General features: G+C 59.5%; 74 protein-coding genes, 47 pseudogenes and 1 other annotated feature (2 of these 122 running past the window's edge). Of the genes and pseudogenes, 75 read left to right on the top strand and 46 right to left on the bottom strand.

Features of this window, described 5'->3' with window-relative positions; genetic code table 11:
- Positions 1-143: the end of an aconitase family protein gene (locus tag LRP30_RS32210; RefSeq protein ID WP_249757397.1), read on the top strand. Its footprint begins 544 nt before the window's first position; only the last 143 of its 687 coding nucleotides appear in the window; the start codon falls outside the window, past its left edge; the stop codon is at positions 141-143.
- A 70-nt stretch (positions 144-213) separates the two neighbouring features.
- Here LRP30_RS32210 and LRP30_RS32205 read toward each other — a convergent pair.
- From LRP30_RS32205 to LRP30_RS32195, 3 genes and pseudogenes are all read right to left on the bottom strand, one after another.
- Positions 214-669: pseudogene (locus LRP30_RS32205) on the bottom strand (IS5/IS1182 family transposase); the annotation flags it as partial.
- A gap of 286 nt (positions 670-955) precedes the next feature.
- Positions 956-1999 (bottom strand): annotated as a pseudogene (locus LRP30_RS32200) (IS110 family transposase).
- A gap of 354 nt (positions 2000-2353) precedes the next feature.
- A complete protein-coding gene (locus LRP30_RS32195) occupies positions 2354-2491 on the bottom strand; it encodes a hypothetical protein (protein ID WP_249757396.1) in 138 nt (45 codons plus the stop codon).
- A gap of 68 nt (positions 2492-2559) precedes the next feature.
- On the opposite strand from LRP30_RS32195, the gene LRP30_RS32190 reads away from it, so the two are divergent.
- The 3 genes and pseudogenes from LRP30_RS32190 to LRP30_RS32180 all read left to right on the top strand — a co-directional run.
- Positions 2560-3069 carry a M20/M25/M40 family metallo-hydrolase gene (locus LRP30_RS32190; protein ID WP_249757395.1) on the top strand — a complete coding sequence of 170 codons (510 nt, stop codon included), beginning with the start codon at positions 2560-2562 and terminating at the stop codon, positions 3067-3069.
- A 662-nt stretch (positions 3070-3731) separates the two neighbouring features.
- Positions 3732-5252: a porin gene (locus tag LRP30_RS32185; RefSeq protein ID WP_249757394.1), complete on the top strand. Its 1521-nt coding sequence runs from the start codon at positions 3732-3734 to the stop codon at positions 5250-5252.
- A 409-nt stretch (positions 5253-5661) separates the two neighbouring features.
- Positions 5662-6229: pseudogene (locus LRP30_RS32180) on the top strand (transposase); the annotation flags it as partial.
- A gap of 128 nt (positions 6230-6357) precedes the next feature.
- Here LRP30_RS32180 and LRP30_RS32175 read toward each other — a convergent pair.
- The 3 genes from LRP30_RS32175 to istA form a co-directional block, all read right to left on the bottom strand.
- Positions 6358-6609: a hypothetical protein gene (locus tag LRP30_RS32175; RefSeq protein ID WP_249757393.1), complete on the bottom strand. Its 252-nt coding sequence runs from the start codon at positions 6607-6609 to the stop codon at positions 6358-6360.
- Positions 6610-6929: 320 nt separating this feature from the next.
- The gene (gene istB, locus LRP30_RS32170) at positions 6930-7772 is read right to left on the bottom strand and encodes an IS21-like element helper ATPase IstB (RefSeq protein ID WP_249756397.1); all 843 of its coding nucleotides are present in this window, start codon (positions 7770-7772) and stop codon (positions 6930-6932) included.
- The gene (gene istA, locus LRP30_RS32165) at positions 7769-9271 is read right to left on the bottom strand and encodes an IS21 family transposase (protein WP_249761693.1); all 1503 of its coding nucleotides are present in this window, start codon (positions 9269-9271) and stop codon (positions 7769-7771) included. The genes istB and istA overlap by 4 nt, the downstream gene beginning before the upstream one ends.
- Positions 9272-9801: 530 nt before the next feature.
- On the opposite strand from istA, the gene LRP30_RS32160 reads away from it, so the two are divergent.
- From LRP30_RS32160 to LRP30_RS32140, 5 genes and pseudogenes are all read left to right on the top strand, one after another.
- The gene (locus LRP30_RS32160; RefSeq protein WP_249757392.1) at positions 9802-10311 is read left to right on the top strand and encodes a tyrosine-type recombinase/integrase; all 510 of its coding nucleotides are present in this window, start codon (positions 9802-9804) and stop codon (positions 10309-10311) included.
- Positions 10308-11234: a tyrosine-type recombinase/integrase gene (locus LRP30_RS32155; protein ID WP_249757391.1), complete on the top strand. Its 927-nt coding sequence runs from the start codon at positions 10308-10310 to the stop codon at positions 11232-11234. Before LRP30_RS32160 ends, LRP30_RS32155 begins: the two co-directional genes overlap by 4 nt.
- A complete protein-coding gene (locus LRP30_RS32150) occupies positions 11231-12232 on the top strand; it encodes a tyrosine-type recombinase/integrase (protein ID WP_249757390.1) in 1002 nt (333 codons plus the stop codon). The genes LRP30_RS32155 and LRP30_RS32150 overlap by 4 nt, the downstream gene beginning before the upstream one ends.
- Before the next feature lie 113 nt (positions 12233-12345).
- Positions 12346-12448: pseudogene (locus LRP30_RS32145) on the top strand (transposase domain-containing protein); the annotation flags it as partial.
- Positions 12449-12599: 151 nt separating this feature from the next.
- Complete coding sequence (locus tag LRP30_RS32140) at positions 12600-12812, top strand: hypothetical protein (RefSeq protein WP_249757389.1); 213 nt, start codon at positions 12600-12602, stop codon at positions 12810-12812.
- Here LRP30_RS32140 and LRP30_RS32135 read toward each other — a convergent pair.
- Positions 12809-13636: a Crp/Fnr family transcriptional regulator gene (locus LRP30_RS32135; RefSeq protein ID WP_249757388.1), complete on the bottom strand. Its 828-nt coding sequence runs from the start codon at positions 13634-13636 to the stop codon at positions 12809-12811. The two genes, LRP30_RS32140 and LRP30_RS32135, sit on opposite strands and share 4 nt — an antisense overlap.
- A 655-nt stretch (positions 13637-14291) precedes the next feature.
- Between LRP30_RS32135 and LRP30_RS32130 the strand changes: the two genes are divergently transcribed.
- Positions 14292-14987: an AroM family protein gene (locus LRP30_RS32130; RefSeq protein ID WP_249757387.1), complete on the top strand. Its 696-nt coding sequence runs from the start codon at positions 14292-14294 to the stop codon at positions 14985-14987.
- Between the two features lie 509 nt (positions 14988-15496).
- Positions 15497-17053 carry an ISL3 family transposase gene (locus tag LRP30_RS32125; protein ID WP_249757386.1) on the top strand — a complete coding sequence of 519 codons (1557 nt, stop codon included), beginning with the start codon at positions 15497-15499 and terminating at the stop codon, positions 17051-17053.
- A 184-nt stretch (positions 17054-17237) separates the two neighbouring features.
- Here LRP30_RS32125 and LRP30_RS32120 read toward each other — a convergent pair.
- The 7 genes and pseudogenes from LRP30_RS32120 to LRP30_RS32090 all read right to left on the bottom strand — a co-directional run.
- A pseudogene (locus LRP30_RS32120) lies at positions 17238-17512 on the bottom strand (IS3 family transposase); the annotation flags it as partial.
- A gap of 31 nt (positions 17513-17543) precedes the next feature.
- Entirely contained in the window at positions 17544-18917 is a 1374-nt protein-coding gene (locus LRP30_RS32115) for an IS30 family transposase (protein ID WP_249757385.1), read from the bottom strand.
- Between the two features lie 56 nt (positions 18918-18973).
- A pseudogene (locus LRP30_RS32110) lies at positions 18974-19589 on the bottom strand (IS3 family transposase); the annotation flags it as partial.
- Positions 19590-19808, bottom strand: a complete 219-nt coding sequence (locus tag LRP30_RS32105; protein ID WP_249757384.1) for a hypothetical protein — start codon at positions 19806-19808, stop codon at positions 19590-19592.
- Positions 19809-19839: 31 nt separating this feature from the next.
- Positions 19840-20232 carry an IS110 family transposase gene (locus tag LRP30_RS32100; RefSeq protein ID WP_249757383.1) on the bottom strand — a complete coding sequence of 131 codons (393 nt, stop codon included), beginning with the start codon at positions 20230-20232 and terminating at the stop codon, positions 19840-19842.
- Positions 20219-20953: an IS110 family transposase gene (locus LRP30_RS32095; RefSeq protein WP_249757382.1), complete on the bottom strand. Its 735-nt coding sequence runs from the start codon at positions 20951-20953 to the stop codon at positions 20219-20221. Before LRP30_RS32095 ends, LRP30_RS32100 begins: the two co-directional genes overlap by 14 nt.
- Before the next feature lie 34 nt (positions 20954-20987).
- Positions 20988-21226: pseudogene (locus LRP30_RS32090) on the bottom strand (transposase); the annotation flags it as partial.
- 1104 nt (positions 21227-22330) lie between these two features.
- Here LRP30_RS32090 and LRP30_RS32085 point away from each other — a divergent pair.
- Positions 22331-23412, top strand: a pseudogene (locus tag LRP30_RS32085) (IS3 family transposase); the annotation flags it as partial.
- Between the two features lie 79 nt (positions 23413-23491).
- On the opposite strand, the pseudogene LRP30_RS32080 reads toward LRP30_RS32085, so the two are convergent.
- Positions 23492-24360, bottom strand: a pseudogene (locus tag LRP30_RS32080) (IS3 family transposase); the annotation flags it as partial.
- A gap of 226 nt (positions 24361-24586) precedes the next feature.
- Between LRP30_RS32080 and LRP30_RS32075 the strand changes: the two are divergent.
- A complete protein-coding gene (locus LRP30_RS32075) occupies positions 24587-25969 on the top strand; it encodes an IS110 family transposase (protein WP_249757381.1) in 1383 nt (460 codons plus the stop codon).
- Positions 25970-25971: 2 nt separating this feature from the next.
- On the opposite strand, the pseudogene LRP30_RS32070 reads toward LRP30_RS32075, so the two are convergent.
- Positions 25972-26184, bottom strand: a pseudogene (locus tag LRP30_RS32070) (transposase); the annotation flags it as partial.
- A gap of 1143 nt (positions 26185-27327) precedes the next feature.
- Here LRP30_RS32070 and LRP30_RS32065 point away from each other — a divergent pair.
- The 3 genes and pseudogenes from LRP30_RS32065 to LRP30_RS32055 all read left to right on the top strand — a co-directional run bounded on the left by LRP30_RS32065 (position 27328) and on the right by LRP30_RS32055 (position 31612).
- Positions 27328-28110, top strand: coding sequence for a methyltransferase domain-containing protein (locus LRP30_RS32065; protein WP_249757380.1), 783 nt, complete (start codon positions 27328-27330; stop codon positions 28108-28110).
- Between the two features lie 1104 nt (positions 28111-29214).
- Positions 29215-29931, top strand: a complete 717-nt coding sequence (locus LRP30_RS32060; RefSeq protein WP_249757379.1) for a hypothetical protein — start codon at positions 29215-29217, stop codon at positions 29929-29931.
- 531 nt (positions 29932-30462) lie between these two features.
- Positions 30463-31612 (top strand): annotated as a pseudogene (locus tag LRP30_RS32055) (IS701 family transposase).
- A 428-nt stretch (positions 31613-32040) separates the two neighbouring features.
- Here LRP30_RS32055 and LRP30_RS32050 read toward each other — a convergent pair.
- On the bottom strand, positions 32041-33231 hold the full coding sequence (locus LRP30_RS32050) for a pyridoxal phosphate-dependent aminotransferase (protein ID WP_249757378.1): 1191 nt from the start codon (positions 33229-33231) through the stop codon (positions 32041-32043).
- A gap of 497 nt (positions 33232-33728) precedes the next feature.
- The gene (locus tag LRP30_RS32045) at positions 33729-34832 is read right to left on the bottom strand and encodes an Ldh family oxidoreductase (protein WP_249757377.1); all 1104 of its coding nucleotides are present in this window, start codon (positions 34830-34832) and stop codon (positions 33729-33731) included.
- A gap of 2025 nt (positions 34833-36857) precedes the next feature.
- Between LRP30_RS32045 and LRP30_RS32040 the strand changes: the two genes are divergently transcribed.
- Positions 36858-39302, top strand: a complete 2445-nt coding sequence (locus tag LRP30_RS32040; RefSeq protein WP_249757376.1) for a CoA transferase — start codon at positions 36858-36860, stop codon at positions 39300-39302.
- A 376-nt stretch (positions 39303-39678) separates the two neighbouring features.
- Positions 39679-40886, top strand: a protein-coding gene (locus tag LRP30_RS32035; RefSeq protein WP_249761876.1) for an IS3 family transposase whose coding sequence is annotated in 2 segments (ribosomal slippage) — positions 39679-39955 and positions 39955-40886 — 1209 coding nt in all. Because the reading frame shifts where the segments join, the coding sequence is not laid out codon by codon here.
- Positions 40887-41755: 869 nt separating this feature from the next.
- On the opposite strand, the gene ectB is transcribed toward LRP30_RS32035, so the two are convergent.
- A complete protein-coding gene (ectB, locus tag LRP30_RS32030; protein ID WP_249761877.1) occupies positions 41756-43018 on the bottom strand; it encodes a diaminobutyrate--2-oxoglutarate transaminase in 1263 nt (420 codons plus the stop codon).
- Positions 43019-43546: 528 nt separating this feature from the next.
- A protein-coding gene (locus tag LRP30_RS32025) for an IS3 family transposase (RefSeq protein WP_249761876.1) occupies positions 43547-44754 on the bottom strand; the annotation gives its coding sequence in 2 pieces (ribosomal slippage) (positions 43547-44478 and positions 44478-44754; 1209 coding nt in all).
- Between the two features lie 1094 nt (positions 44755-45848).
- Between LRP30_RS32025 and LRP30_RS32020 the strand changes: the two are divergent.
- Positions 45849-46244: pseudogene (locus tag LRP30_RS32020) on the top strand (IS30 family transposase); the annotation flags it as partial.
- Positions 46245-46352: 108 nt separating this feature from the next.
- Here LRP30_RS32020 and LRP30_RS32015 read toward each other — a convergent pair.
- Positions 46353-46586, bottom strand: coding sequence for a saccharopine dehydrogenase NADP-binding domain-containing protein (locus LRP30_RS32015; protein WP_249757375.1), 234 nt, complete (start codon positions 46584-46586; stop codon positions 46353-46355).
- 263 nt (positions 46587-46849) lie between these two features.
- Between LRP30_RS32015 and LRP30_RS32010 the strand changes: the two genes are divergently transcribed.
- From LRP30_RS32010 to LRP30_RS45300, 7 genes and pseudogenes are all read left to right on the top strand, one after another.
- The gene (locus LRP30_RS32010) at positions 46850-48010 is read left to right on the top strand and encodes a Xaa-Pro peptidase family protein (RefSeq protein WP_249757374.1); all 1161 of its coding nucleotides are present in this window, start codon (positions 46850-46852) and stop codon (positions 48008-48010) included.
- Positions 48011-48458: 448 nt separating this feature from the next.
- A pseudogene (locus LRP30_RS32005) lies at positions 48459-49584 on the top strand (IS3 family transposase).
- Between the two features lie 408 nt (positions 49585-49992).
- Positions 49993-50590, top strand: a pseudogene (locus LRP30_RS32000) (reverse transcriptase domain-containing protein); the annotation flags it as partial.
- A gap of 153 nt (positions 50591-50743) precedes the next feature.
- Complete coding sequence (locus tag LRP30_RS31995) at positions 50744-51256, top strand: hypothetical protein (RefSeq protein ID WP_249757373.1); 513 nt, start codon at positions 50744-50746, stop codon at positions 51254-51256.
- Positions 51246-51740: pseudogene (locus LRP30_RS31990) on the top strand (recombinase family protein); the annotation flags it as partial. The gene LRP30_RS31995 and the pseudogene LRP30_RS31990, both read left to right, overlap by 11 nt.
- Before the next feature lie 100 nt (positions 51741-51840).
- Positions 51841-52416 carry a zinc ribbon domain-containing protein gene (locus LRP30_RS31985; protein WP_249757372.1) on the top strand — a complete coding sequence of 192 codons (576 nt, stop codon included), beginning with the start codon at positions 51841-51843 and terminating at the stop codon, positions 52414-52416.
- A 464-nt stretch (positions 52417-52880) separates the two neighbouring features.
- Complete coding sequence (locus tag LRP30_RS45300; protein ID WP_346016186.1) at positions 52881-53357, top strand: group II intron maturase-specific domain-containing protein; 477 nt, start codon at positions 52881-52883, stop codon at positions 53355-53357.
- Here LRP30_RS45300 and LRP30_RS31975 read toward each other — a convergent pair.
- Entirely contained in the window at positions 53354-53668 is a 315-nt protein-coding gene (locus LRP30_RS31975) for a hypothetical protein (protein WP_249757371.1), read from the bottom strand. The two genes, LRP30_RS45300 and LRP30_RS31975, sit on opposite strands and share 4 nt — an antisense overlap.
- A pseudogene (locus LRP30_RS31970) lies at positions 53665-54255 on the bottom strand (transposase); the annotation flags it as partial. The gene LRP30_RS31975 and the pseudogene LRP30_RS31970, both read right to left, overlap by 4 nt.
- A 108-nt stretch (positions 54256-54363) precedes the next feature.
- On the opposite strand from LRP30_RS31970, the pseudogene LRP30_RS31965 reads away from it, so the two are divergent.
- The 3 pseudogenes from LRP30_RS31965 to LRP30_RS31955 form a co-directional block, all read left to right on the top strand.
- Positions 54364-55236 (top strand): annotated as a pseudogene (locus tag LRP30_RS31965) (IS3 family transposase); the annotation flags it as partial.
- Positions 54591-54704: a sequence feature (AL1L pseudoknot), on the top strand. (Overlaps the previous pseudogene by 114 nt.)
- Positions 55237-55282: 46 nt before the next feature.
- Positions 55283-56656, top strand: a pseudogene (locus tag LRP30_RS31960) (IS30 family transposase).
- Between the two features lie 37 nt (positions 56657-56693).
- Positions 56694-56996, top strand: a pseudogene (locus LRP30_RS31955) (integrase core domain-containing protein); the annotation flags it as partial.
- A 58-nt stretch (positions 56997-57054) separates the two neighbouring features.
- Here the strand turns inward: LRP30_RS31955 and LRP30_RS31950 are convergent.
- Positions 57055-57549, bottom strand: a pseudogene (locus tag LRP30_RS31950) (transposase); the annotation flags it as partial.
- Between the two features lie 1104 nt (positions 57550-58653).
- Here LRP30_RS31950 and LRP30_RS31945 point away from each other — a divergent pair.
- The 3 genes from LRP30_RS31945 to LRP30_RS31935 all read left to right on the top strand — a co-directional run bounded on the left by LRP30_RS31945 (position 58654) and on the right by LRP30_RS31935 (position 61160).
- Positions 58654-59439 carry an ATP-grasp domain-containing protein gene (locus tag LRP30_RS31945; RefSeq protein ID WP_249757370.1) on the top strand — a complete coding sequence of 262 codons (786 nt, stop codon included), beginning with the start codon at positions 58654-58656 and terminating at the stop codon, positions 59437-59439.
- A 93-nt stretch (positions 59440-59532) separates the two neighbouring features.
- Positions 59533-61017, top strand: coding sequence for a lyase family protein (locus LRP30_RS31940; RefSeq protein WP_249757369.1), 1485 nt, complete (start codon positions 59533-59535; stop codon positions 61015-61017).
- A gap of 2 nt (positions 61018-61019) precedes the next feature.
- Positions 61020-61160 carry a hypothetical protein gene (locus LRP30_RS31935; protein WP_249757368.1) on the top strand — a complete coding sequence of 47 codons (141 nt, stop codon included), beginning with the start codon at positions 61020-61022 and terminating at the stop codon, positions 61158-61160.
- A gap of 165 nt (positions 61161-61325) precedes the next feature.
- Here LRP30_RS31935 and LRP30_RS31930 read toward each other — a convergent pair.
- From LRP30_RS31930 to LRP30_RS31920, 3 genes and pseudogenes are all read right to left on the bottom strand, one after another.
- Positions 61326-62591, bottom strand: a pseudogene (locus LRP30_RS31930) (IS256 family transposase).
- 567 nt (positions 62592-63158) lie between these two features.
- Positions 63159-63404, bottom strand: coding sequence for a hypothetical protein (locus LRP30_RS31925; RefSeq protein WP_249757367.1), 246 nt, complete (start codon positions 63402-63404; stop codon positions 63159-63161).
- 441 nt (positions 63405-63845) lie between these two features.
- Positions 63846-64077 (bottom strand): annotated as a pseudogene (locus tag LRP30_RS31920) (IS481 family transposase); the annotation flags it as partial.
- Between the two features lie 465 nt (positions 64078-64542).
- Between LRP30_RS31920 and LRP30_RS31915 the strand changes: the two are divergent.
- The gene (locus tag LRP30_RS31915) at positions 64543-65586 is read left to right on the top strand and encodes a CoA ester lyase (RefSeq protein WP_249757366.1); all 1044 of its coding nucleotides are present in this window, start codon (positions 64543-64545) and stop codon (positions 65584-65586) included.
- A 487-nt stretch (positions 65587-66073) separates the two neighbouring features.
- On the opposite strand, the pseudogene LRP30_RS31910 reads toward LRP30_RS31915, so the two are convergent.
- A pseudogene (locus LRP30_RS31910) lies at positions 66074-67038 on the bottom strand (IS481 family transposase).
- 174 nt (positions 67039-67212) lie between these two features.
- Between LRP30_RS31910 and LRP30_RS31905 the strand changes: the two are divergent.
- Positions 67213-68400 (top strand): IS110 family transposase, encoded by a 1188-nt coding sequence (locus LRP30_RS31905; RefSeq protein WP_249757365.1) that lies wholly within the window; start codon positions 67213-67215, stop codon positions 68398-68400.
- A 154-nt stretch (positions 68401-68554) separates the two neighbouring features.
- On the opposite strand, the gene LRP30_RS31900 is transcribed toward LRP30_RS31905, so the two are convergent.
- The 6 genes and pseudogenes from LRP30_RS31900 to LRP30_RS31880 form a co-directional block, all read right to left on the bottom strand.
- Positions 68555-68917 carry a hypothetical protein gene (locus tag LRP30_RS31900; RefSeq protein ID WP_249757364.1) on the bottom strand — a complete coding sequence of 121 codons (363 nt, stop codon included), beginning with the start codon at positions 68915-68917 and terminating at the stop codon, positions 68555-68557.
- A pseudogene (locus tag LRP30_RS31895) lies at positions 68914-69366 on the bottom strand (transposase); the annotation flags it as partial. The pseudogene LRP30_RS31895 and the gene LRP30_RS31900, both read right to left, overlap by 4 nt.
- A pseudogene (locus LRP30_RS31890) lies at positions 69336-70030 on the bottom strand (helix-turn-helix domain-containing protein); the annotation flags it as partial. The pseudogenes LRP30_RS31895 and LRP30_RS31890, both read right to left, overlap by 31 nt.
- Before the next feature lie 236 nt (positions 70031-70266).
- On the bottom strand, positions 70267-70809 hold the full coding sequence (locus tag LRP30_RS31885; protein ID WP_249757363.1) for a lipocalin-like domain-containing protein: 543 nt from the start codon (positions 70807-70809) through the stop codon (positions 70267-70269).
- Between the two features lie 319 nt (positions 70810-71128).
- Positions 71129-71310: pseudogene (locus LRP30_RS45295) on the bottom strand (thiamine pyrophosphate-binding protein); the annotation flags it as partial.
- Positions 71311-72216: 906 nt separating this feature from the next.
- On the bottom strand, positions 72217-72414 hold the full coding sequence (locus tag LRP30_RS31880) for a hypothetical protein (protein ID WP_249757362.1): 198 nt from the start codon (positions 72412-72414) through the stop codon (positions 72217-72219).
- A 9-nt stretch (positions 72415-72423) separates the two neighbouring features.
- On the opposite strand from LRP30_RS31880, the pseudogene LRP30_RS31875 reads away from it, so the two are divergent.
- The 3 pseudogenes from LRP30_RS31875 to LRP30_RS31865 all read left to right on the top strand — a co-directional run.
- A pseudogene (locus tag LRP30_RS31875) lies at positions 72424-73002 on the top strand (IS630 family transposase); the annotation flags it as partial.
- A 676-nt stretch (positions 73003-73678) separates the two neighbouring features.
- A pseudogene (locus tag LRP30_RS31870) lies at positions 73679-73998 on the top strand (integrase core domain-containing protein); the annotation flags it as partial.
- A gap of 454 nt (positions 73999-74452) precedes the next feature.
- A pseudogene (locus LRP30_RS31865) lies at positions 74453-75509 on the top strand (IS630 family transposase).
- A gap of 3 nt (positions 75510-75512) precedes the next feature.
- Here LRP30_RS31865 and LRP30_RS31860 read toward each other — a convergent pair.
- Positions 75513-76340: a 3-keto-5-aminohexanoate cleavage protein gene (locus tag LRP30_RS31860; protein WP_249757361.1), complete on the bottom strand. Its 828-nt coding sequence runs from the start codon at positions 76338-76340 to the stop codon at positions 75513-75515.
- A gap of 866 nt (positions 76341-77206) precedes the next feature.
- Between LRP30_RS31860 and LRP30_RS31855 the strand changes: the two are divergent.
- The 8 genes and pseudogenes from LRP30_RS31855 to LRP30_RS31815 all read left to right on the top strand — a co-directional run.
- Positions 77207-77495, top strand: a pseudogene (locus LRP30_RS31855) (phage integrase N-terminal SAM-like domain-containing protein); the annotation flags it as partial.
- Positions 77496-78115: 620 nt separating this feature from the next.
- Positions 78116-78481 (top strand): annotated as a pseudogene (locus LRP30_RS31850) (IS5 family transposase); the annotation flags it as partial.
- A gap of 77 nt (positions 78482-78558) precedes the next feature.
- Positions 78559-79456 (top strand): annotated as a pseudogene (locus tag LRP30_RS31845) (IS256 family transposase); the annotation flags it as partial.
- Between the two features lie 1076 nt (positions 79457-80532).
- Positions 80533-80664 (top strand): annotated as a pseudogene (locus LRP30_RS31840) (transposase); the annotation flags it as partial.
- A gap of 352 nt (positions 80665-81016) precedes the next feature.
- Positions 81017-81529, top strand: coding sequence for a transporter substrate-binding domain-containing protein (locus tag LRP30_RS31835; RefSeq protein WP_249757360.1), 513 nt, complete (start codon positions 81017-81019; stop codon positions 81527-81529).
- A complete protein-coding gene (locus LRP30_RS31830) occupies positions 81526-81957 on the top strand; it encodes a heme-binding protein (RefSeq protein ID WP_249757359.1) in 432 nt (143 codons plus the stop codon). Before LRP30_RS31835 ends, LRP30_RS31830 begins: the two co-directional genes overlap by 4 nt.
- Positions 81958-82436: 479 nt before the next feature.
- A pseudogene (locus LRP30_RS45190) lies at positions 82437-83318 on the top strand (site-specific integrase).
- Positions 83319-83327: 9 nt separating this feature from the next.
- Positions 83328-84484, top strand: a pseudogene (locus LRP30_RS31815) (IS91 family transposase); the annotation flags it as partial.
- Positions 84485-84658: 174 nt separating this feature from the next.
- Here the strand turns inward: LRP30_RS31815 and LRP30_RS31810 are convergent.
- Positions 84659-84784: pseudogene (locus tag LRP30_RS31810) on the bottom strand (transposase); the annotation flags it as partial.
- Between the two features lie 688 nt (positions 84785-85472).
- Between LRP30_RS31810 and LRP30_RS31805 the strand changes: the two are divergent.
- From LRP30_RS31805 to LRP30_RS31755, 11 genes are all read left to right on the top strand, one after another.
- On the top strand, positions 85473-85664 hold the full coding sequence (locus LRP30_RS31805) for a heme-binding protein (protein ID WP_249757358.1): 192 nt from the start codon (positions 85473-85475) through the stop codon (positions 85662-85664).
- 612 nt (positions 85665-86276) lie between these two features.
- The gene (locus LRP30_RS31800) at positions 86277-87440 is read left to right on the top strand and encodes a CoA transferase (RefSeq protein WP_249757357.1); all 1164 of its coding nucleotides are present in this window, start codon (positions 86277-86279) and stop codon (positions 87438-87440) included.
- Complete coding sequence (locus LRP30_RS31795; RefSeq protein WP_249757356.1) at positions 87437-87760, top strand: hypothetical protein; 324 nt, start codon at positions 87437-87439, stop codon at positions 87758-87760. Before LRP30_RS31800 ends, LRP30_RS31795 begins: the two co-directional genes overlap by 4 nt.
- The gene (locus tag LRP30_RS31790) at positions 87757-88191 is read left to right on the top strand and encodes an MBL fold metallo-hydrolase (protein WP_249757355.1); all 435 of its coding nucleotides are present in this window, start codon (positions 87757-87759) and stop codon (positions 88189-88191) included. The genes LRP30_RS31795 and LRP30_RS31790 overlap by 4 nt, the downstream gene beginning before the upstream one ends.
- A 470-nt stretch (positions 88192-88661) precedes the next feature.
- Positions 88662-89441, top strand: a complete 780-nt coding sequence (locus tag LRP30_RS31785) for an SDR family NAD(P)-dependent oxidoreductase (protein ID WP_249757354.1) — start codon at positions 88662-88664, stop codon at positions 89439-89441.
- A 194-nt stretch (positions 89442-89635) separates the two neighbouring features.
- On the top strand, positions 89636-89857 hold the full coding sequence (locus LRP30_RS31780) for a hypothetical protein (protein WP_249757353.1): 222 nt from the start codon (positions 89636-89638) through the stop codon (positions 89855-89857).
- Positions 89858-89914: 57 nt separating this feature from the next.
- Positions 89915-92377, top strand: coding sequence for an alpha-ketoacid dehydrogenase subunit alpha/beta (locus LRP30_RS31775; protein ID WP_249757352.1), 2463 nt, complete (start codon positions 89915-89917; stop codon positions 92375-92377).
- Between the two features lie 22 nt (positions 92378-92399).
- Positions 92400-92636, top strand: coding sequence for a lipoyl domain-containing protein (locus LRP30_RS31770; RefSeq protein ID WP_249757351.1), 237 nt, complete (start codon positions 92400-92402; stop codon positions 92634-92636).
- Positions 92633-93406, top strand: a complete 774-nt coding sequence (locus LRP30_RS31765; protein WP_249757350.1) for an alpha/beta fold hydrolase — start codon at positions 92633-92635, stop codon at positions 93404-93406. The genes LRP30_RS31770 and LRP30_RS31765 overlap by 4 nt, the downstream gene beginning before the upstream one ends.
- A gap of 213 nt (positions 93407-93619) precedes the next feature.
- The gene (locus LRP30_RS45075; RefSeq protein WP_256477632.1) at positions 93620-93772 is read left to right on the top strand and encodes an SDR family NAD(P)-dependent oxidoreductase; all 153 of its coding nucleotides are present in this window, start codon (positions 93620-93622) and stop codon (positions 93770-93772) included.
- Between the two features lie 244 nt (positions 93773-94016).
- A complete protein-coding gene (locus tag LRP30_RS31755) occupies positions 94017-94271 on the top strand; it encodes a hypothetical protein (RefSeq protein ID WP_249757349.1) in 255 nt (84 codons plus the stop codon).
- A 93-nt stretch (positions 94272-94364) separates the two neighbouring features.
- Here the strand turns inward: LRP30_RS31755 and LRP30_RS31750 are convergent, their stop codons facing one another.
- Complete coding sequence (locus tag LRP30_RS31750) at positions 94365-94667, bottom strand: hypothetical protein (protein WP_249757348.1); 303 nt, start codon at positions 94665-94667, stop codon at positions 94365-94367.
- A gap of 267 nt (positions 94668-94934) precedes the next feature.
- Between LRP30_RS31750 and LRP30_RS31745 the strand changes: the two genes are divergently transcribed.
- Positions 94935-95783: an amidohydrolase family protein gene (locus tag LRP30_RS31745; RefSeq protein WP_249757347.1), complete on the top strand. Its 849-nt coding sequence runs from the start codon at positions 94935-94937 to the stop codon at positions 95781-95783.
- A 240-nt stretch (positions 95784-96023) separates the two neighbouring features.
- A complete protein-coding gene (locus LRP30_RS31740) occupies positions 96024-96389 on the top strand; it encodes a hypothetical protein (RefSeq protein ID WP_249757346.1) in 366 nt (121 codons plus the stop codon).
- 195 nt (positions 96390-96584) lie between these two features.
- Here the strand turns inward: LRP30_RS31740 and LRP30_RS31735 are convergent, their stop codons facing one another.
- On the bottom strand, positions 96585-97253 hold the full coding sequence (locus tag LRP30_RS31735; protein WP_249757345.1) for a TetR/AcrR family transcriptional regulator: 669 nt from the start codon (positions 97251-97253) through the stop codon (positions 96585-96587).
- A 259-nt stretch (positions 97254-97512) separates the two neighbouring features.
- Between LRP30_RS31735 and LRP30_RS31730 the strand changes: the two genes are divergently transcribed.
- The 7 genes and pseudogenes from LRP30_RS31730 to LRP30_RS31700 form a co-directional block, all read left to right on the top strand.
- Positions 97513-98307: an enoyl-CoA hydratase-related protein gene (locus tag LRP30_RS31730; RefSeq protein WP_249757344.1), complete on the top strand. Its 795-nt coding sequence runs from the start codon at positions 97513-97515 to the stop codon at positions 98305-98307.
- On the top strand, positions 98264-99583 hold the full coding sequence (locus LRP30_RS31725) for an acyl-CoA dehydrogenase family protein (RefSeq protein ID WP_249757343.1): 1320 nt from the start codon (positions 98264-98266) through the stop codon (positions 99581-99583). Before LRP30_RS31730 ends, LRP30_RS31725 begins: the two co-directional genes overlap by 44 nt.
- On the top strand, positions 99567-99713 hold the full coding sequence (locus tag LRP30_RS31720; RefSeq protein WP_249757342.1) for a hypothetical protein: 147 nt from the start codon (positions 99567-99569) through the stop codon (positions 99711-99713). The genes LRP30_RS31725 and LRP30_RS31720 overlap by 17 nt, the downstream gene beginning before the upstream one ends.
- Positions 99650-100333, top strand: coding sequence for an SDR family oxidoreductase (locus LRP30_RS31715; protein WP_249761874.1), 684 nt, complete (start codon positions 99650-99652; stop codon positions 100331-100333). Before LRP30_RS31720 ends, LRP30_RS31715 begins: the two co-directional genes overlap by 64 nt.
- Before the next feature lie 65 nt (positions 100334-100398).
- A complete protein-coding gene (locus LRP30_RS31710; RefSeq protein WP_249757341.1) occupies positions 100399-100599 on the top strand; it encodes an acyl-CoA dehydrogenase family protein in 201 nt (66 codons plus the stop codon).
- A gap of 15 nt (positions 100600-100614) precedes the next feature.
- A complete protein-coding gene (locus LRP30_RS31705) occupies positions 100615-100983 on the top strand; it encodes an acyl-CoA dehydrogenase family protein (protein ID WP_249761873.1) in 369 nt (122 codons plus the stop codon).
- A 101-nt stretch (positions 100984-101084) separates the two neighbouring features.
- Positions 101085-101252, top strand: a pseudogene (locus LRP30_RS31700) (transposase); the annotation flags it as partial.
- On the opposite strand, the pseudogene LRP30_RS31695 reads toward LRP30_RS31700, so the two are convergent.
- Positions 101236-102088, bottom strand: a pseudogene (locus LRP30_RS31695) (helix-turn-helix domain-containing protein); the annotation flags it as partial. The pseudogenes LRP30_RS31700 and LRP30_RS31695 sit on opposite strands and share 17 nt — an antisense overlap.
- A 46-nt stretch (positions 102089-102134) precedes the next feature.
- Here LRP30_RS31695 and LRP30_RS31690 point away from each other — a divergent pair.
- The 6 genes and pseudogenes from LRP30_RS31690 to LRP30_RS31665 all read left to right on the top strand — a co-directional run.
- Positions 102135-102403: pseudogene (locus LRP30_RS31690) on the top strand (IS3 family transposase); the annotation flags it as partial.
- Positions 102404-102420: 17 nt separating this feature from the next.
- Positions 102421-103151, top strand: a pseudogene (locus tag LRP30_RS31685) (IS5/IS1182 family transposase); the annotation flags it as partial.
- A gap of 667 nt (positions 103152-103818) precedes the next feature.
- A pseudogene (locus LRP30_RS31680) lies at positions 103819-103935 on the top strand (peroxiredoxin); the annotation flags it as partial.
- A gap of 219 nt (positions 103936-104154) precedes the next feature.
- A complete protein-coding gene (locus LRP30_RS31675) occupies positions 104155-105171 on the top strand; it encodes a thiamine pyrophosphate-dependent dehydrogenase E1 component subunit alpha (RefSeq protein WP_249757340.1) in 1017 nt (338 codons plus the stop codon).
- A gap of 5 nt (positions 105172-105176) precedes the next feature.
- Positions 105177-106172, top strand: coding sequence for an alpha-ketoacid dehydrogenase subunit beta (locus LRP30_RS31670; RefSeq protein WP_249757339.1), 996 nt, complete (start codon positions 105177-105179; stop codon positions 106170-106172).
- Between the two features lie 500 nt (positions 106173-106672).
- Complete coding sequence (locus LRP30_RS31665) at positions 106673-107497, top strand: aldo/keto reductase (protein ID WP_249757338.1); 825 nt, start codon at positions 106673-106675, stop codon at positions 107495-107497.
- A 271-nt stretch (positions 107498-107768) separates the two neighbouring features.
- On the opposite strand, the pseudogene LRP30_RS31660 reads toward LRP30_RS31665, so the two are convergent.
- Together LRP30_RS31660 and LRP30_RS31655 are read right to left on the bottom strand one after the other, a co-directional pair.
- Positions 107769-108126, bottom strand: a pseudogene (locus tag LRP30_RS31660) (ATP-binding protein); the annotation flags it as partial.
- Between the two features lie 13 nt (positions 108127-108139).
- A pseudogene (locus LRP30_RS31655) lies at positions 108140-108396 on the bottom strand (IS21 family transposase); the annotation flags it as partial.
- 234 nt (positions 108397-108630) lie between these two features.
- On the opposite strand from LRP30_RS31655, the gene LRP30_RS31650 reads away from it, so the two are divergent.
- From LRP30_RS31650 to LRP30_RS31640, 3 genes and pseudogenes are all read left to right on the top strand, one after another.
- A complete protein-coding gene (locus LRP30_RS31650) occupies positions 108631-108981 on the top strand; it encodes a hypothetical protein (RefSeq protein ID WP_249757337.1) in 351 nt (116 codons plus the stop codon).
- Positions 108982-109227, top strand: a complete 246-nt coding sequence (locus tag LRP30_RS31645; RefSeq protein ID WP_249757336.1) for a hypothetical protein — start codon at positions 108982-108984, stop codon at positions 109225-109227. It abuts the gene before it with no gap.
- Between the two features lie 70 nt (positions 109228-109297).
- Positions 109298-110195 (top strand): annotated as a pseudogene (locus LRP30_RS31640) (IS3 family transposase); the annotation flags it as partial.
- A 19-nt stretch (positions 110196-110214) separates the two neighbouring features.
- Here the strand turns inward: LRP30_RS31640 and LRP30_RS31635 are convergent.
- A pseudogene (locus tag LRP30_RS31635) lies at positions 110215-111270 on the bottom strand (IS110 family transposase); the annotation flags it as partial.
- 140 nt (positions 111271-111410) lie between these two features.
- Between LRP30_RS31635 and LRP30_RS31630 the strand changes: the two are divergent.
- Positions 111411-112702 (top strand): annotated as a pseudogene (locus LRP30_RS31630) (IS256 family transposase).
- On the opposite strand, the gene LRP30_RS31625 reads toward LRP30_RS31630, so the two are convergent.
- The 4 genes and pseudogenes from LRP30_RS31625 to LRP30_RS31610 form a co-directional block, all read right to left on the bottom strand.
- Positions 112703-113644 carry a recombinase family protein gene (locus tag LRP30_RS31625; RefSeq protein ID WP_249757335.1) on the bottom strand — a complete coding sequence of 314 codons (942 nt, stop codon included), beginning with the start codon at positions 113642-113644 and terminating at the stop codon, positions 112703-112705.
- A complete protein-coding gene (locus LRP30_RS31620; protein ID WP_249757334.1) occupies positions 113631-113801 on the bottom strand; it encodes a hypothetical protein in 171 nt (56 codons plus the stop codon). Before LRP30_RS31620 ends, LRP30_RS31625 begins: the two co-directional genes overlap by 14 nt.
- On the bottom strand, positions 113791-114027 hold the full coding sequence (locus LRP30_RS31615; protein ID WP_249757333.1) for a hypothetical protein: 237 nt from the start codon (positions 114025-114027) through the stop codon (positions 113791-113793). Before LRP30_RS31615 ends, LRP30_RS31620 begins: the two co-directional genes overlap by 11 nt.
- A 1214-nt stretch (positions 114028-115241) precedes the next feature.
- A pseudogene (locus LRP30_RS31610) lies at positions 115242-115343 on the bottom strand (IS3 family transposase) (its annotated part continues 177 nt past the right edge of the window); the annotation flags it as partial.

Here is a 115343-nt window from a genome sequence, read left to right as displayed (position 1 = left end):
CTCAGGGTCGGGCTGACAACCGTGTGATCAAGTTTGGTGGGCCGGGGTTGCAGTTTGACGTGCGCATGGGCGTGGCGAACGGCTCGAACCACATCGACTACCTGACCTCGGTGTTCGAGCCGGACCAGAAGCTTCTCGACTAGTTGAAGCCCAGAGCAAGGGAACCCTTCGAGGCGGTGACCACGGCCGGGATGCCAGGTAGGTTGTCGTCCGTTAAGAACTCGATTTCAGCGGTGAGCGGTCGCTCGTGGCTGCGAGGAGGGTGGTCAGGATCAGGCGCCAAAAAGCTCTCAGCCAGGCGAGGAGGCGGCGGAAGTTGTGGCCGACGGCCGAGAGGATGACGTTGGCCGCATCGCCAGCGCGGCCTTTGAGGTAGCAGCGGCCGAGGTGACCATCGGTCTTCAGGTGTCCGATGATGGGTTCGATGGCGGAGCGGCGGCGCAGCTCGCGCTTGATGACCCCAAAGACGCCGCGCTTCTGGCCGGAGATGAAGATGCGGCGGGATTTTGTGCGTCGTGGCCGCGGTATCCCTTGTCGACGTAGGCCCGCTCGATCGCGCAGCCGGTGAGTGTGACCGTCATATGGGTTATCGGGTAGCGCCCTGGCGTGCAGCACGAACAGGCCACCGGGAGCACGGCGGTTGTTGGTGACGATGGAGGCTTTGACACCGATCTATGGACCACGCCCGCGTTGCAAGAGGAATCGACAAGGGGATGTAGCGGTCTGCGCCAATCTATCCGGCTTCGATTTGAGGCTCTCGCCTCGAGCCATTATGGATATCCGCCCACTTCTGTCCTCAATAACTCGCCGGCCTCAAGAAGGGCCATGGCGTCGAACCAGGCTTCAGAGTGTCGGTGCAACCGTTTCTCCATTCGTCCTTTCCGTCTCGCAAACCTCGGCGGGATATTGAGCCCTTCCGGTTGGGTCGTGGATCTTCTTCCTTCCCGGCCGTGTCTTACTCGGTGTGGCCTATGAAGTTGGCGTCGTAATCACGGCCCTTTGCGAGCATGCTCCAGACCAGGCGCGCGAGTTTTGCGGCCAGGGCGACAACCAGTACATTCGAGTGGAGCCGCTTGGATGCTGCTTCCAACCAGGCTCCGAAGCCATGCCTGGGCCAACTCTGTCGCCTTAGAAGTACGGCTCTGGCCCCTTGAATGAACAGCGTTCGCAGGTACCGGTTGCCACGCCTCGATATGCGGCCGAAAATGGTTCGATCGCGAGTCGAGATTTATTTCGGTACGAGGCCAAGCCATGCCGCAAAGTCGCGACCCTTATGGAAGGCATCACCAGTTCCGATCGTGGCGATCATCGCACTTGAGATGATTGGTCCGACACCCGGCGCATTCATCAGGCGGCGACAGTGTGCGTCTTGATCAGCGAGTTCGTCAATTTCCTTTGTGATCGATGCGACTCGCCGTTCGAGAAAGCGCCAGTCCTCGGCCAAGTCCTGAATGAGCCGAACCACTCGAGGCGACAGGTTATCCGAGAGCATCGAGAGAATCTGTGGAAGTGCCAATCGGAGTGCTGCCGCTCCCTTCCGAACTGCCAGCCCTCGCTCAAGCAAAAAACCTCGGATTTGATTGATGACCGCGGTTCTCTGCGTCACCAATCGACTGCGAACTCTGTGCAGCGCCTGCAAGTCAAGTTGCTCGGCCGATTTCAACGAGACGAAGCGCATGGTCGGGCGTTGCGCCGCCTCTGCGATGGCTTCGGCATCACGGAAGTCATTTTTGTGGCCCTTGAGGTATGGCTACACATACTGTGCCGGCAAGAGCCGTACTTGATGGCCTAATTTCTCGAGCTTGCGACCGAGGTGGTGTGCTCCTGCACAGGCCTCCATTCCGATCAGGCAGGGCTGAACATTAGCCAGCGACTGCTCAAGCTGATTTCTCGATCGCTTCTTGCGTAGGATGATTGCACCCGTGGCATCGAACCCCACCACATGGAATGTGTTCTTGCCTAGATCGATGCCGATCGTGACAATGTTCGTATGGGACATGGTACGCGCTCCTTCTCTTGCCGGGGTTCTATGTTGCCGCTGAGAGCGGGCGTGGTTCATGCGTAAGGCGCGGCTGCCTTGCCCTTGCCGATGCACTCCACCTCCGGGGCGTGGAAGGAATAAAGCTTCCAGCCACGCTGACGCTGCTGTTGCGAGCGGATCTGCGAAGCCCGTATAGCGCGACAATCTGGGTGGGATCATCTAAAGGCTTTGTCGCAGCTCGAGGCGGCGCGTCAAAGGTGAGAATGTTTGGCTGTTGCGGCCGCGCTGGGCATCCCCACCGTCAAGATCAACGGTGTGGGCGCGAATCCCACGAGGCCGAGCCGCTTGGTGGGCGTACGGGAACAAGAGAAGCTATTGGATGGCTTCGACCGGACGGTTGGCCTTCACGTCGCTCCGGATCTTCCGGCCGGCACCTTCGGCGCGCGCGAAGGCGCGGTGACTAAGTCCGCTGATGGGTTCAAGCTCACCATTGCGGGCAAGATGGCGCATGGCGCGGCGCCGTTTAAGGGGTCGACGCGATCGCTATCGCAGCTACCTTCGTCAACGAGGTCCAGAAGGTGGTTTCGCGCGAAGTGCCAGGCGACGACGGTGCTGTTGTCACCGTTGGTGTCATCCGTGAGGGCGAAGCGGCAAACATAATCTGCCCGTCGGTCGTCATGGAGGGCACGATCAGGACCCGCAGCCCTGTCCGTCGGGCGTTACTCATCCAGCGCGTGCGCGAAATTGCGCAAGGCGCTGCCTCAATGCACCGCGGTCAAGGTGGATTGATCATCCGCGCCGGTGAGCCGCCGGTGATGAACGATCCCGAAATGGTAAATCGTTTCCGTCAACTCGTGCACGCGGCCGTCGGGCACGAAGCCTTCAGCGACGAGAAGCAGCGCGGAGACGGCAGCGACGACTTCGGATTCTACTCGGCATGCGTGCCATCCATCTATTTTTGGTTCGGCAGCCGAGCTCCCGGCAACGATTCACATCTGCATACGCCGACCTTCGGCGTGTCCGATGACCTTCTCATTCCGACCACGGAGCTTGCGGTTGGGTACATCCTCGATCTCTTGAGGTCCTGAGAGCTGTCGAGCAGTAATCGTGCCCCGGCTTTCCGGGACCGAAGGACTGCCTGCCTCGTTGGCTACATTAAACGTTATAGCGGCCCGAGTGGGGAGTTTGTTCTCATTCTGCGGCGTGTGGTGGCTTTGAAGCCGGCGGCCACGACCAGTGCGTTCGATGACGCGGGGTAGAGGCGGTCCGCTTAAGTTACGACGAAAAAGCGGATTGCGCGGTTTGACCATCGGCCCGTGTTCCTGCGGCTACCTGAAGTCGATTGTCCAAGACCTCTTCACGGGCAGTATGCACCATCGTGAAGAGCTTCACTCGTTTTCAAGTGTCTATGCTACGCGCTGCCCGCCAGCGTGAACTCGGTCGCGCGCTGTACAGATGCGGTTGCGACATCGTACGAAACGTACGGATCTGAGGTCGCAACAACACTACTGCAGAGCGGCCGTATGGATTTGTCCGTTACGTACGGAGTTTTTGCGCCGATAGGAGGCGCAATCTGTCAACGTAAGTGGGCGAGCGGCGGGATAATCCGCACCGCGACGTCTACTGGTACAAGCTACTGGTTGATGTTCGACGATGGCCCTGCAGGTCGAGAATGTTTGCGGGCGGAGGCGAAGGTGATCGGCTCTTCAGCAGTCGGTACCTTACAGGCTAGACAATTTGGAGGACTTTTATGAAGATGGTGAAGAGCCTTTTGCTCGGTTCGGCGGCGGGACTGATTGCTGCAGGCGGAGCGCAGGGAGCCGATCTGCCCGTTAAGGCCAAAGCGATCGAATACGTGAAGATCTGCTCGCTGTATGGAGCTGGATTCTACTATATCCCTGGCACCGACACATGCATCAAGCTGGGTGGTTATCTGCGCGCCGATACTCTGCTAGCCACAAGCTCTGACTTTAGCGCTGCCACCGGAGGTGTGGCTGGTGCCCAGAACCGGTTGAGCAATTACTACACGACCCGGGCCCGTCAAGATTTGCAAATTGATACGCGCACTGCGACCGAATACGGCGTGGTCCGGACGTTCGCCGAGCTCGCGTTCACTTGGACCAGCGGCACTTATAGTGGTGCAGGGACGACCGCTGTAAATGGCGCGACGGCCTACACGTCCTCGGTCGGTTCTGCGGTCGCCGGTGGAGCGCTTGGTGTCTACTACGCCTTCATCCAATTCGCCGGGTTCACCTTTGGTAAGGCGGAGTCCCAGTTTAGAACCCCCTGGGCAGAATATCCCGCAAACAATATCGAGTTGCCGGGAAGCGCCGGATGGGACCCTGTAAATCAGGTCACCTATACCGCGGATTTTGGTCAGGGCATCACGGCTTCTTTCTCTGCCCAAGATGAGGTCGCAAACTACACGACCAACCTCTGGAACGTGAGTGGCGCGACCGCAGCAGGAATTGCGACCGGTTCGTATGGTGCCAACGATATCGGCGGTTCGCGAGCGCCAGACCTCGTGGCGAGGGTCCGTGTTGACCAAGCTTGGGGACTCTTCCAAGCGTCGTTCGCCGCGCACGACAACCATGCGGCCTACTATGGCGCGTCCGAAGTCACCAGCCATCCAGGAGACAAATGGGGCTGGGCTGGACAGTTGGCCTTGTCGATCAAAAATATCCCGACCGGTGCGGGTGACACGATCAATCTGACCGGCGTATATACGAACGGCGCGAGCGCGTACAACTTCCACGACTATCTGCCCGCAACCTACGCTATGTACGGCGGTACCGGCCTCGCCGGTGCTTATCAAAGTCTCGGGTTTGGTGGTGTGTCGGACTCAGTGTTCGTCACGGGCGCTGGACAGGAGCTGACCACCACCTACGGATTCAACGGCGGCTATACCCACAATTGGGATCCATACTGGAACACGTCGATCTTCGGCGCGTGGGCTGCCGTCCGCTATAACAACACGGCCAAGGGCTACATCTGCGGCGCGGTCGTCGCAACTGTCGCTCTCTCGAGCGGTCTTGCCGGTTGCAATCCCGACTTCAACTACGCGGTTGTCGGCACGAAGACGTCCTGGACTCCGGTCAGAAACCTGACCTTCACGGGCGAACTCGCGTATATGATGCTCGATCAAAAATATGCAAGCGGAAGCACTGTGACCCTCCCACTGCAATCGGGGGTCGCAAAGCCTCCTGCTGCCTACGAGCTGAAGGACCAGAACAGCCTCGTGCTGCTGCTCCGCGCTCAGCGCAACTTCTAAAGTCTATTCAAACTAACGAAGGAGAAAACGCGACTTCATAGATGTAAAGCTAGCCTCCAAGGAAGGCCTCTGGCATGCCCGCCGGAGGCCTTTTGACTTGAGCGGAGCTTGTTGTTCGGACGAAGCCGTCTCAGCCACGGAGCCGCTGCTCGATTGAAGAACGCACGTCATAACTGTGCCTCGCCGCGCTAGAAGCATCACGCGGGTGAGAGCGGTGTCCGATCGAGGCGTTAACGCAATTCGGATGCAGGTCCATTTTTCCAATTGGTCTGGTTTGGCGAGGATAGACTTTTGCAACGCAATCCAGATATGGAGGCGCTGCAAGCAGCGCTGCTGGCGAGCCGCAGAGGCCATCGCGCGAGCCGTTCCCGGAGCATCTGCCTCAAGAGCGGGTGGTAGTCCCGGGACAGTGTTTTATTACTCACGCGATCGCGCCGGTGAGCATCTCATCTGGCCCGCTACAGCGGCATCTTCCACGCCGATGCCTATGGTGGTTACGGGAAGCTTTACGACCCGTTCCGCAACGCAGGTCCCATCCTGGAAGTCGCGTGCTGGGTCAATGCCAGACGGCCGTTCTTTGTCATGGCTGATCTGGCGCAGAATGCGCACCCCAAGGTGCAGGGCAAAAGCCTGCGGTGATCTCGCCCCTGGCGCTGGAAGCAGTCCGCCGGATCGATGCCTTGTTCGAGCCGTCCGCGCCAGGAGCTGAGCACGCTTCTGGTCGTCCATCTGGAGATCTGGATGCGAAGCGACGTGCCAAGCTCTCACGGCGCAACGATGTCGCCAAAGCGATGGACTATATGCTCAACTGGAGCGCTTTCACCCGCTTCCTCGATGACGGCCGCATCTGCCTGTCGAACATCGCCGCCGAACGAGGCCTGCGCGGCATCGCCCTGGGGCGGAAGTCGTGGCTGTTCTGTGGCTCCGACCGCGGTGACGACCGTACTGCGATGATGTACAGCCTGATTGTCACCGCCCTATACCGAGCGCGGCATAGGCACGGTTATGCCGCCCGCCGAACTATGCCGAGTCGGGTCGTTTTCCCCAGATTTCTGGCTGACCGGCGTTTGGTCGGTTCGGCATAGTTCGTTCTGTGCCTCCGCTGTCAACAGCGGAGAACAGGAAGATGGAAGTTGAAGAGTACTTGGGCAGAAGCCGGCTGTACCGGCGTCTCAGAAGCGAGCCGCGCGGACGGCTCGTCGAGTGCTACGCCGTTCGTCTCGTCGAAGAGAGGCTCGTTCGGCATGGCGCGTGGCGCTGCCTCAACGTAGTTGGCGGGCTCCTGAGTTGGATCGCGGGCCGTCGCTATAAGCTGATTGATCTCGATGAGCAGGTCGTTGAGCAGTACCTCCGACATCGAGGCGGGAGGTAATCTATACAACCCGGTGACCGGGCAGCGCTCAAGCGATGGTTGTCGATGCTGCGCGAGGAAGGCGCGATCGCGCCGTTGGTGCTACCGCCTCTCACCCCGCACGAACGGATCTTCAAGGAGTTCGATGCCTACCTGCGATCAGAGCGCGGCTTGGCCCCGAGGTCCATCGTACGCCATCTCCCGGTTATAGCGCGACAATCAGGATGAGAGCGGCGCGTCAATCAAGATGAGACGAGGCGGCCGAGTCAGGAGATAATTGACGCTGGCCGCCGGCTTGGCAAGCGTTGATTGACGCTGCGCGACAATCAAGCGGCGCTGCCAGCGTCAATCGCAGTCTTGTCGAGTTCGTTGGGGGTAGTGTGAACAGGCGGCCGGCCTGGACCGCGCTTGCGATCGAGGGCAACTTTTCGACGGTAACTTTCGACGTTCATCTCGAGGATCGTGGCGTGGTGGACCAAACGATCGATGGCAGCCAACGTCATTGCTTGGTCCGGGAAGATACGCCCCCATTCGCCAAATGGCTGATTGGCCGTGATCAGCAGCGAGCGTCGTTCGTAGCGGGCGGCGATCAACTCGAACAGCACACTGGTTTCCGCCTGATCCTTGCTCACATATGTGATGTCGTCGAGGATCAGGAGGTCATAGCGATCGAGTTTGCCGATCGCGGACTCCAGCGCCAGCTCGCGCCGCGCGACCTGCAGCCGTTGCACCAGATCAGTGGTGCGCGCGAAGAGAACGCGCCAACCGTTCTCGACGAGAGCCAGGCCGATCGCCGCGCCGAGATGGGTCTTGCCGCCGCCCGGTGGACCGAACAAGAGCAAATTGGCGCCGGCCTTCAACCAGGCGTCGCCGGCAGCGAGCGCCATCGCCTGTGCCTTTGATAGCATCGGCACGCTCTCGAAGTCGAAGGTGGCGAGCGTCTTGCCGGCGGGCAAACGCGCTTCCACCATGTGTCGCTCGATCCGACGGCGGGTACGATCGGATGCCTCGTGCTCGGCAAGGGCGGCGAGGAAGCGGGCGGCAGGCCACCCTTCCTTGTCCGACTGTGCGGCGAGCTTCGGCCAGATCGCCTTGACGCCCGGCAGGCGGAGCTCATTGAGAAGCAACTCGACACGAGCAGCATCGACGGAGGTGGCGATGCTGGTCATGCTGCCTCTCCCAGATTCGAGCGGCCCGACATGACGCTGACGGAGGCGAGTTCATCGTAGACGTCGAGCGGCGCCAGCTTGACGGCGACGCGCGGGATCGAGGCCGCCTCGGGTCGGAAGCGGTCGCGCAGCGCGGCAAGATCGGGTAACTGTCCGGCGTCCAGATCCATCGCGATCGCCTTGGCGAGCTCGGCTTCGCAGGCTCGCTCGTGGGCCAGCGCTAGAAGTTCGACCGTCACCTTGCAGGCGCGCCGATCGTCACCGTGCTCCCGCAAGGTCTCGAACAGGCGTCTGTAAGCGGCGCGCGGGAAGAGCTGGTCGCGATAGACGAGGTTGAGGAGCGCCATCGGCTTGCGCCGCAGGGCATGGATGACGTGCCGATAATCGACGACATGCCCGCCCTGGCTCTCCGACACAGGCCGACCGCGCCGCAACGTCACAACCGGCGTGACGCCGAGGAAGCATTCGAGCCGGTCGTCGAAGATGCGCACACGCAGGCGATGGCCAATCAGCCTTGAAGGAACGGTGTAGAACACGCGCCGCAGGATGAAGCCGCCTGACGACGTCACCGGGATCACTTTCTCGTCGAAGTCGGTCGTGCGGCCTTTCGGCAGCGGCGCCAATGCCTCCTTCTCGAGCGCGATCGGCTTGGCGAGATTGGCGTTGCGCCGGCCGACAATCTCGTCGACAAAAGCCCGGTAGGCATCGAGACTGGCGAAGTCGCGCGTCCCCCGCAGCAACAGCGCATCTTCCAGTGCGCGCTTGAGATGGCCGTGCGCACTCTCGATCGAGCCGTTCTCGTGTGCAATGCCCGCATTGTTGCGTGTTGGTGCCATGCCATAGTGGCCCATCAGCGCAGCGTAGCGCTGTGTCAGATCCTCACGCGCGTCAGCCGCCAGATTGCGGAACGCCGCCGATAGGCTGTCGCTGCGATGCTCCCGTGGAACGCCGCCAAGCGCCCACAGGGCGTTCTGCAAGCCCTCCGCCAGGGCGACGAAGCTTTCGCCCCCGAGCACGACATGGGCATGCTCGAAGCCGGAGAACGCCAACCGGAAGTGATAGAGCCGGTGATCGAGTGGCTCACCTACGATGGTAATGCCGAGCGCGCTCACGTCGGTGAAGTCGGACAGACCCAGCCGCCCGGGCTCGTGCTCTTGGCGGAAGATCACGTCCTGTTCGGGGCCGTTGAGCGCCCGCCACGCATTGATGCGCCGCTCCAGCGTGCGTCGGATGTTGGGGTTGAGGTCGCGATGCCGCCGGCGCAGTTCGTCCAGCACACCGATCACGCGGATGCCGGGAGCAGCCTTCAGGATCGGAACGATCTCGGCGTCCCAATAGGGCGCGAGTGGATCGGATCGTCGCCGGCCCCTCGGCGCCTTCTTCTGCGATGGCGGGCGCGCATCGCCCTCAATCCGATACGCACTCGCTTTCGAGAACCCCGCCTTGGCCGCGGCCGCTTCGGGGGACAATGTCAGTCGGTAGGTCATGTACAGCCTCATCTGATGGTCGGTGATGTGAAGGCCAGGCAAGGCATCGATTCCCTCTTGTCGAGACGAATCAAAAGCTTGCACCAGCCCCGCCCAGCCGCCAGACGGGTCCAAAAACGCGCGACGCCGATGGGGACGGTCCTCCGGTCGGGCTACGCCCTCCCTTCGGTCCGTCCCCATCGGCGCAGTCTCACCTTGATTGTCGCTGGAGTCTCACCCTGATCGCCGCCGCGCACCCGGTCATCCGCAGGTTTCTGCACGAGGTGTGCTCCGGCGGCGCCGCCGCCCTGTGCAAGATCAACCAAGAGGACGTGATCCGCTACATTGAGCGCCACGCCCGGGATTGGAGCCCGGGAACAGGCAAGGCGATGTGCTGGTCGTTGCGCGCCTTTCTCCGTTACCTCCACCATCGGGGGCTGAACGCGCGCCCGTTGGCGGATTGCGTTCCATCGATGCGGCGATGGAAGCTCGCAACGCTGCCGACCTATCTGCCTGCCGCACAGGTGCGGAAGGCTCTCGACGGTTGCGACCGAAAGACGGTGATGGGACGGCGCGACTACGCCATTCTGTTGTTGCTGGCCAAGCTCGGCCTGCGGGCCGACGAGGTCGCGACGCTCACGCTCGATGATATCGACTGGCGAGCCAGCGAGATACTTGTTCGCGCCAAGGGCCGACAGCGTGCACGGATGCCGATACCGCCAGACGTTGGCGCGGCCATCGTTGCATATCTGCGCAGTGGCCGCCCAAAGTCGTCGTGCCGACGGTTGTTCGTCCGCACACTCGCGCCGCACATCGGGTTTGCTTCCGGATGTGCGATCACCATGATCGCCAAGGCCGCCCTCGATCGCGTTGGAATCGAACGTTGCGCACACCGCGGCGCCCATATCTTCCGACACAGTCTCGCTACCGAGCTTCTCCGATCTGGCGCGACCTTGTCAGAGATCGGACAGTTGCTGCGGCACGAGAACCACGACACTACCCGGATTTACGCGAAGGTCGATATCGATGCGTTGAGAACATTGAGCCTGCCCTGGCCGGGAGGCGTGCAATGACCAATCTGCGCGCCGCACTCGATAAGTACCTGAGCATGCGCAAGGGGTTTGGATACAAGTACGAGCACCAGACCCGCCGGCTCGCCGACTTCGTCGCCTTCATGGAGAAGCGCAAAGCCAGGATCATCACGACGAAGCTGGCCATGGAATGGGCAACGCTGCCGCCCGATCGTCATGCATCCTGGGCGCTGCGATTGAGCGACGTGCGCGGGTTCGCGCGCCATGTCGCCAACTTCGATCCGAGAACGGAGGTGCCGCCCGTCGGCATGCTGCCCGGATGGAAGCGCGCCAAGCCCTATGTCTACAGCGACGCGGAGATCGATGCGTTGCTGACGGCAGCGCTGGCTCTGCCGCCAGAGGGCGGGCTGCGCCGATGGACCTACCATACCCTGTTCGGGCTGATCGCGGTGACGGGCATGCGTATATCCGAGGCGATGGGCCTGGAGCGTGATGACGTCGACCTCGACGCCGGCGTGCTGACGGTCCGGCTGACCAAGTTCGGCAAGTCGCGGCTCGTGCCATTGCATCCGACGACGAGAACCGCGTTGGGCGACTACGCCCACCGGCGCGACGCGATGCTCGGATCACGCTGCGGCTCGACCTTCTTCGTTGCCGAACAGGGAGGCCGCTTGCTGCACCAGTACGTTCATCGCGTCTTCTGGCGATTGTCCCGAGAGATCGGGCTGCGGCGCCCAGGTGATCGTACCGGGCCACGCGTGCACGACTTCCGTCATCGCTTCGCCATCCGGACGCTGCTCGACTGGTATCGCGAAGGCAAGGACATCGAGCAGCAACTCCCAATGCTCTCCACTTACCTCGGCCACGCCTGCGTGCGTGATACCTACTGGTATCTCTCGGCCTGCCCCGAGTTGATGGAAGAAGCGGCGCGGCGTCTCGATCGGCGGTGGGAGGTGACGCCATGAAGCCCGCCTGCAATGTCGCCACGTTGATCGAGCGCTTCTTCACCGAGCGCCTCATGCGCCAGCGCAATGTTAGCGCCAACACGATCGCCTCCTACAGGGACACGTTCCGGTTGCTGTTCATGTTCGCACAGGTGCAGCTGCGGAAGTCCCCATCGGCCCTGACGCTCGCCGATCTGGATGCAACGTTCATCGGCGCGTTCCTCACCGATCTCGAGGTAACGCGCGGCGCCAGTGCGAAGACGCGTAACCTGCGTCTGACGGCCATCCGATCCTTCTTCAGGTTCGTGTCCTTCGAGGAACCGGCACACAGTGCGCTGATCCAGCGGGTGCTCGCCATACCGAGCAAGCGTCACGACAAGCGACAGGTGCACTTCCTGACGCGCCCCGAGATCGAGGCGGTTCTCGCAGCGCCCGATCGAACGACGTGGCTTGGCCGCCGCGATCACACCCTGCTGCTGGTCGCGGCCCAGACAGGCTTACGCCTCTCCGAGCTGACTGGCCTTGACCGGGATGCCGTCCACCTCGGGTCTGGCGCACACGTGCGATGCGTCGGTAAAGGGCGGAAGGAGCGGACCACTCCGCTGACCACACTCGCTCGGTGTGCGCTCCAGGCATGGCTCAAGGAACCGTTACGGAAAGGAGCAACAGCGTTGTTCCCCAACGTGCACGGGGGCCGGCTCAGTGCCGACAGCGTCCAGTCCCTGCTGGGAAAGCATGTTCGTGTCGCTCACAAGAGTTGCCCGTCTTTGAAGGCCAAGAGCGTGTCGCCGCACGTGCTGAGGCACAGCGCTGCGATGGAACTGCTGCAAGCCGGCGTCGACTGTTCTGTGATCGCGCTGTGGCTCGGTCATGAATCGGTCGAGACGACGCAGACGTACCTGCACGCCCACCTCGCCCTCAAGGAAGCTGCCCTGGCGAAGCTTAAGCCGTACGAGCGCGGCAAGCGAACCCGCTTCCAGCCAAACGACCGCCTGCTCGCCTTTCTGGAGGCGCTCTGAACGACCAGACTATGCCGAATGGAATGGGGCAACCGTGCACGCGATCGACTGTGCCAGCGTGACAACGACGTGCCATACCGGACTCGTTCGGCATAGTTCGGCGGGCGGCATAAACCGCCAAAATGAACGACGTGGATCCACAAACTCAACTCGCAGACGTCACTCGCAGACGTCCTGGCACGCATCGCTGCGCATCCTGTCCAACGGCTCGACTAACTTCTGCCCTGGAATTGGCGCGACCGAAATAAGCATGTCAACCAAGCAGCCTGAGTGACCGCTACACGGCCCTCACCGGGCCTCACCGGATGTTGACCGATCGTCATTAGGGGCGCCGCTTCATCGCTTCTTATCATCGGAAACCACGTGGATGAACCAGGCCGAGACCGGCACCACTGAATTCGGCAAGTGCTCGAGCGGCTTTTCCGTGGGCGGACACGCTGACTCGGTTGCCAGCCGAATCACCAAGCGGCGACCGCGGGTCACATTTTACAGCGTCTTCAAAGATGCGGAGTATCTGTCAAAAAACTGGATCAGAATCGGGGCAACTGAAGAACAAGAATTGTCGCGTGGTAGTGACTAGTCGAAATGCGAAATTGAAAGTGCGGTTGCAGCATACGCGCCGGATATGAGTTTGTAACAACTGCATGCCTTTTGCTCCAGGCAGCGACGCTCTCCAATTTGTATCACGCCCCTTGTTTTACGAATTAGATGTTGTTCTTCAAAGCGGTTTAGTGTCTCGGTTACTCCAGCGCGGCGCAGGCCTAAGACGGAAGAGAGATATTCATGGGTGACTGGAAGCACATTAGCGTCGACAGCATCGCTCGCCAAACAGATCCAGGATGCAAGCCGCTTTTCGCGATCATGTCGAACGCCGCATAACCCTGTCTGAGCGCAATGTAAGCTCAGCGCTTGAACGTACCGAAGTAGGTGTTCTCGGATCTCAGGGCGCTTGCCCATCAGGCGATACAAATCATCGACGCGGATCCTGTGCGCGCGTCCCGGAAACAGTACAACCGCTTGATAAGTCGAAACGTGTCCCCCTAATAACGCGGTAGCTCCGACCACCCCCTGACTACCTATTATAGCGGTCTCAAGGATGCATCCCGCTGCAACAATCCTCAACGAGATTAGACCCGATTCTAGGAAATAGACGTGAGCAAGATGCCTTTTAGGCTCTTGCAGAAGCATACGCGCGTTCATTACGACCGGTTCCAAGAACTCCCCCATCGCCGCGAGGTCTTGCAACGAAAGCGCCGCCAGGATCGCGTTCTTGACAAAAAACCGCGTATCCGAACGCGGGGCATTGAAGCGATGGCTCGTGATCTGCGGGCCGCCAGCCCGCACAAAAGTAGAATCTGCGGAGCTGTCAAACATATCCAAGGTGCCGGATACGTCATTGGTCATAATGCCCCCATCTACTGGTGGTCACCCCGTCGACTTTCACGAACTATTGAAGTGGAATCATAACAATGCGTTCGTTCTGATTAATGCGAAAGTAGGTCCCTCCACGACTAAATCCCGCGCGGTGTGCGTTCTTTTGACGGCTTTCGGCAGATGCTGACAGCGAATACCTGTCCCCTCCAAGTCAATCCCTTGGCTCGCGCAAGCTGTTTGGGGGATATTCGAGGCCGACATCGCAGTAGGCTCAACTGAGCGGTGCACCGGCTTGCCAGTATAAGTGCCGTCTCAGCTCCGCGGTCCGTACCAGCATCCCAATGGGCGACGAAGTCGCATCAATAGGCTGGTGGCAGTCTCGCTTGAGCCGATAACATCGACCGTCGCATCGATAGGCGCGCACTGCTGCCCAGTTTCAAAGAGCGCCAAGCTGCGATGGAGCATTAGGGCGAGGGCGAGAGGTTCTTGAAGTGGCCACCTAGCCGAACTTCGTCCTATTGCTTGCAAAGACGCCTAAATCCGGCTTGGAGAGCGCCATACACTTGGTCTTCGCCCAAGTTGAGAGCGGGCACTGACGATGAGGTCAAGCATGTTTGATATTCCTACCCCTCGAGGCAACCGTTGGCCTCGATTGCCGTTCAACGGTGCTCCTTTAGGTGTTCTAATGATGGAGCGTATGGGAAGCGAAAATCGCCCATTCATACCTGGCGACACCGGCAACGCCAGCACATGGACTGTCCCCTCGCGCTATAAGGTGGTGCCTGGGTTGAGTGTCTCGCGGATTTTTGCGCCAGACGCCGGCGAAATGCTCTCGACCGTCGTTGAGGCCGCAAAAGAGCTTGCGCGCGAAGGCGCGCAACTAATCACCTGCCAATGCGGGTACTCGATCCAATATCAAGCGGCAGTCCGCGACGCGGTGGATGTACCCGTGTTTTTGTCGAGCCTTCTCCTCGCGCCTTTTCTCGAAAGGATGCTCCCCCGCGGTAAGGCACTCGGCATCATGGTCGCAAGCAAGTCTGTCCTTACGCCGGACATGTTGGAAGCTGCAGGTCTGCCCGCCAGCCAGGGGTACAGGGTGGCTATCGTCGGTCTCGAGGATACTCCCGCGTTTGCCGAGAGCTGGATTAGGAGCGTAGGTAGGCTGGATGTCAAAGCCGTCGAGAAGGATGTGGTGGATACCGCCGTAGCTCTCGTAAACGATCGGCCCGATATCGGGATGCTGCTACTGGAGTGCGGCGACTTACCCCCTTACGCCGCCTCAGTCCAGAGGGCGACCGGCCTTCCAGTTTTCGACTACACATCGATGGTCGAGTTCTTCATTGGCGGGTTGGTACGTAAGCCGTTTACGGGACTGATATAGGGGCACGGCTCAGAAAAGCGGCTGAGGCCGGACGCCTCGGCGGCCGGCCCTGCAGCAGCGGCATCCGCACGTCCAGCTCAGCCGCCGCACGATCCAGTGGGACCAGCCACGACCGAGGGGCGAGGAGAGGGCGCGACAGTCACAAAGAGCTTTTCAGGCCGACGCCGATTCGGTTGATTCAGAGTAGTCGGCCTCCAACCTTAGTTCTCGGAGCGGTCGCACCAGCTTGATCGATTCCTTGTAAAGCTCATGCGCCTTGTTCTGTCTCGTTGTCGAACTCGCCATACTCTACGAGATCAATTTCGTTTCCGATCTCGTCTTTCTTGGGGTTGCGAGCAATCTCAATGCTGCCTGCATGCGGGATTCGTTCTCAGAAATGACAGTCACTAGATCATCTGTTCGATTTGGGACTTATCCCTCTTATTGTCATTCGGCATGCAAAATTGGCTCTGACTCATTTCTGATGAAGTTCGCCGGCGACTGTGGTTCTTCAACGGAGAATCGGCGCCATGCGGACGGGCTTTCGAATTTCATCGCTAGTACCGAGTGGTTTGGTGTTTGATGGCGTAAGTGATTCAGAGGATTCGGTTATTCTGGCTGTTCGGTCAGAGGCTGCGGAGGCCCAGTGCCCTTTGTGCGCGACAGCATCGCGCCGAATCCATAGCCGTTACATCCGGCACGTGGCCGATTTGCCATCAGCGGGCGGAAAGGTGCGCCTCCGATTGCTCACGCGGCGCTTCAAATGTGAGGTGCCGCATTGCCGCCGGCGGATCTTCGCAGAGCGGTTCGGAGAAGACATCGTCTCGCTTCGACGGCGCCGGACGGCACGGCTGGAATACATCGTCCATCACTTGGGGTTGGCGCTCGGCGGACGGCCGGCGGCAAGCTTCGCCAAGCGGCTCATGCTGCCTGTCAGCAACGATACCTTGCTACGGGTGGTCCGCCGGCGGACGGCGATGCCGACAGATCCATTGCTTGTTGTGGGCATCGATGACTGGGCGTTCCGGAGAAACCATCGATACGGCACGATCGTGTGCGATTTGGAGCGTCGGCGGATCGTTACCCTGCTGCCCGACAGGGAAACTGCGACCATTCGGGCGTGGCTATCGAAGCACCCAACGATCAACATCGTGTCGCGAGATCGCGGTGGTGGATACGGCGAGGCAGCAGCCAAGGCGCTGCCGAACGCCATCCAAGTCGCGGACCGCTGGCATCTGATGGAAAATGCGAGCGCGGCCTTCCTTGATGCGGTGCGCCGCTCGATGAACAGAATCCGAACCGCAATCGGAGCGACGACGATCAACCCGGAATTGCTGACCTGTGCGGAAAAGCTGCGCTATCAGGGCTATCTGCGGCGTCAGGACAGCCATGCCGTAATTACGGCTCTCGTCAGCGACGGCGTGCCACTCAAAGAGATCGTCCGCCGCACAGGACATAGTCGCAATCTGGTTCGCCAAATTAGCCGCGGCGGCGGTACGGATATGTTCCGCACCCGTCAAAGCACCCTGGACGGACATCTGCCGTTCCTGGACGCGCAGTGGTCAGTCGGCTGTCGCAACGGTGCCGAGCTCTGGCGCCGCTTGAGGGGACAAGGCTTCAAGGGATCGCTGCGCGTGGTGGCGGAATGGGCGACGCGACGGCGGCGTGCCGAGACTATCAGCCATCAACAATTGCAGAAGGTCCCCGCCGCCAGGACGATAGCACAGCTGATGACGACGAAGCGCGACCACCTAACCAGGGCCGAGACCGTCACGCTTGCGGTCATCGAACAAAACGTCCCTATGCTGGCCGATGCGCAAGCTCTCGTTGGCCGCTTCCACGCGATGATCCGAAAGAAGGCCGAGATGGAGCTCGAACCTTGGATTGATGAATCCAGGCGGAGCCTCATTGCCTCGTTCGCGAATGGAATCGCCAACGATAAGGGCGCGGTGCACGCCGCTATTACGCAACCCTGGTCCAATGGCCAAGTGGAAGCTCAGATCACCAAGCTCAAGCTGGTCAAACGGCAGATGTACGGGCGCGCTAGGCTCGATCTACTTCAAGCCAGGCTGATTGGCGCGCCATAAAAACAATCACGATCATCGAATATGCGTCTGAGCCAAATTTGCAAGCCGATTGACACCTTGCAGATCAAATAGCCGTTTGTCTGATTGGAGCTGAGCTGGACGGATGAGCGTGCGCCGGTGCCGGACCGGTGGAAGGCACAAAACTTCTCTGTGAGCTGCTGCCGGTTTGATGGACACCGAGATAAGCTAATCCCACCTTGTGCTCGAACTCAACCGGGCTGAAGCCGATGGTCGAGTGCCTGCGGATCGTGTTGTAAAATCGTTCGATGTAGTCGAACACATCGGCTTGTACCTCGTCTCTGGTCCTGTAGGTATTGCCTTCCGTCCTTTCGGTCTTGAGCGAGGAGAAGAAGCTCTCCATCGCCGCGTTGTCCCAGACATTGCCGGAACGGCTCATGCTACACTTAATGCCGCGGTCGGCCAACGATGGAACTGCTCGCTGGTGTACTGGGCGGATTCAAACGGTCGTCGCAACACCGATTGTTTTCACTCATGACAGCAATTCGTCAAGCGCTTCTGCCGGCGTTTTCCAGCCCAGCGTCTTTCTCGGTCGGGCATTGAGGGCCGCTGCCACAGCGGCTATCTCGTCGGCGCTGTGGATGCTCAGGTCTGTGCCTTTCGGGACGTACTGTCGCAGCAACCCGTTGGTGTTTTCGTTAGTCCCGCGCTGCCAAGGGCTCTGCGGGTCGCAGAAGTAAACCTGGATGCCCGCATCGATCTTGAGGCGGTCGTGCTGAGCCATTTCGGCTCCTTGATCCCAAGTCAGCGAGCGACGTAGTTCTTCGGGCAAAGTGACGATCGTGCGCGAGATCGCGTCGCGCACGGCTTCCGCCCCGTGTCCCGCGAGCGCTGGTCCGTTCTTCTTGCGCGGAGCTTCGCCATGCCCCGCCAACCGGGGAAGGTGCAATAGCATTGTGAAGCGCGTCGTCCGCTCGACCAATGTGCCGCTCGCCGAGCTGCCAAGACCGAGGATAAGATCTCCCTCCCAATGTCCCGGCACTGCTCGATCGGCTGCTTCAGCGGGTCGCTCGCGGATCATGATCTCCGGCGAGACAAAGCCCTTGCCCCGTCTGCGTACGCGTCCCCTGGGCACGCGCAACACGCGCCCGGTTCGTAAGCAGGCCGTCAGCTCGCTGCGCAGTACACCGCGGGCCTGAACGAAGAGAGCCTGATAGATGGCTTCGTGGCTGATGCGCATCGTCTTGTCGTCCGGGAAGTCGATCAGCAAGCGTCGGGCAATCTGCTCAGGGCTCCATGCCTTCGCCCATCGTCGATCTCTTCGCCGGCCATGCCGGCGGCCGTTCCACCGAACGGAGGGGCCGGGAATACAAGCTCCGCTCGGGGCTACGACGCCGCCGGCTAGTCTCTCCTCCACATAACTGCGCAAGGCTTCGTTGAGCGCAAGCTTGGTCGGTTTGGGCCGGCGGGCAGATCGGTCTGCATGCCATTGGGCAGTTGTTGCCCGATACTCCAACCCGCCGCCGCGGGTGGCCGCGTTCCTACGCAGTTCACGGGAGACTGTCGAAGCAGCTCGCCCCAAGCGGCGCCCGATCTCCTGTATGGAATGGCCCTGCACCTTTAAAAGGGCGATGTCCTCGCGTTCAGCCAACGAAAGGTAGCGCCCGGAGAGAGGTTTGGCCGAAGATCTGAACATCGCTGGTGGCATGCCGCCCGCCCTCCGGAATAATCTGCTTCCGACAGGTTGCGATAATCCAGCCTCAAGCGCAGCATCTTCGCTGCTCTGCCCTATGGCAATCGCCCTCCAAAATCTATTCTGTTTGTCGCGTCCTGCAACAGACGGCCGGCCTGGCGATGGCAATGGCGCCCGTCCTGACCGCGCCGATCGCCGATTTACAACCCTCATCGCAACCTCCAACGTCATGGTGTTGCGACGACCGTTTGAATCCGCCCTGACTGCCATCGGTCGGAGTGGTGCAACAGTGCGTCGGGCTTGCTGCGTCGCCAGAGGGCCATCAGTAGGGCATCGGTCACCAAGTGAGCTGTCATGGCGGCGCTCATCGACCAACCCACCACCCGGCGTGAGAACAGGTCGATCACTGCTGCGACGTAGAGCCAGCCCTCGGCCGTCCAGAGATATGTAAAGTCGGCGATCCACTTCTGTTCGGCCGCTCGGCAATGAACTGCCGGTCAAGGAGGTTCGCCGGCACGGCCTCGAGCTGTCGATCGCCGCTATCCTTCGGCAAGCGCGGGCGTCGCGGCCGCACCCGCAAGCCTTGCAGGCGCATCAGTCGTTCGATTGGTGGAGGCCACAGTCCGCCCCATGGGCAAGCAGATCACGCCACACCCGGCGCGCACCATAGGTGCGGTCGCTCGCCATGAAGCTTGCCTTCACCTTGACGCCGAGCTCTTCGTCGCTGCGGGATCTGGCGCTGGGCGAACGATTCAGCCAGGCATGGAAGCCCGACCGCGACACCCCCAGCGCATCGCATAGCCATGCCACCGGCCAGATCGCCCGGTGCTTCGCGATGAAGACGAACTTCATGTCGCTTCCTTCGCGAAGAAGGCTGCGGCCTTCCTAAGAAACAGCCAATTGGGCGCCCGGGTCCACTTGCAGGACGAAGCCGAGTGACTTGGCACGTCGCCTCAGATTGGCGACGATACGGCCGCGATATTGTTCCTCGTAGTGATCAGCACCCGGATCCCTGTAGGTCATGCCGTGCCGGAGCGTATTGTAGAACAGAACTGCTATTTTGCGAGCGGTCGCCGTCACCGCCTTTGCCTTGCCGGCGCGCAAAGCCAGCCGTCGATAAAATGCGCCAAGCGCCCTATCGCTCCGCCCGACCGTCGTCGCTGCAAGCCGCAGGAGTGCCGCTGCCCGACTGGACTGATCGTCGCGTGCGCGAAGATAGTACCTTGCCACCGGAGATCTTGTTACCTGGCGCGAGGCAGAGCCAGGAGGTGAAATGCTTGGCGGTCGGCCAAGCCTTCAGATCCGTGCCGCACTCGCCTATGAGCTTCAACGCGAGTGATGGACCCAATCCATGGGTCTCTGTCAGATCAGCGCCGAGGACGCCGTATAGCGCGGTCCTGACGTCGAACGACGGTGTGTTAACCTGCTTGGTCTTTACCCGCGGCCTGGAGAGCTTGCCGATTGGCTTGGCTCCTTTGTCAGTCAGCGCCGTGATCAAGGATTCCAGCTTGCGGTCACAATCGAGCATTGGGCTGGTAGGTGTCGTAAAGCTCCAGCGACTGGGTCAGTGCGAAGACATGTTCGTCCCGATCGTTGCCTACCAATGCGGCGCGGATGGTCTCGATGGAGGAATGGCAGCGCACGTCACGGTAGGTCGCCAACACGTCAGGAGTCCGCTCGCCTGCGACAATAGCTCGGATAATCCGCATCCCGGTCGCGCCCGTGATGTCGGAGACGACGTGATGAAGTTGCAGTTTCATCTCCATCAGGGCCTTCTGCATGTGCTGGATATGAGCGGCTGCATATTCGACTAGCCGCTCTCGCTGGCGGAGATAGGCGCGTAGCGTCGCGATATCGGCATCAGGCCGGAAGCTGCCGCGCAGCAAACCGTAGGAATGAAGCTGGCGCAGCCAAGCGGCGTCACTGACATCAGTTTTGCGTCCAGGCACGTTCTTGGCGTAACGTGGGTTGACCAGAATGACGTCGAACCCCCGCTGCTCGAGAATCTCGTAGACCGGGATCCAATAGACCCCCGTGGATTCCATCGCGACACTGATCACGCCGCACGCTTTGAACCAGTCCGCCAGTTCGTGCAGGTCCTGCGTGAATGTGCCAAACGCACGCACCGGCGTGTCGGTCCACCCTGGAGCGACTGCCGGCATGTGCATTTTTGACCCAATGTCGATGGCGGCGGCTTCAACGTTGACTGGCTTTAAATCCGGGCGGCCACCGGCAGGCGTCTTCGGCATTGCAACTCCTCCGTCCAGTTATGGGGCTGGAGGGCTCGGCCTTTAACTTGGCGACCTCACGGCGCAACCGCTCGATCTCCTGCTGCTCCGGCGTCATCTGCCCGTGGCCGGGAAAAGCCTGCACCGGATCCGAGCCGAGCTCTTTCACCCATTTGCGCAGAACGTTCTCATGGACATCCAGGTCGCGCCCGGCCTGCGGTACCGAACCCGACGCCCCCTAACCAGCTTGACCGCCTCGATCTTGAACTCGCGACTGAACTTCCGTCTCTTCATCGCCCACCTCCGGCTTCATGAAACACCTTATCTCCGTGTCCATCAAACCGGCAGCAGCTCACTGAGCCACAGCAGATCATGGATACGTGCTTCGAGCACGGCAGGTTAAAGTGACCTATTCCACATTGTACTCGCCCGAGGCATGGGACTGCCGCAGCACAACGCTGGACGCATCTAAGCGCTCGACCACGCTCAGCGCTCTTCGAAAGATGGTTCTTCGTCCACTCATGTCTCACGACGAGATGACAGGCCGGAGTGATCCCGGCCTCCTTGCGGCAGTCCTGCCGACGCCTTCGTCCTTCCGCTCTTCATTCCTCAAGATCACACGTGCTATCTGCCGCGCAAATCCCACGTGATCCAGACTTGGGCGCTGGCTGATGGTTTTGCAGGCCGACCTGGGTGGCGCGCGTCGTGCCCCGACAGGCTCGCACGGCCGAACAGCAGCCGGATGGAGCGGAATTCTCTGTTTTCTAAAGAGCAGTGGAGAAACTGTGCTGCATTTTGTGCGCCGTCACGTACTTGCTCAGGCCAACCGCAGTGCGGGCTGAACAGCAGGCGCGTGCATTACGGTGAGCTCAAGCCATCGCGATCAGGAGCAAAGCGAGCGCGTCGATCGGATCAGTCGCCAATAGGCCGCACTGTACTCAGGGGCTTTTGGTGAGGCATTACTTGACGATAGCCGCCGGCTTTAGCCCGCTCAACCGGATCATCATCCCCTGTCGAGGTCCGCGATCTTGAGGAAACGAATCTTCCGATACGCGCAATCCGATGGCATCGGCCGCCCTCAACGCACTGCGGCTCTTCAGGATGGTGATTGCCTCCCGCTAGCTCAGCCCTCGTTGACACTCAGCAACCACGGCAGGTCGCCTAGCTCCGCGCATAGGTACGCACCGAATTGCGCTGTGGCCTAAGTCGCGCCGAAGAAACCGCAAGACACAGACGATCTGGTTGAGGTAGACCATGAGAGTTCATTCGCAACGAGATAAACATGCACCGTGTAGAGCGCCGGTCTGTTCTAGCCGCGGTGCAGACCATTCATTATGATCTGCCACTGCGTATTTCCTCCAGATGGAGTTGGAGTTGGGCCCGAAGAAGGACGGACAGATGGAGCGAGCTAGGTCCACGGAAGAGCTGATTATCGCGGTGCTGAAAAAACATGAGGCTGGGGCAAAGACGGCTGACCTGGCTCGCAAGCATGGAATCTCCGAAGCGACGATCTACAATTGGAAGGCCAAATTCGGCGGCATGGATGTTTTCGAGGCCAAGCGGTTAAAGGCGCGGGAAGAGGAGAACGGGAAGCTGAAGAAGCTCCTGGCCGAGCAGATGCTCGATGCGGCCGCCTTCACGAACTTCTTTCAAGAAATGGTTCGGTCCGCCGCCAGCGCGCTGCGGTCGCGCATCTGCAGGCCGTCATGAGCTGTCGGAACGGCGGGCCTGTTCGATTGTCGGCGCGCACCGAAAGATGATCCGCTACGGCTCCTGCCGCCTTCCAGACACGGCTCTGCGCGGCCAGTTGCGCGATCTCGCCAACGAGCGGCGGCGTTTCGGCTACCGCAGGCTGTTCGTCTTGCTGCGGCGGGAGGGAGAACCATCGGCGCTCAACCGGGTCTACCGGCTTTATCTCGAGGAAGGGCTCATCGTCCGCAAGCGACGAGCTCGCCGCAAGGCCGTCGCGACGCGGGACCCGATCCTAGTGGAGGCTAAGCAAGCCCAATGCACGCTGGTCGCTGGACTTCGTCCCCGATCAGTTCGCCAACGGCCGGTGCTTCCGGATTCTCAACATCGTCGACGACGTGACCAAGGAGTGTCTGGGGGCCATTCCGGAGACGTCGATCTCAGGACGGCGCGTCGCCCGCGAACTGATGGCGAACGTCGAACGATTGGTAAGCCAGGAATGATCCTGTCCGACCATGGCACCGAGTTCACCTGCAGGGCCATGCTGGCCTGGAGTAAGGACGCGGTCATCAACTGGCACTTCATTGCGCCGGGAAACCCGATGCAGTGGGTTCATCGAGAGTATCAACGACTAGATGCTCTATGAGCTGCTCAATGAGATCCTGTTCTTCGATCTCGACGACGCCCGCGCCAAGATCGCTAACTGGGTCGCCGACTACAATATCCGGCGGCTTCACTCGTCGCTGAAATACCTCACCCCTACGGTCTACGCCGCCCACCTCTCCGCAACGGACGACCGGCTACGCAACTGAGGTGGTCCCGGTTGTCTGAACAGCAACTCCGCGTCGATAAGTGCAGCTTCTGCCGAAATTAAGCTGCCACGCGGAACGGCAGCGGGTTGAAGTAAGCTTGATCCGGGGTGCCGCCGTCAATCGAGTGAGGACGCCGGCCATTGTAAAAGTCGAGGTATCGGCCGATCGGGGCGCGGGCGTCGGACATGGTGTCGTAGGCGCGCAGATAGACCTCCTCATATTTGACGCTGCGCCACAGCCGCTCGACGAACACGTTGTCGCGCCAGGCGCCCCGGCCGTCCATGCTGATGGCGATGCCGTGACTGGCGAGCACGCCGGTGAACGCCGCGCCGGTGAACTGCGAGCCCTGGTCGGTGTTGAAGATGTCCGGCTTGCCGTGGCAAGCGAGAGCATTCTCCAGCGTCTCGGCGCAGGATGCGGCTTCCATCGTGATCGAGACGCGCCACGACAGCACCCGACGGGTCGCCCAGTCGAGGACAACAGCCAGGTACACAAAGCCCCGCGCCATCGGGATATAGGTGATGTCCATCGCCCAGACCTGGTCCGCGTGATCTCCATGCCGCGCAGCAGATATGGATAGATCTTGTGTCCAGGCTCGGGCTTGGTGGTGCGCGGCCGGCGGTAGAGCGCCTCTATCCCCATCCGCTGCATCAGCGTTTTGACATGCCGGCGGCCGATCTTGCTGCCGTCGGCCGCCAGCAGGTCTCGCAACATTCGCGAACCGGCGAAAGGAAACTCCAGATGCAGCCGGTCGAGCCGTTGCATGATTGCGAGGTCGGCGGGCGGCACCGGACGTGGTAGATAATAGACACTGCCACGGCTGATCTTCAAAACTTCCGCCTGTTTCGTGATCGGCAGGTCGTGCTCACGGTCGATCATCGCTTTGCGCTCAGCAGGCCGGCTTTGCTGAGCGCGCCCTCTAAAAAACTGAGCGGGCGCTGCGCACCCCCTGTGGGATATAAACGGGTAATCGCTAGACTGCGGCCGGAAGGGAGCGGCCGATACGATTTTGGTGGCACGTGACCCCGTCAAAAAACATGGTCCATGGGCTGTTGCGCACTTGAGAGTGGTGACGCCATCTCGGCGATCCCGTTTAGGAATTTGAACGAATTGCGCAGCCCAGCCCTTCCGCCGGAGTCAGGAGGAGCTACAGATGAACCCGAAAAGATCGAAGTCGAAAGGCGGCGGTAACATGCCGATGGTGCACCCGAACGCGGCTGCCATCGACGTTGGCGCCACCATGCATATGGCGGCCGTTAGGGCAGATCGCGCACCGGAGCCAGTCCACAGTTTCGGTACCTTCACGGCCGATCTGCATCGGCTGGTCGACTGGTTTACGGAATGCGGCGTCGAGACCGTCGTCATGGAATCGACCAGCGTCTACTGGATTCCGATTTTCGAGCTTCTCGATGCCCGGGGATTTACCGTGTTCCTTGTCAACGCGCGCGATGCCAAGCACGTGCCGGGGCGTAAGACCGATGTCAGCGATGCGCAATGGTTGCAGCGACTCCATTCATTCGGGTTGCTGCGGGCCAGCTTTCAGCCCAAAGGGCAGATTGCCGAACTGCGAGCCTACGTGCGTCAACGCGAGCGTCTGCTGGAGTACGCGGCCTCACACATCCAGCATATGCAGAAGGCCTTGACGGAGATGAATCTTCAGCTCCACCACGTCGTCGCCGACATCACTGGCGCGACCGGCTTGCGTATCATACGCGCGATCCTTGCCGGCGAGCGCGATCCCGAGGCGCTGGCGTGCTTGCGCCACTACAGTTGCCACTCCAGTGCCGAGACGATTGCGAAGGCGCTCACCGGCAGCTACCGCGCCGAGCATCTGTTTGCGCTCGAGCAGGCACTTGCCCTTTACGACACCTACCACGAGAAGGCATCTGCCTGCGACGCCCGGATCGAAGTCGTGTTGAAGGAACTGAGCAACCATCGCGGTCGTGGCCATGGACCAGCACCGCGGGCCTCGCTACGTCGGAATCGGACCGATCAGGCGAACGCTCTAGCTTTCGACGTCCGCGAGGCGCTGTTCGCGTTGCTGGGAAAAGACATCACCACGATCGACGGCCTCGGTCCTTACCTCTCGCTGAAGCTGATCGCTGAATGCGGGGACGACCTCTCCTCGTGGCCAAGTGCAAAGCATTTTACCTCCTGGCTAGGACTGGCGCCGAGCAACAAGGTCTCCGGCGGCAAAAGGCTCTCGTCCCGAACGCGCCGATCCGGCGGCCGGGCGGCGGCGCTTCTGCGCCTTGCTGCCGTCACCGTCGGACGCACCGATACTGCGCTCGGCGCCTTTTACAGGCGACTTTCATCGCGCATCGGTAAGGCCAAGGCAGTGACCGCCACTGCCCGCAAGATCGCAGTTCTGTTCTACAATGCTGTGCGATACGGAATGGACTATGTCGATCCCGGGGCCTCTTCCTACGAGACGCGCTACCGGACGCGAGTGGTCAACAATTTGCATCGGCGCGCCAAGGCATTCGGCTTCGTTCTCCAGCCCTTGGAGCCGACCGTCGTGGATGCCGTTTCTTAGGAATCGTTCTCAAGCGTCAGCTCCCCGATCTTGGCGTGCAGCGCTTTCACGTCCACCGCGGGCTCGCTCATTCGGTTGCCTCCGCCAGCACCGAACACATCGGCCGCCGCTTCCTGAAGCTGGGACTTCCACTGCGTGATCTGGTTCGGGTGCACGTCGAAATGCTCAGCCAGCTGGGCCAGCGTCATCTCGCCCTTGATCGCGGCTAACGCCACCTTCGCCTTGAATGCCGGTGCGTGGTGCCGACGGGGTCGTCCTCATCGTCTCTCCTGATTCGCAGGTCAATCTTGCCCGCCGTCAGGCAGAAACTCCACTTATCGCCCTGTCCAGAATTCCGGAGCCAACTCTCGGTACAACAGGGTCCGAATGTCGAAACAAAGTGCAAGCGTTTATAGCAGGAGCGCTGGTGAAAGCGGGATGCCGGAATTGGCCGCAAGAGATGGTTTGCTTCCGCCGGGCTGCGCGCTGAGCGCTTGGGCTCGGTTCACGAACAGACCGCCAAAAACTCCGTCTCTTTCGCGGGCAACCCAGTTGCCATGGCAATCCCTGCCGACCAAGACGGTCCATGTTGTGAGGCTCCGCGGATGAGGGTCGGCGAGCTTCATTTCGTAATCCTTCCCTGTCTTTCAATGGGAATGTCCGTTAGCTAAATTTATCGAAAGAAGGTCAGTCAGCAGCATCGTTCCGGGTGCGAAGGTTGTCAGAGTTCAACGCAACATAGGCATTGGCCGCATTGAAGCTGCTAGCCGCAAGCTTGGAACAATTCGAGAGGCGTCAGCTCGGGCGTCATCTTTCGCTTTCAGCAATCGGCATGCCACGAGCCTTCAAGTATGCCCCGCCTCGTTTGACGAGAAACGCGCGCCATCGTTATGCGATCCGCGCCGCTTTTTCTCGTCTAGGAGCCCAGCGAGAAAGCCAGGGCCGGACGCAGCGTCAGGTTGCTTGCACTTGAGCGAGCGGACGAGGCGGTCAAGGAGGATGCCCAGTCCGGTTGACTCCCCGCGCCGCCACTTTGGCCGCTCTGTTTGGGGCGTTAAGCGCTTTAGTCCTAGACATCCGACTCCCCCGTTCGATTTTTGTGCCAATTGATGACGTGCTAAGGAGCATTGGCAATGGATGCTACTAGCCGACCTGACACTCTTCTCGGGTTTGTCGGAGCCGCGACACAAGCTTGTGTCGCCAATGGCTCACTCGTGCATTGCCAATAAGCAACCGAAAGCAATCACGCTCTCTTTTCTTCAGCTTGGGTCAGCCAAGTTGGCACGACTTTTGATGTCTCTTTGCGAGGAGCGGCAATTCGCATCACGAGTCGGCGCGGCGCGCTGCATCCGAAGACTCATCAACTCGTGGAGGAGAAGATGCAAGTTACTAAGAAGCGGTCTTTTGGAAGCTTTTCCGATCTAGCAGAGTTCTATCCAGAGTTCCCACCCTATTCACGACGAATCCTTCAGATGCTTTTTGATCAAGTAAAGCATCTAACGAACAGCCCAATCTTCGGGGATATCGGCGCGGGTACAGGCCTAATCACCTATGCCTTGGCTGATATGGGACTTTCCGGCTATGCGGTCGAACCTGATAGTCAGATGGTTGCGGTGGGGCAGAGGCTCGGTCCAACGTATCCAGCCGTATCTTGGGTTAATGCGCCTGGAGAATGCACCGGCCTGGCCGAGGCTTCGCTAGACTGGGTTTGTTACAGCATGTCGTTCCACTTGACGAATTCGAGCGAAGCGCTTCGTGAAAGCATGCGAATCTTACGGCCTCGCGGGTTCTTCACAATCGCGACCGTCTTTGCAGATCTTGAGACTGATCCTTTTCAACTCGAGATCGAAAATCGGATACGCGACATGGCACCGGCTTTGCGACGGGCGCTCACTCCACTCATCGGTCAGATGGGAACTTACGAGGCGCTCCTCAATCAATATCCCGGTCTGGGGAACTGCATTTCTCTTGCGACGACCGAAGCCGTATCAATGAGCGAAGAGCGGTATCTCAACTATTGGCGTGGGAGACATGATATCCCGAGTCAAGTCTCCTCAGAGATTTGGAATTCCATACTACAAATGATCGCGGAAACGTTCCGAAAATGGCAGCCGGCCAGCCTACGATTTCGCTCTAGGGCATGGCATGCTCAGCGCGGGTAAGCTGGATTGTACGTTTAGGATAGATCTGTGAGCGCCGCGTGAAGCAGGGGAAGTAATTTATGGTCCCGTTCTAAGATCATGAACGGGATTGGTATCACGACCAAATTCAACTATCGCGAGATGCGAACCGACGACAAAGTCTATCAATCTCTTCCTGATAACCGTCGCGACATCGTGATAACGTGAGTATGGTGCAGCAGACCATCGAGGATCGGGGTGGCGACCACAGGGTCGGCGAGAGGTCGAGCCAGACCCGCCGATGCGGCGGTTGCTGGTAGGCTGGATCACGTCTCGGCAGCTAACAAGCTGGAAGAATTGATGCGCGGCATTAGGCTCAACCGCCAGATATCAGAACTCGTCGATGATGCTTTAGCTTGGCAGAGCCGCCAGACGCTTCTCGGGCCCAGCCCCGCTGTGATTTCTGCGCAAATGACTGTGGTCGTTGAACTACCACAGAATGCCTAGCCAGGATCCATTCGCGCAAGCGCAACCGCCAGCTTCGTCTTGCCAACGCCGAAGCAGCAGCACGCTATTGCCATTGGCAATCCAGCGTATGCTGGCAAGCTCGCGTTTCTGGAATCTCACGACGGCTGAGCCGAGAGCCGAGGCCGACAGGTCGCGAACTTAGTTTGAGCGTCATTTCACCACTATTCTTGCGGCGATTTCGCGTTCACACCGTATCACCGGGTCTCGCGTAGGCTCAGCTCTTGCCGAGCATCATTGATCATCCAGCTGCTCGCGGCTCCGCGCTAGGGCCGCAAATGCTTGGGATCGACGACGCGGGCGCGTTGACCGGCGCAGATCGGACAGATGGCCATAGTATGGATCGCATGGTGGATGCGCAGCATCCCTTCGGCCATCGTCGCTCGCACCATCTCGCCGTTCAGTCGACAACGGCACCCAGTAAGCGCCAGGCTGGCCCAATAGACCCGCTCGCGCCGAGCAGCGCTCGATCGCCTGTCAAATGCTGATACATGCCATTAAATGCAAAATGCACCGTTACTTACTAAAGTAGGTAGTGTCTGGAGCCATTGTTGAAGATGTAGCTTTAATCAGTAACTCCCCGCCGGGTTACGGCGGAACTCTTCATGATAGGGTGCAGCAATGCCAGCCGCGGGTAATGCGTTCCACGTCGCTCGATCTCTCCAAGTACATGACGATGCCGCCGAAAAGAATGGCATCAAGCTGCTCATAGGATTCGATTTTCACGAGTATGTCTCGATTGCACGGGCAACTCCAACGAAGGGGCCGACGTTTCCGAATTTTCGGCCAGATCGCTCGCCAATTAAGGAAGGCGAGGGATATTGGATCATAGGCGTAGACAAAAATAACAACGTTGCTGGGTTAGAAGCGGCTCGACTGTATGACCTTTCGCACACCAACTTTGCAGAACATCTTCAATCCCTGAAGGCGTTCTATGCCGACCCTGCCATACATGCACACCCTGAGGATCGTTGTATTTGCACAGCGCCTAGCGCGAAGAAGATGACAGGAAAAGTGGCCTACCACGGCGATCTTTGGGTACGCAGAGATTTTAGAGGAAAGGGCGTGCGCAAGATCCTAACAGGACTAACCCACGCCGTGTCTTTTGCCATGTGGGCTCCTGACTTTTTATGCGCGATTGTAGAGCGCTGGACACTGGATAAGAACGTCGACGACATGATGCATCATGAACCAGGCGGGGCGATTCTACGGCTGGTGGAAGATGACATTGTGGAGGACAACTGGCTCTCTTGGGAAACTGGCGAGGAGTTGAGGAGCTGGTTTGATCGTTGCAGTCGAACCGACTTATCTTTAGCCACATCATTTTCGTCCACATGATTGTTCGTAGCGGTACTCAAAGCTTGCTGCGAAAGCGGTATTCGGAGCCGCTGTCCGGCATCTCAGGATAGTTGTCTCTTCTCGATTCGCTGGTACCGAGACTCCCGCAGGTTTGGCACATACCTTAATCCATCGGAAGCGGAGCGCTGTAGCCGCGTTTGTCCTAGATCTACCAGTTACTCGGCCAAACGACGAGTACATTCAGCGACATGGATCAGGTCTCCCGCCGCTGCTAGCTGGCCGCTTTTACCAAAAAGCTACGAAAACGGACCCGGCGATCATGTGGTTGGGGAGCGTCCTTGCAATTGTCTAGCCGGAGCAGCCATTGTAGATTGAATGTGCGTGATCTCCACGCAACCAGGGAGTGCGCCGCCAGCGATGTCCGCCCGAATCCACCGCGGTTCGAGCCTTGTCCTCAGCTAGCACTACAGTTGCAATTTTTGGAGGGTTCTGAATCTATGGGCGACCATGATTCGGGATTTGATGATTGGTGGAGCGTCGGTCGAAGATACGCTGACGCTGTAGGCTTCTTTGTTGCGAGAAGCCAAGCAACGGATTCGTCCGCTGTTTACGCAGGATCGGGTCGCGATCTCGGCTGGGCAGTTTCTCGATGGACTGTTGGGCAACGAGCCGCGCAAGACGGGTTGGATGAGAGCGGAGGCGGCCGGCGATCAAGGCCCGTGGCGCCAGCAGGCGATCCTTGGCCGGTGACGATGGGATGCCGACGCGCTACGCGACATCGTACGAGAGTACGCGCTGGAAACGCTTTCCGATGAAGACGCGGTTCTGGTGATCGACGAGACCGGCTTTTTGAAGCAGGGCAAGGCATCGTGCGGGGTGGCACGTCAGTACACTGGCTCGGCAGGCAAAATCACCAATTGCCAGATTGGTGTATTCGCTTGCTATGTGTCGCGGCATGGCCATGCCTTCATCGACCGTGCGCTCTACCTGCCAAAGCAATGGACGGACGACCGCGTTCGCCTGAAGGCAGCGCATGTACCGCGCGATGTGGGCTTTGCGACGAAGCCTAAAATCGCGCGTCGCATGATCGCTGGCGCAATCGCCGCAAAGGTGCCGTTCTCGTTCGTTGCGGCGGACAGCGTGTATGGCACGCGAGAGATTGAAACTCTGCTGCGCAACGCGTGCAAAGGCTATGTTCTGGGTGTTGCGTCCAATCACGTGTTCTATTCCTGGGGCAAGGAGCAGCCCGTCGCCGGCACCACCGCGGTAATCGCGCAGGGCCTTCCCAAGCAGGCCTGGCGCCGCCTGTCGTCTGGCGACGGGACCAAAGGTCCGCGCTGGCACGACTGGGCCTACGTCGAACTGGCCGATCTCGACGAATACAATGACGACCTTGCCAGGGAATGGACGCGAGGTCTTCTGGTTCGCCGCAACATTGCCGACGGCAGCTTGGCGTTTTTACTTCCACATGGTGCCCCAAGGGCACGTCCATCCAAAAGCTGGTGTTAGTGAAGGCCATCAGTGGGCCATCGAGGACAGCTTCGAAACGACCAAGAACGAACTCGGTCTTGATCACAACGAAACCCGTTCCTGGCATGGCTGGCATCGCCATGTCTCACTCGTCATGCTTGCCTTCGCTATAATGGCCGTCATCCGCTCTCGAGCCAACACTGTGCCCAAAAAAACGCGATCGCGACCTCGACTGAAGCATCGTTCTTGATCCGCTGGTCGATCTATGAAATCACGCGCATCGCAATAAAGCTTGCCCAGCGGCGCATCTCGCACGCACACTTACTCGCTTGGTCGTCCTGGCGCAGGGCTCATCAAGCCAACGCGCGCAGAGCCCATCTCAAGAAAAAATTGCAACTGTAATGCTAGGAGCGCAGACGCGTCTTATCCACGAACGTGACGCGAACCGGTCACGTTGAAATCTAAAACATCGCCTCGCGCTTGCCACCTAGCACCCCAGGAGACGGAACGCAGGCTTGAGCGGTGCGGCTTCGCGACCCGCCATGATTGGATGCAAGGTCGTTATCCTTGCTACTCTTCCCAAGACGGACCTGAGAAGAAAAACTTCGAGAGTGCCAGTTGATGAGATAACCTTATTTTGGTGAAAGCCGAAGATCGAGCAGCCAGAACGCCTTCCTGTCAGGAGACGGCCCGATGCCGGGCAGCTCGCTCCGCGTAACGGGAGAGTCGAAGGGCAGCCTCGTCGATCACCGCGTCGGCGGCCCCGAGGCTAATGCGCAAATAGCCGGTTGCGCTGTCACCAAAAGCGTCCGCGGGCAGGATTGCGACGCCCTCCTCGAGAAGGAGGCCCTTGGCGAAGTCGTAGGCCGAAAGACCGGTGGCGCGAGCATCCAACATCACGAACATGCCACCTTCCGGCCGGTGACAAGTCAGGACCGAAACCGTGTCGATCCAGTCACAAAGCCGGTCGCGCCGGCGGCGATAGGCGGCTTTCAGCTCGGGGACGCCGCGCGGAAGCTGCTCAAGCGTTATCACCGCCGCGTCCTGCAGAAACGTAGGAGTGCCGTACGTGGAACAGATGGCTATTTGACCGGCATGATCCGCCAATTGCTGCGGGCCGATCATCCAGCCGATACGCCATCCGGGCATCGCATGGGATTTGGAGAGGCTGCCGATGCAAATAGTGCGCTCCGCCATGCCCGAAAGCACTGAAGGTGAGACATGCCGCCCCTCATAAACGAGCTCGTCATAAACTTCGTCCGAAACCAACCAGAGATCGTGCTTGTGGCACAGCGTCGCTATGGTCGACAGTTCTTCTCTCGTATAAACCGCTCCGGTTGGATTATTGGGCGTTGCCAGAAAGATCGCGCAAGTTCGTGGACCGATAGAGGCTTCTATCTCGTCGATGAGCGGATGGAAGCCGTTTTTCGACGGCGAGCGGATGCTGACGATCTCGCCGCCGGCAGCGGCAATTGTGCCGGGATAAGTTGGATACATAGGCTCGGGAACCAACACTTGGTCGCCCGGCTCCACAATGCAGAGGGCGGCAGTGAGGAGCGCGTTCTGCGCGCCGATCGTGACTATGACCTGGTCGGCATCGATCGCCTGACCAGTCTTACGGGCATGAAGCCGCGAAATTGCCTCGCGGATCGGAATACTCCCTGCACTGGGGCTATAATTGGTTCGCCCGGCTGCCAGACTTTCATGCACAGCGTCGATAGCCACTTTCGGACTGGGGAAATCGGTGTTGCCGACCGTCAGTAAGATGATCCGTTCGCCGCGGATACGCTTCTCTGCAGCCATGAAATGTATGTCCCATGCCTTCGACATCTTGCCGACCATTTGGTGGATTCTGGATGCGTAACGCATGATAGCATTCCTCGCATGAACGTTTGCAAAGGGAGCGGCCTGGCAGATGGCCGTTGGAGATAGCGATTTGGGCGATCTCAATTGTTGAGCTGCTCGGTTAGAACGGGATTCCGTGAGGCTGGCAACATGCGGAGGCGCGCTCGGCATGCCAATTGCTATGTGCGAGGAAGCAAGTCCTGTGCTTTGGCGAGATCATAGGCGACACGCCCGGCAAGTAGGAGATATTCTGGTACCGACTGCCTTCGGTCACAACGATGATGAATCATCTTTGTGCAGTGCGTGTCGCGTTCGACTGGTAGGCGGAGTTTTCGCCCTAGGGATGGGCAGCGCTGGCTGGACGTAACAAGGCTGCAGGGCACTTGAGCTTCGAGGATACGGCCGATCTCCTGATCGTGATCGCCACGTAGTGCGCCCGCGGATGCCGCCATGAACTCGGCAGGCTCGTGCAGTTCTTCGTCGACAGAAACCCGACGATCGCCCTTTCCATTTTATGCCGTTCATGCAAGATCAAGTTCACCCATAAGCCCATAATCTCGCGAAAGTGTGCGCAGTCTGTCCCAAGTTGCGTCCTCGATCTCGATGCCATTTGTTGTACGCTCCTGCTCGCGCAAATGTCCGATCTCGCCGGGGTAGAACACGCCGGATGAGCCCTCTGATGGCGGTGTCGCTTTCAGGTAATAAGCGAAATCGGCGACCTCCTTCTTGAACTCATCAAGTCGGCGGAATGCGGCTACATTGAAGGCTGCCATGAAGCAGCTGTTGTTGTACCGGCCACTCGGCTCGACGTTGAGCCCAGGGCTAGTTAGCAGACTGCATAGTATTTCCACGATCGCAGCGAGGCCGCTGCCTTTGTAACCCTCGGTACCGCCGAGCGGCAGTAGTGTGCCGCCTTTGCGGTATTCGCGCGGATCGGTGGTAGATCTTCCCTCACCATCGACAATCCAGCCCTTGGGGATCTGCTCGCCGCGCGCAACCGCCAGGTCGATCCTACCGACGGCGACGGCCGAGGTCGCCATGTCGAGCAAAAACGGAGCCTTGAGATCGGAAGGCACCGCGATCGCGATCGGGTTGGTGCCAAGCCGCGCTTCGCGTCCGCCGAACGGCGCGACATATTTGAATGAGCGGCCGCAGCCGGCCGCCGCGATCCCGATCATGCCGGCGCTTGCCGCCATCAAGGGGTAGGCGGCGAGCCGTCCGACATGGCTTTGCCGGAACACCGTGCAGGCCGCGACATTGGCGATCTTTGCCTTTTCGATGGTCCGCGCCATCGCCTTGGCGTTGACATGGAAGCCAAAGCCCCAATGCCCGTCGATGACCGCCGTGGTCGGCGATTCCTGTACGATGGTCCACTCCGCGCCCGGCACAATATCCCCTGCTTTGATCCACTCAATGTACGTTGGAATGAGGACAACCCCATGGGAATCATGGCCCGCCAGGTTGGCATTGACGCAACCGCTTGCGACCGCTCGCGCCTCCTCGTCCGAGGCGCCGACCGCTCGTAGAAGCCCCACACAAATGCGGGTGAGGCGGTCGGCCTTCACGGTGATAAAGCGACTCTCTTTGCCCGGCGGGCGAGGCGTTGAGTTCCCAACTGCGCTCATAAGAACCCCTCAATCTTGATCATCTCCGGAACACTAAGATCGACACGCCACGCCATGCAAATTGCTTGCCGTCCGCATACCTCGCGCAGTCAGCTGGATCCGCAAGATGCATCGCACAGCGCAACAGGGAAGTATCAAACGAGGTTGTCTCAGTGAGTGAATGTGGAGCGATTAGCGAGTTGCCAGGCTTTACTTCTATCTGCGGCCGATCTGACATCACGGATTTCTACGCTAGTTTATCGCCGCGCTACGGTGCTCGCCGTACTGAGGTGCGCCGCATACGTATCTTCGGGGATGGCTGGCCCGCTTCCGTCGAGTTTACGACTTCCCGTCTTTAAACACACAAAGGTGACGTCGAGACATCATGACGGTCCACTTTCGCGCTAGACTTGAGCATCCTCTTGAGGATCATCAACGCTCCGGTGTCGTCGCGCCGGACGCGCTCGAGACCGAGCCTTCGTGATCGCGAGCCATGCTCCCCGATCCGATGGTGCTACCCCGGCTCTAGATACGCGTACAAACGAGCTAAGAGAGAACCTTTAACTCAAGCCGGGTACTCAATCCGTTCGCGCAGGCAGCTGTAAGCAGCTGGCCGCCAAAAGTGTCCTATCAGTTAAGCGGTATTCGACCTTGAGCACGTCAGGGTGGCCGAAGGACCAGTCGATCGGACTCTGCTCTCTAGCCGATCGGGATCAATCCCGCCTACTTGTGAGTTTCATTTTTATGGGCCGTCCGCCTTGGGCGCTTTCAGCACACGAGCATCGGATCCATACACTGGTCAGCTTTCCAAGGTTATAGCAGTATCATGACCTGGCGTCCTCAGAGAAGGGGCAGCGTCGACGGCGATGGTCAAGCGGACGTTGCGTTCATGGGGTCTTCGTCGCCGACCCTAAATCAGACCACATTGAACTCGACGCCCGGCGCGGGTGGTAACATCCGGCCATAATTGACCCTGTTATTTGCGCGACGCATATACTTCCACGCGTCGGACCGCGACTCTCGACCGCCGTTCTCATCGTTGCCAATGTGCCGCCGATCTCCGCATCAAGGGGCTGATGTTGACATTGGCAATGCCGCAGTCGCACCGACGCCCAGATGGGTAAATTTCGGCTTCGCGCAGGTCATCGGTGAAGATTGAGGACGAAAAGCCCTCTGGCAGTATGTGTTTTGATTCCAGCACACGATCGATGTTGCTGTAGCGCCTCACGTGCAACATGGGCGCGAAGGCCTCCTCCTCGACTTGGATTGATTTGGCGCTACCATTTCGACCAGGTCACGACGCCTATAGCACGCATCACCGGCCTGCTCCATCTCGCACGCGAACGACGCATTCTGGCGGGAGGCATTGATCGTGACTATTCACGGAAAGACTTCCCAATAAATTGAGAGTACGGAACGTGGTGAGAACGCACTCGGTTCTTGCGTGGAGCGCAACGAACGCTCGGCATGACTAGTCCATGGCGATCACACTCGATCGCACTCTTTACTTGAATTCTTGCTGGCACAAGAGCGGGTCCACTGAGCAGCCCTGTTACTGCCAAGGGGTGATCCGACACTATCTCTTGTGGTAGCTGCCCACAGCGAGGCAGCTAGTGTTTTATGGCTTCAAACAGGGGAAACGACCGATGCGACGGTAGCTGCACCAAGGCTTCGTTTCGTACGGAGTGTCTCCCGACACCGACTTGCAGCGGAAGCTCCTGGTGCGCCGTCAAGCTCAGAACCAGACGCGCAGGGTGGCCGACCAGCATCGTCGGCCGGGCATGCGCCAGAGGACTTAACTTTATGCACGAGAATCGGCTCCGAATCGCTCTGGGCGGCATGAGCGAACAGGAAAAGAGCGGCAGTCGGATAGCCAATGAAAAAGTACTCATTGATGCTCCATGTTCGGATCGAGAATCTTCGATTTACCCAAAACGTAATGGAAGGTAGTCAGCGCTAGTTGAGTGCGACACTTTGCGCGTGGCGACGAAATCGCATCGGGGAGTGAACAGCTTCGAAGCATCTACGGAGAAATGGAGAGTTTCAATGGGAGTGTTATCTCACCTGCGGGTTGTCGAAATAGGTAGCTCGGCCGGAACCAGCTATTGCACGCGGCTCTTTGCGGATTTCGGGGCCGATGTTCAGAAAGTCGAACCCCCAGCCGGCGATCCACTTCGCCACACCGCTCCATTTACGGCGAGTGGCCAGAGCGCCTGGTTCGCATTTTTAAATTTTAACAAGTCGAGCATCATCATCGATCCCAAGGAGCTAGATGCAGCTATCCGGCTCAGAACGTTGATCGAGAATTGCGATATTCTAGTCGATGGCCGGTATGTTGATCCTGCTGACTGCCCGTCGATAGATGTAGCAGAGATTCGCAAGCAGCGGCCCGACTTGATCTATGTCGAAATGAGCTGGTTCGGCAGGGACGGCGACTATGCGGGATTCGTCGCCACCGATTCGACCATTCGCGCGCTCGGCGGGCTGATCAAGCTTGTTGGACCGGTCGAGGGGCCGCCATTGCACGCACCGGATTTCCAAATGGGTGTTATAGCCGGCCTTTGGGGGTTCATCGCCGCTATGTGTTCGGAACTCACCCGAAAAAGGAGTGGGGGAGGGCGGTCGTGGTCTCTCAGCATTTTCGAATCGAGCCTCGCTTTAACCGAGTATCTCATGTGTGAGGCGTTTACGCGCGGCGACGTTATGCACCGGATGGGCATTAACCGCTTCTGGCCCAGTTTTCCGACCGGCATTTACGAAACAAAAAAAGGTTACCTTGGCGTTACGTTGCACACGCCAGCTCAGTGGCGATCATTCTGTGATATGCTCCGTCTGGTCGAGTTGCCTGATGATCCGTCGCTCTTGCTCGGCGAAGATCGTCTGCATCACATGGACAAAATCGACGCACATTTTGTGCCGAGATTGAAGACGCAGACAGCGCAGGATTGGTTCGCGGAGGGACTGAAACGGAAAATCCCAATCGTTCCGCTGCCTGAAATACCCGATTTGCTCCAAGACGCGGAGAAGAAGGCGCGAGGCGCGATCGTACCTGTCGTGTTTGCCGGAGAAAATGGCCTGACGGTTGGCTCGGCGCAGCGACTGACTTTGACGCCACCGCGTCAGGGCGGAAAGGTACCGTCTCCGGGCGAGCAGCAGCCCTTTACGAATCCGCAAAGGCACCTGCCCCAGACCGCGTCGACGTCGCCTGGCCCCATCGATCCCGATAGGTTGCCCTTGCATGGCATTCGCGTGATCGACTTTTCGATGGGGTGGGCGGGCCCATTGTGTACGCGCACGCTCGCTGATCTAGGCGCTGACGTCATCAAGATCGAGGCCATTCAATATCCGGATTGGTTTCGCGGCGTTGATCGGCGACCTGCTTACGTGAACGGCCAAATGTACGAAAAGACGCAGCGCTTCTGCATATTGAACCGTAACAAGCGCGGTATCACACTTGACCTGAAGCGGCCGCAAGGCGCCGCTCTTGCCAAACGGCTCGTTGCGGGAGCCGATGTCGTCGTCGACAATTATTCAGTTGATGTCTTGACGAGGCTCGGGCTTGGCTACGATGTACTCAAACAGCTCAACCGGCGGCTCGTCATGATGTCAATGTCAGCCTTCGGGATGAATAGCGTGCATCGCGATTGCCGAGCTTACGGTTCGACGCTCGAGCAGGGGTCTGGCTTGCCGGCCGTGATCGGAAGCTCGGACGGGCCACCCGTGATGAGCCACACCGCCTTTGGAGATCCCGTCGGCGGCTTGAACGGTTGTGCTGCAGTTCTAGTGGCTTTGCTTCATGCCCGCAACACGGGGCAGGGACAGTTCATTGATCTAGCACAGATCGAATGCATGATGCCGTTCGCAGCCCCATGGGTCACCGTCGAGTCCACCGGAGGGACGGCGATCAGATACGGCAATCGACATCCTCAGTTTGTGCCTCACGGCTGCTTCCGATGTAGGGGGGAGGACAGCTGGATCATGATAGCGGTGACCGATACGGACATGTGGCATAGGCTTGCGCTGCTTATTGGTCGCCCTGATTGGGCAGAGGAAGCGTCGCTGAAATTTGTGGAAGCTCGCCGGGCTATTGAGAAGGTTCTCGAGAGAGAGATCGCGGCTTGGACTCTCTCCCGCAATGCGGATGAGGCCATGTCCAATTTGCAGGCCGCAAAGGTTGCAGCGGGCGTGGCCCGCTTGCCGATTGACTTGCTCAATGATCCGCACCTCGAGTCACGTGGGTTTCTGCAGAGATCTGAACGCGCTTTCATAGGCTCGCATCTGCAGCCTTCGATGCCAATTCGCGAGGGTGTGAGACCCTATGCGATCCGCACAGCTGCCCCGACACTAGGACAGCATAACAGAGAGATCTTATCGGAGCTGCTCGGCCTCTCCGACGCCGAGATCATAGAATTGGCAGATGCAGGCATAATCGGTGAAAAGATGCTTTCGGAAAAAGAACTCGCACGAGTGAACAACCTGTCCTCGGACTGACGCGATTGCCTACGATCCATTGAGGCGCATCCGGTTTAGCAGATCGGCCAGCCCCTAGCGAGAGAGTCAAAGAGGAATGCAAACAGGCCGTCGAGCCCTCGTCCTCTCCAAATCTTAGCCGACAATCTGGCAGCGAGGTCATTTCTCTAGCCGCACGCGGAGCGCTAATTCTGGGAACGCTCTGCGGCGCTACCGCCGAGCGGTCTCTCACCGTAAATTCGGATTTATCAGGCTTGGACGAGCCTCTAGGTAATTGCCCAGCTGAACTACCTAATTGGGAGCAAGTTCGAATCCGCCCTGAGTGAAATGGACCCCGGTTTTGGGACCAGAGGCTAAGTTGGAAAAGGGCCGCTCCGTTTGATAGACGGAGGGCATGATGACAAAGAAGACACGACGGAAGATCGACGCGGCGTTGAAGGCGAAGATTGCGCTGGAAGCGGTGCGGGAGCAGGCGACGGTGGCCGATCTGGCCCTGCGCTATGAGGTTCAGCCGAACCAGATCTATGCCTGGAAGAAGCAGCTGCTGGACCAAGCGGCCCGGGCTTTTGACGCGGGTGTCGAGCGCGAGAGCGAGGAAGCGCGCGAACGCGAGATCGAGAAGCTGCACGCCAAGATCGGACAACTGACAGTCGAGCGCGATTTTTTAGCGCGGAGGTCCGGAAGATGAGCACGCCGGACCGTCGAGGAATGCTCGATCGCGCCGACCAGGCGCTGTCGATCCGCCGGCAAAGCATGTTGCTTGGCATCGCCCGTTCTGGGGTCTACCGGCCGCCACGGCCGGCCAACGACCTTGCCCTGATGCGGCGGATCGACGAGCTGTTCACCGCCTGGCCATTCCTGGGCTCGCGGCGAATGACCGTGATGCTGAAGGCTGAGGGCCTTCAGGTCAATCGCAAACGCGTGCAGCGGTTGATGCGCAAGATGGGCATCGCGGCGCTGGGACCGAAGCCGAACACGACAAAGCCGGCGCCGGGCCACAAGATCTATCCCTATCTGCTGCGCAACATGACGATCGACCGGCCGAACCAAGTGTGGGCGGCCGACATCACGTATCTGCCCATCGGCCGCGGCTTTCTCTATCTCGTCGCCATCATCGACTGGGCGAGCCGTGCGGTTCTGGCGTGGCGGTTGTCGAATACGATGGACGTCTCGTTCTGCGTGGCGGCTCTGGAAGAGGCGCTGGCGAAGTACGGCACGCCGGCGATTTTCAACACCGACCAGGGCAGCCAGTTCACCAGCGTGGCCTTCACCGGCGCGCTGGCGGCCGCAAAGATCAAGATCTCCATGGATGGCCGCGGTCGTTGGATGGACAACGTCTTCATCGAGCGGCTGTGGCGGTCTCTCAAGCATGAGGACATCTATCTCAAGGGCTATGCCGACGGCCGCGAGGCCAAGGCAGGGATCGCGAGCTGGATCACCTTCTACAACGACCGTCGCCTTCATCAGTCCCTCGGCTATCGCACGCCGATGGCGGTCTGGCGCGAACGGATGCAGACCGCGAAGGCTGCGGACATGGTGGACAACGCTCACGCGTTGACCACATGCCCACAGCAACAGCAGCAGACAGAATCTCTGGCTGCGTGATAGAAAGGAATCAGGAGCGATCAGTTTCCAACTAACAAGCCGGTTCAACCGGTCCCGCTCCGCGGGTCCATTTCAGAACTTCAGATGAGCATCGCTGATGGACCCGGAGCCATCGCCTGTGCAGAACCTCCAAAGTGGTTGAGCGGGGTCGATTTTTGGGACGGAGCAGCGTTTGAGATTGCACATTTTTTGGTTTGAAGCTGGAAAGCTACAGATTCATTTTTGCGATTGATCGGATAGTAGGACGTTTCGTGGCGCCACCCTCGCACACCACCGGGCATGCGGCTCCGTACCGCGGCGGTTGATCAAGTAAGCCGGCACAAGCATGAAGATCCGGGAGAGACCAAGAGAGTTGAACACATGGTTTGTAGGGCGTATTGAGTCGCCGGGTGTCCGGACATGCGCAGGAGTCCCGTCGGTGAAGCCGCGGTGACCGATGCGGCGCACTTCGCGATGCCGAGGCGGCGAAGCTCCGGGAATCGGTTATGCCCGTTCCGCCATTGCCGCCAGAGATACAAACGCAGTCTCCGGCGGATTCAAGTTGCGAAGTTTGTTGGAACGCGCGGGGTCTGACGGAAGCCGAAGTACCCGCGCCATCAGATGATGGTATGGTTTGCTGCAAGCTGATCTCTCGCGTTCTTTTGTTCACCAGCAGAGTGACGACCTCACGCTGATTGGATGGACCGAAACGGATGTTTTCGGCGCCATCGCATGCGCACAGCAATTCGCCACATCCTCTGTGGATCCGCTGAAGCGCCCTGAGCCCTTCCTGCTGACCTGCCAATGATTTTTGATCCCGCCGGAATCGCTAAAGTCTGTAGTCGCTGGGCATTTCCGTCTCTTACTGTTCAGATAAATTGGAAGTAAGGTCACGCTGCCGGAACTTGATTCAACGTTTCCGCCAGGGAGTCCTCGAATATCTCAAGTCCCTGACTTAGTGTCTCAGAATCGATCGTGAGCGCGGGCAACAATTTCAAAACTTGGTCGGCGGGGCCGCATCGTTCAACAATCAATCCCTTGTCAAACGCCTTGCGTGCCGTAGTCTCCGCAATTTCAGCCGTTTGGCAATCAAAGCCCCATGCCATGCCCCGCCCTCGAACATCGAAACGATTCCCCAGGTTGAATGAAATGGCCTCAAGTCGGTGTCGCAGGAAATTTCCCATGCGATGAACATCCTGGGAGAACGTCCGACAGCGCCAATAGATATTTATAGCTGCAGTTGCAGATACAAGCGCAAGGTTATTTCCTCGAAAGGTACTAGTATGCTCTCCGGGCTGCCACGCGTCGGCTGCCTCTTTGATCAACAACATTGATAGTGGCAGACCGTAACCACTTAGCGATTTCGACAGTACGACGATATCCGGCGAGAGCCCCGCGAACTCAAAGCTAAAGAATTCACCCGTGCGGCCACAACCCATCTGGACGTCGTCGACTATGAAAAGAGCACCAGCCTCCTTTGCTATGGACTGAATTGATTGCAACCATTCTCTGCAAGCAACGTTTACGCCCCCTTCTCCTTGCACAGTTTCAACGAGAATGGCAGCCGGAGCATCGGTACCGCTGCTCTGATCCAGCAATACCTTTCGCATGTAGTCCGCCGTATCAACAGCCGGCCCAAAATAACCATCGTACGGCATAAAGGTTACGCCAGACAAAGAAACCCCGCTCGCTGTGCGATGAAAGCGATTCCCGGTCGCAGCAACCGCTCCTAGGCTCAGGCCATGATATCCACGTGTGAATGAAATGATATTTTGACGCCCTGTAACCTTGCGTGCGAGTTTTAATGCTGCTTCGACGGCATTAGCACCCGTTGGCCCCACGAATTGAAACCGGTATTTCAGGCCCCGTTCGTGTAGTATAACAGAGCTGAAGGTCTGCATGAATTCGAGCTTTGCAGGAGTCGCCATGTCGAGCCCGTGGACGACGGCATCCGATGCTAGATACTCGGCAATAGCCGCCTTGAGCTGGTGATTGTTGTGGCCATAGTTAAGCGCTCCAGCACCAGAAAGGAAGTCAATGACCTTTCGACCATTCTGCGTTAGCAGAATGGAGCCACGCGCTCGGCTAAAAAGTGACGGAAACAAACGTGAGTATAGGCGAACGCCGGATTCTAGAGATTCGAACGCTTGCATACTAGTGGACTCGCCGATCACTTCACTCATGCTGTATCCTTCGCAAGTAAGTCGCTGGTCAAGCGAGCGCGCGTCTCATAGGCACCAATGACTGCCGTTGAGATGCGCTGCGGCGTGTGTCCATGTGAACGACATGTAACTTCGAGAACTGCAGCAATCACTTAACCGAAGATAGGAGGTCAGAAAACTACTAACTCTGGTCGGATGGACGATTTGAGATACGCATGGCTCGATCTAGGCGTTCTCTTTCGAGACCTGAAGGTGCCAGTTTTTAACGAGCGGTTCTGAGCTGGCGGCAACCGAGCGCGCTATACGGATGAGGTGATTAGGCGCTGTGGTTTTGCCGGCACGTGGATCACCTCGATGTAGTTGAATCTGAAACCTGCGATGACCTTCGGCAATTGATTTGTGCCTTTGAGCCGCCGCCAGCTCCGTGATGTGGCGATCATCTTGTGAAATGGACCCGCGGAGCGGGACCGGTTGAACCGGCTTGTTAGTTGGAAACTGATCGCTCCTGATTCCTTTCTATCACGCAGCCAGAGATTCTGTCTGCTGCTGTTGCTGTGGGCATGTGGTCAACGCGTGAGCGTTGTCCACCATGTCCGCAGCCTTCGCGGTCTGCATCCGTTCGCGCCAGACCGCCATCGGCGTGCGATAGCCGAGGGACTGATGAAGGCGACGGTCGTTGTAGAAGGTGATCCAGCTCGCGATCCCTGCCTTGGCCTCGCGGCCGTCGGCATAGCCCTTGAGATAGATGTCCTCATGCTTGAGAGACCGCCACAGCCGCTCGATGAAGACGTTGTCCATCCAACGACCGCGGCCATCCATGGAGATCTTGATCTTTGCGGCCGCCAGCGCGCCGGTGAAGGCCACGCTGGTGAACTGGCTGCCCTGGTCGGTGTTGAAAATCGCCGGCGTGCCGTACTTCGCCAGCGCCTCTTCCAGAGCCGCCACGCAGAACGAGACGTCCATCGTATTCGACAACCGCCACGCCAGAACCGCACGGCTCGCCCAGTCGATGATGGCGACGAGATAGAGAAAGCCGCGGCCGATGGGCAGATACGTGATGTCGGCCGCCCACACTTGGTTCGGCCGGTCGATCGTCATGTTGCGCAGCAGATAGGGATAGATCTTGTGGCCCGGCGCCGGCTTTGTCGTGTTCGGCTTCGGTCCCAGCGCCGCGATGCCCATCTTGCGCATCAACCGCTGCACGCGTTTGCGATTGACCTGAAGGCCCTCAGCCTTCAGCATCACGGTCATTCGCCGCGAGCCCAGGAATGGCCAGGCGGTGAACAGCTCGTCGATCCGCCGCATCAGGGCAAGGTCGTTGGCCGGCCGTGGCGGCCGGTAGACCCCAGAACGGGCGATGCCAAGCAACATGCTTTGCCGGCGGATCGACAGCGCCTGGTCGGCGCGATCGAGCATTCCTCGACGGTCCGGCGTGCTCATCTTCCGGACCTCCGCGCTAAAAAATCGCGCTCGACTGTCAGTTGTCCGATCTTGGCGTGCAGCTTCTCGATCTCGCGTTCGCGCGCTTCCTCGCTCTCGCGCTCGACACCCGCGTCAAAAGCCCGGGCCGCTTGGTCCAGCAGCTGCTTCTTCCAGGCATAGATCTGGTTCGGCTGAACCTCATAGCGCAGGGCCAGATCGGCCACCGTCGCCTGCTCCCGCACCGCTTCCAGCGCAATCTTCGCCTTCAACGCCGCGTCGATCTTCCGTCGTGTCTTCTTTGTCATCATGCCCTCCGTCTATCAAACGGAGCGGCCCTTTTCCAACTTAGCCTCTGGTCCCAAAACCGGGGTCCATTTCAGTTCCCCACATGCCTTAGCAAAGTTCAAAAAGCTTGCGTGGTGACGGGTCAATGCCTCTGCGCCGGTCTCGGTAACACGCAATGTTTCGCTGATGACGTAGCCGAAATCCTCCTCGATTCAGTTGCCCAGCATCAGATGGAACGCGGCTTCAACTCTGTCATGTCCCCTCCCTCAGGTGGGTATCCCATTTGGCATCGACTGGAGTGAGCCTACCGCGAGCACAGCGGGATTCGTTTTTGAAGCCATGTTTTTCAATCGTTCGATAGAACGCGCATGCAACGTCGCTACAGGTTGCACCGGGCCGGACGGCGTTCAGGGCAGCCTCCAGACCGACTACATACACCGGGAATCGCCAACAACTACTCCGGTAAATCCCGAAGGAAAGGCGGGACTATCGACGGGATCGAGGAGCTGACCGGGGCTTTAGACCGGGTTTTCCCTGCAGTAATGTTCCTTTCGCGGTCGAGGGCAGATGGTGTGCATCGAGGTGCTCGCGCCCGTTGTGTCACAAGCCCCACCTTTTCTGGACAGTTGTCGGCCTAATGGAGCTGACGGCACGTGAATGCCTCATCCGGCTGCCTCACCGATACCGCGCCGGGATTGTAGATCTGACCGAACCGATTGCTGAGGAAGTCCGACAGTGTGATCTCTTCCTGTCGGACAAAAACCTTTGCCGACAATCTCTTGCGCCAGAAGGTTCGAAGACGGTAGAAATGCTCGCGGCGGTCGTGGTCTGAATCGCACTCAGTCTTCGCCCCGCAATAACTCCAGCGTAGATCTTGTTTGCGTAAGTTGAACCTCCTCCGAATTGATGGCCACCTGTAGTAGGCTAAGAGCCAGGAGGTGTCGGATGGAAGGACGTCAACGTGGTCGTTTACGGACGACTACAAGCGGCAAGCAGTTGATCTCGTAGCGTCGAGTGGGCGCTCGATCGGATCTATTGCCAAGGAGCTTGGCCTCCGCGATTCCGTGCTGCGGCGGTGGGTGGAGCAGCGAGGGGCCCGGCGGACCACGCGGCAGAAATCGCCCGACGCTTGCCGATCGACTTCCCGGACGACAAGGCGATACGCATCAGCCACGAAGCTATCTATCAAGCCCTCTTCGTTCAGGGCCGTGGGGCGCTACGCCGCGAACTGAAGGCCTGCTTGCGAACAGGGCGTGTGTTACGGATGCCCAGAGCACGCGTACGCAGGCGAGGTAAGGGCTTTGTCTCGCCGGAGATCATGATCAGTGAGCGCCCCGCTGAAGCGGCCGATCGAGCAGTGCCGGGACATTGGGAGGGAGACATTATCCTCGGTCTTGGCAGCTCGGCAATCGGCACGCTGGTCGAGCGCACGACGCGCTTCACGATGCTCTTGCACCTTCCACGGTTGGCGGGGCATGGCGAAGCTCCGCGCGCGAAGAACGGATGCGCGTTCGGCGTTTCGAGCAAGAGCCTGGACTTTCTTTGTGGTGGTGACATCCTCAGCTAAATAGGAGACAGTGCGCATCTGCCTTGAGAGCAGCCTCTGCGAGGTATGCGGTCAAATCGAAGGGAAAGGCCGAAAGCACAGCGAATTTCGGTCGATCGTGGCCAGCAGACTCGCCTGGTCCGTGATGTCTAGCATCACACTAGAAATCGTCGGATGGTGGTCGATCTCGGCGAGCTGCTCGCCACTGCGGTCGACGACCGTCACTTTGTAATCGCCGGTTTCGGCTAGCATCGTTGCAATCGCGCCACCGATCTTGCCTGCACTGACGAGTATAATCTCTTTCATGTTCCGATCCTTATTGCTCCTTGCATCGTGATGAGTTTCGTCATCGATTTGACGATTCATAACAACATCAGGCGCAATTAGGCCTACCTGCTCTGGCAGATTGACGAGGATGTAGACATTCCGGAATAGTTCTCATGTCCGTAACGGGCAAAAGGAAAACGATTGGCGCGCCCAGCCGTGAAATCCCGTGTGCCGGTGTTGACACTCGCAGGACCACGAACGCTCGGACGAGCCGACGTTGCCGACACCAATGGAGGTGGTGCATGAGCACGAAAATCTCGGCGATTCCTTTAACTGGTGTTCCATTTCCGAAGTCGGAGTACGAACGTCGGCAGCAGAGGGTGCTTGCGGCAATGGTGCGCGCTGAGCTTGGCGCACTGTTGGTCACAGCGCACGGTCATCTCCGATACCTCACCGGATACGATGGGCGTGGCGGATACTTCGCGCCCTTCCCATTCATCCTTCTACCGGGGCGGGCGGCAACATACGTTGTCCGAGAGTATGAGGTACAAGCGGTTAGAGCGAGCAGTTGTATTGACGAGATCATTCCTTATACGCAAGAGCGCGACTTTGCCATGGTGTGCGCCGAAGTCCTTCGGCGATATAAACTGCAGTGGCCAAGGATCGGCCTCGAGCTTGGCTGCTGGAACCTAGCGCCGGTCGATGTGAGTGCGCTTCAGGCGCAACTTCCCGAGTTGCAGGTCGTCGATGCAACTCGTCTGGTCGCCTCAGTCGCAGCCGTGAAAAGCGAACTGGAGCTTGAGGCCATGCGCGGCGCGATAGCGATGACCGACCTGGCCGTGCGCACGTTTCAGAGCTCACTGCGCGGCGGCGCGACCGAATTGGAGGTGGCCGCGAATATCGAGGCGAAGATCAAGAGTGCAGGCGGCGAACTTCGGCCGAACTACACTTTGGTATTCGGCGAGCGGACAAGGATACCGCATGGGGCCCCCGCGCATCACCCAATCAAAGACAATGAGCCCGCCATGATCGAAATCGGCGGCTCGAAACACGGATACACCGCAGGGCTAGTCCGGGGTGCGGTCCTCGGTCGGCATCCTGCGACCGAATCTCTGCACGCTCTGGCCTTGGAGGCTCTCGAAGCCGCAATTGTCGCGATCAAACCGGGTGTGGCCGCGGATGCAGTGGACGCCGCCGCACGCAAGGTGATCCAGCGATCTAGGCGCCCACGCGTATTTCGCCATCGAACCGGATATCAAACCGGCATTCATTGGTTGGAACGAGGTAACTTGAGCTTGGAGCCGGGTGCGGAGGACATACTTGAGACCGGCATGACCTTGCATCTGCCGATCATTCTGTTCAGCGAAAGCGGCTACTTGTTTGGGTGCAGCCAACACGTCGTGGTGACGAAGGGCGGTGCGGAAATACTCGGCCGTACACCACACACGCTTTACCGCGCATGATTGTCGGTTTGGAAGTATGAACAAGCACAGTGTTCAAGGTTTGCAGTATCTGCAGAGTCACGCATCCGCATGGCGTCGCTATCTCAACCGTAGTCGCGCGACTCAATTACATCGAAACGGGAATAGTCGAGACGGGCATTTACATTCTCATCGGTCTAAAGAGACTAGTGATTAGCGGTAGGTTGAGGGAAACCCCTCGCACGGGCGCAAAACGGTGTTCGTGAAGCGTGACTTTGAACGGGCGGCCACAAGGGGCCGAGTCGACCGTCTCGCTCACGCCTTCGGACCTTTCAGAAGCGTTGGATTCCAACGCTGGGGCATTTCCGATGAGACGGTGTCGAACAAAGCATGCTCTCAGAGCAAGCTTAATCTCCTGAAATGGACCCCGGTTTTGGGACCAGAGGCTAAGTTGGAAAAGGGCCGCTCCGTTTGATAGACGGAGGGCATGATGACAAAGAAGACACGACGGAAGATCGACGCGGCGTTGAAGGCGAAGATTGCGCTGGAAGCGGTGCGGGAGCAGGCGACGGTGGCCGATCTGGCCCTGCGCTATGAGGTTCAGCCGAACCAGATCTATGCCTGGAAGAAGCAGCTGCTGGACCAAGCGGCCCGGGCTTTTGACGCGGGTGTCGAGCGCGAGAGCGAGGAAGCGCGCGAACGCGAGATCGAGAAGCTGCACGCCAAGATCGGACAACTGACAGTCGAGCGCGATTTTTTAGCGCGGAGGTCCGGAAGATGAGCACGCCGGACCGTCGAGGAATGCTCGATCGCGCCGACCAGGCGCTGTCGATCCGCCGGCAATGCATGTTGCTTGGCATCGCCCGTTCTGGGGTCTACCGGCCGCCACGGCCGGCCAACGACAACGACCTTGCCCTGATGCGGCGGATCGACGAGCTGTTCACCGCCTGGCCATTCCTGGGCTCGCGGCGAATGACCGTGATGCTGAAGGCTGAGGGCCTTCAGGTCAATCGCAAACGCGTGCAGCGGTTGATGCGCAAGATGGGCATCGCGGCGCTGGGACCGAAGCCGAACACGACAAAGCCGGCGCCGGGCCACAAGATCTATCCCTATCTGCTGCGCAACATGACGATCGACCGGCCGAACCAAGTGTGGGCGGCCGACATCACGTATCTGCCCATCGGCCGCGGCTTTCTCTATCTCGTCGCCACCATCGACTGGGCGAGCCGTGCGGTTCTGGCGTGGCGGTTGTCGAATACGATGGACGTCTCGTTCTGCGTGGCGGCTCTGGAAGAGGCGCTGGCGAAGTACGGCACGCCGGCGATTTTCAACACCGACCAGGGCAGCCAGTTCACCAGCGTGGCCTTCACCGGCGCGCTGGCGGCCGCAAAGATCAAGATCTCCATGGATGGCCGCGGTCGTTGGATGGACAACGTCTTCATCGAGCGGCTGTGGCGGTCTCTCAAGCATGAGGACATCGTGTGCTGTGGAAGTCAGGCTTCGGCATGAAGTCTGACGAAGCTTTGTCAGAGATGGAGGAGGGCCCTCCGAAGTCGGCCTGCAGGGGAAGACTTCAAACCAGTCCGAGCTGCGAGGGTAAAGAGCCCTGGTGGTGAGCGTTGGAAGAAAAGGCGGAGGAAACTCCGTCACGTGAGGTCCGAGGAGACGAACGTAAGTAAACCGCTGATGACGTGTCGTAACATGTTCTATCGACGTCGAAACCGGGATCAGGATGTCTATCCCGCGAGCAAGGGTTGGGGGGCAGCCTGCTGACTGCCCAACCGGCGTCCGGCATGAAGGCGGCGTGACCTCGGATCAGGCTTTGACAAGGAACACAGGAACCTGTCGCTCCGATGTGAAGGGAGGACTCCAAGCGGCCCGTCGCCGCAAGGAGCAGAGTACCGATGCGGAGCACAGGGGCGGAAACGCCCGTATTAGGGACGAAGGTGCTGTAATGGCACTGGACCGAAGGGGCGTTGTCATCCGGCTTTACGCGGCCGACAACCCGAAAGGGGATGATCGGCATGAGTAAGGCCAAGCCGTTTTGTATTGCCAAACGCGATGTGTGGGAGGCGTATAAGCAAGTGAAGGCGAACCAAGGGGCGGCTGGTGTTGATGGGCAGTCGATCGAAGACTTCGACCGGGACCTGAGTAAGAATCTCTATCGAATCTGGAATCGGATGAGCTCAGGCAGCTACTTTCCGCCTCCGGTGCGGCGCGTTGACATACCGAAGGGCGAAGCTGGCAGCACGCGACCGTTGGGAATACCAACGGTCTCGGAAGATCGCCCAGATGGTGGTCAAGCGTTATCTTGAATCGATCCTGGAGCCCGTGTTCCACATGGATTCCTATGGGTATCGGCCAGGAAAATCAGCGCATGATGCACTGGCTGTGGCTCGGCGTCGATGCTGGAGCCACGATTGGGTGCTCGACCTCGACATCAAGAGCTTCTTCGACGAAATCGATTGGAGCCTCCTGATGAAGGCCGTGCGCCGCCACACCGACTGCAAATGGGTTTTGCTCTACCTGCAAAGGTGGTTGGAAGCGCCCGTGAGCATGCCGGACGGAAGCTTGGTCAAGCGCACGAGAGGAACGCCGCAGGGGGCTGTCCTTACTCCCCTTACGCAAAAGGTAACTTCACCTTCGATCGGGTGATTTGTGGGTGGCGCAGAGGGCCAACTGTGCTCGACCTGCGTCTTAAAAGGTAATATGCATGCGGCGGTAGTAACGAGTTGTTAACCATGGTTATGTCGAAGATAAATACGTTTATGTCAGATGGCACGTTCAACGAAGACGCAGAAAGCCCTGAACTTGAACGCGGCGCATGGCCTGTTGTCGCCGGGAAGCAGCGTGGCAGAAGCGGCGACCATATTGGCGCAAGAACGCGGCATCTCGCTGCGGCAAGCGTATCGGTATCTGCACGGCGCCCGCGCGCTCGGACGCGCGACACCGGTTGGCGAACCTTCGGTGCCTGGCGACGTTCAAAATTCCTCGCGACGTGCTCGCGCAATTACGTGCATATTCCAGGCGCAGCGGTTTGCCGCTGAGCGTGATTGTCACCGAGGCGATCGAGACGCGTTTGACCGCAACACGTCGGCGCGGAAGACATGGCTAAGCGCTCTGCAGAGCGTCCCGCCGTTTGTTTGGAATTTGCTTCCGATCGCCTGCTCCTTCGCCCTGCAGCAGGGCTTCAGCGTGCCCGATGAATGGGTGATCGAAGACGAGGGGTACAGCGGAGCTACGCTAGTTCGCCCCGACCTGGGAAAGGGTTCGCGATTTGGCGGCTGAGGGGCAGATCGATGCAGTCCTCGTTCATTCACCAGATCGACTGAGTCGAAAATATGCATATCAGGTGCTTCTAATTGAAGAATTTGCACGACATAACGTCGAGACAATGTTCATCAAAGCGCCCCAGACAGCAACAGCGGAAGATCAGCTGTTGTTGCAATTCCAAGGCATGATTGCAGAGTATGAATGGGCGCAAATTTTGGAGCGGTCGCGCCGGGGCAAAAGGCACCGTGCACTGCAGGGAGTTGTCAACGTTCTTTGCGGCGCCCCGTATGGCTACCGATATATCCGTAAGGCTGAGCACGCACCGGCGTCTTACGCCATCATAGACGCTGAGGCGACCGTAGTGCGCAAGGTCTATGAATACTACACCGTCGCGGGTTTGAGCATCGGCGCCATCACGCGTCTGTTGAACGAACAAGGCATTCCTACGCGCAAGCGCATCTCTCGTTGGGAGCGTTCGGTGGTTTGGGCGATGCTGCGGAATCTCGCGTACAAGGGAACGGCGTGCTTCAACGAAACCAAGACGGCGAAGCGACAACGCATCACGCGGCCAATCCGTCTGCGAGGCGGATTCGCATCACGTGACAGCGCCCACCACGAGCGGAAGGGAAGACTGGATCGAAATTCCGGTGCCACCGATTGTTACCGAGGAGACCTTTGCATTGGCTTCGGAGCGGCTTCAGGCGAACAAAGACCGCGCGCCTCGTCGCACGATCACCCCCAGCGTCGTGCAAGGCTTGGTGTCGTGCCGCAAATGCAGCTACGGTCTCTATCGCACTTCGACGCGGACGAGTGCGCGTATGATCCACTACTATCGTTGCCTCGGCTCCGACGCATGGCGCCGCCTTGGCGGGCCGGTGTGTGATAGCAAGCCGATACGACAAGATCTTCTTGACGAGGTGGTATGGCGTGAGATCCTCAAACTGCTGGAGAGTCCACACCTTATTCAAGAAGAACTGGAGCGGCGATTGGCTGCGGCACGTACTGCCAGCCCCGTCAAACGCCGTGAAGAGCTCTTGCAGCGGGAGCTGGCACGCGTACGAAAGAGCACGGAACGTTTGATGACCGCGTACCAGGAAGAACTGATGTCGTTAGACGACCTCCGCCGTCGCATGCCCGAGCTTCGCAAACTGAGCAGGCAATCAGCGCCGATCTAAATGCGCTTGAGAGCCAACTTGCCGACCGCGCTGGATATCTGCGACTAGCAGAAACCGTGACAAGCTTCCTTGCACGATTACGCGAAACGGCCAAAACGCTGGATGTCACGGAGCGTCAGCGCATTGTGCGACTCCTGGTCAAGGAGATCTTGGTGGACGACGATACGATTGTCATCCGACACTCGATTCCAGCTCCAACCGGATCAACTGACGGCAGTGGGCCGACCTCGCGCTCCAAAGGTCGCCAACCGCCAGGCGACGCAAGTTACCTTTTGCGTAAGGGGAGTAGTGAGCCCGATCCTCGCCAACCTCTTCAATGCATTTGATCTCTCGATGGCGCGGACACATCCCGACCTTCCTTGGTGTCGGTATGCCGACGATGGACTGGTGCACTGCCGGACCGAGCAAGAAGCAGAAGCGATTAAGGCGGAGCTTCACGCAAGGCTGGAAGTGTGCGGACTCAGATGCATCCGACGAAGGCGCAGATCGTTTACTGCAAGGGCAACAGGCGTCGGCGAAGGTATCCGAGGATCAAGTTTGACTTCCTCGGATATCAGTTCAGGTCGCGGCAGGTGGCAACGTCACAGCGGAAGGAGTTCTTCTGTGGATACACCCCGGCGGTCAGCCCGACAGCTTTGAAGGCCATGCGAGCGACGATCCGAAGCTTGCACATTCCTCGGCAAACGCCGGGGACGCTGGCTGAGATCGCCCAACAGATCAATCCGCTCCTCCGGGGGTGGATAGGTTATTACGGATGGTTCAGTCGTTCGGCGCTGTTCTCTCTGGTCGACTACGTCAATCAGAAGCTGAGGGCGCGGATCATGCGAAAGTACAAGCGGTTCCGGCTCCACAAAACCGGTGCTTCGCTGTTCTTGCGAAACCTGGCTCGACGCCATCTTCTGTCTGTGGATGAGAAGTCCCAAATTCAGCCGCTAGTCTAGCAGGCTGTTGAAGAAGTCTTTGAACGGCGCGCGATGAATGGGATGTTGTCGCCGTTGAGGAGGCAGATCTCCCCTTCGAGTGAGCCGTCATCCTGCAGTTCGGCCCAGCCGTCCCCCTCGGCTGGCTCCATTTCGTTGTTTCCCTGCCAGCCGAACTCGACGGTATCGCCGTGGCAGGCTCCATGAATGGAGTCAGTGAGGCAATCGAAGGCGAATTCGCCGCCGGCCTCATCGAACAGGATGTAGGCGCCCGCCAAGGCCATATCGTAGCCCGGCGTCTCGACGACCTGCCATCTGCCTCGAATGGTCATGCCGGTGCCGCCAGAAGCTTGGGAGGCCGGATCAGATTGTAGGCTGCAAGCGCCAGGACGAAGACGGCATCCACGCGGTCGCGGCCTCGCAGCTTGACCTTGGCCAAACCAGCGGAACTCTTGATCCAGCCGAAGACTTCTTCGATGCGTTTGCGGCAGCGTTGGCTGACGTCGTAGCCGCTGTGACGCGTGGTACGCGCGTCGATCGCTGTCTTGCGCCGCTTGCCGGTCTTACTCAGATGTCCATCAATCGCGATATGCGGGGTAACCGATCTATCTCTCAGGTCGTGCACGAACTGCGTGACATCATAGGCCTTATCCGCCCCCAGAGTGATCCGCTTCGCGCACCTCCGCCTGTCGATCATGGCAAGCGCAATCTCCCGTTCGGCGGTACCCGTCGCTTGGCTCACCCCACCCAAAACCGCTAAACCATTGCGGTTCTCCATCAGGGCATGGCCCATATAGCTCAGCTTGGCTGGCTGGCCGTCACCCTTCTTGTAGAGCCGCGCCTCAGGATCAGTCGTGCTCGCATGGGTCTCGTTGGATCGCTTCTCCTTGTGGAAGCTGCGCTCGGCGTTACGTCCCGGACTGAACCGCCCCGGGTTTGCCGGAGGCTCCAACTCCTGAGAGGATGGAGCCATGACAAGCAAGACGACGAACAAGTTTCACCTGAGGTCCGCGATCGAGCGGTTCGGATGGTTCTGGATCACGCCGGCGAGCACCCGTCGCGGTGGGCGGCAGTGACCTCGATCGCGGCCAAGATCGGCTGCACCCCGCAGACGCTGCATGACTGGGTCAAGAAGGCCGAGATCGACAGCGGGCAGCGGGCCGGCTTTCCAACCGAGATGGCCGAGAAGCTGAAGGCCCTGGAACGGGAGAACCGTGAGCTTCGGCAAGCCAACGAGATCTTGCGCAAGGCGAGCGCGTATTTTGCGATGGCGGAGCTCGACCGCCGGTCCAAGCCATGATCGGCTTCATTGACGAGCATCGTGGGGCGCATTCGGTCGAGCCGATCTGCAAGGTCTTGCCGATCGCCCCCTCGACCTACCATGCCCATGTGGCCAAACGGCGTGATCCCGCCAAGCTGTCGGCGCGCGCCCGGCAAGACGCGGCGCTGAAGATCGAGATCCGGCGCGTCTTCGATCAGAACTTCTCCGTCTATGGCGTGCGCAAGGTCTGGCGACAGCTCAAGCGCGAAGGCTTCGATGTTGCCCGTTGCACAGTGTTGCGACTGATGCGGGACATGGGTTTGCAAGGGGTGATCCGCGGCAAACCCGTCAAGACCACGATCAGCGACAAGGCCGCGCCATGCCCGCTGGATCACGTCAACCGCCAGTTCAAGGCGTCCAGGCCGATACGTCCTTTGGCTCTCCGACTTCACCTATGTCCCGACCTGGGCCGGCTTCGTCTACGTTGCCTTCGTCATCGACGCCTATGCCCGCAGTGGCTGGCGGGCCTCGCGCACGGCGCACGCCGGCTTCGTGCTCGATGCGTTGGAGCAGGCCTTGCACCATCGAAGGCCGGTCCATCGCGGCGGTCTCGTGCACCACAGCGATAGGGGCAGCCAAGGCGGATTCAAACGGTCGTCGCAACACCTCGAAGTTGGAGGTTGCGATGAAAGTTGTAATCCGACGTTCGGCGCGGTCAGGACGAGCGCCATTGCCATCGCCAGGCCGGCCGTCTGTGGCCGGACGCGATGAGCAGAATAGATTTTGGAAGGCGATTGCCACGGGGCAGAGCGGCGAAGATGCTGCGTTTGAGGCCGGCTTATCGCAACCTGTCGGAAGCAGATTGTTCCGAAAGGCAGGCGGCATGCCACCAGCGATGTTCAGATCTTCAGCCAAGCCTCTCTCCGGGCGCTACCTTTCATTGGCTGAACGCGAGGAAATCGCCCTTCTAAAAGTGCAGGGCCATTCCATACGGGAGATTGGGCGCCGCTTAAGACGGGCTGCTTCGACGGTCTCCCGTGAATTGCGGCGGAACGCGGCCACCCGCGGCGGCGGCTTGGATTATCGGGCCACAACTGCCCAATGGCATGCAGACCGATCTGCTCGCCGGCCCAAGCCGACTAAGCTTGCGCCCAACGCAGCCTTGCGCAGTTATGTGGAGGAGAGACTTGCCGGCAGTGTTGTAGCCCCGAGCGGAGCTTGTATTGCTGGCCCCACCGTTCGGTGGAATGGCCGCCGGCAGGGCCGGCGAACGGATCGACGATGGGCCAAGGCATGGAGTCCCGAGCAGATTGCCCGACGCTTGCCGATCGACTTTCCGGACGACAAGACGATGCGCATCAGCCACGAAGCCATCTATCAGGCTCTCTTCGTTCAGGGCCGCGGTGTACTACGAAGCGAACTGACGGCCTGCTTGCGAACCGGACGTGTGTTGCGCGTGCCCAGGGGGCGCGTACGCAGGCGGGGCAAGGGCTTTATCTCGCCGGAGATCATGATCCGTGAGCGCCCCGCTGAAGCGGCCGATTGAGCCGTACCGGGACATTGGGAGGGAGACCTCATCCTCGGTCTTGGCAGCTCGGCGATCGGCACGTTGGTCGAACGCACGACACGCTTCACAATGCTATTGCACCTTCCCCGATTAGCCGGGCATGGCGAAGCTCCGCGCAAGAAGAACGGACCTGCGCTTGCGGGACACGGGGCGGAAGCCGTGCGCGACGCGATCACGCGCACCATCATCACTTTGCCCGAAGAACTACGTCGGACGCTGACTTGGGATCAAGGAGCCGAAATGGCTCAGCACGACCGCCTCAAGATCGATGCGGGCATCCAAGTCTACTTCTGCGACCCGCAAAGCCCTTGGCAGCGCGGCACTAACGAGAACACCAACGGGTTGCTGCGGCAGTACTTTCCGAAAGGCACAGACCTGAGCATCCACAGCGCCGACGAAATATCCGCTGTAGCAGCGGCCCTCAACGCCCGACCGAGATAGACACTGGGCTGGAAAACGCCGGCAGAAGCGCTTGACGAATTACTGTCATGAGTGAAAACGATTGGTGTTGCGACGACCGTTTGAATCCGCCCAATACGTATCCATCAAGTACACCGAGCGCCTGGCTGAAGCTGGTGTCGAGCCGTCCGTCGGCAGTGTCGGAGATTCCTATGACAACGCTCTCGCCGAAACCATCAACGGTCTCTACAAAGCCCAAGTGATCCATCGGCGCGGGTCATGGCGTAGCTTCGAGGCCGTCGAGTTCGCGACCCTGGAATGGGTGGATCGGTTCAACAACCGGCGGCTGCTGGAGCCCATCGGCAACATTCCGCCGGCCGAAGCCGAGCAACGCTACTACGCCATGCTGGAACAGCCGGCCATGGCGGCATAACTAAAACCAAATGGCCTCCGGCAAACCCGGGGCGGTTCAGACCATCCTCGTCTTTGTCGCTGCCATCCTTCTTTCGGAAGCTCTTGATCGAAGCCCAGGCTTCAATCAGCGTACCATCCACCGAGAAGTGCTCGCTCGACAGCAGACGCTTGACCTTTGGCGGCGCCAAAAGCGCGTTCAGGAACTTGGCCGCAATCTCGCCTTCGAGCAGCCGGTCGCGGTTCTTCGAGAAGGTCGAATGGTCCCAAACCGCATCGTCCACCCCAAGCCCAACGAACCAGCGGAACAGAAGATCGAACTCTATCCGTTCCATCAGATGCCGTTCCGAGCGAACGTCATAAAACGCCTGGAGGAGCATCGCCCGAAGCAACTTCTCCGGTGCGATCGAGGGGCGACCGAAGTCCGTATAGAGCTTGCCGAACTCCCCAGAAAGCTCGCCCAGCGCCGCATTCGCCAAGTCTCGGATCACCCGTAGCGGATGGTCGACGCGAACTCGAGCCTCTAGGTCCACATAACTGAAAAGCGAGCCGGACCGTTCGTCACTCCCCCGCATCGCGCGCTCCCCCAGTTAAATCCTGGTCTTAGGGAATCAAGATACGAAGCGCTTCGCTACCGACTTCTTCAACAGCCTGCTAGACGGCAAATCAGCCGATGCTGCCAATGCGTCCCGGCCATCCGGCCCGAGGAGCCATGACTACACAAGGCACGGTACCAGGTCACTATTTGCTGCCCTCGGCATTGCGACCGGACTGATCTTCGGCAAGTGCTACGCGCCGTGCCGCCGATTTCCGCAAGTTCCTCGACGAGATCGAGGCAACCGTGTCGCGCGACCTCGACGTCCATCTCGCGCCCCCTTGATCCGAGATGGCTGGCTAAAAGGCCGCGTTGGCCCGTGCACCTGACCCCGACCAGTTCGTCTTGGCTCAACCAGGTCGAGCGCTTCTTCGCGCTGCTACGGAGGAGAAGATCAGGCGCGGCATCGATGACAGCGTCGCCGCCCTCAGGGGCTGACATCACCTCGTTCATCGACCGACACAACCCTAACCTTTCCGATGGACCAAGTCCGCCGATGACATCATTGCTTCCATCGAACGCTTCTGCAGATACAATGACCTACAAGCCTCGATGTTGCGAACTTCTGTTCAGGACACTAGCGCATCGGCGTCTCCGACTTGGCTATTCAAAATTGGACGTAGCGGGGTACGGTGCCAATCATGTGTCTCAATCGCTAGAGCGCGCTCCCGGTTCTTGTAGGTGCGAGCATCTGTGCGCTTGGCTAATGTGCCCCTGGCAGTTCCGCTAATGCATTGGCGGGAGCCAAAGCGCTCATTGGTATATCGTGATTGCCAATTATCATGAAAGTCGGCGGCTCTTCGTTTCGTGGAGCGAACTAGTACCGGCCCTTTGCGGCTTGGTCACGCCGCCACGGCAAGGCGCGATCGAGATCCCACTGAAACTTCAGACGCACAGGAGTGTTCATCCTTTGGTCGCGAAAACATGCGGCATAGGGTCCTGCCACCCGCATTTCGGCGAACTGCTCCAAGGAGCCCTCGAAGTCCGAGAAGCGGGGCGTCGCCGAACGGTACGGGCGCTGGTCTCACTTCACATCCCATACGCCGAAGGATCGGTCGCCCGCGTCATGTTGGAGCCGAGCCGCGTGGGACACTTCGTGGTCGAAGCCGGCCACAGCGGCATCGAAGTGACACCGACCCATTTCCGCAAATGCGAGATCGTGGCTCGGCACGCCGTTGCGCGGGTCGGCTTGCCTGCAATTGTAAAGCCGATCAGTGAGACCGGTAGCACCGGCGTCACTTTAGTAGAAACAGAAACCGTTGCGATTCAAGCTCTACGCAACCTGCTCGGCGCCACGGCGGACGTGCGCGGCCGTCGCATCCATCCTGGTGCGCTCCTGATGTCGTACATTGCGGGCGACGAGTTTTCCGTCGAGATTTTCGATAGCCGGGTCTTTGGAGTCAGGCGGAAACACCTAGGAGCTCTGCCGCATTTCGTCGAGATTGGACACGATGCGCCGGCAATAATGTCGCCTCAATTACGACCGCAGATGGTAGATGAAGCTCTTCGCGCGACAGAGGTCCCGGGTCATAGGCGGGGACCCGCTCATGTCGAATTACGAGCGCACCAGGGCTGCGTCACGATCATCGAAGTTAATCCTCGACCCGCGGGCGGCTCGATCCCTAGTGTTTTCCTTCACGCGACCGGTTTCGATCCCGTCCTAGCAGTCCTCCGCAGTCTGCTTGGAATGCCACCCGAGGCTCCGACCGCTGGCGCTTATGGTTCAATCCGATTCATCGTGCCGGAGCACGAAGGGCACTTCCAGATTCATCAAAACTGCGAGCGCCTCGTCGGCCGCTCGGCTCACAGAATTCGCTTCATATCTGCTCTGCCTACAGAATTCAGGCGCTACAATGACTTCCGCGACTGAATCGGTCACGCCATGGCTGTTGATGGCGATCCTGCTGCTGCTGCCCGGCGTGCCGAGGCTACGGTTACCTTCATCCACCAGGCATGAAAGAAAATGTTGCAAGACACAGGCCGCATCAAATCAACTCTCCATCCTGAAGCGAGCGCGATCGTTTTCGACGCTGATCTTCGGCGCGCAGTGATCGACGAGTTACCCTTCTATGCCGAAATCGATCGAGCCCAGGCCATTATGCTTGAGCGAGTGGGATTGATCGACCGCGACATCGCCAAAAAGGTATTCATCGAGCTCGATAGATTGCAGGCCGAAGAGTTCCAGAGGGTTGCTGTTTTGCCTGCTCCCCGCGATTCTTATCTCGCCTATGAGGATCATCTCCGTTCGGTGATCGGCAAGGCAGGTAGTGATCTACATCTCGGCCGGAGCCGCAATGATGTCAATGCGACAGTCCTAAAGCTCAAGCTGAGAGGACCGTATCTGGAATTGGCCGGCGAACTCCTCGAACTTCTACGAGTGCTCTGCGGGCGCGCTCGCGCTCACCTTGAGACGGTTTTCCCGCTGCAGACGCACCGTCAGCCCGCCTTGCCATCCACCTTTGCGCACCATCTGGCGGCGTTCGCCAGCTCGCTCTCGCGCGATCTGGAGGCACTTCTGGCTGTGCATCCGCTCCTCAATCGTTCTTGTCTCGGTGCTGGCGCCGGGGGAGGCACGACCTTGCCAATTCTGCCCGATTTGACAGCAAAGCTACTCGGCTTCGCGACGCCGCCAGTCAACTCCATCGATAGCGTGGCATCTCGCGATCTGGTCCTTCGTCTCCTGGCAGGGTCCGCGATTCTCGGATCGAATCTCACTCGCATCGCCGAGACATTACTGCTTTGGGTCGGCGAAAGCGGGCTGGCTAGTTTTCCACACGAATTAGTGGGATCTAGCTCCGCGATGCCTCACAAGCGAAATCCCTTCCTTCTCGAGCAAGTCCAGGGAAAGGCGGGGGCGGTAATTGGCTGTCTCGTGGCCGCGATGACGGGTATGCATAACACGCCCTTCACGAATTGTGTGGCCGTCGGAACCGAAGCTACTCGCCATATTTGGACCGGACTCGACAATTCCGTCGGATCGGTGCGCCTCATCCGACTATGTTTTTCGGGGCTGACCGCTGCAGAAGACGCTGCGTCAGCTATGCTCGATCGCTCATTCGTGAATGCCATGGAAACGGCGACGCGCCTCGCCGTCGACCGCTTCCTCGACTCTCGATCCGCTGATATTGAAGTCGGTCAGTTGGTTACGACAGCTCTCGAGTGTGGTGCACCGAGCCTCTTGGCGATCATGCAAGAAGGCCGGATCGTCAATCCCGCGGAGTCGCTAGTGCCGGATGTCATCGCAAGAACGGCTCGAGCAGGGGGAGGGCCTGCTCCCGAGACTGTTACCGCTGCACTGGACGAGCTCGAAACAGACATCGATCGATCAGCCGCGATTTTTCGCGAACTCGGCGCCGGCTGGAGCCGTGCGCGAGAAGAACTTCGATCTGCAATCGCGAACCTAAACGGCACCACACTTCATCCGATCGACAAAGGGAATGAAGTCTAGCGATGAGACACGCGGTATTCGGTTTTGCAGCGCGACAATGCACTGTGCTCACGCGAGGGCGCCTGGCAAAATATGGCACGCCGGAGATCTTCAACACCGATCCTGCCCGCCAATTCGCCGGTGCGACCTTCACCGAGGTTTGACGGGCGCGGGGATCAAGATCTCCATGGATCGAGCGGCTGTGGCAGTCGTCCAAGCATGAATGCACCATCTCAAGGGCTATACCGACAGCCGCGAGGCCAAGAAGGAGTCGTAAGCTGGATCGCCTGCTGCAACGGAGCTATGCGGGATTTTGGGTGACGAGGTGATCAGGCGGCGTGGTTTGTCGGCACTTGGATGACCTCGATGCCGTCGTTGAATCTGACACCCGCGATAACCTTCGGCAACTGATTTGTGCCTTTGAGCCGCCGCCAGGTCTTCGATGCGGCGATGACGAGCTTGAACACCATCAGCTTGGCGGTGGTCGGCGACAACGAACCCTTGGTGCGCACCGTCCGGTGCCGCACGGTGGCGAACACGCTCTCGATGGGATTGCTGGTGCGCAGGTGATCCCAATGCTCGGCAGGAAAGTCGTAGAAGGCCAGCAGCGCATCGCGATCCTTCAGACATTCGACCGCGCGACCGTATTTGGCGCGGTATTTCTCGGCAAAGACGCCGATCGCCGCTTCGGCGGACGCCCGGTTCGGCGCCCAATAGACCTCGCGCAAATCCTTCTTCATGGTGGCCTGCACCGAGAGCGGGACCTTGTCCAGGACATTCACGGTCTTGTGCACCCAGCATCGCTGGTGCCGCGTGCCGGGAAAGACCTCGTCGAGCGCCTTCCAGAAGCCGAGCGCGCCGTCGCCGACGGCAATTTCCGGCGCGATCTGCAACCCGCGCTGCTTGACGTCGATCAGGAGCTCGCGCCAGCTCTGCGCGCTCTCCCGCACGCCGACCTAAAAGCCGATCAGTTCCTTCTTGCCTTCCGGCGTCGCGCCGATCAGCACCAGCATGCACTCGCCGTGGTCTTCCATGCGGGCCTGCAGGAAGACGCCATCGGCCCACACGTACACGTATCGGCGCGCCGACAGATCGCGCCTCTGCCAGCGCTCGTACTCGCCTTGCCACTCCGCCGTCAGCCGGGAAATCACCGCGGGCGACAGGTTCGGCGCGTCCTTGCCCAGCAAGGCCGTCAGCGCCTCCTGGAAATCGCCGGTCGAGATGCCGCGCAGGTATAGCACCGGCAACAGCGCATCCAGACTTCTGGTCCGCCGTGCCCACAACGGCAGGATCGCCGAGCTGAACCGGATCCGCTCGCCCTCGCTGGACGCCCCGCGGTCGCGAACCTTCGCCCGCGCCACCTCGACCGGGCCGATGCCGGTCTGGATCATTCGCGCCGGGCCGTAACCATGCCGCACGACACGGGCGCGTCCGTCGGCAAGCTTCAAATCCTTCACCGTGGCAAGAAAGGTCTCGACTTCCACCTCGACAGCCTGTGCCAGAAGCAGCCGCGCACCGGCGCGCAGGACATTGGTCAGTGGATCATCGATCTCGTCGGGCTGACGAAGCGGCACAATATTGCTAGTCTCGTTCATGGCGTATCGCTCTCCTTGAGAGGTTCTGGCAGGCTCGACACCCGCCTCGATACGCCGCCTATCTCAGTCCGTCATCCCCCACTTTCCCGCATAGCTCGCTGCAACGATCGTTGCCTTCATCAGGCGCACGGCTATCGCACGCCGATGGCGGTCGCGCAGGCCGTGAGGGTGTGGACATGATGAGGATCGCTGACGCTTTGACCACATGTCCACAGCAATTGCAGCAGATAGAGTCTCTGGCAGCGTGATAGAAACGGTTCAGGAGCGGTCAGTTTCCGATGACGCAGTCCATCGCCCAAGCCCCCTTGGATGGCATCGCCGAGTTGCGGTCGTCACGCAGCTTGGCTTGACCCAGCGCTCAGGCGTTTTAGTTGCGCAATTGTGGCCCAATTCGCATAGGGAACGCGGCTATGACAGATCTTCCTGATCTTCTGTGCGAGGACGGCTTGGCCGGAGCGACGGAACTTGTATCTCGAACTCTCAAGATCGAGGCCGCGCTGGCCTGCGGATCGAAACCTGCCATTCGTTGCGGGCTTCGTCGATCAGCTTGCACTTGCCGTTGGAGCCTCATAGCTTTAAGCGGATCACGTCCTGCAGCATCTCCATCTCAACCGACAGGTTTGCCATCTGTTTAAGATCGCAGTTCCCCTTCTTAGAGCTGCTTCGATCGCAGCATTTTCCTCGGCAGCAATCCTTGTTAAAATAGGTCGCGTGGCCGATTCCGATCTTGCGGCAGCTCTCCGCAACCGGAACGCCGTCTGCGCTCGCTTCAGGATGAACGCTTCTGAGCTTCCAATACTTGGAAGCCTTCATCGTCGTTCGATCCTCCCGACCAAGCGGATTCGGCAGCGAAGACTCTAGAAGAATGGCACAGTTTGCTGGCCTCGGATCAGGATCGACCAAAGCGCGTCAGGCCCCTGTCGTGCGCCCCGACGGACATCGCGGCGGCTTACGATGGGCGACTCGGCGTTCGCTCAACACGCCGTCAACGATCGCAGCAAATCTTGAGGATTAGGAACGACGCGGTCGCGCCGTCCCTTGCCGTGAAGCAGCACCTGCGGGCGCGGTTATCTGAACTCAACTCACGTTCGCGCCTGTCGCTTCGAACAACGACTTTCGTTCGCCAAGACCATTCCTCCTCTTATCGGCGGGCGGACGAATGCCGTCAAGTTTAGACTGAGCTCCTTCGAATCCGAGAAAGCCGGGTTCAGCGCATCGGGGGGTGGTATTGAGAAATAGCAAATAGCAGAACCGGGTGTTTAGTCCCGGCATTTGTTGGAACCGACTGAATTTGAAACGTTCTGGCCGAGAAGTCCAGGATTTGCAGATGTATCCGTATGGTGTGAGGCCCTTGAGTCTTCAGCCGCCGAGCGTGGCTGTAGGCTGTGATGAAGTTAGCAAGGTGAGCTTCAAGCGGATCGTGTCGCTCGTACCGTGTGGCAGTCGCCTCCTTGATCGCGTGGTTCATGCGCTCGAGCTGGCCATTAGCGCAATACGCTTGATCTTGGTCAGCCGATGTTTGATCCTGTTTCTTGGCATCGCATATCGAAAATATGCGTCACGTAGCTAGTCGTCGGGCCGCCCGCGTACCGCGGCGAGTAGGTGAACTGGATTCCATTGTGCGGCTCCCGTAGGCGACGGCCTGGATCGGGGCTTGAGTCTCGCGCTGCTTCCACGTCGCGACAGTCTTCCGATTGCTCTCGTAGCGTTTGGCGACCGCTTCGGGCTTTCTTGACTATCTTGTATTGCTTGACGGACTACCTTCGCTGGTTAGTCCCACAGCTTTATGGTGAATCCCTATCGCATGATTGGAAGAGCGCTACGGGAACAGCCCTCGCTAAACGGAAGGTGACGGGGTCTTCATGTGCAGACCTCTGGCGTCAGTGTGCAGCCTAGTGTGATCTCGCGATGTCAGCCTACAAGGAAAGGTAGGTGTGCAGCCAATTACCATATGCAAACGATCGCCAAGCCACAACGGGTCGAGCCCGAGCCAGCGAAAGACACTGATCTTGATGTGGCGTTAATAGTGCAAGTTCCAAACGAGGAAAAGATTATGCCCCAGACATACCGAGACGCTCGCTGGTACCGCTCGATGCTCTACGTGCCTGGAGACAAATTCGACTGGATGTTAAAGGCGCCCAAATATGGAGCGGATGCCCTGATCTTAGATCTCGAAGACTCGGTCGAGGTTACTCAGAAGGCTGGAGCTCGCAAGGCGGTCGCGGCAGCCATCGCGGAGCTCAGCACCGGTCCCTTCGGGCGTTTTGTGAGGCTCAATGGTTGGCGAACGGGCCATCTGCTAGACGATCTTAATGCGGTTGTAGTCGATGGCCTGGACGGGGTGGCACCCGCTAAAACTGAAGACCCGGAAGAGATTACCGCTCTGGACCTTGTGCTTGGGGATATGGAAAGGTCGCGAGGGCTGCCGGCCGGCCGAATCGAGATTTGGCCGCACCCGGAATCTGCGTTGGGGATGTACAGGCTTTACCATCTCTGCACGGCATCCCAGCGAGTCAAACGGGCCGGCTGTTCTGGTGGTCCGCCCCCAGGTGGGGACGGGGCTCGCTCCCTGGGCCTTAACCACGCGACTGAAGAGGGGATTTACTTTGGAGCCTATTCCGCGCTGCAAGCTCGCGCTGCCGGGATTATACAGGTCGAAGGCGCAATGACGGGACGATTGGGTGACGTCGAGTTAGTGCGTCGAATCGGCGAAAGATCGAAGCGCATGGGCGCATCGTTTGCGTCGGCGATCCATCCCAGTCATATCCCCGTCATCAATGAGGTCTATTCGCCAACGCACGATGAGATCAATGAGTCGTGTGACATCATATCCGCCTTGGCGGAGGCCACCGCCCGCGGGGAGGGCTCGATTCGGTACAAGTCAACGTCAGTAGACTATGCGGTTGTTCGGACTGCCATGGAGATCCTTAAAAGGGCTCAGGCAATCGGAATTGATGTTGGCAATATCCCAAAAGTCGAGCTGCCCCCAAGTTGAGGAGCCCCACTGGATTGACCGATTGCTCCGGCAGGATGCGTCGTCAATCTCAGCACAGTCTGCCGATTGTGGCCGCGATCGATCAGAGGCCGCGGCTGGAAACATGTTTATCGTCTCGCAACCAGCTGAGGAATTCGGGCAATAGGGGAGCAGGATTTGCTGATAAAACGGTCTGGCCGGTGACGATCAGGTTCGCATGGGTTTCGAGCCAGGCGTGCGGTGCGAGTAAAAAAGAAATTCTGGGTCGATGCGACGCTGGTGGAGGATGAGATGAAGAAAGCACACGCTCAGTAGGAAGGTCGAAAATCTACGCGCGACTCGAGCCAGGTGAAGACCTTGTTCCCCCTTTGGAATATTTGCAGCCGCTCACCGGCGCTTCTCGATCGACCATGTTCTCTCAGTCGCTCTGGCGGGGAACTCGCCAGGCCCGACGCCCGCCGCGCTCACCTAAGAGACAAATGCAACTGTTAATGCTAGTCACGTGGATCTAGGTGTTCAGTCCTGAAGTGAGGTGGGTTGGATCGTACCTGAACCGGTGCGGGTGGTCAGCCCAGGCTTTGCAAATGTGCTCGTAGGGAGTGAGGCCGCGAAGGGTCTTAAGGCGCTTGGCGAAGTTGTACGGGTCCAGGAAGGCGGGGAGGTGATCTCTAAGCTGCCGGCGTGTGACGTAATGATATCGCCGCACGGTGGCTTCCTTGAGGGTTCGGTTCATGCGCTCGACCTGGCCGTTGGTCCACGGGTGATTGGGCTTGGTGAGGCGGTGTTCGACGTCATGTTGCGGCAGACGCGGTCAAAGGCATGCAGCCTGTATCGCACCGTCGGTCCCGACCGATGTTTTGGCATATCGCAGAACTGCACGCCGTTGTCGGTCAGAACGGTGTGAATTTTGTAAGGGACCGCAGCGATCAGGGCTTCGAGAAAGGCCGCGGCGGTCCTGACGTTGGCTACCTCGTGTAATTGGACGAAAGCGAACTTCGAGGTCCGGTCCACCGCCACGAACAGATGCAGCTTGCCCTGCTCGGTGCGAACCTCGGCGATATCGATATGGAAGTAGCCGATTGGGTAGGCCTTGAATGGCTGCTTGGCTGGTTTGTCACCACCGACCTCGGGCAGCCGACTGATCCCATGGCGCTGCAGGCAGCGGTGTTACGACGAACGCGTCAGGTGCGGAATTGTCGCCTGCAGGGCATAGAGGCAGTCGTCCAGAGGCAGCAGGGTGTGCTTGCGAAAGGCGACGACCATCGCCTCCTCCTCGGCAGTAAGCACGGTCGAGTGCACCGCCTTCGGGCCCATCGGCGCATCATGCACGAAGGCCCGTTTGCGCCACTTGGCAACCGTTTTTTGATTTAGACCGTACTGGGCAGCGAGCTCTTTGAGCGGAGCCTTCGATCGCTGTATCGCAGCTCGGACCGCGTACGTGGTCGTGGCGCTGCCGTGGAGTATCTGTCCCATAGGATCTCCCGGAATGAAGGATCAGCTTGCCTGATTCCCCCACACTCCGGGACTAGACACCTAGACCCTATGTTCGCCCTCTGAGGTGACGGGCGGCCCGCCCCGCGGCAAGCTCCTATCGAGGGTTGCGCCGGATGGTCCGGCGCCGAGCCTCAAGCATGGGGAGCGGGCCTGATGAACGATAGCATTTTCGTGGGGCTGGATGTGCACAAGGCGACGATTTCGGTTGCGGTGGCCGAAGAGATGCGCGGCGGGGAAGTTCGTAACTTGGGGATCATCCCCAATCGCGCCGATCAGATCGACAAGCTGGCGAAGAAGCTTGGCAAGGGTGACCGGCAGGTAAGTTTTTGCTACGAAGCCGGCCCCTGCGGATATCGCCTGCATCGCCAACTGATGGGACTGGGGCACAATTGCCTCGTGGTGGCCCCCTCGCTGATCCCAATGAAGGCCGGGGATCGGGTAAAAACCGACCGGCGCGATGCGGCGATGCTGGCCAAGCTGCACCGGAGCGGCGAGCTGACAGCTGTGTGGGTTCCGGATGCGGCGCATGAGGCCATGCGCGACTTGGTGAGAGCCCGCGCCACAGCGATGCGTGTGCTCGGCAAGGCACGGCAACATCTCCAAGGCTTCCTGCTGCGACATGGGCGCATCTATGCCGGGAAGAAGGGGTGGACTCTGGCTTATCGTCGCTGGCTCACCACGGTGCGCTTTGATCACCCGGCGAGCCAAATCGTTCTGCAGGACTACATTCATGCCGTGACCGACGCTGAGGCCCGTGTGGACTGCTTGACCAAGCGGATCGAGGAGCTGGTGCCACAATGGTCGATGACGCCATTCGTTGAGGCCGTGCAGGCCATGCGCGGCGTCGCCTTCATCGTTGCCGTGACGGTGGTTGCTGAAGTCGGCGACTTCGCCCGCTTCGACAATCCCCGCCAGTTGATGGCCTTTCTCGGCCTCGTGCCGTCGGAGCATTCGAGCGGCGCCACCATCCGACGCGGCGGCATCACCAAGGCTGGCAACGCTCTGGCCAGGCGAGCTCTGATCGAGGGGGCATGGACCTATCGCATGCAAGCCCGCGTCAGTCGCAAGCTCCATGACCGTAACGAGCGCCTGCCACAAGCTATCCGCGATATCGCCTGGAAGGCCCAGGTCAGGCTGTGCGCCCGCTATCGCCGCTTGTCGGCGGCCGGCAAACCCAAGGTGATCATCACCACCGCCATTGCACGCGAGATGGTCGGCTTCCTGTGGGCGATCACTCGTCAAGTACAACTCGGGCCGGCCGCCCGAAGAGCGCTGCTCGACCATATCGGTGCCCAGGGCAGGAGGCAGGGCGCGGTGGGGAATCCTCGTGGCCTGTTATGAGCCGGCATTGCCGACGCTCGCTCCCTAGACCGAGGCAGCCCCCAGACGAAACCACGGTCATGCGGTAGCCAACCCGCGCATGAGAGCTTGATCAACCGTCGTTTTCAGCCCTGCCTCCTACCGTGGGCACCTTCGAAGTCCAGCGTCCGGGCGCTCAGCCGGAAGCGGCTCCGCTTGATCGAGTCCCTTGACAGCAAACATGAGAGCAGGCTGTTGAAGAAGTCTTTGAACGGCGCGCGATGAATGGGATGTTGTCGCCGTTGAGGAGGCAGATCTCCCCTTCGAGTGAGCCGTCATCCTGCAGTTCGGCCCAGCCGTCCCCCTCGGCTGGCTCCATTTCGTTGTTTCCCTGCCAGCCGAACTCGACGGTATCGCCGTGGCAGGCTCCATGAATGTAGCCAGTGAGGCAATCGAAGGCGAATTCGCCGCCGGCCTCATCGAACAGGATGTAGGCGCCCGCCAAGGCCATATCGTAGCCCGGCGTCTCGACGACCTGCCATCTGCCTCGAATGGTCATGCCGGTGCCGCCAGAAGCTTGGGAGGCCGGATCAGATTGTAGGCTGCAAGCGCCAGGACGAAGACGGCATCCACGCGGTCGCGGCCTCGCAGCTTGACCTTGGCCAAACCAGCGGAACTCTTGATCCAGCCGAAGACTTCTTCGATGCGTTTGCGGCAGCGTTGGCTGACGTCGTAGCCGCTGTGACGCGTGGTACGCGCGTCGATCGCTGTCTTGCGCCGCTTGCCGGTCTTACTCAGATGTCCATCAATCGCGATATGCGGGGTAACCGATCTATCTCTCAGGTCGTGCACGAACTGCGTGACATCATAGGCCTTATCCGCCCCCAGAGTGATCCGCTTCGCGCACCTCCGCCTGTCGATCATGGCAAGCGCAATCTCCCGTTCGGCGGTACCCGTCGCTTGGCTCACCCCACCCAATGGCGCTTGTAGCATTTCTCGATCACGAAGCCGAGGCGACATCGAGCGCGGCAAACAGCGAGGTCGTACCAGCACATACCTGCGCGTCCGACGCCCCGGCGCGGCAGGCATCATTGGCAAGACCGGCTGCTCGCGATGAGTGCCATTTGGAGGAAAATACCCCGAATCCGACTTTTCTTATCGATGCTGAGGACAATGGCTCGGTTCAGTTTGGGTAGATCAGGCGCGACGATATCAAGTACCTGATCGGAGCAGAGTATCACTTCAGGGCTTGAAATGTCCGACTACGGTGCGGCTGTAAGCCGAACTCCGTCCACATTCAACGGATCTCGTGGGAAAAGGCGAGTCTCCACAGCTATCGAGCGGATCGACCAGTGCGTCGCATCGGCCGGCGTCGTACGCAACGCCCGCTCTATCACTGCAGCAACTTGATCGTCATTGAGGATTCGACGGGCGGCAAGGGCGGGCTTCGTCAAGCAAGTCATCAGAGCGATCTCAAAAATCGGCGAAGCCACTTACAAATGATGCCGAGTTCGGCAGCCACAGACTTGTTCGGCGATCCATCCGCACATCCGGATCGCACAGTGCGACCGGGCAACACGACGAGATGAACTTGCCTCTATAAGTACGCCCGCTCTTGCTGAGCCAACGCCAACGGAGCGATCGGCCAGTTTTTCATAGCTGCATTTCCCACAAGCGCTCTCCTCCAGAGGCCGTCAGCGCTCCGTTATGTGACGAATCTTGCATTCTAGATGCCTAGACCTTGGCCGTACTAACGTCATTGACTGTTTTAGTCAGAGCTTCCGCTGGGCCGGCAGTCACGCGAGCACCCCGCAAGAGCGCTCGAGCCACCTATGACCGCGACCCACGCCCCTTCAATTACCAAACAGGTCATTCATCGCAGATCTCGGGTAATCTGAGGCAGTGGCATTACTTGACCCGGTTCCACACGAGTATCGATCGCCCCAGGGTGCCGTCGAGATAGCTTTTGTACGGAGCGGTCGTGATCGTCAGGGTATCTCCCTCGAGCACAAAGTGTCGTATTTGATTGGTGCCGGTCCACGTCTGGTTCCACGATGTGTCGATGTGATGAACGACGACGTTTTCCCCCAACGAGAACGCACCAGCATATGCGACCATGGTACCAACCAGTTCCGCGCCTTCTGCAGCGGTGGGCACGACATCACGAGGTACGATCCGATCATCCCGGGTGAAGATAGCGTACATCCTGCCGTCCGCCGCGTAGCCAAGGTAGCCGATCGGGGCCTCGCCGAATTGATTGTGACGATGTCCATCCGACAATCGTTCACGAACGTAGGAACAGAGCCGCCATGTACCAAGCACGGGAGAATCCGCTGGCGGTTTGCCAGGACTTAGAGATGTCAAGAGTTTACTGTCCGTCGCCAAGTCGCCCTCCCAAGCCGAAGCGGTTTTTGAACGCAATCGAAATCGCAAAACGTGGAAGAACATCATGTCACCATCTCCGGAGATGGGTGTCGAACGTGTAGATGATCGAACTGTCTCGCTTGCACCGACACGCAATCAGCGTCCGGCGCCGCTCGGGTTGCTCAATAATGTCCAGCAACGAGGCTTTGCGGGTTTCCGCTTCGTCGTTACCAAAATACAGGCGCGTGGCCGGTCCAACTTGGAACGATACTCGCCATGCATACGATCTGTCGGGACGCCCTTCGTCGATACAATTGAACCGACGTGCTGAGAAAATCGCTCTCGACTGCTCATGATCGCCTCTTGTCCAGTGCCATCAACTTCGGGCGAACCTGAGCATGGGCAGCCCGATCGACAGGTCAAGCGCGCCAAGACCACGAGGTGCAATGTACACACCCGGGCGGCGGTCACCGAACCGCCCGTAAGTCGCCGCGTGAACGACGCGGCCTGCTCGTGGCGCCTCAGCATCCATTCGACTTTCGAATTCCGACGCGATTCCAGCACATCGAGCGTCTCTTCGCCGGGTATGGCCAAAGGCGCGATCAACCTCGTTACGCTTCGAGAATTCAATCCGAGCCGTCATCATCCTGCACCCCGGGTATTGCCCGAATTCCTCAGCAACGGTGCGAAGGTCCGCCCTAGCATCTCATCGATTGCGCGCTGTAGCCGCGGGCGTTGGTTCCATGCTCAAGATCAACCCGGCAGACAGCAGCAGCGGCAACCGGAGCGTATGTAACATACACAGAGTAGTTGGCACCTATCAGATCTTGTACATGCGCTTATGGAGCACCGCGATGCCGTTCTCCGGAATTGCTTGCACTTGTCGTGAAACTCCGACTTGGCAGGCCAAAGGCTTTCCGTGGGCTGATCAGTAACTCGATGCCGAATGCTCTGACAAAGCGACACCAGCGGAGCGTCCTTCGACACGGTCGCGAGTAGTTCGGGACTGGCTCGCTGTCGCGACGATCTCCGAGTGCGCAAGTAGATCTGCTCGAATGTCGTTGGCGTATAGCTGATATGCATCGGCGACGATTTCGCCTTGATGAACGGCGGCTTCCCTATGGATTATGCCTCATCGGAATGATCAGAAGCCGCATGATTGACTGCCTTATGAACATGATCGCGCTCAGAAATGCGTCAGCTCTGGATCGCTCGCCATGAACGATCTCTGGGGAGCTGAAGCGGAATGGAGGCCAGCAGGTCGGCTACAAGCCCAGTTATGCCTAGCAACAGGCGCGAGCGCGACGCTGGACGGGCCCTCGCCTCGCCCTGAAGGCGGGCCTGTGCCGCGCGGTAGTCGCCTGAGCAGGTCGCAGGCCGGCGCGCGCGAGTGGGGCCGCAAGTGATCTCCTGCGAGCGCTGAAGTGTACCCTATGCGTGGGACCACGGGACCGGTTTGTTAGTTGGAGTCTCGGCCCCTCCGATTTCCTGATATCACGCTGCGAACAGCGCTGTCTGCTGCTGTTGTTGCGCCTGCGAGCAAGTGGGCAACCCTTCGGCGTTGTTCAAGCACAGCATCATGTCCACCGGGCGCGCGATGATTGAGCCGCCTGATGATCGGCGACGGGTGCTGTAGAAGGCGATCCAGGCGGCGATGGCTGTCTCGACAAGTCCGCAATGCCCTTTCGCCAACCCGCCATGGTTTACGTCGCCCCGCCGGCGAGGGCCATTGTGCTATGCGTGGACGAGAAGCCCTCGATCCAGGCTTTGGAACGAGGGCAGGGCTATCTGAAGTTGCCCAATGGCCGCGCCTTGACCGGCCAGAGCCACGACTACAAGCGGCATGGCACGACGACACTATTTGCAGCGCTCGAAGTCACCACCGGAAAGATCATCGCAACGCATTCAAAACGCCGTCGCCGCGTCGAATTTCTCGACTTCATGAACAGCGTCACCAAGGCTTATCCGGGCCGCCAGCATCACGTCATCCTCGACAATCTCAACACTCATAAAAAGAACGAGGGCTGGCTCAAGGCCCATCCCAACGTGCAATTTCATTTCACGCCGACAAGTGCGTCATGGCTCAATCAGGTCGAAGTATGGTTTTCGATCTTATAGGGGCAGTCGCTCAGCGGCACTCCCTTCACGAGCCTCAAGCAGCTTCAGGAACGCATCGATGCCTACGTCAACGCATACAACGACAGAGCCGAACCCTTCGTCTGGACCAAGAAAAAGGTCCGTCAACGCCGTTTCAAAGGTCGCCGTATCACTCAGCTCTGATTCCGGGTACTAGAGTGGCCACCGTCGCATGCTGCGCCTCAAGCGCGATCTTCGCTTCAGCCACGTCAATCTTCCGTCTCGTCTTATTCTCCGTTCCGTCGGTTGCGACGGAGCGGCCCAAAATCCAATTAGTCAACCAGTCCAATTTTCGGGGGCTCACCAACCTGAAAGCACACTTGCGAAAAGTCGCCGAGCTTCGGCGGTTGGTGGGACGCGATCGGGCGCATCATCGACACGTGCACGCCAACAGAATCTAAAAGCGACTTCGCCGCTGCCGGCTATTTGCAATCTGATCGGCTAACGCTCTACAGTGAATGACTCTCGCGATGCCGATGCGATCGTCGAAGCGGCGATCCGCCCCACCGTGCGCTTCGTCAAATCCAAGAGAGAAGAATAGCTGGGTAATCAAACACGAGGCTCCTGATCTGATTGGTCAACGAGGTGCGTGCGCCAACCAAACGGTCGCGTACTCGATGTGGCAGGACTCTGCACCGCCGCATCGCGGTGACGCCCAGTCGCCAACGATGGCCCAGACCGAGGACCAGTCCGGGGCTGACAGACATTTCCGGTATCGGAGCGCTGAAAGCCACCGCACTCTTGGCCGGGTGGCAGCGCGGCCACTTTGGCTAAGGGCGAACCTCGCCGCACGGTTGGGGCTTGAACCCTGCCAGGCCACGTCACGCGCGTCATGACCGACAATGGCAGTTGCTACCAGTCGTTCGCCTTCCGCGACGCCGCGTGCCGGGACCTGGGCATCAAGCACATCCGCACTAAGCCTTACACGCCCAGAACAAACGGCAAGGCCGAGCGCTTTATTCAGACCGCGCTTAGGGAATGGGCTTATGCCAAAGCCTATCCTCAGATCGGCGCGCCGAAGAGCTGCTGATCTGGCTGCATCAATACAACTGGCATCGGCCCCATGGTGGTATAGACTCACAAACGCCGATCAGCAGACTTGGGTTGAGCAAAGACAACCTCTTGAGGCTCCACACCTAGATTAGCACCGCGATTCGCCGCACCTTCGCTGACCAAGAGCGACACGGCGGTCGAAGCCTGGCTGCCGGCGTTTCTCGCCCGCGCTGTCCCAGCATCGCCGTCGTCGCCTTAGCCGCAAAGGTGGCGCACGGTCTGCGCGCTGCTCCAATACGGTCGGACTTATCAGGGCGAGCCGATAACGGCGTCACGAACCTACGTCCGGAGAATAATACTTCGCCGGCTTCTGTTCCACGTACTCACGTTTCGGTCGTGTCGTTTGATTACAATTACTCCTACATCGCGATCTCAAGGGCAGTTGCCGTTCACCCGCAGAATGCTTGCTTTCCGCTAAACTAGTGTCCCAAGTCACTGGCAGACTGGAGGCTGCAACAGCGACGGAGAATCCGATGGCGACCGAGCGACTTGCGCCTTGATATTGAGCGATGATGAGCGTGCTGAACTTCAGTGGCTGACAATGCGGCGCAAGACGGCGCAGGCGTAGGCTCTCAAAGCCCGGATCGTGCTGACCTGTGCGGAAGGCGGTCAAAAACAAGGAAGCGGCGGCCAAGCTGGGCCTGGAGCGTGGGAGGGTAGGCAAATGGCGGCGGCGCTTTGTACAGCAGCGATGGCTGGGCTGCACGATGAGCCGCGCTCGGGCGCACCGCGCACCAGTGACGATGGTCGCATCAAAGCCGTGATCGTGATGACGCTGGAAAGCTGCCCCGAGAACGCCACTCATTGGAGTTCCCGCGGTATGGCAAAGTCCAGCAGCCTGTCGGTGTCGACGGTGCAACGTATCCGGCGAGCCTTCGCGCTCCAGCCGCACCGGGTAGAGACATTCAAGCTCTCGACCGATCCGAACTTCGTGGCCAAAGTGCGCGACGTCGTCGGCCTTTTCTCGCCGCCGACACACGCCATCGTTCTGTGTGTAGACGAAAAGTTTCAAATCCAGGCGCTGAACCGCATTCAGTCGATGTTGCCGATGCGTCCCGGCCAGCCGACCCGAAGGAGCCACGATTACAAAAGACACGGGACCACGTCGCTGTTCGCCGCTCGCGACATTGCGACCGGTCGGGTTACCGGCAAGTGCTACGGACGGCACCGCACCGCCGAGTTCCGCAAGTTCTTGGACGAGATCGAGGCCGCTGTGCCGCGCCAACTCGTCATGGATAACTAAGCCACCCATAAGATCCCGCTGATCCGGAATGGCTGGCTAAATGGCCGCGCTGGCATGTCCACCTGATCACGATCAGTTCGTCATGGCTCAATCAGGTCGAGCGCTTCTTCGCGCTTCTTACCGATAAGAAGATCAGGCGCGGCGTCGATCGCAGCGTAGCCGCCCTCAGGGTGGACATCGCCTTTCATTTGAACGACACAATGCTGATCCTAAGCCGTTCCGGTGGACCAAGTCAGCCGATGATATCCTTGCTTCCATCGAGCGCTACTGCCGTTACAATGCCCCAGACAACACGCCGCTATGTTGCGAACTTCTGGTTCAGGACACTAGCGTCATTCAGAGCACTTCCGACTGAGCGCTAGTTCGATAAACGAAACGCGGCTCTCGCCTCTTGCGGCTTAGCGGGCCGTGCATCGTGCTGCGCGCAAAGCCTGACGGCGATCTCGACGAGCTCCGCGTTGCTGCCAGCGAGTCGATCTTTGCTGATGCGAATATTGTCCTCCAGACCCGTGCGAACCCCATCGGCACCGCGAGCCAACGCCCAATTCATGACCGAGTTCTGGTGGCGACCAATCCCTGCTGCTGTCCACGTTGCTTTGGGAAGGACACGCTTGAGCTCGCCCACAAGGATGTCGAGCAAATGCTCTTTTGCCGGCATCGCGTTCTGAATGCCCATGACGAATTGAACGTGGGGGCAATCGTCGATGAGTCCTTGATCAACCAGCCGACGTGCACCGTGGATATGGGACAAATCGAAAATTTCGATTTCTGGTCGGACGCCCCATTTCCGCATCTGGGTCGCTAGATCCTTGATCAACGCAGCTGAGTTCTCATACACAATTGTCGGAAAGTTTACCGAACCAGTCGAGAGCGAGCCCATATCCGGCTTGAGATAAAGGGCACTTCCGCGCGCGCTCGGATCTCGACCGCGCCCCCCCGTCGAAAATTGCACGATTATCCCTGGACAGTGCCGTTTAATACCTTCCTGTACTTGAGCGAAGAGCTCTGGATCTGACGAGGAGCTTTCGTCAGCGTTGCGAACGTGAAGATGTACCAGCGATGCCCCAGCCTCGAAGGCCGCGTGTGTCGACTCGATTTGTTCGGCGACCGACACCGGCAAGGCGGCATTGTCGCGCTTGCGTGGAACCGACCCCGTTATTGCGACTGCAATGACAACTGATCTCATGCACCCTTCCTTTCGTTAGCTTTGTCCTTCGCACTCTGCCTGGTTCGACAGCCTCGTAGGTTATCTGCGGGCCGATCCGGCTCCGCAATGTTGTAGTTCCCGTTGGTTGCCAGAGTTCGATTGTGGTGTTCGTTATGGCTGCGCCGCTCTTTTTTTACACGACCTAAATGAGCGTTGGGAGCGTTGGTCTCTCGCAAAACACCATCAACTCGCCCCGGCCACAATATGGAGACTCCTTACATGAGATCCAATCTCGAAATCGTCTGCGCCGTACCTCAATGGCACCTCTCCGGAAAACGATCTTGCAAAACGATCGATCGCCGTGATCGGGGCGATCGGTTGACATTGCCCATACTGATGTTTGCCGGATCGACCTTCCCAACTCATACGCGTGATCGCCTTATGGTCCCTTGGACCGGAAAATCGTTGGCAATCCTCGCGTCCACGCAATTGGCATGCAGGTTCATGAGGGCAATGCTGCCTGGCAGTGAGGTCCGTCCAGCGAACTGCACTCTTGCCGATTCTGAGCAACAAACGTGCCAGCTTTATCAAACCCCCAAATGTGTATGCTGGGCGCCGGCCGGGCATGGGTGGGCCGCCTCCTAGTGTCAGACTTCGAACATGCTGTCCTCAACTAAACACGGTCATGCCGGATTGATTTTACTGAGGCGTCCGTGAAGAACTCCCACGCCGTTGATTTGGAATCCAGAAGCGGTGTTTTGCCGCGACCAGATTTACGGGAAAACGGGAGGTAGGATTGAACGAAGCCGCTGACGCGGCATTTGAGGAGAGTGAATAACGGCCGCCTTTCGTCTGAGAGGATCCAGGGTTCTCAGAGACCAACCCTGCAGACAGGAGGTTTTCCGATGGCCCAGATGAGCCCGCTCCGCCGCCGCATGAACAAGGACATGGCGCTCCGCAATTTGTCGCCGGCGATGCAACGATCATATCTGAGCTGGTATCGAAGTTCAGCCGATATTTTGGCCGATCGCCGGACGATCTGGGCTTGGAGAACGTTCGCGCGTTCCAAGTTCATCTGGTGGCGACGGGGATCTCATGGCCTACCCGGAACCAGATCGTCTGTGCGGGGTGATGCGCGGCCACAGTACGATCCCGGAGCGCATCGCCTACGCGCCGGAGCCACGCAAACTGCCGCGCTGCTGCAGCAAATGCCGGGATTAAGAATCAAGGCGCATGCAATCAGTTCAACCGCGTTGAGCATGCCACGCCACCACGAAATTGGAGGCTGGCGGGCTGCCGCCTCCGGAAGGTCTCCGCGATCATTTGCAATATGGAATTCCAAACCTCGGGAGAGACCTGACTCGGGATGTCAAGTCTCCCTGACCAATACTTGACATAGTGCTCCTCGCTCATGGATACTGCTTCGGTGGTACCGAGAGAAATGCAGTTTCCGTGATCAGGATATTGGTTGAGGAGCGCCTCGTACATTCCCATCTGACCGATGAGTGGAGTACGCGCCCGTCGCAGAGCCGGTGCCATGTCGCGTATCCGATTTTCGATTTCGAGTTGAAAGGCATCGGTCTGAAGATGTGCAAAGATGGTCGCAATTGTGAAGAACCCGCGAGGACGCAGGATTCGTATGCTTTCACGAAGTGCTTCGCGCGCATTCGTCAGATGGAACGACATACCATAGAGCAAACTTAATCTAGCGAAGCCTCTGCGAGCCCCGTGTGTCTCCCGACGCACTAGGGTCTGTACCTAATTAGCGAACTCTGATTCCCTCGCACCGGGTTGATTCCACGCGGGGGACTTCGATGCGCAAAGGACTGTTCTGGCTCAACGACAAGCAATGGGCTCTGATAGTGCCGCATCTGCCAACGAACCAGACCGGTCCGGTGCGCGACGACGATCGACGCATCATCAGCGGTATCATTCACATGCTTCAGTGCGGCGGACGCTGGCGCGATTGCCCGCCCGACTATGGTCCGTACACGACGATCTACAATCGTTTCAATCGCTGGGCCAAGCGCGGACATTGGCGGGCGATCTTTGAAGCGCTCGCCCGCTGCGGCAAGGACGGCGTGACTTTGTCCATCGACTCCACCACGATCAAAGCGCATCGCTCGGCGAGCGGCGGAAAAGGGGGGGAGCATGAACAAGCGATCGGCCGCTCGCGCGGACCGTGGCCACTAGCCCGGCGGATTAAGCGGGTGCACATGTCGATTGCTTCCCCACTTATGCAGCCTTCCCCAACTGCCGAAGCGTCGACATCCGCATTGTACACTTTCGAGGCCTGCTCAGGCTTTACTCACATTACGGCCGCCTGTCGCCCGCGGTGATTTCCCGGCTGACGGCGGAGTGGCAAGGCGAGTACGAGCGCTGGCAGAGGCGCGATCTGTCGGCGCGCCGATACGTGTACGTGTGGGCCGATGGCGTCTTCCTGCAGGCCCGCATGGAAGACCACGGCGAGTGCATGCTGGTGCTGATCGGCGCGACGCCGGAAGGCAAGAAGGAACTGATCGGCTTTCAGGTCGGCGTGCGGGAGAGCGCGCAGAGCTGGCGCGAGCTCCTGATCGACGTCAAGCAGCGCGGGTTGCAGATCGCGCCGGAAATTGCCGTCGGCGACGGCGCGCTCGGCTTCTGGAAGGCGCTCGACGAGGTCTTTCCCGGCACGCGGCACCAGCGATGCTGGGTGCACAAGACCGTGAATGTCCTGGACAAGGTCCCGCTCTCGGTGCAGGCCACCATGAAGAAGGATTTGCGCGAGGTCTATTGGGCGCCGAACCGGGCGTCCGCCGAAGCGGCGATCGACGTCTTTGCCGAGAAATACCGCGCCAAATACGGTCGCGCGGTCGAATGTCTGAAGGATCGCGATGCGCTGCTGGCCTTCTACGACTTTCCTGCCGAGCATTGGGATCACCTGCGCACCAGCAATCCCATCGAGAGCGTGTTCGCCACCGTGCGGCACCGGACGGTGCGCACCAAGGGTTCGTTGTCGCCGACCACCCAAGCTGATGGTGTTCAAGCTCGTCATCGCCGCATCGAAGACCTGGCGGCGGCTCAAAGGCACAAATCAGTTGCCGAAGGTTATCGCGGGTGTCAGATTCAACGACGGCATCGAGGTCATCCAAGTGCCGACAAACCACGCCGCCTGATCACCTCGTCACCCAAAATCCCGCATAGCTCAGGCGCCGGATACGGACATGCCGCCGTGCGCTACCAGATCCGCTTCGCAGTACCTCGGCGGAGGTGATCCCCAGTCATTGAATGTACGCACCGGGACTTACCGCCGTACGGCACTGGAAAGGCCCGCCCGCCGTCGGCGTCCTCCGGCTGCTGCGATCCTTACGTCGCTCAGCAGGCGATCGATCGTCGCCGCGCTCACCCTCAAAACCTTAGACCGCTCATCGGCAGAAAGCTTCAATCTGCCGTGCCGTTCAAGAGCCGGAAGCAAGAACGGGATCATCGCGACGAGCCGCTTACTGCAGAGCCGGTTAGACGCGTCCTATAGCACAATCAGTGCCATGCGAATGGAAGCTCCGTTGGTCCGGCCCCGCCGCCGCGGCACGGCCGATCCCGATGCCCCGTGCGCTGACAGCGCTCGGATCGCGTGCTTGCGATGCCATCCCGCAACGGCGCACAGCTCGTCTAGGATCCGTCCCTTCTCGAGCCGTCCGCTCGCCCGATAACGCTCGGCCAGCGCTGATGTGATCTCGCGCTTTGCGCGCATGCTGATCTTCCCTGCCATAGCCGCCACCGAACTGATTCGGCAGCTCCGCCCCAGACACGAGAGGGAAGTTGTCCGGTAACATTTTTAGCGAGGCAATGCGGAGTGCAGCTGCGCCAGCAACTGCGCCATCCGCACGTTCCTGCTTCAACGTCAATTCTTCTTCTGGTGAGCTGTCTGCACCAATCTGGACCAAGGCAGGCTTACCTTGGTACTATTCTCCTCACTCCATTTGTTGAGCAGCTGGGTCGTCATAGCACTACTACGCGTCGTGGCTACGCGTTTGCCACACAATGCATCCGGGGTCTTAAATTGATCCGCTTTCGCGCTGAGTGTAAAAATGAAGTAAGGTTCGTAAACGAAATCGATAAAACTCACCCCGGCTTTGCGCCTTTCCGGTGTATCGGTCAGCGCATCGCCGGCATCGATATCTATGCGTCGTCCTAAGCGGAGCAAAGCTGGCTAGGTCCGCGTATTTGAATCCGACCCAGTTGACTTTAGGCGAAAGTTCGAACAAACAATCAGCTTGAGCGCATCGGGAAGCAGATCCGGCGACGAACCAGCGTCGTCGGCGCCTTTCCTGACGGCCCATCGTGTTTCAATTTGGCGGCCGCACGGCTGCGACACATTGCGGGAATGGCGCGGGCGACCAATCCTACATGTACATGCGATAGCTGCAACAACTCTCCGAAACCGGAGCCATCGCCTGATCAAATCTGCGAAAGATTCTGGATTCTACCGGGCCTCGGGTTCGATCAATCCAAGTGCTTTTGCTCGTGTGCCAGAGGCGGCGATAGTTGATCACACAAAAGCTTCGCATTCTCCAGCTCAGGCGAAGAATTCCGTCCTAGCTAAGCGCCACATTCCGGATATTCGGCCGCGGAAATCCTATAGTATCAGATTTCAGAGATTTGCGGATTTATCGGATGCAAAGCCGTGGCATAAAAAACGAATGGTCAGTGGGAAGCAATCAGACTGAAGGAAATCAGTGCCTTTCAAGATCGCAATCCGCATCTCAATGAGCGGACTGAGCGCCGCGAGCCTTTCCGCCGGTGCTGCATTCGCGCAGAGTTCACCGAAGGTGATCACTGCCGGCGATCTCGTCACTTATCCGCCGTTTGCATACAAGGACCGCAATACGGGCGAATCCGGCTTCGACCGGGACATCTTCGAGGCGATGGCACAGAAGGTCGGGGCGACAGTCAAATGGGAATTCTTCAGCTGGACAGACCTGACGAGCTTCGCGCCGCTCAAGACCGGGCGAGACCTTGCCAAGCAAGCGCCTCGATCTCATCTACTGCTCATTCACGGGCTACGGCAACAGCGGCCCTCTCATGGAGCGTCCCGGCTACTCCAGATGTTGCAGTGCTTCAGCGGCATCGCCGCGATGCAGGGGCGGGTACCCGGCAGCCGCAGATCATGCTCGGTTCGATCGTGGACTATTACTCCGGCGGCAATCCCATTTGATGAACCATCCGATCACCAGGAGAAGAACGCATGACTTCAGTTTCACTACCCAGCATCGATGCCACGACCGCGCAGGCGGCCATCTCTGCCGCCGCGAATCATGCGCAGGCGCTTGGCCAGCGCATGTCGATTGCGGTTTGCGACAACGCGGGCCTGCTCAAGGCGTTCATGCGCATGGACGGCGCATCGCAGATTTCACTCGGCATCGCGCAGGACAAGGCCTACACGTCCGCCGCGACGGGCGTGCCGACGCACCGCTGGCACGACTTCATCAAGGACGATGCGCCGCTCTTGCATGGCATCGTCCATACGCCGCGGCTCGTCGTGTTCGGCGGGGGCTTTCCAGTCGTGGAGAAGGGCGCGGTTATCGGCGCGATCGGCCTGAGCGGCGGCCACTATTCGCAGGACATGGAATGCGCGCGCGCGGCGCTCGCGGCGATCGGCGCAGCTTCAACCGACTAGAATAGAGTCTTTCGAAACACGGCAAGCATATGCACTTCACACCATGAAAAGGGGCGGTCCACCAGGCTTAGGAAGCAATTCTTTCGCGCGAACCGCGCCCGTAAGGCTGAAGAATACTCCCCTCCTGCCAAGCACGAGGCCGTGGCTGCGTCGCGATCGTTTTTGCATGCTGATCCCCTATCGAGCTGATTAGGCTCGATAGGAAGGATCGAAATTATGCGCAGTCCGCCGGCCGGAAGTCATTCGAGACTCCCATGGATATAGGCTCCCGCTCCTGCGAGCTCCGCATAATCACGGGGTGTGCATAATCGAGCTTGGACTTACCCGCTTCGTAGGGGCGGAGCGGGAAGGAGGTTCTGCGGCGACGGTGCGCTTGATGGCATCGTCCAGGGCGCCGGTCGTGCATGCAAAAGAAGCTCCGACTCCGCGAGCATGGGGTGGCTGTTTGCAGTCCATTCCATCGGACACAGGAGTTCGTCATGACTCGACTTCGCCAGCGCATGCGGGAGGACATGCAGGTTCGCAACCTCCCGCTCGACACCCAGCTCTCGTACCTACAACAGGTGTCGTTTGTTCGCCCGCTACTTCCGCAAGTCGCCGGACTTGCTCGGGCGCGAGGACATTCGGACCTATCAGGTTTATCTGACCACGAGAAGAAGCTGTCGCCTGGTTAGATCCACACGGCCATTGCCGCGCTGCGTTTTCTCTACAGTGTGACGCTCGAAAGGGACTGGGCGCCCTGAAGAGGTCGTCCCACCTCCCAAGAAGCCGCAGAAGCTGTCGAATCCTGAGCCCCGAGAAATTCTGCAGTTCCTCGGCTGCGTCCTCGACGTCAAACACAATGCCGTCCTGACCTCGTGCTATGCCGCCGGCTTGCGCATCTCGGAAACGGTGCAGCTGAAGCTCACGGACATCGACAGCCAGACAATGGTCATCCGGGTCGAGCAGGGCAAAGGCCAGAAGGGATCGCTATGTGATGCTGTCGCCCAAGCTCTTGGAGATCCTGCACAACTATTGGAAGGTGCGCCGGCCAAACGCGTGGCTCTTCCCCGGGGATCGCGCCCACCGGGCGATCACCAGGGATGCGGTAGGACAAGCCTGCGCGAAAGCGCGCGACCTCTCCGGCTTGTCTAAACCGGTCACGCCGCACAGTTTGCGGCACGCTCTCGCCGTCCACTTATTGGAGGCCGGCGCCGACGTGCCCACCATTCAACTGCTGCTCGGTCACCGCAGCCTCGCGACCAACCGCCCATTATCTGCGCATTGCCACCAACAAGGTCTGCGCCACGTCGAGCCCCTTCGAGCTCTTGCCGCGTCCGGCGCCCGCCCTGCCGCCGACCGCCAAGCCGCAATACTTCTGAACGCGCGGGATGGCCCGCTTGGGGCCGGAATTGGCGGACATATTCCGCCGCTACGGCGATGCTTATCGTGCCCATCACGACGCGCAGCTGTCGACCGCCCGGCGTCGCGTCATGACGGCAATCGAGTTGTGCCGGACCGCCGCGCTCGGCGGGCATGTTGAGCAGTGCGATCACTGCGGCCATAGCCGCATCGCGTTCAACAGCTGCCGCGACAGACATTGCCCTCGCTGCCAGTCGCTGGTCCGCGCACAGTGGCTGGAGGATCGTCGCGCAGAACTCCTCGACACACAATATTTCACGTGGTCTTCACGCTGGCCTGTGACATAGCCGCCATCGCCTATCAGAACAGGGAGCTCGTCTACGGCCTACTCTTCCGTGCTGCGGCCGAGACCCTGCGCACCATCGCTGCCGATCGCAAGCATCTGGGCGCCGAGATCGGCTTCTTCGGCGTGCTGCACACCTGGGCCAGAACCTGCTTCATCATCCGCATCTGCATTGTGTGGTCGTGGGCGGCGGCCTGTCGCGCGACGGCAATCGATGGATCACCTGCAAGCCCGGCTTCTTCCTCCCGGTCCGGGTGCTCCCACGTCTGTTCCGACGACTGTTTCTGAAGCACTTGGAGAAAGCCTTCGCGGCCGGTCAATTGCAGTTCTTCGCCGTCCTCGATTCCTTGCGTGAGCACGACGCCTTCCGGCGCTATTTGGCGCCCGTTCGAAAGGCCGGAATGGGTGGCCTACGCCAAGCCGCCTTTCGGCGGACGCGAACAGGTCCTCGATTACGTCGGCCGCTACACGCACCGCGTCGCCATCTCCAACAACCGCGTCATCGACATCGAGGATGGCGCCGTTCGTTTCCGCTGGAAGGACTATCGGCACGGCAATCGGCAAAAGGACATGACCCTCTCAGCGGAAGAGTTCATCCGCCGCTTCCTGCTTCACGTCCTGCCCGTGGGCTTCCATCGCATCCGTTATTACGGCTTCCTCGGCAATGGGCATCGCGCGCAGAAGCCTGCCCACTGCCGCGACCTGCTCGGCATGCCGCTTGCCGAGCTGTCGGTCGACCCGTCCGAAAAGGATTATCGCGACCGTTGCGAGGATCTTACCGAGCATTCCCTGAGAGAATCTCCAGCCTGTCACCAAGGGCAGATGATCATCATCGAAATCTTCGACGGTGGCACCGGACCCCCGCCGTACCGAGACACCTCATGGAGGAGCGCTCCGCTTTCGTCGTCACCGCATCGCACGGGCCGTTCGGCGGGAAGCCGAGCCGAGCCCGCAAAGGTGTGCGCCATCGCACCTGCGCAGCCTTCCCGGCAAGGCGCCGCGCCGGTCCTCGCTGGGTTCGTAGAGCTTGCCAAATCCACAATAGGCATAAGCCTGCAAAATACCGACATACGAGGCGAGATGGCGCTGCGGGTGTTCGCCTTTTCGGTCGCGTGAGTAGTAGAAGACCGCCGGAGGCGCCGCGCGCGGGGAAAGCAACATGATATCGGTTGCGGCCCCTGCAATCGCCGCCTCCACAACCACATCCGCGCCAGCGCCAAGCCTGTTCATAGGCACGGCCTCAATGAACGCCCATAGCGACCGCCTGTGCCGGCCTGCTTAGTCCAACACGCTTTTAGCTTACCGTCGCGATCCATCGCAGCGTGCTATCGCTTTCCGCCTTTTCTGCGCGACGCCAAGCTAAAAACGCTCTGCATTATGTAAATCTCTACATAAGCGCGACGATCGGCGCTTCGGCGGTCGTGCACCGATCTATCGAAGTGCGGGCATGATCCTGGAGGCCGGCTGCTGGGCCAGACCGCCGAGCGCGGCGCAGGTACCAGCGGCTCGGACGTCTACGACATGATGCTGCACGCCGACTTACTCGGGGATCTGGCGAAGAGAGCGGTCGCTCGCTTACGTGGCGCCGCGCGTGCCCATGTTTCATTCCGACCTGGGCTCGGCTGCGGTTGCGCCGTACGGGGCACGGCATACCCGCCGCAATCGACGGCGGTCACGAAGCTGGTAATGTCATTTGACGAACGATGCGACAACCAGAAGTCTGCATGACTTCAGTGTCACAGCCCAGCATCGACGCCGCGACCGCACAGGCGGCCATCTCTGCCGCCGCGCAGCATGCGCAGGCTCATGGTCTGCGCATGTCGATTGCGGTATGCGACACGCTAGCCTGCTCAAGGCATTCATGCTCCTGGACGGCGCATCGCAGATGTCGCTCAGCATCGCGCAGGACAAGGCCTACACGTCCGCCGCGACCGGCGTGCCGACGCACCGCTGGCACGACTTCATCAAGGGCCATGCGCCGCTCTTGCATGGCATTGTCCATTCGCCGCGGCTTGTCGTCTAGCGGTGCGCCGCTGCGAGCGCGGACCGAATCCATCCCTGCTGGGTGCGGTCGATGCCGTCCCGTCGCGACACGACTTTGGCGGTTTCCCGCATACTCATGCAAATGGCCGGCATTTTCTCCGCCAAACCAGGGTCCTGCGCGCGCCAGTTTATTGGCGTGGTCGTTCTGGACCACCTAGATCGACTCCAGTCCGCCTGCGACAACCGCCGACATTCCATCGGCGGATTGCCCGTTTGGCTCGGCGTCGTTTGCACAAATCCTTCGCAAATACCTAGTCTACGCACGAATTTGGCTCCGAAGGCGAGGTATAAGCAGTGAACAATCGCAAAAAGATCGTTAGGATCTAACCAAACTGATCAGCAACCTTAGGAATTTGGAAGCCTCGCATGCCTCAGACCTTTCGAGACGCTAAGTGCTATCGCTCGATACTCTTCGTTTGCGATGGATGTGCGTAATCATGCACAAGCGGCGGGGATTTCCGTTGGCGATATTTCCGCAATCGAGTTGCCCTCATACTGAGCAAGACGTCTGATGACTTCGCTCGTAAGAGTCGCGCGAGCGCTTTCGAAAAAGTCTGTACGAATCAAATCTAACCGAATCTGAGAGACGAGCATGGCTGAAGCCCTTGAAGGAATAGTTGTTCTGGATCTCACCGCGTACCTCGCGGGCCCTTATGGGTGCGCCGTGCTGGGCGACGTGGGGGCCGATGTCATCAAGATCGAACCGCCTGGCGGCGACAACACGCGGCAATATCCGTCGACCCTGGAAGAGTGCCGCGCCTTCCTCGGCGCGAATCGGAACAAGCGCTCGATCGTCATCGACCTAAAAAGCGCCGAGGGCAAGAAAGCGTTTTATCGGCTGGTGGAGAAGGCGGATGTCGTTGTGCAGAACTTCCGCCCCCGAGTCGCGCCCTCGCTGGGCATCGACTACGAGACGCTGAAAGCCAAGAAGCCCGACCTCATCTACTGCTCGTTCTCGGGCTTTGGGGATACCGGGCCGCTGAAGGACCACCCGGGCTACGACCAGATGCTGCAGTGCTTCAGCGGTGTCGCCGCGATGCAGGGGATCGACACGGGTGAGCCGCAGATCATGAACGGCTCGATCATCGACTACTACTCGGCTGCCATGGTCACGGTCTCGATCCTGTCGGCGCTGGTGCATCGACTTCGCACGGGCGAAGGGCAGCATGTGAAGGCCTCGCTTCTTCGCTCCGCTATCGCGATGCAGGCCGGGCAGTTCATCTGGGCCGACAGCGAGCCGCGCGATGTGAACCGCTGGTGGGGTTCGAGCTACTCGGGCATCTACCCGACCAAGGAAGGCTACTTCTACCTCCAGGCAACGACCGCGGGCTTCTGGAAGGCCCTGTGCGAATTCCTTGGCTTTCCGGAGCTGGGCGAACACCCGGACTACGACACGCTCAAGAAGCGCACCGCGATCAAGGACAAGATCCGCCCGCTGATCAAGGAGGCGCTGATGAAGCGCACCGCGCGCGAATGGGAAGAGTTGATGATGGGCAAGGTGCCTTCCATCGCCGTGCGGCCCATCGAGGACATGTTCGACCATCCGCAGGTACTGGCCGAAGAACTCGTCGTTGAGCTCGATCATCCGCGCATCGGTAAGTACCGCACCGCCGGCAAGGCGGTGAAGATGGGCAAGGGCGGAAGCCCCATCCGTCGAGCCCCCCTGCTTGGCGAACACACCAACGAAGTCTTGGCTGGCTTTGGGTTTCAAGTCGATGAGATCGCGTCGCTGCGCGAGAAAAAGGCGGTCGCATGAGGACGCAGTATTTCGGTGATATTCGCGTGGACTCGATCCCCGAATTTGAATTCGCTGTCGAGGGCAGCTGGTTCCTCAAAGGCATAACGACTGAAATCATCGCCGAGCACGAGCATTGGCTGGGTTCGCGGCTTGTGGAGCCTGGCACTCGTAGGCTCAAGATGCTTTCGCATTCGTACCTGATCCGTACGCCGCATCACACGATCCTATTCGACACCTGTTGCGGCAATCATAAGGATGTGCCGGGCCTGCCCTGGCACCAGCTGCGCACGCCATTTCTGGAGAATCTCGCGCGGGCTGGCGTGCAGCCGAGGACGTGAACTACGTGATGTGCTCGCATCTTCATGGCGACCACTACGGCTGGAACACGCGACTCAAGGATGGTAAATGGGTTCCCACTTTTCCGAACGCACGCTACCTTATCAGCAGGGGCGAATACGAGTTTTGGCGAAACGATATTGAATCGGGAACGGCGCATCCGATGAGAAAGCAGCCGTGGACAGAAAGCATGCTGCCCATCATTGAGCACGGCTTGGCGACCTTCGTCGAAGGCACCTATGGTTTCGAGAAAGAAATGCCGGACGAGGTCCGCTACATGCCGCTACATGGGCACACCAAACATCACTGCGGGCTCTACATCCGGCACGGACCAAAGGACGCAATATTCCCCGGAGACGGCATCGAGCACGCGATTCAGCTGGCGCGGCCGGACATTGTAGGCGCTATGACCCCGCGGCCGCAACCCAGGTAATTCACGACTTGATCGCTCGGTGCATCGACACCCCAACGAAACTGTTGACGGCTCACCTTCCGTCGCCGACTGCCAGCCAAATAGTGAGCGAAGCCGGGAAGGTCCGTTTCAAATTCGACCCTGAGTAAACAAGATACCCCTTATCAACAACCAGCACCAACGCTGCGGTCTCCAGACGTCAATGACCAGGCTGTTCGCTCCAGAAGTCGCAAAATCTGTTGCACCTGAATGTCAAACCATCTTCGCTGCATATGGGTACGTAAAGGACTTTGACTCGGAGCACTACGTGCGCAACGCGCTTCTGCTGCCAATCGTCGGAGGGTCATCACCAGTGCAGCGCAACAACATCTTCAAATTGTCGAAATTGTCCGCGTGGCATGGCGCGATCGACTTCGAAACCGAACGAAATGACGCGGGATGTACCCCGGCGCGGAGCGCAACAAGCTGCCGCGCGCTGCACAGGAGGAACTATGACGGAAGCCGCTGACGAGCCAGTGCAGGGCGCACACGATTTCCGGGGGCGCGTCGTGGTCGTCACCGGTGCCGCCAGTGGGATCGGCCTTGCCTGCTGCGATGAGCTTTTGCGGCGAGGTGCAGCGGTCGTCGGCGCTGACCTGAACGCGCCTGCCTTTTCAACGCCGTCCTACCATCACCTGCGATGCGATCTGGCCGCGGAAGCCGACGTCGTGGAGCTTTTCGAGCGCGTCATGGCAATCCACGGTCGTGTGGATGCGCTGATCAACAGCGCTGGAATCCTGGAGCCGTTGCAACGCACGGTCGATCAGACGGTCGCCGACTGGGATCGCGTGATCTCAGTTAACGCTCGAGGCATATTCCTGTGCTGTCGGGAGGCAGGTCGAAGGATGCTGGCGCGCCGCAGCGGCGCCATTGTCAACATCGGTTCGGTGGCCGGTCTGCTCGGCATGCCCGCTTCCAATGCCTACGGACCGAGCAAGGCAGCCGTTGCACACATGACTCGCAGCTTGGCATGCGAGTGGGCCCGCTTCAGCATACGGGTGAACTGCCTTGCCCCAGGATATGTGGACGCCCCAATGTCTGTGGAACTATTCAGCGGCCATGTGGATGCCTTGACTGGCGCGCTCAAGCGCGTGCCGATGGGTCGCCTTGGCACGGCGGAAGAGATCGCCCAAGTCGCACTCTTCCTCTGCTCTCCGGTGGCCAGCTACGTGACCGGCGCCGTGATCCCGGTCGACGGCGGTTGGCTGGCATTCGGGGGCCCGTCGCGCTAGCCACTGGGAGCAATTCATGAACTTCTTGCTCTGCATCGGATCGTTTCCCTTCGGCGTTGCCCCCCACGAAAAATCCATCGATCGCACAAGCTGACCCCAGTGAGACGTGATCGCTGGATTGGTGCCAACGCTGAACCAAAGGGCGCTCTCTATTTCGCTAGACCAAGCGCGGTACGTGACAGATGATTCTCAACATGCACAAACCAATCGCGAAGCCCGCTGTGCGCTTCAAATCCAAGCTGGTTGACCACTCCAACGCTCGCATCGCGATCGATGCGCTGAAGACGGCCCAGTCGGCCGGCATCGACGTCGGCGAGATTCCGCGCCTCGACATCCTCTCTAATTCGACCCTGAGTAAACAAGATACCCCTTATCGGTTGGCATCACGGCAGTCGAGATCGAGTGCATGGTCCTGACGCGGCCCGCTGCGGGATGGAATGGGCCAATAAAAGTTTATGCCCTAAGAGATCAAGATGCCCAAACAAATCTACATTGATCCAGATCTATTCAAGGTGCGCGGAGCGTTAGCGGCGCCATCAATTCCCATCCATGCGTACGAATCGGCGTTGCCGGACGAACGAGAGCGATTCGGAGACGCGGGACTCGTTCAGATGCTGCGTGACATGATGCTCGTGCGAGAGTTCGAAAGCTGCGTCGGTTCGCTCAGGGCGAAAGGCTCGTTTGGTGGGATTGACTGTCCCTACAAGGGCCCGGCGCACACGTCCATTGGTCAGGAGGCGACTTCAGTGGGTCAAGCGGCGTCGCTCGAACCCTGTGACCATATTTTCGGGCACCACCGCAGCCACGGTGAATTCATCGCGAAAGGCGTTTCCACGATCCGCAAGCTTCCCGAGACTTCGACTCTCGACATGATGGAAAAGTGGCGCGGCGGAACGCTGCTTCGCTTGGTGGAGGAGCATTTCCGCGCGTCCGACGTCATACGTACAGGGGAGAATTTTCTTCTTCTGGGATTGCTGGGCGAGCTCCTGTCGCGTTCGCAAGGTTTCAACAACGGGATGGGCGGCTCGATGCACGCGTTTTTCACGCCACTCGGGATTTTTCCGAACAATGCCATTGTCGGGGCATCGGCGGGCCTTGCAACTGGAGCAGCGCTGCGCATGAAGCTCGCCAGGACGGGCGCCATCGCCGTCGCGAATGCCGGTGACGGAGCGACAGGTTGTGGACCCGTGTGGGAGGCAATTAATTTCGCCGCGATGGCGCAATACGAGACGCTGTGGGACGAGGCGATGCAAGGCGGGCTGCCCGTCCTCTTCTGCTTCCACAACAATTTTTATGCCATGGGCAGCCAAGCGATCGGAGAGACGACGGGACGAGACCGGCTCTCGAGGCTCGCCATGGGTATCAATAAGCATGCTATGCATGCGGAGACTGTCGACGGAACGAATGTGCTCGCGGTCGCTGACGCGGTCAAGAGGAAGCGCGAGCTTCTATCGCAGGGCAAAGGCCCTGTTCTGCTGGACCTCGAGTGTTACCGCAGCGTCGGTCACACAACGTTTGACCCCGATACCTATCGCACGAATGAAGAGATCAAGGCATGGGAAGCGCACGACCCTATCCTATTGCTTTCGAGTCGCCTGAAGACCGCGGGACTCACCACCGACGATGACATCGCGACGATGCGCGAGGATGTCGCGTCGCAAGTGCACACCGCTCTGAAGATCGCGGCAAACTCATCGCTGATGCCACCGGTTGATCTGGCCAAAGATCCGCTGCTGATAGGAGAGATTACGTTCTCAAATCAGGAAATCGAACTTCCGACGACGCTTGCTCCGTTGTTGAAGCCTGTTCAGGATCTAGTCCGCTCTCAGCAGGATGCAAAGAAAAGCCGGTACGGATGCGCCGGGGACGGTTCGAAGTTATCGGCACTGCGCGCGATCACCTATCGCGATGCGCTCTTCGAGTCGATCCTGCACCACATGACTCACGACGAGAGCCTCGTCGCGTACGGTGAGGAGTGTCGCGAATGGGGTGGTGCTTACGGCGTTTATCGCGGTCTGGCTGAACTGATCCCGAATCATCGGTTGTTTACCACCCCCATAGCGGAAGCCTCAATCATTGCAACCGCTGTGGGCTACGCAATGGAGGGTGGCCGAGCCTTGGTCGAACTGATGTACGCCGACTTTCTCGGCCGGGCGGGCGATGAGGTATTTAACCAATTGGCCAAGTGGCAGGCGATGTCCGGCGGCGTACTGCAGCTGCCTGTGGTAGTGCGTTGCATGGTGGGTGCATCTTATGGTGCGCAGCACAGTCAAGACTGGTCCGGTCTTTGCGCCGCGGTTCCTGGACTTAAGGTTCTCTATCCGGCTACACCGTATGACGCAAAGGGGCTAATGGCGTCTGCGCTTGCAAGCAACGATCCGGTCGTTTTTTTTGAACATGAGCGTCTTTACGGTCGGGTCGAGCAGTTGCACATGACGGGGGTGCCTGCGGACTATTATCGCATCCCCATCGGTGAGCCAGATTGCAAGCGCGCGGGCAGCGATTTGACCATTCTGACAGTCGGACCTTCGCTTTACGCAGCATTGTTAGCGGCAGACGAGCTGCAAGCCAACTACCAGATTTCTGCCGAAGTGATCGACGCGCGGTGTCTCGTGCCGTTCAACTATGACGTCGTACTCGCCTCTGTAAAGAAGACGAAGAAGATCGTGCTCGTGTCCGAGGCGTCGGAGAGGGGAAGTTTCCTGAACACCCTGGCCGCAAACATCACTCGGTTGGCTTATAGCGATCTTTCTGCCGCTCCATGCGTATTGGGCTCTCCGAATTGGCTCATGCCTGGCGGCGAGATGGGAGCGATGTACTGGCCACAAGTCCACGATATCGTTGACGTTGTGACGGGTGAGTTGTTCCCCTCCGGAGGTCGTCGAGCCAGTTCATTGAGACGGAATTTGGCCGAACTCGGCAGGATGGGCCTTTGAGTCGCATTGATAAGGACAAAGAATGCAAACGCCAGTCGTGCTGCAGACTCTCGGAAACGATATCGAGGAAGCGGAGGTAAATGAGTGGCTCAAATCGGAAGGCGATTGGGTCACGCAGGGCGAAGTTCTCATTCTGATCGCAACGCCAAAAGTTTCACTGGAGGTTGAGGCGCCCGTAACCGGAAGACTCGTCAAGATCTGTGCGAGTGCGGGCGAGCTTGCAGCAGTGGGTTCAACTCTCGGGATCATCGAATCTTGAGCGAGGAACTGCGTTTGCACCGAGTGGGCGGAGTAGGTTCCGATGTCCTCTTGCTGCACGGATTCGGCGCTGATCGGATGTCGTGGCTCGCGAATCAGTACGAACTTTCGCAAGTCGCGAATGTCCACGCCTGTGATCTGCCCGCTCATGGAGACCAACCTGCTCTGTGCGGGGAAGTCGAACTGTCGGATATCGCCAACGCGGTGATCGGGGGCCTTGAGTCTCTCCGGCGGAGTTGCGTTCTCGTAGGCCACTCGCTCGGCGGGTCAATAGCGGTTGAAGTGGCGGCGAGGTGCCCGCAGCTCGTTTCGGGACTCGCGCTGCTTTCGCCAGCAGGCCTCGGGAACGGAGTGGACCAAGACTTCCTTGAGCGTTTTCCCGATCTCTCGGACAGGGATCCCGCTCTTGCGATGCTTCGTCGCCTTGTGGTGCGACCGCGGCTTATCGCGCCATCCGTGGCTGACCGTCTTCTGCAACACCTTGCGCAACCGGCCATTCGTCCGGCGCTGCGGACAATTGCCCGCAAGCTCGTTCAGGTGGACGTTTCGCTTCAGCCGCACCTGGCGGCAGTTGTCGCGAGCAGCGTTCCGCGGCTGGTTATCTGGGGAGAACAAGATGGGATTAACCAGATCCACCGCGCAAAACTTGCCGAGTTTGGTGGACAAGTCGTCTCGTTGCCCGAGACAGGCCACCTGCCTCATATCGAATCAAGCAAAGCTGTCAACGACGCTCTCACTAACTTTTTGAACATCGTTGGCGAAAAGCGATAGCGCATGCAGGCACCGCAGGTTAAGCTCTGCGGTCACCCACCCGAACACATATGGGAAAAACCACAGTTATTGAAGCAATCAGCTCTACGAAGACTAAGGACTCCCGCGCGCAGGGACGCGAGGCCAATGCTTGCCTTGACAAAAGCGCCTCCAAGGCAACAACATCAATGGCAAGGGCGGCCGGGGACGGCTGTCCTGACTGGGGAGCGCTAGGTGCAAGGACAACTTTCACTGAAGGTTGCGCTGCTCACCGGCGGCGCTTCAGGCATCGGCCAGGCAATTTCAGAACTGCTGGCGCGAGAGGGATCCTCCGTCGTTATTGGGCGGCTTTCAACTTGCTACGGCGCTTGCCAAGCAGAACTGTGAGGCTGTCTTTCTCCCGCTGGACGTTATTAACGAGCAGCACTTCCAAGACGTCATCGGTGAAATCGACCGGAGATTTGGAAGACTTGACATCCTCGTAGCCAACGCCGACGTCGCGATCAGGGTCCCGCGGAGCCGGGCCAGCCCGCCGGCATCCACTACGAGAACGTGCCGGGATGCCTGGAGGTGAGCGCGCACGGCATCATCGGCATGGGCTCGGTAGATCAAGGCCGAGGACATCCCGGAGTTGATTCGTGACCACCTTGACACGGGCTTCGGCGCATCGGGGTTCGTGGAACACGGATCGCCCTATGCGCACATTCATATCATGGGCTCGAGCCCCACGCGGACCATCTGCGGTCACCTGATCGAAGGTTCATTCACCGTCACCCAGTATTTCGAGCTGATCATCGCGAAGGTTTTCGGAGCGGTCGTAAAAGCGACGTACGACAGCCGCGGCTATCCGGACGGCTACAGCCACGAGCTCGTCCAGGAGCGTTGACCGCGAAGGCCGCACGAACGAGCAGGCCGCGGTGCGGCGCCTCAATGCCCGACAAGGGCCACGCGAGGCGACGCGGAATGGAGCACGACGCGCTCAGTCCGCAACGTGAAGATATATTGCCGTGATCCTGCTGCGAGTGTCGTAGCCGACCGCAGCGCAGTCCTTGCGCAGGATCTGAACCGAGGGCCTGTCATGGTGCGTGGCCAATGAGGATTCACTCTCGAAGTGCTCGAACGCGTGCGACTTGGTCGAATCGTCGCGGTCCTTCGGGATCTTGAAGTCTAGAGCGCGACCGGGCACTTCCTTCTGGGACCGGTCAGCGTACGCCAGGAATACTGGCATCACCTTTTCTCTCTGTTCGGTATTGTCGAAGTTGGCGGTCGCAAATTTCAGCAAGATTTGACTCCTGGTTGATCAGTGCGAATGGTGGCGTCGCGCTTGATCGTAATAACGGCGCATCTGTCGGCTCGGCTGAAGAATTTCATCCTTGCGTAGCGTGAAATGGCGGAAATTCGGCAAGCAACGCCGCTATGATTTTCGCTGAGCTTCACATCGCAACTGCTCTCAGGAACGTTGAACGGGTGAGAAGGTTCATCTGCGCGTGGCGAGCGATTGCTAGTTTTCTCCAATTCATTTGTTCGTATCAGCCGAAAGTAAGTGGTGATGGATATTGTTGACTCACAGGTGCACGTCTTCCACAAGCACACCGAGCAAGAGGCGCTCGCCGCAATGGACGCCCTCGGCATCACCGGCGTCTTGATCGACGAAATGTGGGCATTTGGACCAAACGGGACCTTGCCGCCTGAAAAGGAGCTGCCCAACGGAGCGGTCCGGCCGCTTACTCCTCTGTCCCAGGCGGCGGCACTAAAATTTCCCCACCGATTCTCGTTGCTGCAGCGGGTCAGCCGGGAAGATCCCGATCTGCCCGCGCTGTTCGCAATGCTCGGTGCCACGCCAGGTTGTCGAGCGGTCCGGCTTAATTGTCTGCCTAGACTTGAGCAAATCGCGCTAGCCGAAGGCGGCCATGATGAAGTGTTGAAACTCGCTCGACGGTATGAGTTTCCTGTATTTGTCATCATTCCTGGAGGGGGGCCCGAAGCTATGCGCAAGATTTGCCGCAAATTTTCAGACGTGCAATTCATTCTCGATCACTGTGGTCGTACAGAGTCGTCGAGCCAGTGGGATGACGTCCTCACACTGAGCGACTGCCCGAACCTTGCGATGAAGTGGTGTCATCCTCACCATTACTTCAAGGACGCTGGACCATATCCGTTTCCTGGTCACCGCGTCCAATTGGGGCGCGCAGTCGAGTCATTCGGCGTTAATCGCCTTATGTGGGCGAGCGACATCAGCGCCGACGGCGGTGGTGTCTCCTGGGCCGAATTACTTTTTACTATCCGCGACAATCCTTCGCTCAGCTTGAACGACAAGGAGTGGCTCCTCGGAAAAACCGCGCGTACCGTTCTTAAGTGGGACGCATCGCCCGCTCACACAAACTCGCCTCAGGCCTAGTTCGACGGAAAGGGTGTGTCGGAGGCAGAAGCTGTTCCCGACTTTTTCTTCCAGTGTCTGGATCTGACGACTCAGGGTCGGTTGCGTGAGGCATTTCCTGGGCCGCCGCGCTGAAGTTGAGGTGCCGCGCCACGGCCTCGAAGTCGCGCAGCTGGCCGGCCGGAATCGGCCGCGTGCGCAATTGGGTCCGTGTATCACGCATCAAAGCTCAAGTACGCAACTCAATTCAGTGGAGACAGAATGAGTTTCAGGTCCGCTATCCGCGCATTCAAGTGCGGCCTCGCCGCACTTGGGCTCTTCGCCACACTGGCATTCGCGCAAAGCGCTCAGAAGGTCATCACTGCAGGTGACATCACTTCCTCCCCCCATACGCCTAAAGGACCAACAGACCGTGAGTTCAGCGGCTTGAATCGCGACAGTTTTGAAGCGATGGCAACAAAGATGGGCTTGGCGGTCAAATGGGAATTCTTCAACGGGACCGACATGACGAGCCTCGCCCCTCTGAAGACAGGCCGGGTCGACGTCTATGCCGGCGGCGCGATTCTTGGTCGCCCTGCACGGCGCGCGCAGGGCGTGAATTTTGTCGACTTCGTGTATGAGCCGTAGATCTTGTACGTACTCAAGTCGAATGAGAGCCTCACCAAGACCCCGTAGGCGCTGTGTGGCAGGCGGGTCGCCACGTTCCGCGGCAACGCCGGAACGGCTTTGGTCGTCAACAGGTGGAGCGAAGAGGTGTGTGCGAAGGCAGGGAGACCAGCGCTGGTCCAAGTCGAGATCGACGGCGGCACTCCTCCCGACGCTCTACTTCAGTCCGTCGCGCACCAGCTTCATGTAAGTTTGAATCACCTTCTCGGGAAGCGATCGCGCCGTCGATTTGCCCTTCACGTATCGAAGGTAAAGGTAGCTCCGGGCCGCCATGAAGACATACGCGAGCGTCTCCAATTCGTCTCGATCAAAGCGCTTGACCTGCCCTGCGTTACGCGCTCGCTCCAGCGATTCGACATAACGGTCAGTTAGGACCTTGAAGTGCTTGCTGTGTGCCACCGGAGCCGCAATCTCGGCCTCATTGAGTATCCGGAAAAAGCCCGGGTTTTCCTTTAAGTACTGGAAGAAGGCGCGGAAGCCACGCTCTTCCACGTCGTAGATGTCCATTGCTCCGGTCACGCGGTCATGGATCAAACGTAGCATGTCTTGACCGACGTGGGGGAGCAACTCGTCAAATAGCGCCTGTCGAGAATCGAAGTATAGATAGAACGTCCCCTGCGCAATCCCGGCAGCTTCCGTGATGCGTGTGATCGATGCGTCAGCGTATCCGTGCTGCCCCACCACCTTGCTGGCTGCCGCAAATATCGCCTGCCGGGCCTCAGCGGCCCGCTCTTCCCGCGACAGCCTCTTACGTTTGCGCGGAATGGCGGCCCCTTCGCCTTGCTCCACGTCAATGTAAGCGGTCCGTGTGCGGTGATCTTTCATGGGTTGCTGCGGCACTAGGCAATGGGTCAGAAGGGCAACGCACGCGGGATGCTGTCGAGTCTCGCCAGTTTCGGTTGTACACGAACGTTGGGTCGACCAAGCAGGCGGGATCGACACATTCCTACGAGGCTACAGAACCTGCTCAGCGGCCGCAATACAGTCGATGGGCATTATATATGACTTGGCAGTCACTGAACGTTGACTCACCAACCATCAAGCCCCATAATGCACGAACACGCTTCTGCGACACGGAATTTCCATGACATTCATTGACTACGAGACCCTACTGATCGAGCGTCGAGGTCGCGTTCTCGAGATCACCCTGAACCGGCCCGAAAAGCTGAACGCAGTGGACGAGAAGATGCACGCCGAGCTCGCGAGGGTCTTTGTCGATGTGTCGAACGACCCCGACAGCGACATTGCCGTGCTCACCGGCGCCGGGCGGTCCTTCTCGTCAGGCGGCGATATCGAGTGGATGCAGAAAATGATCGACAACCCGGCTTCGTTCGAGAAGACCGCGCGCGAGGGCAAGCAGATAGTCTTCTCGCTGCTGGACTGCGAAAAGCCAGTCATTGCGAAGCTGAACGGCCACGCGACCGGACTCGGTGCAACGATCGCGTTGTTCTGCGATGTGATCTTCGCGTCCGAGAACGCGAAGATCGGAGATCCGCATGTCAGCGTCGGCTTTGTTGCCGGCGATGGCGGGGCGGTGATCTGGCCTCAGCTGATCGGCTATGCGCGGGCGAAGGAATACCTGATGACCGGTGACCTGATGCTGGCGACTGAGGCCGCTCGCATTGGGCTGATCAACCATGCGGTGCCCGCAGCGCAGCTGGACGAGCGCGTGAGACAATTCGCGGACAGGCTCGCCGCCGGTGCGACGAAGGCGATTCGGTGGAGCAAGATGTCCGCGAACATCGGCCTCAAACAGCTCGCGCATTCGATCATGGATGCGTCCCTGGCCTTCGAAGCAATGTCCAACACAACGAGTGACCATCAGGAAGCCGTGAATGCATTTCGAGAGAAGCGCGCCGCCGTCTTCACGGGACGCTGAACTCCTTACCAACTCATGGACTTCACTGAACCGGACCGCATCCGCCAGTTACGCGGCACGCTGGAGCGCTTCGTTGAGAGGGAAATGCCCAGGATCGCTGCGGCGCAATGGGACAAGGAAAATCACTTTCGCCGAACTTGCGGCCTTGGGTGTGATGGGGCTCACGGTCCCCGAGAAATATGGCGGCGCTAGCCGTGACATCCTCGGCACCATGGTCGTGATCGAGGAGCTGTCGCGTCGCAGCCTGGCGGTCGCGGTGCCCTACATCATGGCTGCCAGCTATGCGGGGATGAACCTCGTCGAGTGCGCCACAGAGGATCAGAAGCGCGAGTTGCTGGCGCGTGTGGCGAGCGGCTCGCTCATGTTCGCATACGGTTGGACCGAGCCCAACGCCGGCGCGGACTTGGCCAGCGTCACGACCCGTGCCAAACGTGTACAAGATAAGGTCCGCATCAACGGCACCAAGCGCTTCTGCTCTGGCGCGGCGATTGCTGACTACATCTATGCCCTTGTGCGCACTGGCCCCAAGGACGTGCGCTACAAGAACCTGTCGCTCATACTCGTGCCGCCGACCGCCGTGGGCATCACGATCACGCCGATCGAGAGCCTCGGAATGAAGGGTGCTGCGACGACCGACGTCACGGTCGTCGACGTCGAAGTTCCATTCACAAACGTGATTGGAGCGGAGGCAGGGCTGGAACAATGGCTGGTCGATGGTGATGGGCTCTGGGCTCGGTGTGGAGAAGCTGGAGGTCGCCGCCATGGGAGTGGGCATAGCCGGCGCCGCGCTGAAGACGCTTGGAGCTACGCTCTTGAGCGCGTCCAGTTCGGAAAGGCGATATCCAACTATCAGTCCATTCAGCACAAGCTCGCCGAGATGAAGACGCAGCTTCACGCCGCGCGGCTCGTGCTCTACCACGCGGCTTGGCTGGCGAACCAGCACCAGCGCTGTGGAGTTGAGACGTCCATGGCAAAGCTGTTCGCTCCAGAAGTAGCGAAGTCCGTTGCGCTCGAATGCCAAACAATCTTCGGTGCTTACGGGTACGTGAAGAACTTTGACTCGGAGCGGGACGTGCGCGGCGCGCTTTTGCTGCCCATCATCGAACGGTCGTGGGCAGTGCAGCGCAACAACATATTCAAGTGGTCGAAATTGGCCGCGTGGCATGGCGCGATCGACTTCGAAACCGAACGACATGACGCGGGATGGATCCCGGCCCGGCGGACCGCAAGAAGCTGCCGCGCGCCACACAGGAGCAACCATGACGGAAGCCGCTGACGAGCCAGTGCAGGGTGCACACGATTTCCGGCGCGCGTCGCGGTCGTCACCGGTGCCGCCAGTGGGATCGGCCTTGCCTGCTGCGATGAGCTTTTACGGCGAGGTGCAGCGGTCGTCGGCGCTGACCTGAACGCGCCTGCCTTTTCAACACCGTCCTACCATCACCTGCGATGCGATCTGGCCGCGGAGGCCGACGTCGTGGAGCTTTTCGAGCGCGTCATGGCAATCCACGGTCGTGTGGATGCGCCGATCAACAACGCTGGAATCCTGGAGCCGTTGCAACGCACGGTCGATCAGACGGTCGCCGACTGGGATCGCGTGATCTCAGTTAACGCTCGAGGCATATTCCTGTGCTGTCGGGAGGCAGGTCGAAGGATGCTGGCGCGCCGCAGCGGCGCCATTGTCAACATCGGTTCGGTGGCCGGTCTGCTCGGCATGCCCGCTTCCAATGCCTACGGACCGAGCAAGGCAGCCGTTGCACACACGACTCGCAGCTTGGCATGCGAGTGGGCCCGCTTCAGCATACGGGTGAACTGCCTTGCCCCAGGATATGTGGACGCCCCAATGTCTGCGGGCGATGCGGATGCCTTGGCTCGCGCGCTCAAGCGCGTGCCGATGGATCGCCTTGGCACGGCGGAAGAGATCGCCCAAGTCGCACTCTTCCTCTGCTCTCCGGTGGCCAGCTACGTGACCGGCGCCGTGACATCGGTCGATGGCGGCTGCCTGGCATTCGGGGGCGCGTCGCGCTAGCCACTGGGAGCAATTCATGAACTTCTTGCTAACAGACGAGCAACAATGGTTCCAGGACATGTGGTGTGGCCGAGTTCTGGCACAACGAAGTGGCCCCGGACGCTGAGGAACGGCACCGCACAGGCAAATTTCCCGTTGACCTCTTCGGAAAACTCGCAGATCTTGGTGTGCCCGCGATTCCGCACGACCCGACTTACGACGGATTGGGGCTCGGCACGCTCGACATGATCATTGCACTTGAGCAAATCGCCCGCGTAGATCAATAGCTGGCCGTGACCACCATGGTGAACGCTGTCTCCGGCCTGGCGCTCTCGCGATTTGGGAATGCAAAGCTCAAAGAGCAATGGCTGCTAGACGTCGTCGCCGGATGCAAGTTCTGCTCACTAGCTGGTACAGAGCAGCAGGCCGGGTCCGACACTGCCGGATCAAAGACATGCGCACGCGATTTGCAGGACAGCTCGTGGTCGATCCACGGCGAAAAGGCGTTCATCACGAACCCCGGGACCGACATCAGCTTGTTCACGATGGTGATGGCAATTGACAGTGCGACCGACGCAGCAAAGAAGTCGTTCTCTCTATTTCACGTGCCGATAGGCACTACAGGGTACGAGATTGGCTCCTCTTACCGAAAGATGGGATGGCGGTCTTAAGATACGCATCCTCTCTATTTCAACGACTGCCGAGTCGGCTCCGAGTCGTTCATCGGCGAGAGAGACCAAGGCGGCACATAACTCACAAGGCATTTCGGAAAGCGATGCTGCGCGTGCACCTGATGCAGAACTGGTTTGCGCTATCGGACCCGTCAATGGAAGAAACCCTGTATGAGATCGCTTCGTTGCGCAACTTCGCGGGGCTCAAACTTAGTGAGCCGATTCCCGACGAGACGACGATCCTGAACCTTCCGGCACTGCTCGATCGGCCGCTTCAGCGGGGCGCTCACTGATCATGATCTCCGGCGAGACAAAGCCCTTACCTCGCCTGCGTACGCGTGCTCTGGGCATCCGTAACACACGCCCTGTTCGCAAGCAGGCCGTCAGTTCGCGGCGTAGCGCCCCGCGGCCCTGAACGAAGAGAGCTTGATAGATCGCTTCGTGGCTGATGCGCATCGTCTTGTCGTCCGGGAAGTCGATCGGCAAGCGTCGGGCAATCTGCTCAGGGCTCCAGGCTTTGGCCCATCGCCGATCCTTGCGCGGCCCATGCCGGCGGCCCTTCCACGGAACGGCCGGGACCAGGAACCGGAGTGCCGCTCGGAGCCACGACGACACCGGCAAGTGCGCAAGGTGGTGTTGAGCGCAAGCTTGGTCAGCTTCGGACGACGGGCCGATCGATCTGCATGCCACTGGGCAGTCGTCGCTCGGTACTCCAACCCGCCGCTGCGGGTGGCCGCATTGCGCCGCAGTTCACGGGAGATTGTCGAGGCAGCCCGCCCGAGGCGGCGCCCAATCTCCTGTATGGAATGGCCCTGCACCTTGAGGAGTGCGATCTCCTCGCGCTCTACCAATGAGAGGTACCGCCCAGAGAGCGGCTTGGCCGAAGATCTGAACATCGCTGGTGGCATGCCGCCCGCCTTTCGGAACCATCTGGTTCCGACAGGTTGCGACACTCCGGCTTCGAGCGCAGCCTCTTCGCTGCTCAGCCACTGGCGATCGCCCGCCAGAATCGATTTTGTTCATCGCGCCCTGCAGTAGACGGTCGTCCTGGCGACGGTAATGGCGCTCGTCCTGACCGTGCCGATCGCCGCTTTCGAATGCTCATCGCAACCTCCAACTCCAGAGTGTTGCGACGACCGCTTGAATCCGCCCAATATGCCTCGGCGGATTACCGCAAGCTGATGCAATCCGCTGGCCTCAGGACGTCGATGAGCCGCAAGGGCGACTGCTACGACAATGCTCCGATGGAGAGCTTCTTTCACACGCTCAAGACGGAACTCGTCCACCACAGGCACTATGCAACACGGGCAGACGCCACACGGGATATCTTTGCCTATGTCGAGGGTTCTATAATCGAACTCGTCGTCACTCCGCCATCGGCTACATCAGCCCGATCGAGATGGAGCTAAAAGCAGCTTAACCTGTCCATTTTTTCGGGGGAAGATCATCCGCAACATCCGCCGCATGATTGATGGCAATGCGGTGCTGGAAGCTCGTTTCGGCCCGCTGCTCGGTTTAGCGCAGCAGGTGCGCAGCCAGGATCAGCATCAGTATAGCGCGACAATCTGGGTGGGAAGCACTGTCACCCTGATTGCCGCGCGGCAATCAGCGCGATCCGAAGGTCTATGCGTTACATGCCCCTGAGGTCGAGTGCATCGGCAAGGTGAAAGCCCGCGCACCTTACGAGTTCGGCTGCAGGTCATTATTGCCACCCCCGTGACGTCTCCGAAGGGTGGACAGTTCGTGCTCCATGCCAAGGCCCTGCATGGCAATCCCTTCGACGGGCACACGCTCGGCCCTGTGACCACCGACATGGAGAAGCTCACCGGTGTGTGGAAGCTCGCCGAATCCACGTCGACAAAGGGTATCGCGGCCACAACCACCCGCATCGGTTCAGAGTCTGGATCTCGGGTCAGGTCCGCCGCGTCATGGCTTCCGTCCGCTGCGAGATGAAGCGTCGCGCGGCTGTCGAGCCCGTCATCGGCCACGTCAAGGCCGAGCATCGCATGGACCGCAACTATCTCAAGGGGCGCCTCGGCGACCGCATCAACGCTGTCCTCGCCGCCGCCGGCTACAACTTCGGCTTGCTCCTGCGATGGTTGGCAGAGTTCTTGTGCGTCACTATCCGCGCGTTCCTCGATACCTTCCCAGCTGAAAACATCGCTTGAGCCGGGCGCCGCGCTGGTTCTTCACGGACGACTAATTATCGTTTCTTACTTCAGGGGTGCAGTCCAACTTTGTGCCCGCAACTAGCAGTCCGGCAGCCACGCCAGCCGCACACTGCTCCATGATCCCGAGGTCAAGAAAATAAGTCCGATAGTCCGCTTCTAACCGCATCAGAAGATCTGGCGCTGCCGCGTTTTAGTGATATCTGCGGGCGGCTTCACCGTGTAGAGCGCAATGCGCGGATCGCGCATTGGCGAAGAGCGGCTAGTAATCGGCGCCGGCCCGGCCGGATCGAAGACGGCGCTTCATCTGGCGCCGGAACCGGTCGTTCCTCTTCTAAGACTTCATTTGGGACCGACGTTTGCAGCGAGCTCTTTTAGCGCGCCTTACCGCATAGGCCGGCGGGCGGCCCAATCGAGACTTGCTCCTTTTCCGACATTCTTGTTCAGCGTCGGACAAAAAGAAGGTTTGCGGATTTCTTCAGGCGACGCTTCGTCGCTGCGAAAAGTCCTGTGATTGCATAGCTCAAGTCCACTGGCACGGCGCTTGCTCCAGTTCCTCTGGAGCGCAGAGACAGTCGCAAGGCCGCACGTAAGACCAATGTTGATACCAGCGAAGCTTCATACAATCAAAAGGAGACCCTTCTACGAGCAAAAAGGACATGCTGGCGCCAAAGACAATCTCGGCTTCGGCATGCGCCGTTGGCGCTACGCCACTCTTAGAGCAGTGGTCAAGGAGGAAGGTTTCTCCGGTAACTGGGAAATCGATCCCCACTCGTCGCCGTAAAACCGCTCAAAGCCATTAACGCTAAGGCGCAAAGCAGCCAATTCTCGTCAATCCGATTGCCACTGCCAGCCATCCGGCTCAATAGCTTGTCGGCAAGACCTTTGTTCGGATTTTGAGACAATCAGGAAAGTGGATGAATTATACGCGATCAATCTACAGGACCTGCGCTCTGCCATCCCGGATGGCATCTTTACTTGAACATTGGAGCAACTTTGGATCATGCCGTTGAACCGTGATCAGAAATTAGAAGTTTATCGGCGGATGCTGCGCATCCGTCGATTCGAAGAAGAGGGTATGCGCCAGTTCAATGCTGGCAGCATCCCTGGAGCATTCCACCCCAGCGTCGGGCAGGAAGCCGCTATCGTGGGGGCATGTATCGCCCTTCGGGACGATGACGCCATGACGGGAACGCATCGTTCGCACGGCCATCCAATTGGGAAGGGTGCGCATCTGGACGCGCTCATGGCTGAGCTGATGGGAAAGGAGGGCGGCATCTGCAAGGGGCGCGGTGGTTCAATGCACTTTGCGGACAGATCGGTCGGGATCATCAGCGAATCGGCCATCGTTGGTGGGGGCATTCCTCTTGCCACAGGGTGCGCGTTCAGTGCCAGGGTGCGGGGCATCGATCAGGTTACTCTTTGCTTCTTCGGCGATGGAGCGGTGAACCAGGGCACCTTCCATGAGAGTCTCAACATGGCGGCGCTGTGGAAGCTGCCGGTGATCTATTTTTGTGAGAACAACGGCTATGCATTTTCTATCTCGGTAGCGCAAAGCCACGGGCAGCCGGACATCGCGTTGCGGGCGGTGGGCTACGGGATGCCAGGGTTGACCGTCGACGGACAGGACGTGAGCGCCGTCTACGAAGCTGCCGCGCAGGCGGTCACACGAGCGCGCATTGGCGAGGGGCCTACTCTTATAGTAGCTGACACTTATCGGTTTTTTGAGCACAGTTTCGGCTTGTCGAGCTCGCGGCGGCCCTACCGACCACGCGAAGAGGTCGAGAGGTACAAGCGCGACCGCGATCCAATTGCACTCTATCGCAGCGAGTTGCTTAGACAGGGCATCGGTGAAAATAGTCTAACGGCAATTGAAGGAGAAGTCGTCGAATCGGTCAAGCGGGCTGTACAGTTTGCTTTGTCCAGCCCCGCGCCTCGTCCAGACACTTTTGCAGACTACATGTTCAACTCGCCACTTTCGGCACATTACGGCTCTGTCGCTGAGCTGGAGAGGAATTAGTCGACATGCAAACTGATGCCCAGAAATTTGCTGCGCCGCGCCGCGCCTATGTTCACATGACTTATCTTGAAGCGATCATGCAGGCCCAGATGGAGGAAATGGAGCGTGATGAGCGCGTCATCCTCATGGGAGAGGACATTTCGGTATATGGCGGCCACAAACTTGTCGAGCGATTTGGAAATAGAATTTGGAACACACCGATTTCAGAAGGCAGTTTTACCGGCGTCGGGATTGGCGCTGCCATCAACGGGTTGCGCCCGATCGTAAACCTGACATTTGCGAGCTTCGTTTATCTGGCCTCCGATCAGATCATCAATCAGGCTTCAAAACTGCGATACATGACAGGTGGTCAGATCGACGTTCCGCTTGTGGTTCGTTCATTTATGTCGATGAACTCATTGGCGGCCCAGCACTCTGACCGACCCTATACGTTCTTTATGAACGTGCCGGGCCTTAAGATCGTTAGCCCGACCAGCGCCGCCGATATCAAGGGACTTATGAAGTCGGCCATTCGCGACGGCGATCCTGTACTCGTCTTCGAAGATGCCCGCCTGTGGCCGCTCAGGGGAGACGTGCCCACCGATCCGGAGCACATAATTCCGATTGGCAAGGCCGATGTGAAGCGCGAGGGAAGAGACGTAACTCTTATCGCTATTGCCGACGCCATTCGACCGACGATGGAAGCTGTCGACGCGCTCGCCGAGGAAGGTATTTTGGTCGAAGTCATCGACCCACGTACGTTGAAGCCACTCGATCATGAGGCGTTCAAACAATCGGTTGCGAAGACCGGAAAGCTTGTGATCGTTGAGAACGCTCACCCCGTTTGCAGCGTCGGAAGTGAGATCGCAGCGGTGATGGCGGAAGAGGCTTTCGATCTATTGAAGCAACCCATCCTGCGCCTGAGCGCTCCGGACGTTCACGTGCCCTTCAGTCCGGCCCTCGAGAAGAACTTTTACCCGACGAAAGAGCGCATTATCGCAACCGTACGGCGGCTACTCTGACACCCTCGAAGACTCTGAATAGAATGGAAGCAAAGATGCCAACCGACATCATTGTGCCTTTAGTGGAATGGAACTTGAGGAAGCTGCGATAGTTCGCTGGTTCAAAGGTGCCGAAGATGAGGTCAGTGAGGGCGAAATTGGCCGAATTGGGCACAACCAGGGCCGTCGTAGAAATCGAAGCCCGCGAAGGTATATCGACGACAATCGTCGCACCGGAAGGTGCGACCGTCGGAATCAACGCAGTAATTGGGATGATTCTAGACTGATGTCGCGCTCCTTTGCCAGGATCCACTGACGCCGTTCCGGACCGCCTGGATACTTCCGCCTTTTGGCTAACTTCGACCTTGATGCTTTTTTGGATTGGCGGACAGTGGCCAACGACGTGGATCCCACAAGAAAATCTGCGAAGGATTGTCTAATCAAGGCAGCTTGCCGGCACAGGGTGCGTCACCAGCGATACAACGAACAAGAAGCAGCGACGGAACAAGCAAGGAGGTCTTATGCATAAAGTCATGGCGAACGGTGCCGCGATCCCGGCAATCGGGCTTGGAACTTGGACGCTCAAAGGTGAAGTGTGCTCAGCATTGGTCGCGCATGCGCTTTCCGTCGGCTATCGCCATGTCGATACGGCGGCGTACTACGAGAACGAGAAGGAAGTAGGCGAGGGGCTGCGCTCCTCCGGCGTGGCGCTCGACGAGGTCTTCGTCACTACTAAGGTCTGGCCTTCCGATACCGCACCGGGAGACCTGGAGCGATCGGCCGAGGAGAGCTTGAAGCGCCTTGGCCTCGACACGGTCGACCTGTTGCTGATCCACTGGCCGAACCCGGCGATTCCGCTGGCGGGATCCATCAAGGCGCTGAACGCGGTTCGCCATTCTGGCATGGCGCGGCACATCGGCGTATCGAACTTCCCCACCGGGATGCTTGCGGAAGCGGTTAACCTGTCGGACGCCCTGCTTGTCGCCAATCAAGTCGAATATCATCCATTTCTTGATCAGACTAAGGTCCATGCCGCCTGCCGCGCGGCCGGCATGGCGATGGTCGCGTATGCTCCGCTCGGTCGCGGGGAAGCGTTGTTCGAACAAGCAGCGATCATCGACGCTGCCAAGCGGCACGGCAAAACCCCACCGCAGATCGTGCTTCGATGGCACGTACAGCAGGAAGGTGTGATTGCTATCCCGCGCACCGCGCGCAAAGAGAGGCTGGCTGAAAACGTTGACCTGTTCGATTTCGAGCTTTCCGGCGAGGAAATGTCGATGATCTCGCGACTCAAGTCGCGCAACCTGCGCATCTACGAAAACGATTACTCGCCGCAATGGGATTAAGGATGAGCCTGCTTAGTGGCACGCGTAAAAATTCCGTACCGGGATCTGGCGCTGCCCTTGCCGAATGCTCCGCGCCAGCCCCGGTCGCTAGCACCGCCCAATTGGGCAAATCCAACGACCAGGGGCCTCGCACCTGCGCACCACGCTGCCGCATCGCCAAGGACGATTGCGGGTATATGCCGAGCTCGCATCGCCACTACCGTGACCGGATCTATGAGCGTATTCGTTCCGAAGCTGCCTAGTCGACCCCGACGCCAACCCTCTGCTCGATTGCCGCCAAGTGGCTGCCGCCAGGCGGTCCAGAGAGCAAATTGGCGCCCTCGCCGACCAAGCCGTCGCCAGCGGCATGCGCGGTCACCTGCGCTTTTGAGATCATCGGTCACAGCCTCGAAGGCAAAGTTGTCGAAGGTCTTTCCGGCGGTCAGCCGCGCCTCGACGAGATGGCGCTCGATGCGACGGGCGGCCGCGTGCGGCGATCTCATGCTCGGAGATGACAGCGAAGAAGCGGGCCGCCGGCCAACTTTCCTTGTAGGACTATTCGGCGAACTGTGGCCACAACACCTTGAAGCCGAGCAGCATCCGCTCGTTGAGCAACCGATGACGCGCGCGGTGTCGACTGCGTTGTTCATGCGGCGTCTCCGATTTGGCGGCGCCGATGAGACACTCATATCTGGCGGGTGGGGTAAGCTGCACCATGACCTGCGGCACGCAGGCAGGATCGGGCGCGAAGTGAGTGCGCAACTATTTGAGGTCGGGCAGTTGGCCGGCGTCCAGCTCGGCGGCGAGCTGACCGACGAGTGCGGCCTCGCAGCCGCGCTCGTGCGCCAGCGCAGGCAGATCAACCATGAGCCGGCAGGCTTTCCGTCCGACAGCCGTTCGCGCAAGCGATCGAAAGTTCGGCATAGGCGTCGCAGGGACAGTCGGTCGGTCGGCTCGAAGAGCTTCAGGCGCTCCCTTTGTGCGAGCCGGCGAAACCAAGAAAGTGACAGCGCTGCTGCGCATGCATCTGTCTCGTAGTGATCGACGATGCCGAACCTGCGCTCTCAACCGCGCGCCTTGGCGAATTTTGCGGCGCACGCTCTCGGATCATCCTCACGCAGCGATCGGCACAGCCAGGCCCATATGAGCTGCCAATGCTCACTCGCGGGGCGGCGCAGACATTGGTCGACCAGGGCGGCTCAATTGCCCGGCCGACGTGGTTCGACGTCATCTGGTCTACGGTGGGGGGCCGCCCGCTGAGTCTCGCCCTGATCGGCGCTGCCGTGCGGCAGGGGCGACATGGGACGAGATCGTTCTTGACTGTCAGGCCGTCGGCGAACTTAAAGATCATGGCCAGCGGCTCGCCGATCGACTCCTGGGGCGCCTCCGTCCCGCGGCGTGGCGAGCTCGACGCTGCAATGGCCTATCTGCTCGGCGTCGTAGGCAGCCAGGTCTGCGCCTTTGGACGATCGGGCGCATCCTCCTATCGACGCTGGAGGAGCTGATTGCTGCGGGAGCCCGCTCTGCCGCTTTGCGTTACGCGCTTCTCATGGCATCAAATCTTACCGAACTGCGACGCGAATTCGTCAGCGACCCAGTTGCTGACGCCAATAGCCCTCGCGGGACGCCCGCTGGCGCCGTTAGAGGTAATCGCTATTATCGAGGCGATCGCGCAGCTTTTCCTCTACGATAAATTTGAAGGCGACGAAATCGCCAAGGCGAGGCTGCGTGAGCGCCTGTCGGTGATCTGAGGCCGGCAAACTGGACCATTTTTGGCTAGAGTTTTGCGCACCGATTCCCGGTTGGGAGGAGCGACGAACGATGAAGGCCTCAAAATTTTCGGACGCCCAGAAGGCGTTCATCCTGAAGCAGGGCCATGACGGGGTTGCGGTGGCGGAGATCTGCCGCAAGGCCGGGATCAGCCAGGCGACCTATTTCAACTGGAAGAAGAAGTATGACGGGCTGCTGCCGACCGAGATGCGGCGGTTGAAGCAGCTTGAGGATGAGAACGCCAAGCTGAAGAAGCTGGTCGCCGATCTCAGCCTCGACAAAGAGATGCTGCAGGACGTGATCCGCCGAAAGCTATGAAGCCTGGCCGGAAGCGCAAGCTGGTCGACGAGGTTCGCGGTGAGTGGCAGGTCTCGATCCGCAAGGCTTGCGAAGCCCTCGAGTTCGACCGGTCGACCTACCATTACAAGTCGCGTCGCTCCGGCCAGGCTGCCCTCGAACATCGGATCAAGGAAATCTGCCATGCACGCGTTCGCTACGGTTACCGCCGTGTCCACGTTCTGCTCCACCGCGAGGGATGGCGCCACGGTCAGAATAAGACGCGGCGGATCTATCACGAATTGGGCCTGCAATTGCGCAACAAATCACCCAAGCGCCGGGTCAAGGCCAAGCTGCGCGATGATCGCAGGCCGGCGACGCGGTCGAACGAGACCTGGGCGATGGATTTTGTCCACGATCAGTTGGCGACGGGGCATAAGCTGCGCGTGCTCACGATCGTCGATACCTTCTCCCGCTTCTCGCCAGCGCTGCAGCCCCGGTTCACCTTCCGCGGCACCGACGTCGTGGCGGTCCTGGAAGGGTTTGCAATGAAGTGGGATTCCCGGCGACGATCCGCGTCGATCAGGGCAGCGAGTTCGTGTCGCGCGATCTTGACCTCTGGGCCTACCAGCGCGGCGTCACGCTCGACTTCTCGCGGCCTGGCAAGCCGACACGGATGTTGTAGACAAGCCCTATGTCGCAGAAGCCTTGCGGCGTCGGGATCGCGGCTTTGCCCGCCACCGGGACGTGAACCTCATGTACTCCTTCTCGGCGGATTCCACGCGTGATCGTTCCTCAGCCCTCTTCGCGGGGATGTTGTAATCATAGGCCGATCCGCGCTTGGCATGGTTGGTGGGTAATCCAGCGCGCAGTTCGATGCTCCGGAACTTGCGCGCCAGCAGGGCCGGCCTCGTCCAGATGTAGTCAGTGCTCTTGGTCAGCATATGCCAGATGATCATCGCCAGCTTCCGCGCCGTCGCGACTGCCGCGATGTGCTTGCCGCGTCGTGAAGCCACGCGCTGGAAGAATGCACGCAGCGGTCCCGGCGAACGGGCTACAGCCCATGCCGCTTCGACGAGCATTCCGCGAGCTTGGCCGCGGCCCTGCTTGGTGATCCTGCCATGGTAGGCGGAGCCCTCGCCAGACTGCTTTACGCTCGAGTTTAGCCCCAGGTAGCTTACCAGCCTGGTCGGATCGGCAAAGCGCCGAATGTCGCCGACGGCCGCGGCCACGCCCAAAGCCACCGTCATATCCACACCCGGGAGCGTCATCAGCCGCCGAATGACCGGATCGGATCTCGCTTCACGCGCAATATCCGCCTCGACCTCCTTCAACGAACCCTGGATCAGGTCGATCTGCGCCAGGTGCCGCTCGATTGCGGCACGCTCGTCGGCAGGTACTATCTGGGCGGCGATCCACCTGCGACCGCTGATCCCTACAAGGTTGAGGTGTGGACAGGGCGGAATGAGGTGGGCGTGAAGGATCGACTGAATGAGGTTCTTCAAGCGTACCCGCTGCCGCACGAGCTGCGTACGGCGCGCAACTTGCCGTCGCAGGGCCATAGTGCGCTCATCGGGTACCCAGACCTCCGGAAGAAATCCGGTGGCGTACAACTTCGCGAGCACGGCGGCATCGATCGCATCCGTCTCGATCTTTGCGTGCGCGATCAACCGCACCTGCTTCGGGTTGGCGATGACAACACGGTCGACATAGGGCGCCAGAACTTCGACAACGGCCGCGGCATTGCCACCGAACGCGATGCAGCGCGGTTCGCCGTTGTCCATCCAGCCGGAGCTATGCGGGAAAGTGGGGGATGACGGACTGAGATAGGCGGCGTATCGAGGCGGGTGTCGAGCCTGCCAGAACCTCTCAAGGAGAGCGATACGCCATGAACGAGACTAGCAACATTGTGCCGCTTCGTCAGCCCGACGAGATCGATGATCCACTGACCAATGTCCTGCGCGCCGGTGCGCGGCAGCTTCTGGCACAGGCTGTCGAGGTGGAAGTCGAGACCTTCTTGCCACGGTGAAGGATTTGAAGCTTGCCGACGGACGCGCCCGTGTCGTGCGGCATGGTTACGGCCCGGCGCGAATGATCCAGACCGGCATCGGCCCGGTCGAGGTGGCGCGGGCGAAGGTTCGCGACCGCGGGGCGTCCAGCGAGGGCGAGCGGATCCGGTTCAGCTCGGCGATCCTGTCGTTGTGGGCACGGCGGACCAGAAGTCTGGATGCGCTGTTGCCGGTGCTGTACCTGCGCGGCATCTCGACCGGCGATTTCCAGGAGGCGCTGACGGCCTTGCTGGGCAAGGACGCGCTGACGGCCTTGCTGGGCAAGGACGCGCCGAACCTGTCGCCCGCGGTGATTTCCCGGCTGACGGCGGAGTGGCAAGGCGAGTACGAGCGCTGGCAGAGGCGCGATCTGTCGGCGCGCCGATACGTGTACGTGTGGGCCGATGGCGTCTTCCTGCAGGCCCGCATGGAAGACCACGGCGAGTGCATGCTGGTGCTGATCGGCGCGACGCCGGAAGGCAAGAAGGAACTGATCGGCTTTTAGGTCGGCGTGCGGGAGAGCGCGCAGAGCTGGCGCGAGCTCCTGATCGACGTCAAGCAGCGCGGGTTGCAGATCGCGCCGGAAATTGCCGTCGGCGACGGCGCGCTCGGCTTCTGGAAGGCGCTCGACGAGGTCTTTCCCGGCACGCGGCACCAGCGATGCTGGGTGCACAAGACCGTGAATGTCCTGGACAAGGTCCCGCTCTCGGTGCAGGCCACCATGAAGAAGGATTTGCGCGAGGTCTATTGGGCGCCGAACCGGGCGTCCGCCGAAGCGGCGATCGGCGTCTTTGCCGAGAAATACCGCGCCAAATACGGTCGCGCGGTCGAATGTCTGAAGGATCGCGATGCGCTGCTGGCCTTCTACGACTTTCCTGCCGAGCATTGGGATCACCTGCGCACCAGCAATCCCATCGAGAGCGTGTTCGCCACCGTGCGGCACCGGACGGTGCGCACCAAGGGTTCGTTGTCGCCGACCACCGCCAAGCTGATGGTGTTCAAGCTCGTCATCGCCGCATCGAAGACCTGGCGGCGGCTCAAAGGCACAAATCAGTTGCCGAAGGTTATCGCGGGTGTCAGATTCAACGACGGCATCGAGGTCATCCAAGTGCCGACAAACCACGCCGCCTGATCACCTCGTCACCCAAAATCCCGCATAGCTCATCCAGCCGCGCGAGCAGCTGTAACGGGGGATGTGATGCTTCATACCGCTGTAGCGCAGGGTCAGCTTGCGGCCACAACGCCGGCAGCGGATGAGCCCAGCGAGCAGCGCCTCGCCATGCTTGGGCGCGCCATGATGCCGGCTCGTGGGCACGTTACTGGAGACCATTGTACGGATCGCTTCGAACCTCTCCCAGTTCACATAGCCTTCGTGGGCGTCCGGCTTGAGGACGAGCCACTCGGCGCGCGCCTTCCGGCGGATCTTCGCGCCTGCGCCAAGGACGCCGTACCCCGTCGCTACGGCTGTTCTACCATAGACGTAGGCTCCGCCGTAGACCGGGTTCTCGACCATCCTGTGGAGAGTCGCGTAGCTGGGCCGCCGCCAGGCTGTGTCGCCGTTCGGCTGCTTCACCGGTAGGTCGAGGCCGTGCTCATGGAACCACAGCAGCGCCTGCCGCGCGGTCCCGAGTTCCTCGATCTTGTCGAAGACGAGCGTAATGGCGTCCTGCACACGCCGGTCCGGATCCTTCTCGTAGCGATCACCGGCCTTCACAAAACCGACTGGCGTGGCCGCAATCAGTTCGCCACGGCTGGCCTTCTCGTAGCGTGCCGAGAGCGAGCGTTGTCGCAAAAGGTCCAGCTCATACTCGTTGAGACTCCCCTTCAGCCCGAGAAGCAGTCGGTCGTTGCCATGCCGCGGAGCATAGACAGCTTCCTGGTCAACCAGCACCGTGTCGACGACGCGACACATCTCGATCAGCTGTTGCCAATCCCGGTTATTGCGGGCAAAGCGCGAGACCTCCCGCGCACAGACTGCGCCGACCTTGCCGAGGCAGACCTCGGCCACCATCCGCTCGAAGCCCGCGCGCTGGACGCCGCCGGCAGCCGAACGCCCAAGATCATCGTCGATCACCTCGATCTTGGACCACCCCAGCCGTCAATCGGTCGCGCATCGCGTATTGCAACACGCTGCTCTCACGATTGTGCAGAACCTGATGGGCGGAGGACTGGCGCACATAGAGGATCGCCTTGCGCTCGAGATGGTGAGGACGGACCTTGTCACTGATCATGACCGTCTTCTCTCTTCGCGAGCGTTGCGCTTACCCGTGCATGGTCCAGCACCAGCTGCGTCATCAAGTTCACCAGCGCATCCTGCGCCTCCTTCGGCAGCTCCCGCCATTCCGGTACCCCGACGACGCCGTGCGCTATGCCACCCGTGAACAGGTCCATCTGATGCACGCCGAACCGCCGGTTGCGCCGAATCGGGTTCGCCGATATCGCCGTCCTGCTTGCCATGAGCCTCTCCCCGATTCTGGTCGTGAGAGACTCCGCATGCACCGGAAAGCGGTTCATTCAATGATGATGTCGCGCTCTTGACCGCTGAATCGACAAGCGACGACAACGCGTTGAGCGCTTCCAGGCTGACAAAGGGCTCTGCCGTCAGGCTGTAACCCCGAGCACATGCCGCGCGGTCGAACATCCAGGATGGGATCTCCAGAAAACGCTGCGTCTCCGATCCATCCAGCGTGCAGCGGAAAACAACGCCGTCCGCCTTGTCGATCACACCATGGACGAAAACCTCGCGGCCAGCCCAAGGGTGATGCCGGTACAGAACCTCACGGCATACGGTCCCGTGGGCGTTCTTAAGCCTTGTTGTACAATGAAGAACGCCCGCATGGGGCAATCGGCAACAGATCGCCGATTTTGCTGCACAACCGCGATGGCGCCACCAGCCCGCCACCGTGAAAGAAGCGCAAAACTCTAGTTCTGGGTGGTCCAAAGTTCGGTCTCGCTGCAAAAACCCCGAGACTCTAACCGCTGCCGGATGAAAACTCAGTGGCAGGTCACCTTTAATCCAAGTGGCTCTTAGCAGGTCCTCCATAAGCCTTGGAGATCAGAACAAGGTCCGTGGCCCGCACGGCCAGTCCTCTTCCAAGCTGATTGATATCGTCCTCATCACAGTCGGCTTTTCGCTAACGACCTTTGTTTTCTCAGCACTCATCGGCCGGATGATTCCAATCCTTTCGTCGGTCGGTTTAGATAGGCAGGGGGCCGTCTTAGTTTCTACGCTTTTCGGCTCGTCCCAGGTCGCAATACGGCTATTTACAGCCTCGTTTACCGGAAGGACATCCCCCATTCAACTCACCATACTCTCATGGATTATGTTCTCGGCCGCGACATTGGTCACTATCCTGGCGTCTCATTCTCTCGTCGGAATTGCAATCTTCGTTGCTTTGGTTGGGTTTAGCTCTGGCCTAAACAGCATCTGCGTGGAAGCGTGCCGCTCTCAGTCCTCGGGCGGGACGGGTATGGAACACGGGTCGGGTTGATCACGACTTTCCGATTGTCTATGGCGTCGTTTGCGCCATTCTTCTTCAGTGTCATCCAAAAAGAATGGTATCTCGCTCGCATCGGCATCACTAACCATCTGCGCAATAGGGAGCACACTTTCATTTGCATTGGTGAGCGCTCGATCAAAATGAGCTGCTGCCGGTTTGATGGACACCCGGTTAAGCTAATCCCACCTTGCGCTCGAACTCAACCGGGCTGAGATAGCCGATGGTCGAGTGCCTGCGGGTCGTGTTGTAGAATCGTTCGATGTAGTCGAACAC

The sequence above is a fragment of the Bradyrhizobium sp. C-145 genome, from assembly GCF_023375135.1.
Lineage (GTDB): Bacteria > Pseudomonadota > Alphaproteobacteria > Rhizobiales > Xanthobacteraceae > Bradyrhizobium > Bradyrhizobium zhanjiangense.
Note: the sequence above shows the minus strand (reverse complement) of the source record. Positions and strands in the feature narration are given on the sequence as shown.

What these genes read in the sequence shown, in the direction of transcription:
- LRP30_RS32195 (WP_249757396.1), bottom strand. Translation starts at nt 2,491, where the DNA reads ATGCGCCATCTTGCCCGCAATGGTGAGCTTGAACCCATCAGCGGACTT.
- LRP30_RS32185 (WP_249757394.1), top strand. Translation starts at nt 3,732, where the DNA reads ATGAAGATGGTGAAGAGCCTTTTGCTCGGTTCGGCGGCGGGACTGATT.
- LRP30_RS32175 (WP_249757393.1), bottom strand. Translation starts at nt 6,609, where the DNA reads ATGTCGGAGGTACTGCTCAACGACCTGCTCATCGAGATCAATCAGCTT.
- istB (WP_249756397.1), bottom strand. Translation starts at nt 7,772, where the DNA reads ATGACCAGCATCGCCACCTCCGTCGATGCTGCTCGTGTCGAGTTGCTT.
- istA (WP_249761693.1), bottom strand. Translation starts at nt 9,271, where the DNA reads ATGAGGCTGTACATGACCTACCGACTGACATTGTCCCCCGAAGCGGCC.
- LRP30_RS32160 (WP_249757392.1), top strand. Translation starts at nt 9,802, where the DNA reads ATGGGACGGCGCGACTACGCCATTCTGTTGTTGCTGGCCAAGCTCGGC.
- LRP30_RS32155 (WP_249757391.1), top strand. Translation starts at nt 10,308, where the DNA reads ATGACCAATCTGCGCGCCGCACTCGATAAGTACCTGAGCATGCGCAAG.
- LRP30_RS32150 (WP_249757390.1), top strand. Translation starts at nt 11,231, where the DNA reads ATGAAGCCCGCCTGCAATGTCGCCACGTTGATCGAGCGCTTCTTCACC.
- LRP30_RS32140 (WP_249757389.1), top strand. Translation starts at nt 12,600, where the DNA reads ATGAACCAGGCCGAGACCGGCACCACTGAATTCGGCAAGTGCTCGAGC.
- LRP30_RS32135 (WP_249757388.1), bottom strand. Translation starts at nt 13,636, where the DNA reads ATGACCAATGACGTATCCGGCACCTTGGATATGTTTGACAGCTCCGCA.
- LRP30_RS32130 (WP_249757387.1), top strand. Translation starts at nt 14,292, where the DNA reads ATGATGGAGCGTATGGGAAGCGAAAATCGCCCATTCATACCTGGCGAC.
- LRP30_RS32125 (WP_249757386.1), top strand. Translation starts at nt 15,497, where the DNA reads ATGCGGACGGGCTTTCGAATTTCATCGCTAGTACCGAGTGGTTTGGTG.
- LRP30_RS32115 (WP_249757385.1), bottom strand. Translation starts at nt 18,917, where the DNA reads ATGAGGGTTGTAAATCGGCGATCGGCGCGGTCAGGACGGGCGCCATTG.
- LRP30_RS32100 (WP_249757383.1), bottom strand. Translation starts at nt 20,232, where the DNA reads ATGCTCGATTGTGACCGCAAGCTGGAATCCTTGATCACGGCGCTGACT.
- LRP30_RS32095 (WP_249757382.1), bottom strand. Translation starts at nt 20,953, where the DNA reads ATGCCGAAGACGCCTGCCGGTGGCCGCCCGGATTTAAAGCCAGTCAAC.
- LRP30_RS32075 (WP_249757381.1), top strand. Translation starts at nt 24,587, where the DNA reads ATGAACCCGAAAAGATCGAAGTCGAAAGGCGGCGGTAACATGCCGATG.
- LRP30_RS32065 (WP_249757380.1), top strand. Translation starts at nt 27,328, where the DNA reads ATGCAAGTTACTAAGAAGCGGTCTTTTGGAAGCTTTTCCGATCTAGCA.
- LRP30_RS32060 (WP_249757379.1), top strand. Translation starts at nt 29,215, where the DNA reads ATGCCAGCCGCGGGTAATGCGTTCCACGTCGCTCGATCTCTCCAAGTA.
- LRP30_RS32050 (WP_249757378.1), bottom strand. Translation starts at nt 33,231, where the DNA reads ATGCGTTACGCATCCAGAATCCACCAAATGGTCGGCAAGATGTCGAAG.
- LRP30_RS32045 (WP_249757377.1), bottom strand. Translation starts at nt 34,832, where the DNA reads ATGAGCGCAGTTGGGAACTCAACGCCTCGCCCGCCGGGCAAAGAGAGT.
- LRP30_RS32040 (WP_249757376.1), top strand. Translation starts at nt 36,858, where the DNA reads ATGGGAGTGTTATCTCACCTGCGGGTTGTCGAAATAGGTAGCTCGGCC.
- ectB (WP_249761877.1), bottom strand. Translation starts at nt 43,018, where the DNA reads ATGCAAGCGTTCGAATCTCTAGAATCCGGCGTTCGCCTATACTCACGT.
- LRP30_RS32015 (WP_249757375.1), bottom strand. Translation starts at nt 46,586, where the DNA reads ATGAAAGAGATTATACTCGTCAGTGCAGGCAAGATCGGTGGCGCGATT.
- LRP30_RS32010 (WP_249757374.1), top strand. Translation starts at nt 46,850, where the DNA reads ATGAGCACGAAAATCTCGGCGATTCCTTTAACTGGTGTTCCATTTCCG.
- LRP30_RS31995 (WP_249757373.1), top strand. Translation starts at nt 50,744, where the DNA reads ATGGCACGTTCAACGAAGACGCAGAAAGCCCTGAACTTGAACGCGGCG.
- LRP30_RS45300 (WP_346016186.1), top strand. Translation starts at nt 52,881, where the DNA reads ATGCATCCGACGAAGGCGCAGATCGTTTACTGCAAGGGCAACAGGCGT.
- LRP30_RS31975 (WP_249757371.1), bottom strand. Translation starts at nt 53,668, where the DNA reads ATGACCATTCGAGGCAGATGGCAGGTCGTCGAGACGCCGGGCTACGAT.
- LRP30_RS31940 (WP_249757369.1), top strand. Translation starts at nt 59,533, where the DNA reads ATGTTGCAAGACACAGGCCGCATCAAATCAACTCTCCATCCTGAAGCG.
- LRP30_RS31935 (WP_249757368.1), top strand. Translation starts at nt 61,020, where the DNA reads ATGAGACACGCGGTATTCGGTTTTGCAGCGCGACAATGCACTGTGCTC.
- LRP30_RS31925 (WP_249757367.1), bottom strand. Translation starts at nt 63,404, where the DNA reads ATGAAGGCTTCCAAGTATTGGAAGCTCAGAAGCGTTCATCCTGAAGCG.
- LRP30_RS31915 (WP_249757366.1), top strand. Translation starts at nt 64,543, where the DNA reads ATGCAAACGATCGCCAAGCCACAACGGGTCGAGCCCGAGCCAGCGAAA.
- LRP30_RS31905 (WP_249757365.1), top strand. Translation starts at nt 67,213, where the DNA reads ATGAACGATAGCATTTTCGTGGGGCTGGATGTGCACAAGGCGACGATT.
- LRP30_RS31900 (WP_249757364.1), bottom strand. Translation starts at nt 68,917, where the DNA reads ATGACCATTCGAGGCAGATGGCAGGTCGTCGAGACGCCGGGCTACGAT.
- LRP30_RS31885 (WP_249757363.1), bottom strand. Translation starts at nt 70,809, where the DNA reads ATGATGTTCTTCCACGTTTTGCGATTTCGATTGCGTTCAAAAACCGCT.
- LRP30_RS31860 (WP_249757361.1), bottom strand. Translation starts at nt 76,340, where the DNA reads ATGAGATCAGTTGTCATTGCAGTCGCAATAACGGGGTCGGTTCCACGC.
- LRP30_RS31830 (WP_249757359.1), top strand. Translation starts at nt 81,526, where the DNA reads ATGACTTCAGTTTCACTACCCAGCATCGATGCCACGACCGCGCAGGCG.
- LRP30_RS31805 (WP_249757358.1), top strand. Translation starts at nt 85,473, where the DNA reads ATGCGACACGCTAGCCTGCTCAAGGCATTCATGCTCCTGGACGGCGCA.
- LRP30_RS31800 (WP_249757357.1), top strand. Translation starts at nt 86,277, where the DNA reads ATGGCTGAAGCCCTTGAAGGAATAGTTGTTCTGGATCTCACCGCGTAC.
- LRP30_RS31795 (WP_249757356.1), top strand. Translation starts at nt 87,437, where the DNA reads ATGAGGACGCAGTATTTCGGTGATATTCGCGTGGACTCGATCCCCGAA.
- LRP30_RS31785 (WP_249757354.1), top strand. Translation starts at nt 88,662, where the DNA reads ATGACGGAAGCCGCTGACGAGCCAGTGCAGGGCGCACACGATTTCCGG.
- LRP30_RS31780 (WP_249757353.1), top strand. Translation starts at nt 89,636, where the DNA reads ATGCACAAACCAATCGCGAAGCCCGCTGTGCGCTTCAAATCCAAGCTG.
- LRP30_RS31775 (WP_249757352.1), top strand. Translation starts at nt 89,915, where the DNA reads ATGCCCAAACAAATCTACATTGATCCAGATCTATTCAAGGTGCGCGGA.
- LRP30_RS31770 (WP_249757351.1), top strand. Translation starts at nt 92,400, where the DNA reads ATGCAAACGCCAGTCGTGCTGCAGACTCTCGGAAACGATATCGAGGAA.
- LRP30_RS31745 (WP_249757347.1), top strand. Translation starts at nt 94,935, where the DNA reads ATGGATATTGTTGACTCACAGGTGCACGTCTTCCACAAGCACACCGAG.
- LRP30_RS31740 (WP_249757346.1), top strand. Translation starts at nt 96,024, where the DNA reads ATGAGTTTCAGGTCCGCTATCCGCGCATTCAAGTGCGGCCTCGCCGCA.
- LRP30_RS31735 (WP_249757345.1), bottom strand. Translation starts at nt 97,253, where the DNA reads ATGAAAGATCACCGCACACGGACCGCTTACATTGACGTGGAGCAAGGC.
- LRP30_RS31730 (WP_249757344.1), top strand. Translation starts at nt 97,513, where the DNA reads ATGACATTCATTGACTACGAGACCCTACTGATCGAGCGTCGAGGTCGC.
- LRP30_RS31725 (WP_249757343.1), top strand. Translation starts at nt 98,264, where the DNA reads ATGCATTTCGAGAGAAGCGCGCCGCCGTCTTCACGGGACGCTGAACTC.
- LRP30_RS31720 (WP_249757342.1), top strand. Translation starts at nt 99,567, where the DNA reads ATGACGGAAGCCGCTGACGAGCCAGTGCAGGGTGCACACGATTTCCGG.
- LRP30_RS31705 (WP_249761873.1), top strand. Translation starts at nt 100,615, where the DNA reads ATGGTGAACGCTGTCTCCGGCCTGGCGCTCTCGCGATTTGGGAATGCA.
- LRP30_RS31675 (WP_249757340.1), top strand. Translation starts at nt 104,155, where the DNA reads ATGCCGTTGAACCGTGATCAGAAATTAGAAGTTTATCGGCGGATGCTG.
- LRP30_RS31670 (WP_249757339.1), top strand. Translation starts at nt 105,177, where the DNA reads ATGCAAACTGATGCCCAGAAATTTGCTGCGCCGCGCCGCGCCTATGTT.
- LRP30_RS31665 (WP_249757338.1), top strand. Translation starts at nt 106,673, where the DNA reads ATGCATAAAGTCATGGCGAACGGTGCCGCGATCCCGGCAATCGGGCTT.
- LRP30_RS31650 (WP_249757337.1), top strand. Translation starts at nt 108,631, where the DNA reads ATGCTCACTCGCGGGGCGGCGCAGACATTGGTCGACCAGGGCGGCTCA.
- LRP30_RS31620 (WP_249757334.1), bottom strand. Translation starts at nt 113,801, where the DNA reads ATGATCAGTGACAAGGTCCGTCCTCACCATCTCGAGCGCAAGGCGATC.
- LRP30_RS31615 (WP_249757333.1), bottom strand. Translation starts at nt 114,027, where the DNA reads ATGGCAAGCAGGACGGCGATATCGGCGAACCCGATTCGGCGCAACCGG.